The organism is Rudaea cellulosilytica DSM 22992, assembly GCF_000378125.1.
Lineage (GTDB): Bacteria > Pseudomonadota > Gammaproteobacteria > Xanthomonadales > Rhodanobacteraceae > Rudaea > Rudaea cellulosilytica.
In genome coordinates, this window is the sequence record NZ_KB899242.1 from 57,672 (window position 1) to 173,014 (window position 115,343).

At 63.2% G+C, this 115,343-nt stretch carries 101 protein-coding genes and 9 tRNA genes (2 of these 110 cut by a window edge); 38 read left to right on the forward strand and 72 right to left on the reverse strand.

The features are described 5' to 3' along the window. The 6 genes from F455_RS0110060 to F455_RS20480 all read right to left on the reverse strand — a co-directional run. Positions 1-684, reverse strand: partial view of a hypothetical protein gene (locus F455_RS0110060; protein WP_157578717.1) — the start only. Its footprint begins 2,370 nt before the window's first position; only the first 684 of its 3,054 coding nucleotides appear in the window; its start codon is at positions 682-684; its stop codon lies beyond the left edge, outside the window. 339 nt (positions 685-1,023) lie between these two features. After that, positions 1,024-2,181, reverse strand: coding sequence for a BBP7 family outer membrane beta-barrel protein (locus tag F455_RS20460; protein ID WP_083918901.1), 1,158 nt, complete (start codon positions 2,179-2,181; stop codon positions 1,024-1,026). A 20-nt stretch (positions 2,182-2,201) separates the two neighbouring features. Continuing rightward, on the reverse strand, positions 2,202-5,615 hold the full coding sequence (locus F455_RS0110070) for a cytochrome c family protein (protein ID WP_157578719.1): 3,414 nt from the start codon (positions 5,613-5,615) through the stop codon (positions 2,202-2,204). A gap of 227 nt (positions 5,616-5,842) precedes the next feature. Further along, on the reverse strand, positions 5,843-7,420 hold the full coding sequence (locus F455_RS20470) for an alpha/beta fold hydrolase (RefSeq protein WP_083918902.1): 1,578 nt from the start codon (positions 7,418-7,420) through the stop codon (positions 5,843-5,845). Positions 7,421-7,425: 5 nt separating this feature from the next. Beyond that, positions 7,426-8,646 (reverse strand): serine hydrolase domain-containing protein, encoded by a 1,221-nt coding sequence (locus F455_RS20475; RefSeq protein ID WP_018973166.1) that lies wholly within the window; start codon positions 8,644-8,646, stop codon positions 7,426-7,428. A gap of 26 nt (positions 8,647-8,672) precedes the next feature. Beyond that, positions 8,673-10,625, reverse strand: a complete 1,953-nt coding sequence (locus tag F455_RS20480; RefSeq protein ID WP_018973167.1) for a serine hydrolase domain-containing protein — start codon at positions 10,623-10,625, stop codon at positions 8,673-8,675. 331 nt (positions 10,626-10,956) lie between these two features. Between F455_RS20480 and F455_RS0110095 the strand changes: the two genes are divergently transcribed. Next, the gene (locus F455_RS0110095) at positions 10,957-11,766 is read left to right on the forward strand and encodes a helix-turn-helix transcriptional regulator (protein ID WP_211212309.1); all 810 of its coding nucleotides are present in this window, start codon (positions 10,957-10,959) and stop codon (positions 11,764-11,766) included. Positions 11,767-11,868: 102 nt separating this feature from the next. On the opposite strand, the gene F455_RS0110100 is transcribed toward F455_RS0110095, so the two are convergent. The 6 genes from F455_RS0110100 to polX all read right to left on the reverse strand — a co-directional run bounded on the left by F455_RS0110100 (position 11,869) and on the right by polX (position 16,691). Further along, positions 11,869-12,303, reverse strand: a complete 435-nt coding sequence (locus tag F455_RS0110100; protein ID WP_018973170.1) for a universal stress protein — start codon at positions 12,301-12,303, stop codon at positions 11,869-11,871. Between the two features lie 27 nt (positions 12,304-12,330). After that, positions 12,331-12,657 (reverse strand): BON domain-containing protein, encoded by a 327-nt coding sequence (locus F455_RS22020; RefSeq protein ID WP_018973171.1) that lies wholly within the window; start codon positions 12,655-12,657, stop codon positions 12,331-12,333. Between the two features lie 346 nt (positions 12,658-13,003). Further along, positions 13,004-13,993 (reverse strand): zinc-dependent alcohol dehydrogenase family protein, encoded by a 990-nt coding sequence (locus F455_RS0110110; RefSeq protein ID WP_026293261.1) that lies wholly within the window; start codon positions 13,991-13,993, stop codon positions 13,004-13,006. Between the two features lie 30 nt (positions 13,994-14,023). Next, entirely contained in the window at positions 14,024-14,473 is a 450-nt protein-coding gene (locus F455_RS0110115) for an ion channel (RefSeq protein ID WP_018973173.1), read from the reverse strand. Positions 14,474-14,496: 23 nt separating this feature from the next. After that, the gene (locus F455_RS23345) at positions 14,497-14,742 is read right to left on the reverse strand and encodes a hypothetical protein (RefSeq protein WP_018973174.1); all 246 of its coding nucleotides are present in this window, start codon (positions 14,740-14,742) and stop codon (positions 14,497-14,499) included. 158 nt (positions 14,743-14,900) lie between these two features. After that, positions 14,901-16,691 carry a DNA polymerase/3'-5' exonuclease PolX gene (gene polX / locus F455_RS20490; protein ID WP_018973175.1) on the reverse strand — a complete coding sequence of 597 codons (1,791 nt, stop codon included), beginning with the start codon at positions 16,689-16,691 and terminating at the stop codon, positions 14,901-14,903. 208 nt (positions 16,692-16,899) lie between these two features. Between polX and F455_RS23205 the strand changes: the two genes are divergently transcribed. The 5 genes from F455_RS23205 (at position 16,900) to F455_RS0110155 (ending at position 19,222) form a co-directional block, all read left to right on the forward strand. Then, positions 16,900-17,184 carry a hypothetical protein gene (locus tag F455_RS23205; RefSeq protein WP_018973176.1) on the forward strand — a complete coding sequence of 95 codons (285 nt, stop codon included), beginning with the start codon at positions 16,900-16,902 and terminating at the stop codon, positions 17,182-17,184. A 44-nt stretch (positions 17,185-17,228) separates the two neighbouring features. After that, positions 17,229-17,579, forward strand: a complete 351-nt coding sequence (locus F455_RS23210) for a hypothetical protein (RefSeq protein WP_169337325.1) — start codon at positions 17,229-17,231, stop codon at positions 17,577-17,579. Further along, positions 17,576-17,890 carry a hypothetical protein gene (locus F455_RS0110140; protein WP_018973178.1) on the forward strand — a complete coding sequence of 105 codons (315 nt, stop codon included), beginning with the start codon at positions 17,576-17,578 and terminating at the stop codon, positions 17,888-17,890. The genes F455_RS23210 and F455_RS0110140 overlap by 4 nt, the downstream gene beginning before the upstream one ends. Before the next feature lie 39 nt (positions 17,891-17,929). After that, entirely contained in the window at positions 17,930-18,418 is a 489-nt protein-coding gene (locus F455_RS20500) for a CDP-archaeol synthase (protein ID WP_018973179.1), read from the forward strand. Positions 18,419-18,868: 450 nt separating this feature from the next. After that, positions 18,869-19,222 (forward strand): hypothetical protein, encoded by a 354-nt coding sequence (locus tag F455_RS0110155; protein ID WP_018973181.1) that lies wholly within the window; start codon positions 18,869-18,871, stop codon positions 19,220-19,222. 228 nt (positions 19,223-19,450) lie between these two features. Here F455_RS0110155 and F455_RS0110160 read toward each other — a convergent pair whose 3' ends face one another. The 5 genes from F455_RS0110160 to F455_RS20505 form a co-directional block, all read right to left on the reverse strand. Beyond that, positions 19,451-20,014 (reverse strand): cytochrome b, encoded by a 564-nt coding sequence (locus tag F455_RS0110160; protein ID WP_018973182.1) that lies wholly within the window; start codon positions 20,012-20,014, stop codon positions 19,451-19,453. A gap of 17 nt (positions 20,015-20,031) precedes the next feature. Beyond that, positions 20,032-20,454, reverse strand: a complete 423-nt coding sequence (locus F455_RS0110165) for a universal stress protein (protein WP_018973183.1) — start codon at positions 20,452-20,454, stop codon at positions 20,032-20,034. Between the two features lie 174 nt (positions 20,455-20,628). After that, on the reverse strand, positions 20,629-21,864 hold the full coding sequence (locus F455_RS0110170) for an MgtC/SapB family protein (RefSeq protein WP_018973184.1): 1,236 nt from the start codon (positions 21,862-21,864) through the stop codon (positions 20,629-20,631). A 7-nt stretch (positions 21,865-21,871) separates the two neighbouring features. Beyond that, positions 21,872-22,294, reverse strand: a complete 423-nt coding sequence (locus F455_RS0110175; protein ID WP_018973185.1) for a universal stress protein — start codon at positions 22,292-22,294, stop codon at positions 21,872-21,874. Continuing rightward, positions 22,291-24,867, reverse strand: a complete 2,577-nt coding sequence (locus F455_RS20505) for a cation-translocating P-type ATPase (RefSeq protein WP_083918904.1) — start codon at positions 24,865-24,867, stop codon at positions 22,291-22,293. Before F455_RS20505 ends, F455_RS0110175 begins: the two co-directional genes overlap by 4 nt. Before the next feature lie 104 nt (positions 24,868-24,971). Here F455_RS20505 and F455_RS0110185 point away from each other — a divergent pair, with 104 nt between their 5' ends. Further along, complete coding sequence (locus tag F455_RS0110185; protein ID WP_157578723.1) at positions 24,972-25,232, forward strand: hypothetical protein; 261 nt, start codon at positions 24,972-24,974, stop codon at positions 25,230-25,232. A 216-nt stretch (positions 25,233-25,448) separates the two neighbouring features. Here F455_RS0110185 and F455_RS0110195 read toward each other — a convergent pair whose 3' ends face one another. Further along, entirely contained in the window at positions 25,449-27,071 is a 1,623-nt protein-coding gene (locus F455_RS0110195) for a L,D-transpeptidase family protein (RefSeq protein ID WP_083918905.1), read from the reverse strand. A gap of 77 nt (positions 27,072-27,148) precedes the next feature. Here F455_RS0110195 and F455_RS0110205 point away from each other — a divergent pair, with 77 nt between their 5' ends. Further along, on the forward strand, positions 27,149-27,859 hold the full coding sequence (locus tag F455_RS0110205; protein WP_425413743.1) for a murein L,D-transpeptidase catalytic domain family protein: 711 nt from the start codon (positions 27,149-27,151) through the stop codon (positions 27,857-27,859). Positions 27,860-28,013: 154 nt separating this feature from the next. On the opposite strand, the gene F455_RS0110210 is transcribed toward F455_RS0110205, so the two are convergent. The 12 genes from F455_RS0110210 to F455_RS0110265 form a co-directional block, all read right to left on the reverse strand. Continuing rightward, positions 28,014-28,106, reverse strand: a tRNA-Ser gene (locus F455_RS0110210). A 111-nt stretch (positions 28,107-28,217) separates the two neighbouring features. Beyond that, on the reverse strand, positions 28,218-28,424 hold the full coding sequence (gene csrA, locus F455_RS0110215) for a carbon storage regulator CsrA (protein ID WP_026293263.1): 207 nt from the start codon (positions 28,422-28,424) through the stop codon (positions 28,218-28,220). A gap of 254 nt (positions 28,425-28,678) precedes the next feature. Continuing rightward, complete coding sequence (gene alaS, locus F455_RS0110220) at positions 28,679-31,312, reverse strand: alanine--tRNA ligase (protein WP_018973193.1); 2,634 nt, start codon at positions 31,310-31,312, stop codon at positions 28,679-28,681. 55 nt (positions 31,313-31,367) lie between these two features. After that, entirely contained in the window at positions 31,368-31,859 is a 492-nt protein-coding gene (locus F455_RS0110225) for a regulatory protein RecX (RefSeq protein WP_018973194.1), read from the reverse strand. 28 nt (positions 31,860-31,887) lie between these two features. Further along, on the reverse strand, positions 31,888-33,162 hold the full coding sequence (gene clpX / locus F455_RS0110230) for an ATP-dependent Clp protease ATP-binding subunit ClpX (RefSeq protein WP_018973195.1): 1,275 nt from the start codon (positions 33,160-33,162) through the stop codon (positions 31,888-31,890). A gap of 150 nt (positions 33,163-33,312) precedes the next feature. Then, positions 33,313-33,948 carry an ATP-dependent Clp endopeptidase proteolytic subunit ClpP gene (gene clpP / locus F455_RS0110235; RefSeq protein ID WP_018973196.1) on the reverse strand — a complete coding sequence of 212 codons (636 nt, stop codon included), beginning with the start codon at positions 33,946-33,948 and terminating at the stop codon, positions 33,313-33,315. Between the two features lie 48 nt (positions 33,949-33,996). Beyond that, positions 33,997-35,301, reverse strand: coding sequence for a trigger factor (gene tig / locus F455_RS0110240; protein ID WP_018973197.1), 1,305 nt, complete (start codon positions 35,299-35,301; stop codon positions 33,997-33,999). Between the two features lie 112 nt (positions 35,302-35,413). Then, a tRNA-Leu gene (locus tag F455_RS0110245) sits at positions 35,414-35,498 on the reverse strand. A 139-nt stretch (positions 35,499-35,637) separates the two neighbouring features. After that, positions 35,638-35,713 (reverse strand) — tRNA-Lys (locus tag F455_RS0110250). Between the two features lie 14 nt (positions 35,714-35,727). Then, positions 35,728-35,804 (reverse strand) — tRNA-His (locus F455_RS0110255). A gap of 65 nt (positions 35,805-35,869) precedes the next feature. Beyond that, positions 35,870-35,946, reverse strand: a tRNA-Arg gene (locus tag F455_RS0110260). Between the two features lie 86 nt (positions 35,947-36,032). Beyond that, a tRNA-Pro gene (locus F455_RS0110265) sits at positions 36,033-36,109 on the reverse strand. A gap of 162 nt (positions 36,110-36,271) precedes the next feature. Here F455_RS0110265 and F455_RS0110270 point away from each other — a divergent pair. Both F455_RS0110270 and aceB read left to right on the forward strand, forming a co-directional pair. Then, positions 36,272-36,958, forward strand: coding sequence for an SDR family oxidoreductase (locus F455_RS0110270; RefSeq protein ID WP_018973198.1), 687 nt, complete (start codon positions 36,272-36,274; stop codon positions 36,956-36,958). Between the two features lie 100 nt (positions 36,959-37,058). After that, positions 37,059-38,660: a malate synthase A gene (gene aceB / locus F455_RS0110275; protein ID WP_018973199.1), complete on the forward strand. Its 1,602-nt coding sequence runs from the start codon at positions 37,059-37,061 to the stop codon at positions 38,658-38,660. Between the two features lie 32 nt (positions 38,661-38,692). Here aceB and F455_RS0110280 read toward each other — a convergent pair whose 3' ends face one another. Continuing rightward, positions 38,693-39,514, reverse strand: a complete 822-nt coding sequence (locus F455_RS0110280; RefSeq protein WP_018973200.1) for an NYN domain-containing protein — start codon at positions 39,512-39,514, stop codon at positions 38,693-38,695. 148 nt (positions 39,515-39,662) lie between these two features. Further along, positions 39,663-39,739 (reverse strand) — tRNA-Arg (locus tag F455_RS0110285). Positions 39,740-39,872: 133 nt separating this feature from the next. Here F455_RS0110285 and acnD point away from each other — a divergent pair. The 5 genes from acnD to F455_RS0110310 all read left to right on the forward strand — a co-directional run bounded on the left by acnD (position 39,873) and on the right by F455_RS0110310 (position 46,439). After that, positions 39,873-42,488, forward strand: coding sequence for a Fe/S-dependent 2-methylisocitrate dehydratase AcnD (gene acnD, locus F455_RS0110290; RefSeq protein WP_020684074.1), 2,616 nt, complete (start codon positions 39,873-39,875; stop codon positions 42,486-42,488). A 3-nt stretch (positions 42,489-42,491) separates the two neighbouring features. Next, positions 42,492-43,688: a 2-methylaconitate cis-trans isomerase PrpF gene (prpF, locus tag F455_RS0110295; RefSeq protein ID WP_018973202.1), complete on the forward strand. Its 1,197-nt coding sequence runs from the start codon at positions 42,492-42,494 to the stop codon at positions 43,686-43,688. Between the two features lie 47 nt (positions 43,689-43,735). Further along, positions 43,736-45,232: an exodeoxyribonuclease I gene (sbcB, locus tag F455_RS0110300; RefSeq protein WP_018973203.1), complete on the forward strand. Its 1,497-nt coding sequence runs from the start codon at positions 43,736-43,738 to the stop codon at positions 45,230-45,232. A gap of 64 nt (positions 45,233-45,296) precedes the next feature. Next, positions 45,297-45,986 (forward strand): DUF2461 domain-containing protein, encoded by a 690-nt coding sequence (locus F455_RS0110305; protein ID WP_018973204.1) that lies wholly within the window; start codon positions 45,297-45,299, stop codon positions 45,984-45,986. Next, on the forward strand, positions 45,987-46,439 hold the full coding sequence (locus tag F455_RS0110310; RefSeq protein ID WP_018973205.1) for a DUF2127 domain-containing protein: 453 nt from the start codon (positions 45,987-45,989) through the stop codon (positions 46,437-46,439). Between the two features lie 3 nt (positions 46,440-46,442). Here F455_RS0110310 and epmA read toward each other — a convergent pair whose 3' ends face one another. Both epmA and ligA read right to left on the reverse strand, forming a co-directional pair. After that, positions 46,443-47,411 (reverse strand): EF-P lysine aminoacylase EpmA, encoded by a 969-nt coding sequence (gene epmA / locus F455_RS0110315; protein ID WP_018973206.1) that lies wholly within the window; start codon positions 47,409-47,411, stop codon positions 46,443-46,445. Continuing rightward, positions 47,395-49,764: an NAD-dependent DNA ligase LigA gene (gene ligA / locus F455_RS0110320; RefSeq protein ID WP_026293265.1), complete on the reverse strand. Its 2,370-nt coding sequence runs from the start codon at positions 49,762-49,764 to the stop codon at positions 47,395-47,397. Before ligA ends, epmA begins: the two co-directional genes overlap by 17 nt. A 75-nt stretch (positions 49,765-49,839) precedes the next feature. Between ligA and F455_RS0110325 the strand changes: the two genes are divergently transcribed. The 3 genes from F455_RS0110325 (at position 49,840) to F455_RS0110335 (ending at position 53,309) form a co-directional block, all read left to right on the forward strand. After that, positions 49,840-50,682 carry a hypothetical protein gene (locus F455_RS0110325; RefSeq protein WP_018973208.1) on the forward strand — a complete coding sequence of 281 codons (843 nt, stop codon included), beginning with the start codon at positions 49,840-49,842 and terminating at the stop codon, positions 50,680-50,682. A 60-nt stretch (positions 50,683-50,742) separates the two neighbouring features. Beyond that, complete coding sequence (locus F455_RS0110330; protein ID WP_026293266.1) at positions 50,743-52,308, forward strand: dienelactone hydrolase family protein; 1,566 nt, start codon at positions 50,743-50,745, stop codon at positions 52,306-52,308. 386 nt (positions 52,309-52,694) lie between these two features. Beyond that, positions 52,695-53,309: an OmpW/AlkL family protein gene (locus F455_RS0110335; protein ID WP_018973210.1), complete on the forward strand. Its 615-nt coding sequence runs from the start codon at positions 52,695-52,697 to the stop codon at positions 53,307-53,309. A 61-nt stretch (positions 53,310-53,370) separates the two neighbouring features. Here the strand turns inward: F455_RS0110335 and F455_RS0110340 are convergent, their stop codons facing one another. Together F455_RS0110340 and F455_RS0110345 are read right to left on the reverse strand one after the other, a co-directional pair. Next, a complete protein-coding gene (locus F455_RS0110340; RefSeq protein ID WP_018973211.1) occupies positions 53,371-55,437 on the reverse strand; it encodes a M13 family metallopeptidase in 2,067 nt (688 codons plus the stop codon). Between the two features lie 113 nt (positions 55,438-55,550). Next, entirely contained in the window at positions 55,551-57,548 is a 1,998-nt protein-coding gene (locus tag F455_RS0110345) for an SDR family oxidoreductase (protein ID WP_018973212.1), read from the reverse strand. Between the two features lie 208 nt (positions 57,549-57,756). Here F455_RS0110345 and F455_RS0110350 point away from each other — a divergent pair, with 208 nt between their 5' ends. Both F455_RS0110350 and F455_RS0110355 read left to right on the forward strand, forming a co-directional pair. Beyond that, positions 57,757-58,014, forward strand: a complete 258-nt coding sequence (locus tag F455_RS0110350) for an acyl-CoA-binding protein (protein ID WP_018973213.1) — start codon at positions 57,757-57,759, stop codon at positions 58,012-58,014. 16 nt (positions 58,015-58,030) lie between these two features. Continuing rightward, positions 58,031-58,675 carry a TetR/AcrR family transcriptional regulator gene (locus F455_RS0110355; protein WP_018973214.1) on the forward strand — a complete coding sequence of 215 codons (645 nt, stop codon included), beginning with the start codon at positions 58,031-58,033 and terminating at the stop codon, positions 58,673-58,675. A 366-nt stretch (positions 58,676-59,041) separates the two neighbouring features. Here F455_RS0110355 and F455_RS0110360 read toward each other — a convergent pair whose 3' ends face one another. The 4 genes from F455_RS0110360 to smc all read right to left on the reverse strand — a co-directional run bounded on the left by F455_RS0110360 (position 59,042) and on the right by smc (position 64,497). After that, on the reverse strand, positions 59,042-59,437 hold the full coding sequence (locus F455_RS0110360) for a phasin family protein (RefSeq protein ID WP_018973215.1): 396 nt from the start codon (positions 59,435-59,437) through the stop codon (positions 59,042-59,044). A 172-nt stretch (positions 59,438-59,609) separates the two neighbouring features. After that, the gene (locus tag F455_RS0110365; protein WP_211212310.1) at positions 59,610-60,140 is read right to left on the reverse strand and encodes a hypothetical protein; all 531 of its coding nucleotides are present in this window, start codon (positions 60,138-60,140) and stop codon (positions 59,610-59,612) included. A 25-nt stretch (positions 60,141-60,165) separates the two neighbouring features. Next, entirely contained in the window at positions 60,166-60,930 is a 765-nt protein-coding gene (zipA, locus tag F455_RS0110370) for a cell division protein ZipA (protein ID WP_018973217.1), read from the reverse strand. Positions 60,931-60,996: 66 nt separating this feature from the next. Next, on the reverse strand, positions 60,997-64,497 hold the full coding sequence (gene smc, locus F455_RS0110375; protein WP_018973218.1) for a chromosome segregation protein SMC: 3,501 nt from the start codon (positions 64,495-64,497) through the stop codon (positions 60,997-60,999). 141 nt (positions 64,498-64,638) lie between these two features. Between smc and queF the strand changes: the two genes are divergently transcribed. Then, positions 64,639-65,028, forward strand: a complete 390-nt coding sequence (gene queF / locus F455_RS0110380; RefSeq protein ID WP_018973219.1) for a preQ(1) synthase — start codon at positions 64,639-64,641, stop codon at positions 65,026-65,028. A gap of 16 nt (positions 65,029-65,044) precedes the next feature. Here queF and F455_RS0110385 read toward each other — a convergent pair whose 3' ends face one another. From F455_RS0110385 to F455_RS0110395, 3 genes are all read right to left on the reverse strand, one after another. Continuing rightward, complete coding sequence (locus tag F455_RS0110385) at positions 65,045-65,923, reverse strand: peptidyl-prolyl cis-trans isomerase (protein ID WP_169337326.1); 879 nt, start codon at positions 65,921-65,923, stop codon at positions 65,045-65,047. A gap of 77 nt (positions 65,924-66,000) precedes the next feature. Further along, positions 66,001-66,249, reverse strand: coding sequence for a BolA family protein (locus tag F455_RS0110390; protein WP_033409855.1), 249 nt, complete (start codon positions 66,247-66,249; stop codon positions 66,001-66,003). A 38-nt stretch (positions 66,250-66,287) separates the two neighbouring features. After that, the gene (locus F455_RS0110395) at positions 66,288-66,587 is read right to left on the reverse strand and encodes a YciI family protein (RefSeq protein WP_018973222.1); all 300 of its coding nucleotides are present in this window, start codon (positions 66,585-66,587) and stop codon (positions 66,288-66,290) included. Positions 66,588-66,969: 382 nt separating this feature from the next. On the opposite strand from F455_RS0110395, the gene F455_RS20510 reads away from it, so the two are divergent. From F455_RS20510 to F455_RS20515, 3 genes are all read left to right on the forward strand, one after another. Continuing rightward, on the forward strand, positions 66,970-67,827 hold the full coding sequence (locus F455_RS20510) for a segregation/condensation protein A (protein ID WP_018973223.1): 858 nt from the start codon (positions 66,970-66,972) through the stop codon (positions 67,825-67,827). A gap of 83 nt (positions 67,828-67,910) precedes the next feature. Then, positions 67,911-68,765, forward strand: coding sequence for an SMC-Scp complex subunit ScpB (gene scpB / locus F455_RS0110405; RefSeq protein WP_018973224.1), 855 nt, complete (start codon positions 67,911-67,913; stop codon positions 68,763-68,765). Further along, the gene (locus F455_RS20515) at positions 68,762-70,246 is read left to right on the forward strand and encodes a pseudouridine synthase (protein WP_033409774.1); all 1,485 of its coding nucleotides are present in this window, start codon (positions 68,762-68,764) and stop codon (positions 70,244-70,246) included. The genes scpB and F455_RS20515 overlap by 4 nt, the downstream gene beginning before the upstream one ends. A 106-nt stretch (positions 70,247-70,352) precedes the next feature. Here the strand turns inward: F455_RS20515 and F455_RS0110415 are convergent, their stop codons facing one another. The 4 genes from F455_RS0110415 to ppsR form a co-directional block, all read right to left on the reverse strand. Further along, positions 70,353-71,072 (reverse strand): CsgG/HfaB family protein, encoded by a 720-nt coding sequence (locus F455_RS0110415; protein ID WP_018973226.1) that lies wholly within the window; start codon positions 71,070-71,072, stop codon positions 70,353-70,355. 98 nt (positions 71,073-71,170) lie between these two features. Next, complete coding sequence (gene pgi / locus F455_RS0110420; protein WP_018973227.1) at positions 71,171-72,802, reverse strand: glucose-6-phosphate isomerase; 1,632 nt, start codon at positions 72,800-72,802, stop codon at positions 71,171-71,173. A gap of 52 nt (positions 72,803-72,854) precedes the next feature. Continuing rightward, positions 72,855-73,334 carry a DUF1249 domain-containing protein gene (locus F455_RS0110425; protein WP_018973228.1) on the reverse strand — a complete coding sequence of 160 codons (480 nt, stop codon included), beginning with the start codon at positions 73,332-73,334 and terminating at the stop codon, positions 72,855-72,857. A 150-nt stretch (positions 73,335-73,484) separates the two neighbouring features. After that, on the reverse strand, positions 73,485-74,300 hold the full coding sequence (gene ppsR, locus F455_RS0110430; protein WP_018973229.1) for a posphoenolpyruvate synthetase regulatory kinase/phosphorylase PpsR: 816 nt from the start codon (positions 74,298-74,300) through the stop codon (positions 73,485-73,487). A 133-nt stretch (positions 74,301-74,433) separates the two neighbouring features. Here ppsR and ppsA point away from each other — a divergent pair, with 133 nt between their 5' ends. Continuing rightward, positions 74,434-76,803: a phosphoenolpyruvate synthase gene (ppsA, locus tag F455_RS0110435; protein ID WP_018973230.1), complete on the forward strand. Its 2,370-nt coding sequence runs from the start codon at positions 74,434-74,436 to the stop codon at positions 76,801-76,803. Between the two features lie 81 nt (positions 76,804-76,884). On the opposite strand, the gene F455_RS0110440 is transcribed toward ppsA, so the two are convergent. Next, positions 76,885-77,571, reverse strand: coding sequence for an alpha/beta hydrolase family protein (locus tag F455_RS0110440; protein ID WP_018973231.1), 687 nt, complete (start codon positions 77,569-77,571; stop codon positions 76,885-76,887). Next, complete coding sequence (locus tag F455_RS0110445) at positions 77,568-78,275, reverse strand: DUF72 domain-containing protein (RefSeq protein WP_018973232.1); 708 nt, start codon at positions 78,273-78,275, stop codon at positions 77,568-77,570. Before F455_RS0110445 ends, F455_RS0110440 begins: the two co-directional genes overlap by 4 nt. A gap of 14 nt (positions 78,276-78,289) precedes the next feature. Here F455_RS0110445 and ligD point away from each other — a divergent pair, with 14 nt between their 5' ends. From ligD to F455_RS0110470, 5 genes are all read left to right on the forward strand, one after another. Then, entirely contained in the window at positions 78,290-81,013 is a 2,724-nt protein-coding gene (ligD, locus tag F455_RS0110450) for a DNA ligase D (protein WP_018973233.1), read from the forward strand. Positions 81,014-81,029: 16 nt separating this feature from the next. After that, the gene (ku, locus tag F455_RS0110455) at positions 81,030-81,908 is read left to right on the forward strand and encodes a non-homologous end joining protein Ku (protein WP_018973234.1); all 879 of its coding nucleotides are present in this window, start codon (positions 81,030-81,032) and stop codon (positions 81,906-81,908) included. Between the two features lie 134 nt (positions 81,909-82,042). Then, a complete protein-coding gene (locus F455_RS0110460; protein WP_018973235.1) occupies positions 82,043-82,864 on the forward strand; it encodes a tetratricopeptide repeat protein in 822 nt (273 codons plus the stop codon). Positions 82,865-83,084: 220 nt separating this feature from the next. Then, positions 83,085-83,160, forward strand: a tRNA-Ala gene (locus F455_RS0110465). Between the two features lie 49 nt (positions 83,161-83,209). After that, a tRNA-Glu gene (locus F455_RS0110470) sits at positions 83,210-83,285 on the forward strand. A gap of 179 nt (positions 83,286-83,464) precedes the next feature. Here the strand turns inward: F455_RS0110470 and F455_RS0110475 are convergent. Genes F455_RS0110475 through F455_RS0110485 form a run of 3 tightly spaced genes read right to left on the reverse strand, consistent with a single transcriptional unit; the run spans position 83,465 to position 86,576 of the window. Beyond that, positions 83,465-84,484: a YncE family protein gene (locus tag F455_RS0110475; protein WP_018973236.1), complete on the reverse strand. Its 1,020-nt coding sequence runs from the start codon at positions 84,482-84,484 to the stop codon at positions 83,465-83,467. A 17-nt stretch (positions 84,485-84,501) separates the two neighbouring features. Further along, the gene (chrA, locus tag F455_RS20520) at positions 84,502-85,695 is read right to left on the reverse strand and encodes a chromate efflux transporter (RefSeq protein WP_018973237.1); all 1,194 of its coding nucleotides are present in this window, start codon (positions 85,693-85,695) and stop codon (positions 84,502-84,504) included. Next, positions 85,692-86,576, reverse strand: a complete 885-nt coding sequence (locus F455_RS0110485) for a DUF1259 domain-containing protein (RefSeq protein WP_026293269.1) — start codon at positions 86,574-86,576, stop codon at positions 85,692-85,694. The genes chrA and F455_RS0110485 overlap by 4 nt, the downstream gene beginning before the upstream one ends. 361 nt (positions 86,577-86,937) lie before the next feature. Between F455_RS0110485 and F455_RS0110490 the strand changes: the two genes are divergently transcribed. Beyond that, a complete protein-coding gene (locus F455_RS0110490; protein WP_018973239.1) occupies positions 86,938-88,653 on the forward strand; it encodes an ankyrin repeat domain-containing protein in 1,716 nt (571 codons plus the stop codon). A gap of 88 nt (positions 88,654-88,741) precedes the next feature. On the opposite strand, the gene F455_RS20525 is transcribed toward F455_RS0110490, so the two are convergent. Together F455_RS20525 and tadA are read right to left on the reverse strand one after the other, a co-directional pair. Then, complete coding sequence (locus F455_RS20525; RefSeq protein WP_018973240.1) at positions 88,742-89,329, reverse strand: hypothetical protein; 588 nt, start codon at positions 89,327-89,329, stop codon at positions 88,742-88,744. 78 nt (positions 89,330-89,407) lie between these two features. Further along, positions 89,408-89,902: a tRNA adenosine(34) deaminase TadA gene (tadA, locus tag F455_RS0110500; RefSeq protein ID WP_018973241.1), complete on the reverse strand. Its 495-nt coding sequence runs from the start codon at positions 89,900-89,902 to the stop codon at positions 89,408-89,410. Positions 89,903-89,988: 86 nt separating this feature from the next. Between tadA and F455_RS0110505 the strand changes: the two genes are divergently transcribed. Continuing rightward, on the forward strand, positions 89,989-91,032 hold the full coding sequence (locus tag F455_RS0110505) for a threonine aldolase family protein (protein ID WP_026293271.1): 1,044 nt from the start codon (positions 89,989-89,991) through the stop codon (positions 91,030-91,032). A gap of 30 nt (positions 91,033-91,062) precedes the next feature. Here the strand turns inward: F455_RS0110505 and F455_RS0110510 are convergent, their stop codons facing one another. Further along, on the reverse strand, positions 91,063-92,076 hold the full coding sequence (locus F455_RS0110510; RefSeq protein ID WP_018973243.1) for a zinc-binding alcohol dehydrogenase family protein: 1,014 nt from the start codon (positions 92,074-92,076) through the stop codon (positions 91,063-91,065). Positions 92,077-92,242: 166 nt separating this feature from the next. Between F455_RS0110510 and F455_RS0110515 the strand changes: the two genes are divergently transcribed. Continuing rightward, the gene (locus F455_RS0110515; protein ID WP_018973244.1) at positions 92,243-93,004 is read left to right on the forward strand and encodes a sulfite exporter TauE/SafE family protein; all 762 of its coding nucleotides are present in this window, start codon (positions 92,243-92,245) and stop codon (positions 93,002-93,004) included. 25 nt (positions 93,005-93,029) lie between these two features. Here F455_RS0110515 and guaA read toward each other — a convergent pair whose 3' ends face one another. Beyond that, positions 93,030-94,595 (reverse strand): glutamine-hydrolyzing GMP synthase, encoded by a 1,566-nt coding sequence (guaA, locus tag F455_RS0110520; RefSeq protein WP_018973245.1) that lies wholly within the window; start codon positions 94,593-94,595, stop codon positions 93,030-93,032. A 127-nt stretch (positions 94,596-94,722) separates the two neighbouring features. Next, on the reverse strand, positions 94,723-96,180 hold the full coding sequence (gene guaB, locus F455_RS0110525; RefSeq protein ID WP_018973246.1) for an IMP dehydrogenase: 1,458 nt from the start codon (positions 96,178-96,180) through the stop codon (positions 94,723-94,725). 115 nt (positions 96,181-96,295) lie between these two features. On the opposite strand from guaB, the gene F455_RS0110530 reads away from it, so the two are divergent. Beyond that, entirely contained in the window at positions 96,296-98,149 is a 1,854-nt protein-coding gene (locus tag F455_RS0110530) for an LTA synthase family protein (protein WP_018973247.1), read from the forward strand. A 9-nt stretch (positions 98,150-98,158) separates the two neighbouring features. Here the strand turns inward: F455_RS0110530 and F455_RS0110535 are convergent, their stop codons facing one another. The 5 genes from F455_RS0110535 to folD form a co-directional block, all read right to left on the reverse strand. After that, on the reverse strand, positions 98,159-99,436 hold the full coding sequence (locus F455_RS0110535) for a TRAP transporter large permease (protein WP_018973248.1): 1,278 nt from the start codon (positions 99,434-99,436) through the stop codon (positions 98,159-98,161). Then, positions 99,433-99,972, reverse strand: coding sequence for a TRAP transporter small permease (locus F455_RS20530; protein WP_018973249.1), 540 nt, complete (start codon positions 99,970-99,972; stop codon positions 99,433-99,435). Before F455_RS20530 ends, F455_RS0110535 begins: the two co-directional genes overlap by 4 nt. Continuing rightward, entirely contained in the window at positions 99,969-100,955 is a 987-nt protein-coding gene (locus F455_RS0110545) for a TRAP transporter substrate-binding protein (protein ID WP_033409876.1), read from the reverse strand. The genes F455_RS20530 and F455_RS0110545 overlap by 4 nt, the downstream gene beginning before the upstream one ends. Positions 100,956-101,028: 73 nt before the next feature. Next, a complete protein-coding gene (locus tag F455_RS0110550) occupies positions 101,029-101,892 on the reverse strand; it encodes a TRAP transporter TatT component family protein (protein ID WP_018973251.1) in 864 nt (287 codons plus the stop codon). An 86-nt stretch (positions 101,893-101,978) separates the two neighbouring features. Further along, positions 101,979-102,839 carry a bifunctional methylenetetrahydrofolate dehydrogenase/methenyltetrahydrofolate cyclohydrolase FolD gene (folD, locus tag F455_RS0110555; protein ID WP_018973252.1) on the reverse strand — a complete coding sequence of 287 codons (861 nt, stop codon included), beginning with the start codon at positions 102,837-102,839 and terminating at the stop codon, positions 101,979-101,981. A 96-nt stretch (positions 102,840-102,935) separates the two neighbouring features. Between folD and F455_RS0110560 the strand changes: the two genes are divergently transcribed. Both F455_RS0110560 and F455_RS0110565 read left to right on the forward strand, forming a co-directional pair. Then, positions 102,936-103,235: a DUF1244 domain-containing protein gene (locus tag F455_RS0110560; protein WP_018973253.1), complete on the forward strand. Its 300-nt coding sequence runs from the start codon at positions 102,936-102,938 to the stop codon at positions 103,233-103,235. Between the two features lie 2 nt (positions 103,236-103,237). Continuing rightward, entirely contained in the window at positions 103,238-103,816 is a 579-nt protein-coding gene (locus tag F455_RS0110565; RefSeq protein ID WP_051084183.1) for a GNAT family N-acetyltransferase, read from the forward strand. 5 nt (positions 103,817-103,821) lie between these two features. On the opposite strand, the gene moeB is transcribed toward F455_RS0110565, so the two are convergent. The 10 genes from moeB to ndk form a co-directional block, all read right to left on the reverse strand. Continuing rightward, the gene (gene moeB / locus F455_RS0110570; RefSeq protein ID WP_018973255.1) at positions 103,822-104,952 is read right to left on the reverse strand and encodes a molybdopterin-synthase adenylyltransferase MoeB; all 1,131 of its coding nucleotides are present in this window, start codon (positions 104,950-104,952) and stop codon (positions 103,822-103,824) included. 31 nt (positions 104,953-104,983) lie between these two features. Continuing rightward, entirely contained in the window at positions 104,984-106,225 is a 1,242-nt protein-coding gene (locus F455_RS0110575) for a molybdopterin molybdotransferase MoeA (protein ID WP_018973256.1), read from the reverse strand. Further along, entirely contained in the window at positions 106,215-106,781 is a 567-nt protein-coding gene (gene mobA, locus F455_RS0110580; RefSeq protein ID WP_018973257.1) for a molybdenum cofactor guanylyltransferase MobA, read from the reverse strand. Before mobA ends, F455_RS0110575 begins: the two co-directional genes overlap by 11 nt. Before the next feature lie 112 nt (positions 106,782-106,893). Beyond that, on the reverse strand, positions 106,894-108,294 hold the full coding sequence (gene der / locus F455_RS0110585; RefSeq protein WP_018973258.1) for a ribosome biogenesis GTPase Der: 1,401 nt from the start codon (positions 108,292-108,294) through the stop codon (positions 106,894-106,896). A gap of 177 nt (positions 108,295-108,471) precedes the next feature. Continuing rightward, the gene (bamB, locus tag F455_RS0110590; RefSeq protein ID WP_018973259.1) at positions 108,472-109,713 is read right to left on the reverse strand and encodes an outer membrane protein assembly factor BamB; all 1,242 of its coding nucleotides are present in this window, start codon (positions 109,711-109,713) and stop codon (positions 108,472-108,474) included. Beyond that, on the reverse strand, positions 109,710-110,399 hold the full coding sequence (locus tag F455_RS20535; protein WP_018973260.1) for a YfgM family protein: 690 nt from the start codon (positions 110,397-110,399) through the stop codon (positions 109,710-109,712). The genes bamB and F455_RS20535 overlap by 4 nt, the downstream gene beginning before the upstream one ends. 148 nt (positions 110,400-110,547) lie before the next feature. After that, positions 110,548-111,684 (reverse strand): helix-turn-helix domain-containing protein, encoded by a 1,137-nt coding sequence (locus F455_RS20540; RefSeq protein WP_018973261.1) that lies wholly within the window; start codon positions 111,682-111,684, stop codon positions 110,548-110,550. A gap of 5 nt (positions 111,685-111,689) precedes the next feature. After that, on the reverse strand, positions 111,690-112,508 hold the full coding sequence (gene pilW, locus F455_RS0110605) for a type IV pilus biogenesis/stability protein PilW (RefSeq protein WP_018973262.1): 819 nt from the start codon (positions 112,506-112,508) through the stop codon (positions 111,690-111,692). After that, positions 112,498-113,658 carry a dual-specificity RNA methyltransferase RlmN gene (rlmN, locus tag F455_RS0110610; RefSeq protein ID WP_051084193.1) on the reverse strand — a complete coding sequence of 387 codons (1,161 nt, stop codon included), beginning with the start codon at positions 113,656-113,658 and terminating at the stop codon, positions 112,498-112,500. Before rlmN ends, pilW begins: the two co-directional genes overlap by 11 nt. Before the next feature lie 38 nt (positions 113,659-113,696). Beyond that, positions 113,697-114,122, reverse strand: coding sequence for a nucleoside-diphosphate kinase (ndk, locus tag F455_RS0110615; protein ID WP_018973264.1), 426 nt, complete (start codon positions 114,120-114,122; stop codon positions 113,697-113,699). 323 nt (positions 114,123-114,445) lie between these two features. Here ndk and F455_RS0110620 point away from each other — a divergent pair, with 323 nt between their 5' ends. Both F455_RS0110620 and F455_RS0110625 read left to right on the forward strand, forming a co-directional pair. Beyond that, complete coding sequence (locus F455_RS0110620) at positions 114,446-115,063, forward strand: TetR/AcrR family transcriptional regulator (RefSeq protein WP_018973265.1); 618 nt, start codon at positions 114,446-114,448, stop codon at positions 115,061-115,063. A 125-nt stretch (positions 115,064-115,188) separates the two neighbouring features. After that, positions 115,189-115,343, forward strand: the beginning of a protein-coding gene (locus tag F455_RS0110625; RefSeq protein ID WP_018973266.1) for a 3-hydroxyacyl-CoA dehydrogenase/enoyl-CoA hydratase family protein. Its footprint extends 2,242 nt past the window's final position; 155 of the gene's 2,397 nt are visible here — the first part of the coding sequence; the start codon lies at positions 115,189-115,191; its stop codon lies off the right edge, out of view.

The following is a 115,343-nucleotide window of genomic DNA, read 5'->3' on the forward strand; positions in this document are numbered from 1 at the left end:
CGCCGGTCGATTCGGATCGGGGCCGAAAAAAGCAGGATCGGTTACTGCGCTCGAAGTGAGGATAGGCGGATTGCCCTCGCCGCTGGCGGTCGGATTGGCCCAGTACCAGCCATCGTGCGTGGCGCCGTTCTGCTTGTACATCACCGTCCATGAACTAGGCTCGATCGCGACCGCAGGCTGGCGGATTACCAGGCACTGCGCGTTCTGATCGATATGCAAAGCTTGCGGATCGATAGAGCGCATTTCTTTGACGATCATCGCGCCGTCTGCGAGCGCGCCGTTGCGCCCGTCGCATAACCAGTCGACCACCTCGGGCGAATACCAGACTCGTACCGCCGGGTGCACGCCATAACTCTTGCCGTTTGGGAAGTCGCCAGTGTATGGACCAGTCAAGCGCCAATCATGATCGGCGACCCAGCCCAGACTGCGATACGTCCGCTCGCGCAGGAAGGTGCGCAGGCTAAAGTCAAAACGATTCTTCGCCTCCAAGCTCGACATCTCGGCGGGCTGCGAGTCGAACAGTGCGTGCTTGCCGCGATCCGGATTCGCCGTGCACCAAGCCGTAATCGCCTGCGGCGATGGCGGCGGAGGCGACTCCGCGCACACCCACTCTGCCGGCGAATTCGGCGGAAATGGCGGCAGATTCGGCGTGGACTGAGCGAACGCGGTAGTGCTTGTCGACAACAAGATCACAAGACTCTGATACCGCGCTGCCTTCAAGTCCCCTCCCCCGCGATCGCGACTCGCATTTTTGAATTGAGGCTCCCAAAAAATCGGCTTTAACTTGCGGTTGCCACGCCTGCAAGTTTGATTTACGGCAGGCGTGGTAAAAACAATGGGTCGTTGTTGCAGAAATAGCTGATCTTGCCGTTCTGGTCGTGCTCCACCAGGCGGAAGGCCAGCGCGTTATCTCGGGACTTAGCCTCCTATCGATTGACGTCGTCCCTTTGTGTTCTGCACGACGATGCATTTCGTTGCGAAACTTCCGCAGGCAGGCGTCGGACTTATAGGACCCCACCCCAGTTAGAACCGGTACGCGAAGCCCACGGTCAGCGTTCTCGCCCAGAAATCGGTCGTAGCGAGGCTGAACGCCGGCTGCGCAGCCCCCACCGACTGTACCGGCGAGTCGTTGCCGTAGGACACGGTCTGTGTCGGATCGATGTTGCGATTGATCTGCTCGCCGGGCCGCACGACGTTGCTTGCCGACATGAACGAATAGCCGACGAACACGGTCGCCTCGGGCGTCAGCCGGTAGCCCACGTTGAGCGTTATTTCCGGCACGGTGGCGAACACGCTCTGCGTGTGGTTGCCGCTGTTCGACGGAAACGCGAAATAACCGCCCGGGAAAATCTGCGTTGCCCCGTAGTTCGTGTAGTCGTTGGTCACGAGGAAGCCGTTGACCGACACTCGTTGCTGCATCGTGCCGAACGCGACCTTGGCGGCGAGGCTCCCTACCCACGGCCCGCGCTCGAACGCGGCGCGCGCACCCACTTGCAGACCGTAGAAGCGGTTGCGGGCGGCGAACGCGTCGGTGGTGTTCCAGATGTCTGCCGGATTCGGCGGGTTGTACGGGCTGCTGGTGGTGATCGTGTACGACTCGCGCAGTTGCAGGAAGCGGAAGCCGCCCAAAAGATCGAGGCGCCAGCCATCTTGCGGCGGCAGCGACCACGTGACGTTGACCTCGCCGCCGCCGAGCGAATTCGAGAATGTCGCCCGCGCGCTGCCGCGGTAGTCGGGCCAGTACGACAGCTCGGTGACGTTTTCCTGTTGGGTCGTCACATCGTAGAACGGAAGCAGCAGGTCGATCGAGCCGGGTTGGCCCGTCGAGCTCACGCTGGACGACGTCGTGCGGCTCGGGAGGTAGAAGCCGCCGAGCTCGACGCCCATGCGGTTGTCGAGGCGATAGGTCGCCGTGACGCGCAAGCCAGCGTTGACGTTGGTGTCGACCGTGCCGCCGCCCAGCAGCACATTGACGCCGGGCGCATCGAGGTAGTTGTCGGTGACGATCGGTACCGGCGTCGGGCTCGCCTTCAGCGACGCGAAGAGCGCCTCTGTGCTCAGCGACCAGCGGCTGTCGCTCTCGGCCGGCATCGGCGCGGTTTGCGCGAGCGCGACGCCCGCCGCGCAGCCCCCCAGAGCTATGGCAGTGGCGCACCGAAGAACGGCGTGTCTCCTCTTCATGGGGTGGTCTCCGTTGCGCTTCACAGCGAGTAGAGGAACGCGCGCAGGTTCTGCACGTCGCTCGCCGACAGCGCGTTCAGCGCGTCGATGGTTCCCAGCTTCTTGACCGCGGGTCCGTCGTGCATGAAGGCCGCCTCGACGGCGTCGCACGCGCGTCCGTCGTGCATCAGGAAATCGCACGCGGGGTCGCCGGGGTTCTTCGTGTTGCCTTGGGAATCGGTGACGAAGCGGTTGAAGCGCATGCCTTTCAGCGCCGGCGTGCGGATCTTCTGCACGTAGTTCTGATACTCGGCCAACACCACGCCGGTGGCCGCATCGCGGATCTTCTTGCCCGCCGGCACGACGGCGACCTGCGACAGGTAGCCCATGTCGTGCATCAACAGGTCGGTGCCGAGATACGACAGGAAAGGCTTGTTGCCGCCCGCCTTCGGATCGTAACGATTCTTGAGGCGGTCGCGGTACGCTTGGCTGAGCATCGTGTCGTCGGGATTGAAATCGATCCGGTCGATGACATGGCACGTATCGCACTTCAGGTTGCGGAACACGGTCTCGCCGGCGATCACTTCGGGCAGCTGCACCTGGAACTCGGAACGGGTGGGATTGCCTATCCAGCGTGCGTAATCGGCCATGCGCTCGATATCTTTCTCACTCAAGTTTCTGTTGCCGGCCTGCTGGTCGACGCACGTCTTGTCGGCCGGCCCGCAGTTCGGCGCGAGGTAGCGGATCGGCGACGCCGACTTGCCGTTCGGGTAGAGCTTCTTGTAACCCTCGCTCGAGGTCATGTTCATCTCGACGAAGGCGGCGTTGGCCACCTGGTCTTCGAGCGAGGCGCGATCGCCCAGCCAGCCGAAGCGGCCGATGTAGCAGTCCTGCATGCTCTTCGTGATGCAGTTCGGCTTCACCTTGCCGCCGACGCCGTCACGCGAGCCGACGGTCCAGATGAGCTGGCCCGCGATGTCCTTGCCGAGCAGCGCTTGCTGGCTGGCGCGGAAGCCGATGATCGCATCGTTGGGCATCGCCTCGATCGCGCTCGAGTTGCCGAGCCGCTTGCCGTTCAGCAGCATGTAGCCGACCGCCTGCGCGTTGATCGCATTTTCGATCGCCTCGCCGCTGACGTCGTTGCAGGTCAGGGGCCAGGGCTTGCCGATCGGTGCGAGCAACACGATCTGGCAGTTGCCGCCGACGGTGAACGAACCCACCTTGACCTGCCAGGGGGTGTAGATCTTGTTGAGTTCGGCGTTCTTGCGTTGCGTCGCTACGACCAGACTGTCATCGCTCGCAGGCACATACGACCACTGGTAACTGTTCCCCTGCGTGACGTGGAAGCTGTCGCCGTAGAAGTTCATGATCGCGTTGCTGTAGTACAGGTCGGTCGACGTGCGCGGCGGCGACAACAGCGTGAGCGGGGTGAAGGCCTTCGGTTCGGAAAACACGGAACCGTCGTCGCGGGCGGTGCTGCGCAGCAGGTCGAAGAAGACGAGCTTCATCGGGTGAATGCTCCCGGTGAAGGTGTAGTCCTCGCCAGTGTAGACGGTCCCGGTCGCCTTGCTTTTGGGGTTGTATACCGCTCCCGTCATGAACTCCTGCAGCTTCGCGTCCAGCGTGAGTTGCGGGTTGATCGGGATGCCGCTGCCGTTGCGCACGTGGCAGCTGTCGCAGGTATTGCCGTGGAACGGGACCTTGGCTGCGGCCCCGTCGAAGGCGGCGTTGAAAATCATCGTCGGAAAACTCTTCTTCGCCGCGTCCGTCGCCCCTTCCCTGACGACCTCGTTATACATGCCCTGCATCCGGTACTCGTTGTGCCAGAGGGTCCTGCCACGGATCCCTTCGGCGAACACCTGGGGCTCCGCTTCCATGTGATTGGTCATCAGCAGCGTGTGGTAGAACTCCCTGCCGCTGTACTGCCGGGGGACGAACGCACGCTTGATGTCGGCCTCGTTCGCGATCGGTATGTACAGGCTGAAGACGCTCGTGTTGTAGACCTGCTCGTAGATGGAATAACGCTTGTTGGCGGAACTCCGGTAGAACGAGACCGGAAGCTGAAGTCCCGGCACGCCGGCAAACAGGAACGACGTGCGGCCGTACTGGTTCGCCGGGATGATATTCGCAGCCGTCAGCAGTTGCGTGTTCCAGGTGGCGGGCCATTGCTGGATCCAGCCGTTGTGGTGCAGCTCGTAGTTGAGCCCGCACTTGCGCAGACTCGTCGCGTCGCCCTTCGCCAGGTGGTCCAGCGTACATTGGCGCGGATAGAGCGTTTGCTTCGCTCGGTAGATGCCGCTGGTCGTGCAGTTCGGCCCGTTGGGCCCCGTCAACGTCGTGTCGCAGGTCGAGAAATTCTGCGGCCGAGACAGCTCGTCCGTTATGGCGAAGGTGCCGAGGAAGGGGTTCTGCGCGGACTGCAGCTGGAAATCCCCCCATTCCATCGAATTGCCGCTCCACGGGAAGTGTCGCTGGTTCTCCGCCGTGCCCTGGTCAGTCTTGAAGTTCGTGAGCGCATTGTTGAACCACCGGAGCAGGAAATCGTTGTATTTCGAAAACGTCATGTCATCGGAAGGTAACGTCGCGGGGACCGGCGCGAGATCGAAGGCCGCCAGGACAATGTTGCAGACCGTGATGCCTTCGAGGCAGTGGTTATTGGGAGACTGCGGCCATACCGACCAAGGGACCGCGCGCGGCCAGCCTAGCGCGCCGCCGGCGCCCCAGGCATTGAATCCGTTGTTGAACGGCGAGAGGTAATCGGCGTAGCAAACGGGATCCTGCATGTCGACGTATAAGTAATTCCCGTTGCCGTCGTAATTCTTCTCGAACATCCCGTCGCAGTAGTGCGACATGAACCAGGGGAGCTGCGGCGCGTAGGTGCTGCCGTCGGTGATCGTGTACTTGTCGTAAACGCCGGCGTTGCCTTGATCGTTGCCGTAGACGCGCGGCGCCAGCTTGACCCCGTTGTCGTCGACCGTGGTGTAGTAATTGCCGACCTTGAGCAGGACCTCGATGCACGGCATCGACGTGTCCTGGCACTCGGCAGGGTTGTTGATCGGGGGCACCTCCTTCGGCGCCGTGTCGGGCGTCTTGACGGGCGTCGCGTACACCGTGTCGATGCGTTGCATGCCGAGGATGTTGGTGACGCCGGTCTCGAGCATGCAGTCTGCATTGGACCAGTCTGGATTGGACAGTTTCTTTTTGGCGCAGAAATCCTTGTCGTTCTGCGGCAACGCCTCGTACGGCATGATCAGCGGCTCGTCGATCTGGTTGCCGGCGAACGTGCCGAGCTTCTGGTGCCACGGCACATCCGAGTACCACTCGTTGACGGGCTGTTTGGTCGTGATCGCGGGCCAGAACGGTGCACGATCGTTCTGGTTCTGGGCGCTTGCGACGATCACGAAGGTGGCCGCCAGCAAAGCGGTGCCTAGAGCAAGGATGGATCGGATCTTCACGCGCGGTCTCCCCTGTGTTGCGGTTGAAGTCGTCCCTTATGTGTTCGGCGTTGTCGTTTGAAGCATACGCACGTCCCCAATCTGCGAGATATACCCTGATCAGGCTATAGCCACTCGGAATGGGTAACAACGCACAAAACTGTCGCCAAGAAATCACGATGCGCGAAGACCCAAACGCTATCCATGCGCTTCGGGACACCCTCACTCCTACCGATCGAGCATACACCTTAATCGATGATCGGAAGGGTCTCCCCACTGCTCTCCTCTGCCGAAGAAAACGGTATGAAAGGCGGCGGTTTGAGTGATCCCACGCAACCCGTATCGGGTGCGTCTGGGTTGTCGAAGAAGGACCTGACCACTGTCTGCGCGCATTGCGAATTGGCAATCACGAAATGCCCGATCCCGGGAATGCTGATGATCGTTCCTTTCGCAAGCGTGGCCGCCACTTTCTTCGCAAAGTCCAGGTCGGTCACCGCATCGAAGCTGCCCGAGACAAGCAGCACGGGCAGATTCGTCGTCAGTGGCCGGTGGGCATCTGCGGCGGCAGGAACTCGCCAGATTCGCCGGCAATCATCGTTATTGTAGGCCCAGGTACTCACCGCCTGCTCGGTGATCGATGTTGGATAAAAGGGGAAAGCCTGCTTGCCTGCTGCGCTGAGTTCGCGCCGCGGGAATGGGTATTGCTCGCGGCAGACCACTCCGTATCCGAGACCGTAACTAGCTGCGGGAGCACCCGCCACCGGCGGCGGCGCCAACCCGACTCGGTACCTGGCAATGGCTTGCAGCGCCTCGGGGCGGCCGCGCGCCAGCTTGTGGATCAGGTCGGGCGCAGTCGCGAGCCCCGGGTTGTTGGCCCGGCTTTGATCGCGCAACCAGTCGACCAGCGCACCGCCATCGAGAACCACTTTGACATCCTCGCCGGTTGCCGGATCGTGCACCGTCGTGATCCGCGGATCGGCCTCAAGCCGGTTCACGAGTTTGCTGAAGATGGGTTCGAGGTGGGGCCAGGCCGCGTTGCAGGCGGGTTCTGCGGCGCAAGCCGCAAACAGGTTGTCGAAGCCGGCGCGCGTGCTCCACCAGTAGTCGGGAAGAATCGTGGAGACGGGCACGACCGAGTCAAGAACCATGCTGCGGACGCCCTCAGGGTGGTCGCGCACATACGCCTGTGAAAGATCGGTACCGTAGGACACACCCAGGACGTTCCACTCGGCAATGCCCAGCGCGATGCGCAGATCGGCAAAATCCGAAGCGCTCTCGCTGGAGTTGTAGGCGCCCAAGTTGGTCGTCTTCGCCAGCAGATCCCGGCGACACTCGGCCGTGGCGGCCAAATGCGCGCGCTTGGTCGCCTTGGAATAAAAGCGAAGTCCGACAAGCTCCCGGGTAAATGCGTCGATGGACATGCAGGTCAAGGCGGGCTCGGACAGGTATTGCCCACGCTGGTTCATCACGATCAGATCGCGACTGTCGTTGATACCGGCATCGACCAGACTGGCGGCTTCACTGCTTGCGATGCCACCGGGACCAGTCCCCAGATACACGATCGGATCGCTTGCCTTGTCGGCTGATCTTGCAGGAATGATGGCAACGAAATTGCGAATGGCCCGGTCGAGCGGACGGTTGCGATCTTCCGGCACGACGAGATAGCCGCAGCGCGCATTCCACAACTGCGGCGCCAACGGCGGGCATGGCGCGGGCTCAAATCGCGGCAGCGCGCCCGTGTTTTGGGCGGAAACACGCGTTGCGAGCAGCGACGGGCAGGAGGCCGCGATGGCAAGGGCAAATCCGATTCGCAAAAGGGTCCGCATTTGATTTATCGCCCCGGCACGTTCTCTGCGTTCTGATCGGGCATCCACGTGCGCTCATTCGCAGGGCTTGGGGGCGGGTGCGCCAGGCCTTGCGCGATCCGCTGAAACAGCATGGTCGACGTATTGCCGCTAAAGTCCGCTTTCGGCCCAAGCGTGCAAGTGACCGCAATCGCAATCTTCTCTGCGGGCCGGTAGGCCATCACCCCCGAGTAACCGAAAAAGAACGGGTTCTGCATGATCCATCCGTCCGACACAAAGATGCCGAGGCCGTAGTATTGCGACGGCGTCCACGGCGGCAACGACGCTGTGCGCGGGTCCAGCAGTTGTGCGTAGGCTTTGGGCGAGATCAACTGGCCGGTGGCGATTGCTGCCGCGGACCGCATGACGTCGGGCACGGTGCTGGTCATGACGGCGCCTGCGGCCGTGGTCCATGAGGGCGACCAGCCGGTGCTGTCCTGGTAGATATTGCCGATATCGGTCGAGAAGGCGTGCAACACGGGCGGAGGGATGAATGGCGTCGCATCGCTGCGCGTCTCGTGCATGCCCAGCGGCTCCAGGATCCCGGTGCGGATCAGGTCGGCGAGCGGTTTGCCGCTAGCCTTCGCCATCGCTTGGCCGAGGATGATGAAGTTGGCATGCGAATAAGAAAAGCATGTGCCTGGCTCGCAATCCATCCCCTGCTTGAAGCTGATTTGAATCAGCTCGTCCTCGGACCATTGGTAATAGATGTCGTCATATAGCGGAAACAAGTCCAACTTCGCGTACTCCGCATAGCCCGACGTACTGTTGGCCAGCATGGCGAGCGTGATGTCATTGGCTCGCGGGTAGTCCGGAAACCATTTCGACAGCTTGTCATCGATGCTGAGCACACTCTGGTCTTGCAGTTGCAACAACGCCGTCGTCAGGAAAGCGATGCCGATCGAGCCGATGCGCCAGTGCATGTCCAGGGTCGCCGGCTGGTGCGCCGCCGATTCGCCCCAGGCCTGGCTGAGCACCGGTGTGTCGCCCACCCTCACGCTGACGATGGCCGAGCGCAGGTCGAGTTTGCGCATCGTCTCGCGCACAATTCCGCGTACCCGTTCCGCGGTCTTCGCTGCGTCGGCGCAGCCGAACGCGAGTCGGATCTGCCCCTGCGCACAGGCCGGCTCGTTGCCGGAAGAAGTGCCGGGGAGGAGCAGCAAGCCGGCGAGCGCGATCAGAGCGAATGCAAGAAAGCGCGAGGTCATGGTGCAGTCTCGTACGTCGCCCGCGGTCAGTCAAAGCCCTCGGTTTCCAGGCTCTGTGCCACGTCCGTATTGCCGGCTACCATTGCAACCTGGCGAAAGATGGAGCCGTGGCGCACGATTTGCTCAGCGCCATCGACTGTCTGGAATACCAGCTCGGCCAGGTCGCGACCGTCGTTGATCGGCACTTTCACGGTCATGCGCGCGCGCGTGTCGTCCACCGGCCGCATCAGTTGGGCGTCATCCCACAGCATGTAGCCAGGTAGATCCGGCAGCACGCCGAGCTTGACCAGATAGCGGCCTCGGCTCAAGGCCACCGAGTCTGCCGCCTCGTCGGCAAGCTCCCAGGCCGTGCCGATGCGCGCCTTCCAGGCTGCCGAGAGAGCCGCCTTCAACGGCGGCAGTTGTTGACCCAAGGGAAACGATACCCGGACATACCCCGTGGAGTTGGGTGAGCGCTGGACCAGGTAGCGCATCCCTCGTTGGACTTCGAAGGTGAAGGAGTCACCCGTGTCGCCCCACCACCAGCCGTCACTGCGCAGCAAAAGGCCCTCGTGCATGGGCGTCCAGGCGCCATCCTGCCAGCGCCTGAGGTTCAGGCGACCGTCGACCAGCGCAGCGTCGATGGGCCCGTTGTAGTTGCCGTAGATGCCGACGATGGCCGGATCGGGAGACGGCGAATCCACCGAAGGCGGGGCCACAAGACTTACCTTCGGGGGCAGTGCGCGGAGCAGCTGGCGGTCGAGCAACGTGCGCATCACGATCTCTTCGGCCAACCGGGCGACGTCGTAGTTGGTGCTGCTGCCGGACAGCATCAGCACGATGTCCGATTCGGGCAGCACATAAAACTCGTTGCTGAAGAACACGGTGAAGCCGTTCTTCTCCCACGCCTTTTGTCCGACTGACCGCAGGGCGATCTGGTTCGCGTTGTCCCAACCCAGCCCGACCTGGAATTCAGGCGTGAGATTGATGCGCAACATGCCCGTCTGGTCGCTTCCCATTTCGGCCACGCCCGCAGCCGACACGATGCGCTGGCCGTCGAGGATGCCGCCACCGAGGAACATGCGCCCCAGGCGCAGCATGTCTGTCGGCGTGCTGACCAAACCGCCCGTGGCGTAGGCCGAGACAAACTCCTGCGGCAGACGCTCGCCCTGGTAGTAAGGGTGCGCGAACGTGCCCTCGGCGAAGGGTGCCAGCGTATAGCCAGAGTTCGTCATGCCGAGCGGCTCCAGGATGTTGACGCGCACGAACTCCGGGAAACTCTGGCCGGAGAGCGCCTGCACCAGACGTTCGATCATCGTGAAGCCATCGTTGCAGTAGACGGACAACTCGCCAGGCTCGTGCTTCAGGTGGGTGTCGGCCAGCGCTGCCTCGACATTGGCTGCGTAGTCCGTGTAGGGCCCGAACGCGAAGATATTGTGGATGTCCGTGCCGGGTAGCCCCGACGAGTGGCTCAAGAGGTGGCGTACGGTTATGCGCTTGTAGCCGTCGGAGTAAATGCTGGGGTCCCACACGGACTCGGTCGTCAGGGTTCGCGGCCCGAGCTGGTTTCGTAGCTCAAGCCGGTCGGAAAGCATACGGAACTCCGGCAAGTAGCGGACCACCGGCGCATCCAGCTTCAACAAGCCGCGATCCTGCAGAATCATCGCCGCGAGCGCCGCCAACACCTTGCTGACCGAACCGGTGTTGAAGCGTGTTTGCACGTTGGCGGGGATGCCGTCCTCTCGGTTGGCCCAGCCGAAGGCCTCCTGCCATACCACCTGGCCAGCGCTCCACAGGGCAACAGACACAGCGGCGGTTCCGCTCTTTGCCATAACGCTGGCGATGGCATCGCGCCCCCAGTCGGCAGCGGAGGAGTTGTTGACACTTGCGGACGTGGCGCCGGCGCTGTCACTGGCGGGCAGGAACGGAGCCAGCAGCGCCAGTCCGGCACTTTGCATGTACCGACGGCGGCTCAGGCCGCGTGAAGAATTGAAGTTCATGGTTGGATTGATCCTGAGAATCGGGCGGGAGAACGTGGATACGGCAATGCATCGGACCTGCCGATATTTCAAAGCGATTCGCGCGCCTCGAACTCTTGGCGCAACGCCTCGATTTCGGCAAGCAACTGCGCACGCGTCTTGTATTTGCGTCCGCCGGTCATCGATGGCCCCCTATCGATTGAAGACGCTGGTGCAACGGATCGATCGCCGCCGCTGCCCGCTCGCGTGAGGCTCACACGAAATGCTTGGACGCGGTTGAGGTCGCCACGCGAAGCATACGCAGGTCCCCATCCTTCGAGATATACCCTGATTAGGGTAGAAGGCACTCAGAATGGGCGACAATGCGCGGACCTGCCGTCAGGTAAAATTTAAAATGCACGAAGACCCGAACGACATCTATGCGCTTTGGGATGAACTGGCCGAATTCCCTGTCAGTCGATACGACGACGCGCTCAAGCACATGTTGAAGCGCCTCTGTGAAATCTTCGGTGCCAAAAACGCACTCTGGTCTGTCGTCGTGCGGCTACCCGTTCCCCCGGACGGAGATCCGCTCAACGGATGGCGACCGCGCCTCGTACGTCTTCTGAACCCGATCGCACCGCTGGCCGCCTCGGTACAAGCGCAGGTCGACAAGCTCTGGCTGCCCAAGGTCGACCTCTCGTCGATCGTCGGCGCCGCGGGCGAAGAGCTCTTCTTGACGCGGCTTCTTTTCGAAGCGTTGCCGCCCAGTTGGTTCGAGGAAGAATATTACCGGCGCCACTACCTGGCCGTCGGCCATGCGGACCACGTGTCGGCTCGCTGCGCCTTCGGCAAGGACGTCCGGATTCATTTGTTGCTTTATCGTGGTCTGGAGGATCCTCGCTATACCGCCGCGATCAAGGCACCTTTCACACTTGCGATGCGCGGACTGAAGTGGTTCCAGCACCGACTATTGCTCAGCCATGGAATACACGCAGCGAACGAGCCGATTACGCCCGCTGAGCACGGCGTCCTGCTTGCGCTGCTCGGGGGTGCCACGGAAAAGCAAATTGCGGAATCGTTGGGCAAGAGCCACAACACGATTCATATCCACATCAAATCCATCTACCGGAAGTTTGGCGTTCGCAACCGGCCCGCCCTCACCGCACTGTGGATGAACTAGAGAACCTTCTCCGATACGCGGACTTCGAACAATCGGCGAGCGGCGAACTCGACAAAGCGCTTGTCGAGTTCCAACGAGCAGCGCCTCACATGTAACGATGTCTTATCGGATTACGAGAACCGGGGTTTTGGCATGGGTGAGAACTTTTTGTGTCTCGCTTCCCAAAAGCACGCCCGCCAATCCGCGGCGGCCGTGCGACGCCATCACGATCAGGTCGCATTTGGATTTGCGCGCGGCGTTGATGATTTCCTCGTAGGGATGATCGCTGAAGGTGTCGATCTCCGCGCAGCGAACGCCGGCTGCGGCACATTCCTTCTGCACGTAGCTCAATATTTTCTTTGCAGCCTCACGGCTACTCGCGACGTAGTCCTTCTCATCAGGCACCCACATGCCAAGCTCGTACGGTGGGTTGTACTTCGGCAGGACATGCAGCGCCGTCACCCGCGCGTTGCTTGCCTTCGCGATACGGATAGCCTCCCGGACCGCCTTGCGCGATAGGCTGGATCCGTCAGTCGGAACAAGAACGTGCTTGTACATGGGGAATTCTCCTGATGATGGATAATTTCAACGCGACAATGCCGTGCCGATCTTGTTGCGTAAATCGGCTAACGACGAAATTCGAGTCCAGTGCTTCTGGGCGAAGTGCTCCGACCCGCTGCTCCGCGGCTTCGGCGATCTGCGCCGCACCCGCAATTCGTTCTTGATGGCCGATACGCCCTCAATCAGTCGGATCGTGGCTTCCGCGGCTACCTGCTGATAATCCCCACTGACTTCACCGGTGAGCGTGACGCAGCCATCGTGCACCGACACATGGATGTTCGTCATCGCCAGCGATGGGCTCCAGCGCAGCCAGTATTCCGCCGAGCGCGCGATCGCCGTATCGTTGACCAAGTCGTGACGTGGGATTTGATTCACGCCGTTGTCTCCACTTGCCTTCGTCCTGCACGGTATCGAAGCGCGGGAAGCGAACGTTGATCTGAATCAATAAGTCCAAGGGTTCTTGGCTAGTCGCCGCAGGCCGCTCCGCCATCGCCGTCGTGGCGTGTGGCTGCATCCCTGTTGCGACTTTCGTTCGCAATGTAGCGAGGATGATTGCAGCCGGGGCAAACTCGCTTCGACGATCCCAAGCTTGTTGTCGAGCTGCATGTCGAGCCAATCCACCCTCGCCGCTCCGTCGCAAATGCGACTGCCCATGTGAGGCCGTCCGGAGCCTGTTTTTTCTGCGGGAGGAATCCTCTTATCGTTTCGGCACCAGTACGGCCGCGCCACGGACCAGGCCAGCGCGCAGGTCGCCGAGCGCGCGGTTGGCCTCGGCCAGATCGTAGGTCTGAATCTGGGTATGCACGGGATGACGCTCGATCGCGGCAAGAAATTCGACGCCGTCGGCGCGCGTGAGATTCGCGACCGAGCGGACAACGCGCTCGCCCCAAAGCAACTCGTAGGGGAACGAGGGAATGTCGCTCATGTGAATGCCGGCGCAGATCACACTGCCGCCTTTACGTACCGCACGCAATGCCGCAGGAACCAAGTCCCCCACCGGAGCAAATATCAGCGCCGCGTCGAGCGGAGCGGGAGGCTGGGCGTCGGAATCACCGCTCCAGGTCGCGCCCAGCTCGTACGCAAACGCGCGCGCATCCGCATCACCGGGGCGCACGAACGCATACACGCGCCTTCCCTGCGCGACGCAGAGCTGGGCGAGAATGTGCGCGGCCGCGCCGAATCCGTAGAAGCCGATATTTTGCGCGTTCGACGCCATGCGCAACGCGCGGAAGCCGATCAGCCCGGCGCACAGTAGCGGTGCGGCTGTCGTGTCGGCATAAGACGGCGGAATATGCAGGCAATAGCGAGCATCGGCGACGACGTGATCGGCATAGCCGCCGTCGAGGGTGTAACCGGTAAAGCGCGCTTGCTCGCACAGGTTTTCCTCGCCTGCCAGGCAGTAGCGGCATTCGCCGCAGGTCCAGCCGAGCCAAGGGACGCCGACGCGGTCGTTCAACGCGAATCCTTCCACTCCCGGACCCAGCGTGATGATGCGGCCGACGATTTCGTGACCAGGCACGAGCGGCAGCCTGGGCCGCAGCAGCTCGCCGTCGACGATGTGCAAATCGGTGCGGCATACGCCGCAGGCGGCGACTTCGATGAGCAATTCGCCGCGGCTGGGCCGCGGCATCGGCAGTTCCGCTGCGCGCAGCGCCATACCGGGCCGCTCCAGGACTTGCGCATGCATCGTGTTCATACTCAGGAGGGCTCTATTCCTTCAAGGTTCGCGCCAGAAACGTTCCATTTCAAGGTAGGTGAACGACGCGGACCAGGCGATGAGAACGAGGCCGCTCAGCGCCTCGGTGCCGGCGAGAAAGCGCAGCGGCCCCTTCACCGAAACATCCGACGCGCCGACCGTAGTGAACGTCATTGCCGAGACATAGATGTCGTCGAGCAGCCCGGCTGATGCGCCGGACACTTCGCCGAAGGCCGGCCAGATTGCGAGCGTCGCGTAGACGCAACCGAACAGCCAGATTTCGGCGATGTGCACGAGGAGCAGACCAAAGATGCCGAACAGAACGCGGCGACGGCGGTGGCGCTGCAGTCGCATGAGCTGGCGCGAAAGCCAGCTGAGACATTCGTAGTGGAGCAGGACGCACAGGCATACCGTTGCTCCCGTCGCGACGACGACGACGCTGTTGATACCCCATGAAGCTGCATGTTCCATAAGACCTTCTCCTGCCCATCCGCTCAGCCGAGGTCGTAGCCGGTCAACGCAGTGAATCCCGCCTGGAACAGGATCATCGTGACGAGCACGCGGCTCTTCGCGCCTATCGCCTTCAGCGCACCGAATTGCTCGAGGTTCTCCAGAATGCAAGTGACGTAAAAAATTTTGCCGAAACGCATCTCGAAGCTCGCGTCCTTCACAGCGGTAGTGCGCGCCGCGCCTTCGCCAAACCATTTGACCAGGCCCTCGGCCACGATGGCATACGTCATGAGTGTTCTCTGGTCGATGGGCACAGCCTAAACTCGGCCCGTGCGGACGCTTTTGACTCGCATCAAAAAGAGCGGCGCCCTTCTGCGAATGACGTCGCGCTATTCCGTTCGGCAAGGCGTGCAGCTACGCCGGCTTGGGGCGAGAAAACCAAGTACGCCTATTTGGCCGTCCGCGGCGACCGCCCCATGGTCCGCGCGAGCAGCTTCCCGACTTCGGCGAGGCTGCGCGTGTTCAGCACGTCGGCGCGCGTCAGCCAGCCGCGGCGGGCGCGGCCGACGCCGAAGTCCAGTTGCCCGAAATCGTCGGGATGGTGAGCATCGCTCGATACCGCGACGAGCACGCCCTGCTCCTTCGCCATGCGGCAATGCGCATCGTCAAGATCGCAGCGCTTCGCATGCGCGTTGAGTTCGAGGAAGCAGCCACGCTCGCGCGCATGGCGGATGATGCGCGGCATGTCCAGTTCGCACGGCGGCCGTTCGCCAATGAGGCGCCCGGTCGGATGGGCAAGGATGCTGAAATACGGATTGTCTAGCGCGCGCAGGATGCGATCGGTCTGTTTCGCACGCGGCAGATGCAATGCGCTGTGTACCGCGCCGACGACAAGATCGAGGCGTTCGAGCACCGAGTTCGGCAGATCGAGGGAGCCGTCTTCGAGGATGTCGACCTCGATGCCCTTGAGCACGCGGAAGCCGCGCATGCCCGCGTTGATCTTGTCGATCGCATCGCATTGCCGCGCCAGCCTCGTCGTGTCGAGCCCGTGACCGATGCGCAGGTTCTGCGAATGATCGGTGATCGCGATGTAGGCCAGTCCCGCCGCGCGCGCAGCGGCGACCATCTCAGCCAGGCTGCCGCGACCATCGGTGGCGTCGGTGTGCACGTGCAGGTCGCCGCGCAAGTCGCCGTGTGCGATCAGCACCGGCAGATCGCCGCGCTCGGCGGCGAGGATCTCACCGCGGTTCTCGCGCATCTCGGGCGCGATCTCGGAAAGATCCAGCGCGGCGTAGACGGACGCTTCGGAAGCATCGGCAAGATTGGTCTCGCCGCGAAACACGCCGTATTCGTTAACCTTCAGCCCGCGACCGCGTGCCATGCCGCGCAACGCGACCGTGTGCTCGCGCGAACCGGTGAAATACACCAGCGCGGCGCCGCATGCCGCGGGCTCGACCGCGCGCAGATCCACCTGCAGACCGTTCTTCAACTCGACACTCGCACGCGTGGAACCCTGCGCGAGCACGCGCGCAACCCGCGGATAGGCGACGAAATGGCGGATCGCCGCCGCACTTTGGTTCGAGGTGACGACGATGTCGAGGTCGCCGACTGTCGCCGCGACCCGGCGATAGCTGCCGGCGACCACGGCCTTGGATACCGCGGCGGATTTACCCAGGTATTCGACGAGCGCGGTGGCGTCTGGCTTCACCTCGCACCAGAGCCGGCGCGAGGACTGGCGCAGATATAGCCCGACCGCTTCGCCGATCTGTTTCTCGCTCGTCGCGCCGAAGCGCGGTAGCTCGCGTATGCGATGCGCCTGCGCGGCGACGAGCAACTGTTTTGGCGTGCGCACGTCGAGCGCCTCGTGCAGCGTGCGCAGGCGCTTGGCGCCGAGCCCGCCGACGTGGAGCAGTCCGGCCAGTGCGGCAATCTTCTCGCGGCGCAGCTCGACCAGCTGCTTGATGCGACCGCGCTTGAGAAGCTCGTCGATCTTGCCGGCGAGATCGGCGCCGATGTCCGGAATCTCATCGAAGCTATGCCCCTGTGCCTGCCACTCCGACAGCTCGTCTGGCCAGTCGCGCAGCCGCGCGGCGGCATTGCGGTAAGCGCGGACGCGGAACGGATTCGCCCCGGTTAGTTCGAGCAGATCGCCGATCTCCTCGAACGCAGCCGCGACATCGCGGTTGTGCACGGCTTGCTTGCCGGGTTCTGCGTCTCGTTTTGCCGATGCTTTCGTCATGATCGGACTCCGCCTTCGCTTGTTCACTGTGTTCCGCAGCCCGGTGCGGGTGCTTCGCAGCTGACTTTGGCGCATCGCCGTCGACCGGGGTTGATGCAGGTCAAATCGCTCCGCTCTCCTACCACGATGCGGGAGAAATTGACCTGCATCAAGCAGGTCCGACCCGCGTGCGCGATGCTTGTGCCAACGAAGCAACCCAGGAATTATCATGGATACAACGCAGTCTTCCGCCAGCCATGTCCGCGACTCTCTCGCCGAATACGCTGACGATGTCGAATGCCGCGTCGATGCGCTCGCGCAGAAGGTGGCGCAAAGCGCACATGCATTGGGAACCCAATGTGATGCTCTGCGCCGCGAGTTCGACAAAATCGGCCTTTCCCGCGCGAAAGGCTGGGCCGAAACGGTGACGACGCAGGCGCGCGCGCATCCGTTCGCCGTGTTCGGCATCGCGTTCGCCACAGGCGCGATACTGGCACGGGCGCTGCGCCGTTGACCGCAATGGGCCGCATCGATCCGGACGCCGGCTCGCACCCGCCTATGAAGCCTTCGTTCGCAGAACTGGCAACCGAAGCCATCGATCTGGCGCGCGCCGCGCGCGATCTGGTCGAAGCGGAATGGGCGCTCTCGCGGCAGGGCCTTCGTCGCTTCGTCATCGGCGCGCTGGTCTTTCCGATCTTCGTCGCCGCCTTCTGGCTCGCCGCCAACGGGCTGTTGATCGCGGTGTTGCATTCGTTCGGTTGCGGCTTGAGCGGCGCGTTCGCCATCGATGTCGGCTTCCAGTTCGTCATTCTCCTTGCGCTGCTGCATGCGTTGCAGCGCAGCCTGCGCGAAATGAGCTTCCCCAACAGTCGCCGTGCGCTCGAACAGGTGAAGAAGGAGTTCTCGTGAATTCCGGTCGCAAGCGCGTGGAGCGGGCAAAAGCCCATCTCAAAGTCGCTGCGCGCGAATTCAACGCGCGACAACAAGCCTACGACGCGCACTTGCACGAACCGCGCCTGTCGAAGGTGATCGCTAGCGGCCTCGCTGCCGGTTTCCTCGCCGCCCTGTTTCCGCTGCGCGCTTGGCCCCGGTTCGCCGCCAACGTCGTTCGCGTCGGCGCGACGCTGGCGCGGTTGCCCGTCGCACCCGCGCTCATCGCGCTCGCCTCGAAAAAATACCTGCGCAGGATTCGGTCCAAAGCGCGCGTCCGATCGGAATGAAACCGGAATTCCGCTCGCGTGCGCGACGCATTCGTCCATATGTTGCAGCTGGCGTACTTCATGCTGCCCGCCTACTGCGCCAATATGGCTCCGCCATTCGTGCGGTTCTGGCATGGCTGGAACCGTCCGATCAGCCGCCGCTGGCTCGGTGACCACAAAACCGTCGTGGGCTTCCTCGCGGGTGTTTGCGCCGGCGTGCTCGCGACCGCGATGCAGCGTCTCGTCGATTCGCCGATCGCCATCGTCGACTATCGGCATTGGCTTGCACTCGGCTTGTTGTTCGGCACCGGTGCGATGCTCGGAGATGCGTTCAAGAGTTTTGCGAAGCGGCGCCTGCATATCGCTCCGGGCGAACGTTGGATCCCGTTCGATCAACTCGACTTCGTGATCGGTGCGCTGATTCTGGTCGGTCCGCGAATCGAGCTGGGCTGGGCGGACGTGGTACTTGTTCTCGCGCTATCCTTCGTCGCCGATCTTATGGTCAACTGGCTGGCATTCCGCTGCGGAATCAAGGACAGCCCCTGGTAGCGGCGCAGCGGCACCGAGCCGCGCGCAAATCGCACTCCGTCAACGACCGATTCGCTACGCCGCTGCAGAGATCAAACCCGGATACAGGTCCGTGCCGCGAAGCAGCCATCGTTTTGCGATCTCGACGACGATGAGAGGTCGCCGTCGCCGCAGCGAGGAAAGCGAAGAACGAGGCGGGCAATGCGCTGAATCCCAGGATCGCCGCCCCCGGCGTGAACGGCAGCGCGAGGGCAACGGCGACGACTGCGAGCATGGTTGCGACCAATGGCCCGCTCGGTCGGCGGCGCAGCGGATTGCCGAACGTGCGGATCGAGAAATTCATCCTGCGCTTGGCAATCCGACTGCGCGTATTGGATCGCCGCGGATAGTGGACGACTTTGATCGCGGTCAATATCGCAATGCCGCTCCTGGGTACAGTGAATCGCAGAGTTTTTCATAGCGAGGCAGCCCATGAAAGCGAAGAAACGCCAGTCGCAGCAACCACGGCAGACCGGAGCGGTAGATCTGCCACGCGCCGAGCCGAGCACGCCAACGTTGCTACCCGCTGCGACGAGTTGGATTCGATATCTCGCGCGCATTCAGGACGAAACGTTCTACTTTCTTCACGCTTGTTCGAGTCGCTCGGTCGAAACGATGAAGCGTCTTTCCACCTGCCGAAAAATCGACGATGTCGTCGACGCCCACGCGTCCCTTGCGGGCGACCTGCTGTCGGACTTCGCTGAGGAGGGGGCGTTGATGGCGTCATTTTTCTATGAACCCGCAGCACAACCGGCCGCAACCGAAGGAACAAAGCGAGCCAGCTAGTTCGGCGGCGTTGACCACTCTCTGCGCCAGTGGACGATGCGAATCCTTTCTCTGTTTCTTTAGCGAACGTCGGGGTCACTTAGAAGCGAGCGTGTCCAAACACGGTGCGATCGATAGCCGCAGCAATGGCACGCTGTGCTCACCAGCAAGGCTTGGATAGGGTCAGGTAAGCCGGCGCTCTGCGTGCCACTGCGGCCAGCGCAATTCGCGGGTGTAGAGCGATAGCCGCTATCGCGATCTCGATTGCATCCGCTGAGGAAGCATCCGGCGCAGGGTGTCGTCGTGCAGAAGATAGTGGTGCGCCAGCGCGGCTGCGGCGTGCAGGCCCACGAGAAAGTAGCCGATCTCTCCCACCGTCTCGTGCACTTCTTCGAGTTGATCGGTGAGATCGGCATTGACTCCCATCAACGGCGGCAACTGAAGCCCAAAGAACGGAATCGCCTTTCCTTCCGAGCTCAACACCAGCCATCCGACAATGGGCATTCCGATCATGAACACATAGAGTGCGAAATGCATGAGCTTTCCCGCGAGTTCCTGCCAGCGGGGCGGTGCCGGATGGATGCGCGGACTCGGTCCAATCAAATGGACCACGAGGCGGATCGTTGCGAGAGCCAGCACCGTCAGCCCCAACATGAAATGCCATGTCTTCAGCGCCTCGCGAATGTCGCTTCCCTTTGCAAAGAAACCTTTCAGTTCGATGCAAGCATAAACGGCAGCAAGCAAAAGCAGCATCGCCCAGTGAAGGGCAATCTGCACGGAACCGTAGCGTTCTAGCGAATTTCGAAGATTCATAAAGACGATTCCTGGGTTTAGCGGACCACGAGAACCGGTAAGCGAGTTGACGCAAGCGTCTTGCTCACTACGGAGCCGAGCAACAACGACTTCAAAGCACCACGGCCGTGGGAGCCCATGACGATCATGTCGCTGCGTTCTTCCTTGGCTACGCGCGCAACGGATGTTCCGGCGTCACCGACGAGATGTCGTTCTCGAAAAGAAATCTTGGCTTTGGAGAGCACGCGTTTCGCCGCGCGTAACGCCGCGGCAGCATTCTTCTCATGGAATCTGGCGAGATCTTCGGCGCTGACGTACTTGCTTACGCGCTCGATCGTCGGCGGATCCACGTACACCAGCGTCAGCGAAAGCCGTTTGCCGAAGCTTGGCATGTGCTTGACCACGTAGCGCACCGCACGGGTGCTATAAGAACTGCCGTCCACAGGGAGCAGGATTTTCATGGCAATACCTCCGTTGTTACGGTAGCGAGCACAAACGGGACACCGATTGATCCAAGTCAAAATTGCGTGCCGCACCGTCTACCTGAGCGCAGGGTGATCGCATCGGATGGATGCCGACTCCGCTTGCGTGAACCTGAAACGCGACGGAGCTGCGCGCAGTTGCAGCGGTCTGAGTTAAGCGGTCAGCCAAGTCGTGGCAAGAAAAATGGCACCGATCGCCGCCACGCAGCCGATAACCGGCAGTGCGTACTCACGACTGCCGGTACTCGCAGCAACGCTTTTCATGAGCGAGTTGGATGCGAACGCGGCAGCCATGGCGTAGGCAACCTCCTCGGAATCCACTCCCGCGTACACCTGTGCCACGCCAATGGCGACAGCATGCACGTCGGCAAAACCGGTCGCGGCCGCGGCAAGAATCACGCCTCCGCTCCCCATCCACTGACGCAGTACGGCGGCAATGAGCGCGGCCGCAGCCACGATGAAGGCGAACAAGACCGCCTGGCCGAGATTGAACGGTCGCCCTGGCGGAAGCTCGCCCGACGTCGAGGCACCGCTTCGAAAAAAGAACAAAGAACCAATCAGAATCGCAGCGACACCGCTGGCCACCAACGGAGCGCCAAGTCGCCGAAGTATCGCGGGAGCAGCCACCAGCAGTATCAGCGCCAACTGGACTATGGTGGCAACGTTCGACAGCACCGCTGCCGCCACACAGGCGCGCCTGATGCCGGGTGTGTCGCGCGCCCGTTGGCCCATACCGGCGATCGTCGCGGTGCTCGAAACGAAGCCGCCGAGCAAGCCGGCGAGCATGAGCCCCCGTCGCGTTCCGAAAACGCGCAATGCGATGTAGCCGGCGGCATTGATGCTCATGACGAGCACCGCAAACAGCCAGATACGGCGTGGATTGAGCACCGAATATGGATCGAACGTGCGATCAGGAAGGAGTGGCAGCACGATAAGCACCGATGCGGCGAGCAGCAGGGCGTCCCCGAGTTCGCGTTCGCTCAGCACGTTCCGCGTGAAGTGATGCAGGGCCTGCTTGGTTTGCAGCAGAATGACGAGCACCACAAACAGGGCGGCTGACAGACCCGCTGAAGTGATGGCGAGCGAGCCGAGCAGATACGTGGCGAGCAGCGCCATTTCGGTCGTCAGGCCCGGTTCGCGATCGGTACGTTTGACGTAGGCTGTGAGAGCAAATGCCGTCACCGCGCCTCCCGCCAACCATTGCATGGCCAACCCGAGATAGGCGGCGGTGGCGCCGATGAGCGCGACAACCGCGAATGTTCTGACCCCGGCTGGTTCGCTCGGAGAATGCTCGTCCTTATGACGCTCGCGCTGCACGCCGACGAGAAGACCGCCGCCGAGGGCGGCTAGCAGCCCGAAAAGTTGAGCAGAGTTCAGCGGATCTGCCATGCTCGTTTCAGTGCACGACCAGCACCGGTACAGCGCATTGCGACAACACCCTGGCGGTGACCGATCCGAGCAACACGCTCTTGAGCGCAGTGCGCCCGTGGGAACCCATCAGTACGAGGTCGTAGTTTCCCTTCACCGCTTTTTGTGAAATGCATTGCGCCGCGTTTCCGACGGCATAAGTCTCGTCGAAAGCGATCCGTGCGCGGCGCAGCCGCTGGCGAGCGGATTTCAAGTACTCGTCGCTGTTTTCCCGGTGAATCTCGGCAACGCGAAGTTCACCAAGCGTAGCGGCAACTCGATCAAGCATGGGAATGTCGACGTAGAACAGCGTGACCTTGAGGTCCTTGACCTGAGCACGCAGCGACTTGACCAGATACTGCGCCGCGCGACCGGAGCACTCGCTTCCGTCCGATGCAAAGAGCACTTTCATGTCGGTTCTCCTCGTTGAGTTGCGTTATTGGGCGATGCGCGCCCTAGGATGTGTTGCACCGTGGCAGACAGCTTGGCCAGATCAAACAGGAGCGCCGAAGCGACACCTACGGACAAACCAAAGATCGTAAGTTTCGCCGGTGGCGCCTGGAAGTGGAACAGCCCTTGCAGACTCGGCAGCGTGATGCATAAAGCGACGACGGCAACCGCTATGGCGGCGACGCTCCAGTATGCCCCGTGGTCGCGCGCAAAGAGATGCGCCAACGTCGACCGGCGTGTGCCGACGACGCGAATGAGGACGAGGTTCCCCGCGGTGAAGGCGATGAAGGCAATCGCCCGAGCCATGTTTGTCTCCAGCCCCGAACTGATTCCTGCAGCATAGACGCCAAAGGAGGCGCCCAGGAGCAGCGAGCCTTGAATACCGGCAATCGCGAGCTGCGATGCTCCGAGCAGCAACTCGCCCGGTCGACGTGGCGGTTGCTGCATCGTTCCGGGTTCTACCGGCTCGTTCTCGAACGCGATGGCGCAGATGGGGTCGATGATCATTTCGATCAGGACGACATGCAACGGAAGCAATAGTGGCGGCAATCCGAGTAGAAGCGGCAAAAGCGCGAGGCCGCAAATCGGGATATGGATTGCCGCGATGTATATCGTTGCCTTGCGCAGGTTGTCGAAAATCCGCCGCCCCATTTCGATGCCGGCGATGAGGTGTGCGAGGTCGTCTTCCAGGAGAACGATCGAGGCCGCTTCGCGGGCGACGTCGGTACCCCTCCCGCCCATCGCCAGACCGATGTGCGCGGCTTTCAAGGCCGGCGCGTCGTTGACACCGTCGCCGGTCATGGCGACCACTTCGCCATTGGCCTTGAATGCACGTACCAGCCGCAGTTTCTGTTCCGGTCGAATACGCGCGAACACGCGCGTCGTCCTGACCATGCGCCGAAGGGTTTCGTCGTCGGCACTCGCCACGTCGGCTCCGGTTACGACCGGCGCGCTGCAATCGATTCCCGCTTGGCGTGCGATCGCCAACGCGGTAGCGGGATAGTCTCCGGTGATCATCACGACGGACACACCTGCTTCGCGCGCACGCATGACGGCGTGTTTTGCGCTGTCGCGCAGCGGATCCGCAAACGCCAAGAGACCAGACAGTTGCAGGCCCAGCTCATTCGGATCCTGCGGCAAGTCAACCGGAACCGATTGGGTGAATGCGACAGCGAGGACCCGAATGCCACTTCTCGCATAAGCCTCAACCGAAGCCAGCAGAGAGTTCTGCTCGTCCGGCGTGAGCCTGCACATGTGGGCGATCGTTTCCGGCGCGCCTTTGGCAGCCGCGTACCTGCCTTGCGTTGATTGCCACACGCGCACGACGGCGGCTCGCTCTTGCGTCAGGCCGTACTCGCGCAGGAGCACGTTCGTGTCGCCATCGCCATTCAGCGCCGGTAAGCAGGCGGCCAAGCGATGGACCGCGGCATCCATGGGGTCGTTGGACGTACGCGCCGATGCGGCCTCGCCCTGCCGAACAAGATCGGCGAAGTACGGCGGCACCTCCGCTTCGTTCTTGCCAAGATCGAACGTTTTGCCTGCGACATTCAGCCCGCAGACCTCCATTCGGTTTTCGGTCAGCGTTCCGGTCTTGTCGACACACAGCGTGCTGCATGCGCCCAGCACTTCGATGATCGCCGTGCGACGCACCAGAACATGCAGGCGCGCCAGCCGTCGCGCGCCCAGCGCGACGAAGACGGCAAGCACCATCGGGAACTCTTCGGGCAGCGCCGACATGCCAAGCGCAATGCCCGACAGCGTGCCCTGCAGCCAGTCGTGATGGATGAAACCGTAGAGGAGCGCCACGAGTACACTCGCGAGCACCGCGACGATCGCGAACAGCCGGACGAGGCGGCCGAATGACTTCTGCAAGAGCGTTTGCTCGACCTCGATGGAGGCCAGCGAGACGCCGATCTTTCCGGCCTCGGTGTTCGCACCGGTGCGCACCACCTCGGCCAGTCCGCGTCCCATCGTGACCAGCGTGCTCGCGAACACCGAGCGACTTGTCGAATCGCTCGCATCGTCGGCATCCGCGCGCTTGGGGACGGGCACAGATTCGCCGGTCAAGAGCGATTCGTCCACGCTCACATTTTCCGCTCGGCGCAGGAGCGCATCGGCTGCCACGCGCTCGCCGTCGGCGATGAACAGCAGATCGCCCGGGACGACGTCGCGCGCACTGATTCTCTGTTCGCGCCCGTCCCGCATGACTCGCGCCGACGGGGTGGCCAGCGCCCGCAGCGCCTCCAGCGCGTTTTCGCTGCGCGTTTCTTGCACGACGACCAAGAGGATGGTGAGGCCCGCGAAACCCATCATGAGCAGACCCTCGCCGAGCCCGCCCACCGCCAGATAGATACCGGCGGCGAGTACCAGCAGCAAGAACATCGGCTCCTTCAGCACGCCAAGAAGAATCCTTATCGCCCCTCGCCGGGGCGGTCTGGGCAGCTCGTTGGCTCCGAATGTGCTCAAGCGAGCCGCTGCTTCAGCGCTGGAGAGCCCAGCCGGCGGCGTGGGTTGCAGCCGTACTTCGTCTTTCATTGGATATTTCTACCCGCCGCGATCTGACCGCGAGTTGACGTATGTCAATGTTTAGGCGGGCCCGCAGCCTATATTTAATCTATCAACATGCCGGACGTGAAGTCATGGACTGGTTTGCGGAATATCTTCACATCGTAGTCCTGCTCGACGAAATTGCCGTCGGCATCGCCGTCGTGGTGTTCGCGGCGGGGGGGATTATTGCCCCGACTGCCATCCTTGTTCGCGGGGCCTGCTGGTGGCGCCGCCGACTCAAGTGGGCGGCGATCGCGATGCTCACGTCGTGGCTGGGCCTTTGGCTGTTTTGGCGAGGCGAAGCACGAGCGGGTCGCAGCCCATCTGGTCGTGTATCGATTCGGTCCACATAGGCAACTGTCGCGTGCCATTCGCGTTGACCTTCATGGGGGTTCTCGGTGGCGTGCTGGCGTTTGGTGTCGCCGGGGTTTTCATCGGGCCGGCACTCTTGGCGGTCGCCGTCAATCTGAGCAGGCAATTGTCATCCTCGGCGATCCCCACACAAACCGCCGCGCGTTAGTACTCGCGCCTCTCTCTCTACTATCGCATGCGTGAACTACGGGCTTCGATCAGGGATCGGCGACAATGCCGGCGCCCGCACGAGGACGGTCGAGTTCACGCAATATCGCCGCATCCTTGGCGTAAATGTCGGGCTTGAATGCGATGCGATTGCCGTCGTGCGTATCGACGCTCCAGTAAAGGATGAGAATCGGCAGCGGATGCTCAAGCGCGACGCTTCGGGTTCCTCCAGCCGCAATCGCGGCGTCGATCTTCTTTCGATCCCAGTCGGGCATGCCTGCGAGCAGGCGCTCCACAAGTTCGAGCGGCCGTTCGATGCGAATGCAGCCGGAGCTGAAAGCGCGGCGCTCCTCGGCGAACAGCTCCTTGTGTGGCGTATCGTGCATGTAGACCCCGTAAGGATTCGGAAAACGGATCGCGACGCGGCCAAGCGAATTGCCCTCGCCGGCATCCTGGCGCAGAACGATGCCGCGAGGATGGTTCCAGTCCACGCTCGAGGGATCGCGCTCGTGGCCCGAGTCATCGAACACTCGGATGCGGTTGGCGGCCAGTGAGGCGGGGTTGCGTCGTATCTTCGGCAGCAGATCCTGGGTGAGAATCGTCGGCGGCACGGTCCAGGTCGGATTGAACGTGACCGTATCGATGCTCGACTTGAAGCTCGGCGTACTGCGGTAAGGCATGCCTACCTGCGCGCGCGTCGACCAGGCCGGCTTGCCCTCGTGGAAATAGGTCGCCTTGAATCCGGCAATATCGACAACGACGACGTCGCCCTGAATTTGCGGCAACAGCCAGCGCGCGCGTTCAAGATTGACCCGCACTTGGTCGATGCGCGCGCGCACCGGCAGGTTGAGCGCAGAGCGCGTTCGTTCGCCGACGCGGCCATCGACCTCGAGATATTGCTCGGCCTGGAATTCACGTAGCGCCGTTTCGAGCGGCGCATCGAAACGTTCGCCGCCCTCGTCGCCTTCGGCCAGGTATCCGCCCAGGATGAGGCGGCGGCGCAACGCGGCCACGCGCGGGCCGGAATCGCCCTGTTTCAGCGCGGGACCGTCGGCAATCGCAGGCCAACCGCCAGCCGCATCGATATCACGCAGCTTCTGCAGCGCGCCGCGCAAGCGCGCGTACGCGGCGTGCTGTGGGCGCGCTTGCGCGAAAAGATCGTCAATATCCGCGTGATCGAGGGCCGATGATATGTCTCGTTGCCATGCCTCGCGCTCCACCGGAAGTGGTGCAAAGTTGAAGTTCGGATCGATGCGGTCCGGATCGAGCTTGCCCCAACGAAGGTCATTCATCGCCTGCAGGTAAGCATCCGTGGCAAGCAAATCGAGGGTGATGCGCTGCTCGTCCGTAGTCGCGGCGCGGGCGGGATCGGCTTGCACCGCAACTAGATCTGCATAGTGATAAGCCTGCGGATCGAGCCCGTCGCTGCGCGTGCTGCCGATCGCCGTCGCCAGCGCGGCGACGCGCGCCGGACTCTGCCAGGCCGGCGCGTAATCGCGTTGCGCGTAGAATGCTGCGACGTTTCGTGCCTGCACCGAGGCGGCAGATACTTGTTCGGCGCGTTCGCGCAATCGTTGTGCGAGTGTATTCTCCGCGGCGCGAGCGTTGGCGAACAACGCCAAGCCGAGTGCGGCCAATCCGCAGAATGCCAGCTTAGACCGTTCGACGCCCATGTCCCTGCTTCTCCAGCGCATCGCGACCCTCTTCAATACCATCCTGAATATCGCGTACGATCGCCGCTTCTGACATCATCCATTCTGATATGAATCAAATCGTTATCGCCGCGGCGCTGCTGAGCCTGACGAACACCGCGGCGGCGACCGACACGCTCGCCGCACGCCTCGCTGCCGCGGCCCCGACGGCCGACCCCAATGTCATCCAGCTTGCGCTTGACGCGCGCGAATGCGCGATCGAACGTGGCCTGCCGGCCTCGGATCATCTCGCCGTGATCGACTATTCCAAACCCTCCGCGCAGCGCCGCCTATGGGTGTTCGATCTCGCTTCCGGCGCGCTCGAGTTTTTCGAATGGGTGGCCCATGGGCGCAATTCGGGCGACGGCATCGCGCACATGTTTTCCAATCATGACGGCAGCCTGGCATCGAGCCTGGGGCTGTATCGCACTGCCGGCGTGTTCTATGGCAAGGAAGGCATCGCGCTGCAGCTCGACGGCCTGGATCCCGGCTTCAACGACCGCGCCCGCGAGCGCGCGATCGTCATGCACGGCGCCTGGTACGTCAGCGAGGAACTCGCGCGGACAACCGGCCGTATTGGCCTGAGCTGGGGCTGCCCGGCGGTGCGAACCGCCGTTGCCAAACCGATCATCAATCGTCTCAAGGATGGTCAGTATCTTTTCGCTTACTACCCCGACCGCAACTGGCTTCATTCCTCCGCATCGCTTCATTGCAGTGCGGTATCGATGAATTCGACGACTTCGTTCAACTTCGCCAACGTCGCCCCTTGATCGCCGCAGCGGCTTCATTCGCTACGTTGCCGTATTGAACGTCGCTCGATTCGTGCGCGAATATGCCACGCAACGGCGCGAGAATCGTCTGGCGATCCTGAAAAGCAAAACGGCCAGAACCGAGCGGTTTGGCCGTTGTAGCTGCAGGCATATATGGCGGAGAGAGAGGGATTCGAACCCTCGATAGAGCTTTTGACCCTATACTCCCTTAGCAGGGGAGCCCCTTCGGCCTCTCGGGCATCTCTCCGGGAATTTCAGGCACCCTTGGCGGGCGCCTAGCAGCACCCGATACGCGACTGAACCATGCGGCTGCGGGGCCGCATAAGATAGCCATTTCGGGGGCGCAGGTAAAGAGAATTCAGCTGGTGGGCGGCGGCGAGTTGTTGTCGCCCTGATCCGAATGTTCGCGTTTGATGCGCTGGAAGATTTCCTCGCGATGAACCGCGACGTCCTTCGGCGCGTTGATTCCAATACGAACTTGATTGCCCTTGACGCCGAGAACCGTCACGCTGACCGACTCTCCTATCATCAATGTTTCACCAACGCGACGGGTCAAGATAAGCATACAAATCTCCTTCAGCCAGTTCGTCGTTCCAAACGACTCAATGCGCAACATCAGCCATGACGGCACGCACACGGCAACGGCTCAAACGCTACGGGAAAGGATTCCCGCCCTGCGGGGTAGACCGGGCTGCAGCACGCAATCTTTCAGCAAAACCGACTGCGCGCGGCTTGATCCAATCAATCAAACGATACTAGCCCACGCATTTCGGGCATGCAACGAATCGGGACTGGTCGACGCTGTACATGTGATGCAGATCACAGTATTTTGGCCTCGATCCATTCGGGCAGCGATTGCAGCGCAGCCGCCAAGGCCGGCGTATCCTCACCGCCGCCTTGGGCCATGTCGGGGCGACCGCCGCCCTTGCCGCCGATCTGCGCCGCGACGTGCGCGACGATGTCGCCGGCTTTGACCTTGCCCAGCGCTTTTCCGCTGACCCCGGCGACCAGAGAGGCCTTGCCGTCGTTGGCGCCAGCAAGCAGCACGACGCTGTCGCCAAGCTGTTGCTTGAGCTGATCGACGCTGTCGCGCAGCGCTTTTGCATCGGCGCCGGGCAAGCGCGCGGCCACGAGTTTGATGCCCCCGATGTCGCGGGCAGAACCGGCGAGGTCGCCAGCCGCGGCGCTTGCCGCCTTGGCCTTCAGGCCTTCGAGCTCGCGTTCCAGTTTCTTCTGCCGATCGAACAGGGCCTGCAGCTTGTCGACAAGGTTGCCGCCGCTCGCGGAGAGGAGCTGCGCCATCCGCTCGAGTTGCGTTTCCTCGTCCTCGACGTGTTGGAGTGCGCCTGCGCCGGTGACCGCCTCGATGCGGCGGATGCCCGAGGCGACACCGCCCTCGCTCGTGATCTTGAACAGGCCGATGTCGCCGGTGCGGCCGACGTGCGTGCCGCCGCAGAGTTCGGTCGAGAAATCGCCCATCTTGAGCACGCGCACGTCGTCGCCGTACTTCTCGCCGAACAGCGCCATCGCGCCGAACGCGATCGCCTCGTCGTATTTCATGTGGCGCACGTCGGCGGCGACGTTGCGGCGCACCTCGTCGTTGACCAGCATTTCGATGCGCTGCAAGTCGGCGCGCGATACGGGCGCGTTGTGCGAAAAGTCGAAGCGCAGACGATCGGGTGCGACGAGCGAGCCTTTCTGCGCGACGTGCTCGCCGAGCACCTGGCGCAACGCCGAGTGCAGCAGATGCGTTGCCGAATGGTTAAGCACGATCGCCTGGCGGCGCGCGCCGTCGACGTCGCCGCGCAGCGCCGCGCCGACGTGCAGCGGCTTGCCGTTCCAGCGGCCGACATGGCCGTGGAAGCTGCCGGCGAGCTTGATCGTATCGGTGACCGTGAACCTGCCCTCGCCCGCCGCCAACGTGCCGGTGTCGCCAACCTGGCCGCCCGATTCGGCGTAGAACGGCGTGCGGTCGAGGATCAGTGTCGCTTCCTCGCCATCGTTGAGCACATCGGCAGACTGGTCGCCGCGCACGATGGCGATGACGTGCAGGCCGTCCGCAGCCAGCGACTCGTAGCCGAGGAATTGCGTCGGCGTAAGCTTCTGCACGAGTTCGGCCGACAGGCTTGCCTTGGACTCGAACTGGCTCGCCGCGCGGGCGCGCTCGCGTTGCTCGTTCATCGCCTGCTCGAAACCGGCCATGTCGACGGTCAAGCCGCGCTCACGCGCGATGTCGGCAGTGAGGTCGACCGGGAAGCCATAGGTATCGTAGAGACGGAACGCATCGGCGCCGGGAATCGTCTTCTGTGCGCGCGCGGCGATTTCGTCGAACACCTTCATGCCGTTCTCGAGCGTCTCGCTGAAACGCTCTTCCTCGGCCTTGAGCGCCTTGGCGACGATGTCCTTCTTCGCCGCGAGCTCGGGATAGGCCTCGCCCATTTCGGCGACGAGCGTGTCGACGAGCTTGTAGAAGAACGGTTGCTTCTGGCCCAGCATGTAGCCGTGGCGCAGCGCGCGGCGGATGATGCGCCGCTGCACGTAGCCGCGGCCCTCGTTGGACGGCAGCACGCCGTCGACGACGAGGAAACTCGTCGCGCGGATGTGATCGGCGATCACGCGCAATGACTTGTTTTCGAGATCCCTGGTGTTGGTCAGCTCGGCAGCTTTTTTGATCAGCGCCTGGAACAGGTCGATCTCATAGTTCGAATGCACATGCTGGAGCACGGCGGCGAGGCGTTCCAGGCCCATGCCGGTGTCGACGCAAGGCGCCGGCAGCTTGGTCAGCGTGCCGTCGGCCGCGCGATCGAACTGCATGAACACGAGGTTCCAGATCTCGATGAAGCGGTCGCCATCCTCGTCGGGCGATCCCGGCGGGCCGCCGGCGATGTGCGCGCCATGGTCGTAGAAGATTTCCGTGCACGGCCCGCACGGTCCGGTGTCGGCCATCTGCCAGAAATTGTCCGAGGCGTACGGCGCACCCTTGTTGTCGCCGATGCGCACGATGCGATCGGCCGGAATGCCGATCATCTTGTTCCACAATTCGTAGGCTTCATCGTCGGTGTGGTAGACCGTGACGAGCAGGCGCTCCTTCGGCAGCTTGTAGACGTCGGTCAGCAGTTCCCAGGCCCAGGCGATCGCTTCCTTCTTGAAGTAATCGCCGAACGACCAGTTGCCGAGCATCTCGAAGAAGGTGTGATGGCGCGCGGTGTAGCCGACCGAATCGAGGTCGTTGTGCTTGCCGCCGGCGCGCAGACAGCGCTGCACGTCGGCCGCGCGCACATAGGGCAGTTTCTCGCTGCCGAGGAAGACGTTCTTGAACTGGACCATGCCCGAGTTCGTGAACAGCAGGGTCGGATCATTGCCCGGCACGAGCGGCGCCGAGGGCACGATGGTGTGGCCCTTGGACTGGAAGAAGTCGAGGAAGGTCTGGCGGATTTCGGCGCTGGTTTTCATCGGAACGTTTCGACAGGAATTCGCTGCGCACAGGGACGTACGGCCAGCGAACCCCTCATTCCGAGTCGTCTGCCGTGTCGTCGAACCCTTCCGCGCGGGTGATCATTGTAACAGTTGCAGTGTCGTAGCCGCGACGCAAGAGGAAGGCCGCGCGCTTGTTGCGCTCGGCGAAATCGACCGGTTTGCCGGCGCCGTAGCGACGGCGCAACTGGCGACGGACGAGCTCGGGCCAGTCCGGGTCGGCGGCCTCGATCAGTTCGCGCGCCCTGCCCTCTGCGATGCCGTGCTGACGCAGTTCGGCGATGATCCAGCGTGCGCCGTAGCCGCCTTCGAGGCGCGAACGGACGAGCATTTCGCCGAAGCGGTCGTCGCTCTGGAAGTCCTTAGATTGCAGCTGGCGAAGAGCTTGGTCGGTCTCGCCAGCGTCGAGCCCGCGCAGTTCGAGCTTGGACTTCAATTCGCGCGCGGAGTGCTCGCGCCGCGCAAGCAGGGAGATCGCCTTTTCGTAGGCGCCAACCTGCTGGTCGTTTCGGGGCCGACGCCCCATGCGAGCGCTCTCTCTGCCTGCGGCGTCGTTACTCCGCCGCCGCGCGCGACTGGATGCCGCGGTAGATCAGGTACGGCTCGGCGTTGCCGTTGATCACGGCCTCGTCGACGACGACCTTGCTGACATGCTCGAGCGAAGGCAGTTCGTACATCGTCTCAAGCAGCACCGACTCGATGATCGTGCGCAGGCCGCGTGCGCCGGTTTTGCGCTTGAGCGCCTTGCGCGCGACCGCGAGCAGCGCGTCGGGGCGGAATTCGAGTTCGGTACCCTCGATCTCGAACATGCGCTTGAACTGCTTGACGATGGCGTTCTTCGGCTCGGTGAGAATCTTCACCAGCGCGGCCTCATCGAGCTCTTCCAGCGTCGCCACCACGGGCAAACGGCCGACGAATTCCGGGATCAAGCCGAACTTGACCAGATCCTCGGGCTCGACATCGGCGAGCACCTTGCCGACGTTCGTATGCCTGGACTTGCTGCGGATTTCCGCGCCGAACCCGATGCCGGTCGACTCCGAGCGCTGCTGAATCACCTTCTCGAGGCCCGCGAACGCGCCGCCGCAGATGAACAGGATGTTCTTGGTGTCGACCTGGAGGAATTCCTGCTGCGGATGCTTGCGCCCGCCCTGCGGCGGCACCGAGGCGATCGTGCCTTCGATCAGCTTAAGCAGCGCCTGCTGCACGCCCTCGCCCGACACGTCGCGCGTGATCGACGGGTTCTCGCTCTTGCGCGAAATCTTGTCGATCTCGTCGATGTAGACGATGCCGGTCTGCGCCTTCTCGACGTCGTAATCGCACTTCTGCAGCAGTTTCTGGATGATGTTCTCGACATCCTCGCCGACGTAGCCGGCTTCGGTCAGCGTCGTCGCGTCGGCAATCGTGAACGGCACGTTGAGCAGGCGCGCCAGCGTCTCCGCGAGCAGCGTCTTGCCCGAGCCGGTCGGACCGATCAGCAGGATGTTCGACTTGGCCAGCTCGACCTCGTCGTTGGCCTTGCGCGATTCCATGCGCTTGTAGTGGTTGTACACGGCGACGGCGAGCGTTTTCTTCGCGCGCGTCTGCCCGATCACGTACTGTTCGAGGACGTCGAGGATTTCCTTCGGCTTGGGCAGGTGGTTGCGCGCGCCGGTGGCCTTTTCCTCGAGTTCCTCGCGGATGATGTCGTTGCACAGCTCGACGCATTCGTCGCAGATGAACACGCTCGGGCCCGCAATCAGCTTGCGGACTTCGTGCTGACTCTTGCCGCAGAACGAGCAGTACAGAATCTTGTTGTTGTCGCCAGAGCGGCTCTGTCGATCGTCACTCATGCCGGGCCCCGGTTCCTTTACAAAGAAATGTCAGTCGAAAGAATAGCATAGGCTGGCCGGATTGCTAGGCAATCCAGCGGATTTGGATTTGCATTGGCGGGAGCGGCGAATCGCGCTCCCGCACCAGTTTTCGTCAACGGCGACGGGCGCTTAGGCGGTCTTGATTGACTCGACCGGACGCGATTCGAGTACCGAATCGATGAGGCCGTAGCTCTTGGCGTCTTCGGCGCTCATGAAGCGGTCACGCTCCATGTCGCGCTCGATCTGCTCGAGCGTCTGGCCCGTGTGCTTGACGTAGATATTGTTCAAACGGTTGCGCAGATACAGGATCTCGCGCGCCTGGATCTCGATGTCGGTCGCCTGGCCCTGCGCGCCGCCCGAGGGCTGGTGGATCATGATGCGCGAGTTCGGCAGCGCCAGACGCTTGCCCTTGGCGCCGGCCATCAGCAGCAGCGAGGCCGCGCTGCAGGCCTGGCCAACGCACATCGTGCTGACGTCGCAACGGATGTACTGCATCGTGTCGTAGATCGCGAGACCCGCGGTGACCACGCCGCCGGGGCTGTTGATGTAGAGGTTGATGTCCTTCTCGGGGTTTTCCGACTCGAGGAACAGCAACTGCGCGACGATGACGTTGGCCATGTAGTCGTCGATCGGGCCGACGCAGAACACCACGCGCTCCTTGAGCAGGCGCGAGTAGATGTCGTAAGCGCGCTCGCCGCGCGAGGTCTGTTCGACCACCATCGGCACGAGATTGAGGCTGCGGGTGGGTTCGTGACTGGCGGTCATGCAATTCTCCGAAAACTGTTCTGCATCAAACGATTTTTCTGCAGTGGATCAGGTCGGACGCATCGCCTCGCCGAAGCTCAGCGTCTGCTCGGTCACCTTGGCGTGATCGGCGATCCAGTCGGCGACCTGATCTTCCATCACGCGGCTCTGCAGTCCGCTCATGAGTTGGGGGTCGCGCTGGTAAAGTTCAACCACGCGCTCCGGTTCCTCGTAAGTCGACGCGAACGAAGCCAGAGTTTCGGCCACGCGGCGGTTGTCCAGGCGGATATTGTTCGCACGCGCGATTTCGCCAACCAGCACGCCGGCGGCAACACGGCGGCGCGCGATTTCCGCGTAGGCTTCCGGGCCCGGGGCGACCTGGCCTTGCTGGCGGGCCTGCTCCTGCGCCTGCTGGGCGAGCGTCTGTGCCTCGCGGTCGATCATGCCCTGGGGCAGATCGATCTGCGGATACGCATCGACAAGCTTGCCGACGACTTCGTTCTTCAAACGCGCCGAAAGCATGCCTTTGAGTTCGCGCTCGAGGTTGGCGCGCACGTCGCTGCGGAATTTTTCGATGCCGCCGTCGCTGATGCCGAAGGCGCGAATGAAGGTGTCGTCGACCTCGGGCAGCTTCGATTCCTGCAGGCGAATCAGCTTGGCCTCGACCTGGGCGCGGCGGCTGGCCAGCGCGGGTTCGCGAAAGTCGGCTGGAAAATCGACTTCGACGTTCACCGTGTCGCCGGTGGCGTGGCCGATCAGCGCGTCTTCGATGCCGGTCGTCATCGCACCCGAGCCGATGATCGTGCCGACACGGTCGGTTCCCTCGGCCGGATGGCGGAAGCTGCCGCTCGCGTCCGCACCCTGTGCCGAGTACTCGAACAGGGCCATGTCGCCTGCTTGCGCGGTACGCTCGACCGGCGCCCAGTCGCGGCGTTGCGCGCGCAGGGTCTCGATCATGGCGTCGACATCGGCATCGCTCACGTTGGCGCTGGACTTGGTGATTTCGAGCTGACTGACGTCGATCGTGCCGACCTCAGGCAGTACTTCGAACTTGGCCGTGTATTCGATCTGGCCGTCGGTGGGCACGCCGGTGGTGTCGATCTCGGGCGACATCGCCGGGCGCAGGTTCTCCTTGCCTACCGCTTCGTTGAAGCTGTTGCGGATCAGCTCGGAAATCGCCTCGCCGCGGACCTGCGAGCCGAAACGCTGTTCGATCACCTTGGGCGGAATCTTGCCGGGGCGAAAGCCCTTGAGGCGCACGCTGCGCGCGACTTCGGCAAGGCGTGCCTTGACCTGCGATTCGTATTGATCGGCGGGAACGCGGACGGTGAGTTTGCGTTCGAGTTTGCCCAGGTTTTCGACGGAGACTTGCATGGCTGGCACCTGAAATTCTTGAATTGGAAATTATATCGCGTGCACGCTGGATGCAGGCGAGACAGCATAAAGATAAATCGCTTGATCGCTTGCACGATCAAAACTGTATATGTGGTGCGAACGGAGAGACTCGAACTCTCACGGGTTGCCCCGCTGGAACCTAAATCCAGTGCGTCTACCAGTTCCGCCACGTTCGCCCGGCTTCTATCCATAGTCGCGCGAAGCACGAAGGCCGTTTGTTCGGTCTTCGTCAGCGTGTTCGGAGGTTTGGCGGTGAAGCCGAAGCGCGCGTCGCGGACGGCGCATATGATCGCCGATTCGCATCGAAGGGGAAAGTGGTGGGCCGTCTAGGACTCGAACCTAGGACCAAGAGATTAAGAGTCTCCTGCTCTACCAACTGAGCTAACGGCCCACTTGAGGTGAAACTGGGGTGGATGATGGGACTCGAACCCACGACATCCGGAATCACAATCCGGTACTCTAACCAGCTGAGCTACACCCACCACCGAGCCGGCAATTGTAGCGCAAGTCACCGGTCGAAATACAAGAGTCCCCATCAATCTTGCGATGGCGCGCCCGGAGGGAATCGAACCCCCAACCCCGGACTTAGAAGGTCCGTGCTCTATCCGGTTGAGCTACGGGCGCATCCGGATAGTGTAACGCACGATCCCTGGGGGCTCTCGGAATCCAGACGTCGGAATCGAGAGCGAGGATAAATCTACCAGTGTCAGTGGTCGGGGCAGAGGGATTCGAACTCTCGACATCCAGCTCCCAAAGCTGGCGCTCTACCAGGCTGAGCTATGCCCCGATATACCGCACGCCGATCAGGCCGCACGGGGGCGTGCATGGTAAGAGTCCGCATCGATCCAGTCAAACGCCGCCCTGTTTGCCATCCGATGCGGCATTGGTCCGCATGGCACTCGCCGATGCCGTGAGCTAGCATCGACGCCCCTCGATACGGAGACGGACCATGAATCTTCAGGGCAAACGGATCGCAGTCACCGGAGCGGCGGGCAGCCTCGGTAGCGTGATCGTGCGCGCGGCGCTCGACGCCGGTGCCACGGTGGCCGCAATCGACCACGCCACCGTCGCCGCCGGTACGGGCAACCTGCACGAGTTCGGCGGGGTCGATCTCTCCTCGGCTGCGGCGGTCGACAAGACCTTTAGCGCAATCGGCGAGAAGCTGGGCGGCCTTGATGCGCTCATCAACGTCGCCGGCACATTTCGCTGGGAGAAGCTCGAAGGCGGCAACCTGGCGACGTGGGATCTGCTGTTCAATGTCAACCTGCGCACCGCGGTTGCCTCCTGCATGGCCGCCCTGCCCCTGCTTGTGCGCAGCCCTTCCGCACGCATCGTCAACATCGGCGCGGCGGGCGCGGTGAAAGCAGGCACCGGCATGGGCGCCTACGCTGCCTCGAAAGCCGGCGTATTCAAGCTGACCGAGGCGCTGGCCGAAGAGCTCAAGGATCGCGGCGTCACCGTCAACGCGATCCTGCCGACCACTATCGACACGCCGGCCAACCGCAAGGACATGCCCGACGCCGATTTTTCGCGCTGGGTGAAGCCCGCGCAGATTGCCGACGTCATCCTGTTCCTGCTTTCGGACCAGGCTCAGGCCGTCACCGGCGCGCTGATCCCGGTCGCGAGCCGGACCTGATCGGCACAAAGGACGATGCCGCCCAAGCATCGTCGCGGCTAGAGTAAAGCATCGACTTTTCCGCCGTATTTTTCCCTTTCCCCTCGCCCCCAGGACTTTCATGGCCTCGCCTACCCTCCCCAGCGGCGTTGCGATCAACGCGCCATTGCATCCACGCTTCGACGAGATCCTCACCCACGATGCGCTCGCGTTTGCGGCCAAACTGCACCGTGCCTTCGAGCCGCGCCGCCAGGAACTACTCAAGACGCGAATCGCGCGCCAGGCGCGCATCGACGCCGGCGAGATGCCGGATTTCCTGCCGGAGACGAAACACATCCGCGAAGGCGACTGGAAAATCGCGCCGCTACCGAAGGCGCTCGAATGCCGCCGCGTCGAGATCACCGGTCCGGTCGAGCGCAAGATGATCATCAACGCGTTCAACTCGGGCGCGGATTCATACATGACCGATTTCGAGGATTCGAACAGCCCGAACTGGTTCAACCAGATCCAGGGCCAAGTGAACCTGTACGACGCGATCCGCGGCACGATCAGCTACACCAACGAGGCCGGCAAGGTCTACAAGCTCAACGACAAGATCGCGACGTTGCAGGTCCGCCCGCGCGGCTGGCATCTCGACGAGAAGCACGTGACCGTCGACGGCCAGCGCATCTCCGGCGGCATCTTCGACTTCGCCCTCGTGTTCTTTCACAACGCCAAGGAGCAGATCGCGCGCGGTTTCGGCCCGTTCTACTACCTGCCGAAAATGGAGAGTCACCTCGAAGCACGGCTGTGGAACGACATCTTCGTCATGGCGCAGAAGGAACTCGGTATCGCGCAGGGCTCGATCAAGGCGACCGTGCTGCTCGAAACGATTCTTGCCACGTTCGAGATGGAAGAGATCCTGTACGAGCTGCGCGAGCATTCGGCCGGCCTCAACGCCGGCCGCTGGGACTACATCTTCAGCGCGATCAAGAAATTCAAGAACAAGCCGGGTTTCTGCCTTGCCAATCGTGTGGCGATCAACATGGAAGTGCCGTTCATGCGCGCTTACGCGCTCGCCCTCGTGCAGGCCTGCCACAAGCGCGGCGCGCCTGCGATCGGCGGCATGGCGGCACTGATCCCGATCAAGGGCGACGCTGCGGCAAACGAAAAGGCGCTGGCCGGCGTGCGCCACGACAAAAAGCGCGACGCCAGCGATGGCTTCGACGGCGGCTGGATTGCGCATCCGGGTCTCGTCGATATCGCCATGCAAGAATTCGTCGCCGTGCTCGGCGACAGGCCGAACCAGTGGAGCAAGCAGCGCGACGAGAAATTTGTCGCCGCCGATTTCCTCAACTTCGTGCCCGAGGCGCCGATCACCGAGACCGGCCTGCGCAACAACATCAATGTCGGCATCCATTATCTCGGCAGCTGGCTCGCTGGCAACGGCTGCGTGCCGATCCACAATCTCATGGAAGACGCCGCGACCGCGGAGATTTCGCGCTCGCAGGTCTGGCAATGGGTGGTCAGTGACAAGGGCGTGCTCGACGACGGGCGCAAGGTCGACGCCGCGCTCGTGCGTGCGCTGATTCCCGAGGAACTGGCCAAGGTCAAGGCCACCGTCACGGCACAAAGCGAAAAGGTCGACACCTACGAGCAAGCCGCCAAGATCTTCGAAGAGATGGCGCTGTCGAAGAATTTCCCCGAGTTCCTGACCCTGCCCTTGTACGAAGCGATGGCTTGATGTTCGAGTCCGCGCAACGCGCGAAAGCATGATCAAGGCTTGTCGTCGGCCGTGCCTATCACGCGGTAGTTGCCGGACTTCTCCTCTCGTTCGAGCTGGAGAAGTCCGCGCTTCCTGCCCTCTTCGAGCAATGCACCGAACGATTTGAAGCCGTAGTAGCTTTCGCTGAAGCCCGGCTTGCGCCGCTTCACCGCCTGCTTGACCATCGAGCCCCAGATCGTTTCATCCTCGCCGCGTTCTTCGATCAGCGCTTCGACGGTTTCGAGGACGAGATCGAGCGCTTCCTGCTTCTTTGCCGCCTCGCGATCCTGCGCAGCTGCCGGCGCCGCAGCCTTCGAGACCTTTTCTTCGGCTTTCTTCTTCGGCGCCTGGCGCTTTTTCTGTACGCGTACCAGATCGTCGTAGTAGATGAACTCGTCGCAATTCGCGATCAGCAGTTCCGAGGTCGAATTCTTCACGCCGACGCCGATCACGAGCTTGTTGTTCTCGCGCAGCTTGCTGACCAGCGGCGAGAAGTCCGAATCGCCGCTGAGGATGACGAACGTATCCACGTGCGCCTTCGTGTAGCACAGGTCGAGCGCATCGACGACCATGCGGATGTCGGCCGAGTTCTTGCCTGACTGACTGACGTGCGGCACCTCGATCAACTCGAACGAGGCGTAGTGCATTGCCGGGCGGAATTCCTTGTAGCGCTCCCAGTCGCAATAGGCCTTCTTCACCACGATGCTGCCCTTCAGCAGCAGGCGCTCGAGCACCTTGGTGATGTCGAATTGTGCGTATTTGGCCTCGCGTACGCCGAGCGCGAGGTTCTCGAAATCGCAGAACAGGGCGAGGTTGCGCGTTTCGGTCTGCATGGCGTGGTCCGGGTGGGCCGGGCTTGGGCACGGCGGAAGCCGACACTGTGCACGTCCCGCAGGTCGCCTTCAAGCCGGCTTCCGTTCTGCAGACGCGCGCAAACGAAGAAGGCCGATGCGTTTGGCATCGGCCTTCTTGATCTGAATATGGCGCGCCCGGAGAGATTCGAACTCCCGACCACCAAGTTCGTAGCCTGGTGCTCTATCCAGCTGAGCTACGGGCGCTCAGTGAGCCGCGCATTATCCCGGCAAGGACGCCGTCCGTCAATACGCGGATAATGCTCTTTTTACACGAAAGCGATGAGCGAGAATGACTGTCTTCGCCGCTCGTGTCCGCGCCCAATTGGAGCAGTTCGCCATGAACACGACCTATCGCAAGCCACTTCCTGGCACCCGCCTCGACTGGTTCGACGCGCGTGCCGCCGTCGACGCGATCCAGCCCGGCGCGTGGGAGACGCTGCCGTACACCGCGCGTGTGCATGCCGAGAATATCGTGCGTCGCGCCGATCCCGCACGTATCGACGCGTATCTCGGCCAACTGATCGAGCGCAAACGCGATATCGATTTCCCGTGGTTCCCGGCGCGCGTGGTCTGCCATGACATCCTCGGCCAGACCGCGCTGGTCGATCTGGCCGGCCTGCGTGACGCGATCGCGGATCAGGGCGGCGATCCAGCGGCGGTGAATCCCGTCGTGCCGGTGCAATTGATCGTCGACCACTCGCTCGCGGTCGAATGCGGCGGTTACGACCCGAACGCGTTCGCGAAGAACCGCGCGATCGAGGATCGTCGTAACGAGGACCGCTTCCACTTCATCGACTGGACGAAGAAGGCGTTTCGCAACGTCGACGTGATCCCGCCCGGCAACGGCATCATGCACCAGATCAACCTGGAGAAGATGTCGCCGGTGATCTACGTGCAGGACGGCGTGGCATTCCCTGACACCTGCGTCGGCACCGACAGCCACACGCCGCATGTCGACGCACTCGGCGTGATCGCGGTCGGCGTCGGCGGCCTCGAGGCCGAGAACGTCATGCTCGGCCGCGCCTCGTGGATGCGTCTGCCCGACATCGTCGGCGTCGAGTTGAGCGGCAAGCCCCAGCCCGGCATCACCGCGACCGACATCGTGCTCGCGCTGACCGAATTTCTGCGTCAGTCCAAAGTCGTCGGCGCCTACCTCGAATTCCGCGGCGAAGGCGCGGCGGCGCTGACCGTTGGCGACCGCGCGACGATCTCGAACATGGCGCCCGAATACGGCGCGACCGCAGCGATGTTCTTCATTGACGGCAACACGCTCGATTATCTGAGATTGACCGGACGCAGCGACGAGCAGGTCGCGCTGGTCGAGACCTATGCGAAGACCGCGGGACTCTGGGCCGATGCGCTGAAGACCGCGCAGTACGAACGCACGCTGCATTTCGATCTGTCCAGCGTCGTGCGCAACATGGCCGGCCCATCGAATCCGCATCGCCGGCTGCCGGTCAGCGAATTGGCGGCGCGCGATATTGCCGACAAAGCCAAGCTTGAAGCGGGCAAGAGCGACGAAGCCAAGGGACTGATGCCCGATGGCGCGGTCATCATCGCCGCGATCACCAGTTGCACGAATACTTCGAACCCGCGCAATGTGATTGCCGCGGGTCTCATCGCACGCAACGCAAATGCCAAGGGCCTCGTGCGCAAGTCGTGGGTAAAGACTTCGCTCGCGCCCGGATCGAAGGCGGTGCAGCTCTATCTCGAAGAAGCGGGCCTGTTGCCGGAGCTCGAGAAGCTCGGCTTCGGCATCGTCGCGTTCGCCTGCACGACCTGCAACGGCATGAGCGGCGCACTCGACCCGAAGATCCAGCAGGAAATTATCGACCGGGATCTCTATGCAACCGCGGTGCTCAGCGGCAACCGCAACTTCGACGGCCGCATCCATCCGTATGCGAAGCAGGCCTTCCTCGCCTCGCCGCCGCTCGTGATCGCCTACGCGATCGCCGGCACTATTCGCTTCGATATCGAAAAGGACGTGCTCGGAATCGATGCGCAAGGCAACGAGGTGCGGCTCAAGGATATCTGGCCGAGCGATGCCGAGATCGACGCGATCGTCAAATCGAGCGTCAAGCCCGAGCAGTTCCGCAAGGTCTACGAGCCGATGTTCAAGCTTGCCGTCGACAGCGGCGAGCGTGCCGCGCCGCTGTATGCCTGGCGCCCGCAGAGCACCTACATCCGCCGCCCGCCGTACTGGGAAGGCGCGCTGGCCGGCGAGCGCACGTTGCGTGGCCTGCGCCCGCTCGCGGTGTTGCCCGACAACATCACGACCGATCATCTGTCGCCGTCGAATGCGATTCTGCGCAGCAGCGCGGCCGGCGAATACCTCGCCAAGATGGGCCTGCCCGAAGAAGACTTCAATTCATACGCAACGCATCGCGGGGATCACCTGACCGCGCAGCGCGCGACGTTCGCCAATCCGCAGCTCGTCAACGAGATGGCCATCGTCGACGGCACAGTCAAGAAAGGCTCGCTCGCCCGCCTCGAACCCGACGGCAAGGTCATGCGCATGTGGGAAGCGATCGAAACCTACATGCAGCGCAAGCAGCCGCTGATCATCATTGCCGGTGCCGACTACGGCCAGGGCAGTTCGCGCGACTGGGCGGCGAAAGGCGTGCGCCTCGCCGGCGTCGAGGCGATCGTCGCCGAAGGCTTCGAGCGCATCCACCGCACCAACCTGATCGGCATGGGCGTGCTGCCGCTGGAATTCAAGCCGGGCGATACACGCAAGACCTACGCCATCGACGGCAGCGAAACCTTCGATGTGACGGGCAAACCCGCACCGCGCGCGGCACTGACCTTGGTGATCCATCGCAGCAACGGCGAGCGTGTCGAGGTGCCTGTCACCTGCCGCCTTGATTCGGACGAAGAAGTCTCGATCTACGAAGCGGGCGGCGTGTTGCAGCGCTTTGCCCAGGATTTCCTCGAATCGTCGAAGGCGGCCTGAGCCATGGCACGTGCAGCGCAGATCAAAATCCCGGCCACCTACATGCGCGGCGGTACATCGAAAGGCGTGTTCTTCCGCCTGCAGGATCTGCCCGAGACCGCGCGAAAACCCGGCGCCGCCCGCGATGCACTGCTACAACGTGTGATCGGTTCGCCCGATCCTTACGGCAAGCAGACTGACGGCATGGGTGGCGCGACTTCGAGCACCAGCAAGGTGGTGATCATCTCGAAGTCGTCTATGCCAGGCCACGACATCGATTACCTCTATGGCCAGGTGCCGCTCGACGCCGACTTCATCGACTGGAGCGGCAACTGCGGCAACCTGTCCTCGGCGGTCGGTCCGTTCGCCATCGCGAATGGTTTCATCGATCCCGCGCGCGTACCGCACAATGGCCTCTGCACGCTGCGGATCTGGCAGGCCAACATCGGCAAGACCATCGTCGCGCACGTGCCGATCACGGACGGCGAAGTGCAGGAGACCGGCGATTTCGAACTGGATGGCGTGACCTTTCCCGCCGCCGAAATCGCGCTGGAATTCCTCGACCCCGCCGATGGCGGCGAGGACGGCGGCCGAATGTTTCCGACCGGCAATCTGGTCGATGACCTCGACGTGCCCGGCGTCGGCACCTTCAAGGCGACGCTGATCAACGCCGGCGTGCCGGTGGTGTTCGTCGACGCTGCCGCTCTGGGTTTGAACGGCACCGAACTGCAACCAGCGATCAACGAAAACCAGGTGCTGCTGGAAAAGCTGGAGGCGATCCGCGCCGCCGGCGCGGTGCGCATGGGCCTGATCGGCGATGTCGCCGACGCAGCACGGCGCCCGCTGACGCCGAAGGTCGCGTTCGTGGCACCCCCGAAGGATTACATCGCCTCCAGCGGCAAGCCGGTGCATGCCGCCGACATCGCATTGCTGGCGCGCGCGATCTCGATGGGCAAGCTGCACCACGCAATGATGGGCACGGCCTCTGTCGCCATCGCCACTGCCGCGGCAGTGCCCGGCACGCTGGTCAACGCCGCAGCCGGCGGCGGCACCCGCGACCTGGTGCGTTTTGGCCATCCGTCCGGCACATTGCGTGTCGGCGCCAAGGTGAAGCAACTCAATGGCCAGTGGGTCGCAACCAAGGCGGTAATGTCGCGCTCGGCGCGCGTACTGATGGAAGGCGCCGTGCGCGTACCCGGCGACGTGCTCGCGCGCAGCTGAGTGCGCGTGCGCGACGCCACTGCGATGCGTTCCGGTAAGCTTGGCCGATGAACCAGGCAAGCTTCTTCTGGCACGACTACGAAACCTCGGGCACCGACCCGCGCCGCGACCGCGCGGTGCAATTCGCCGGCCAGCGCACGACGCTTGAGCTCGAGCCGATCGGCGATCCCGTCTCGATTTACTGCAAGCCCGCCGCCGACGTGTTGCCACGGCCGGCGGCCTGCCTTGTCACCGGCATTTCGCCGCAGCAGGCCGAGCGCGAAGGCATCATCGAAGCCGAGTTCACCGCACGCATCCAGGAAGAACTCGCCCTGCCGGGCACCTGCGGCGTCGGCTACAACTCGCTGCGCTTCGACGACGAATTCACGCGCAACCTGCTCTATCGCAATTTTTATGACCCGTACGAGCGCGAGTGGAAGGACAAGAACTCGCGCTGGGACCTGATCGATCTCGTCCGCATGTGCTACGCGCTGCGACCGCAGGGCATCGAATGGCCGATGCGTAAAATTGAGAAGTGCGCGCAAGGAAGCGTGCTTTTTGACTCTCGCGATCAGGACGATCGCATAAGCAATATCCCGAGTTTCAAGCTGGAACAGCTGACCGCTGCCAATCATCTCGGTCACGAGCACGCCCACGATGCGCTGTCCGACGTGCAGGCGACGATCGCCCTCGCCCGCCTGCTGCGCGCGCGCCAGCCGCGCCTGTGGCAGTTCTATTTCGAACTGCGCAAAAAGCAGCGCGCGTTCGAACTGCTCGACTACGCGCATCGCACGCCGGTGCTGCATGTGTCTTCGCGCTATCCAGCCGAACGCGGTTGCCTGGCGATGATCGTGCCGCTCGCCGCGCACCCGACGCAGGGCAACGGCGTGATCGTCTACGACCTCGACGCCGACCCGGCGCCGCTGCTCGAACTCGACGCCGAAGAAATCGCCGATCGTGTGTTCACGCCGCGCGCCGACCTGCCCGAGGATGTCGAGCGCATCCCGCTCAAGACCGTGCACGCGAACAAGTCGCCCGCGCTGGCGCCGCTGTCGGCCTTGAATGGGGTCGACGCCGCGCGCATCGGCCTCGATGTCGAGCGTTGCAAGGCGCATCTCGCGCGATTGCAGCAATCAGATGATCTGGCAGAGAAGCTGCGCGAGGTGTTTTCGACTTCACGCGAGGAACGCGGAGCGGTCGATGCCGATCTGGCGATCTATTCAGGTTTCCCGTCCGATGCGGACAAGCGCCTGTTCCGCGAGATACGCAGCTCGCCGCCCGAACAACTCGGCACGCGCCAGTTTTCTTTCGTCGATCCACGCTACACCGAACTGCTGTTCCGCTATCGCGCGCGCAACTGGCCGCAGACACTGAGCACCGACGAGGCCGAGCGCTGGAACGAGTTCCGTCGCATGCGCCTGATCGTACAGACCGACGCCAGCGCACTGACTTTGCCCGATTATTTTGCGGAGATCGCGCAACTGCGCGCCGCACCGACGACGAGGCCGGAGCAACACGCCCTGCTCGACCAACTGGAAGTATGGGGAAACGAAATCCCGCTGTAGGACTGGGCCTTGAATCGCGCCTCTACGCTACACTTCGGACAGCGAATCTCCAGCGCAAACGATCATGGCAGCGACGACCTATTTCACTCCGGCCAGCCTCAAGCTGATGCGCGAATTCGCGCGCAACAACAACCGCGAATGGTTCACTGCGAACAAGCCGCGCTGGGAGGCGGTCGTGCGCGATCCGTTCCTGCACCTGATCGGCGATCTCGCCGCGCCGCTGGCGAAGATCAGCAAACACTATCGCGCCGATCCGCGCCCGCACGGCGGTTCGATGTTCCGCATCTATCGCGATACGCGTTTCGCCAACGACAAGACGCCGTACAAGACCTGGCTTGGCGCGCGCCTGTTCCACGAACGCTCCAAGCAGGTGCCGGCGCCCTCGTTCTACGTGCATGTGCAGCCCGGCGACAGCTTTGTCGGCGGCGGCCTCTGGCATCCGGAGCCGCCTACGCTCAATCGCGTGCGCGAATTCCTCGTCGACAATCCGGCGGCGTGGAAGAAGGCTGTGCACAACGCACGCTTCCGCGCCGCGTTTACGATCGGCGGCGACTCGCTCACGCGTCCGCCGCGCGGCTACGATCCGCAGCACGAGCTGATTGAGGACATCAAGCGCAAGGACTTCGCCGCATGGCGCGGAATCGACGACAAGATCGTATGCTCAGCGGAACTGCGCGATGCCGTCGTCGATGGCTTCAAGGGCGTCGCACCGATGCTTGATTACCTCTGCGCTGCGCTCGATCTGGAGTTCTAGATGGCGGCCGACAGTGCAGCCGCGCTACGCGCGATCGCCGTATACAAGTTCGCGAAGGGAATCGGGTTGTTGCTGCTCGCCGCAGTCGCCTTCCGTCTTGTACATACGCCGTCGTTGGAGCACTTTGCCAGTTGGGTGGAGCAATTACCGCTTCGCAGCGGCCACGGCATCGTGCTGCGCTGGCTCGACGCGCTGCTTGGCCTGACGCCACGCAAGTTCGAGTTGATCGGCATCGGCGCGAGCATCTACGCCACGCTATTCCTCGTCGAAGGCTGGGGGTTGTGGCGGCGCAAGCGCTGGGCCGAATACCTGACCGTGTTCGCCACTGCCTCGCTGATCCCGTTCGAGGCATGGGAGATCTACCACCACTTCACCTGGCTCAAGGTCCTCGCGCTCGCGCTCAATATCGCGATCGTGATTTATCTCTGGCGCATCGTGCACCGCGGCGGCTGACGGTCAGGCGTCGGCGAACGCGAACGCCAGCACGTCGCGGATATCGTCGGTACCGAGCATGGCCATGAGCAGGCGCTCGACACCGAGGGCGACGCCGGCGCAATCGGGCATGCCCTGCTCCAACGCCGCGAGCAGTCTCGCATCGATCGGCACCTCGATGAGCCCGCGCTGGCGCCGCCGCGCGTTGTCGCGCTCGAAGCGCGCGCGCTGTTCGGCGGCGTCGGTCAACTCGTGGTAACCGTTGGCAAGCTCCTGGGCGCCGACGTACAACTCGAAGCGTTCGGCGACCGGCGAATCATCCGCGCGGATCTTGGCTAGTGCGCACTGCGTCGCCGGATAATCGCTGATCACGGTGATGCGGTCCGCCGGAAACGTCGGTTGGATGCGATGCGTGAGCAGCAGATCGAGCCAGTCGTCGCGCCACAGCCCGTGCGCATCGATTTGCACGTCGCCGAGCGCCGCCTGCAATTCCGCGTCGCTCGCGGCAAACGGATCCAGATTCAGGGCCGTACGGAACAGTTCGCGATAAGTATATTTCTGTACGTCGGCCGATTTGCCGACGAGCGCAAGCGCTGCACGCACGAGTTCGACGGTTTCGTCGATCAGGCGCCGGTGATCCCAGCCGACGCGATACCATTCGAGCATCGTGAACTCGGGATTGTGGCGCCGCCCCGCCTCGCCATTACGGAAGACGCGGCCGAGTTCGTAGCAATCGCCGATGCCGGCCGCAAGCAGGCGCTTCTGCGGAAACTCCGACGACGTGCGCAACCAGCGCAATGGCGCGCCCGCATCGACGTGGCCGCTGAACCGCGTCGTGAAACTTTCGATGTTCGGATCGGTGTTGCCCGCCGCCGACAGGATCGGCGTTTCGATCTCGAGCACGTCACGCTCGGCGAAAAAACTGCGCACGCGCGCGTACAGGCGCGCACGCAGGCGCAACCCAGCGTGAAGCGAATCAACCGGCATGCGCATGCAGGAATTTCACCAGCCGCGCCTCGTCCCAGACCTCGACGCCGAGTTCGGTCGCCTTGTCGAGTTTCGAGCCGGCTTCCGCGCCGGCGACGACGAAGCTGGTCTTCTTCGACACGCTGCCGGCAACCTTGGCGCCGAGCGCTTCGAGCTTGTCTTTCGCCTCGTCGCGCGTCAGCGAATTGAGCGAGCCGGTCAGCACCACCGTCTTGCCGTCGAGCGGGCCCGCGGCGCCTTTCGCGCTTTCTGCGCGTTCGAGCAAGAGGTGCATCGCGTGCGCGCTGCGCTTGAACAGCTCGCGCGTCTGCGCCTGCTCGAGCGCGCTCGCGAGCGCGGCGGCGACATCGAGCGGCACGCCGCTCGCGGACAGCTTTGCCGGCGGCGCGTGCAGGATCGCCTCGAGCGAATCGAACGCCTGCGCGAGCTGCTCGCTGCGCTTTTCAGTGATGCCCGGCAGCTCCATGTCGGCGAGCACATTCGCAGTCGTCAGCGCCGCGCGCACCTTCGCAATCGGCGCATGCGCGTCGGTGATGACAATGCCGTGTTCGAGCAAATCGTCGATCACGCGCTGGTTTCCATCCTGCTCGAAAAACGCGTCGATCGCGCGCGCGACTTCGCCGCCGATATCGGGCACGAGCTTCAGGATCGGCCACGGCAGATGGCGGATCAGCGCGATATCGCCGAACCACGTCGCGAGCGCCTTCGCCGTGCTCTCGCCGACATGGTTGATGCCGAGCGAATAGAGGAATCGCGCCAGCGTCGTGCGCCGGCTCTGCGCGATCGCCTCGATCAGGTTTTCCGCCCACTTGGTCGCAACCTTGCCGGCCTTGACCGTCTCCGGCGTCGTACCGTCACGCTCGTCCGCGCGACGCTTCATCTCGAGCAGATCGTGGAGTTTCAATTTGTACAGATCCGCCGGCGACTTGACGTAGCCGAAGTCGGTCAGCCCCTCGATGAAGCGCTCGCCGAGGCCGTCGATGTCCATTGCGCGGCGTGCGGCGAAATGGAACAGCGCCTGCTGCACCTGCGCGGCGCAAGCGAGGCCGCCGGTGCAGCGCGCGACGACTTCGCCCTCCTCGCGCACGATCGCCGAGCCGCAGATCGGGCAATGCGCCGGCATCTTCCAGCGATGCGTGTGCGCCGGCCGGCGTTCGACGACGACGCGCGCGACCTCGGGGATCACGTCCCCGGCGCGGCGCACGATCACCGTATCGCCGATGCGCACGTCGAGGCGTGCGACCTGGTCGGCGTTGTGCAGCGTCGCGTTGGTCACGGTGACGCCGCCGACGAAGACCGGTTTCAGACGCGCAGTCGGCGTCGCTGCGCCGGTGCGACCGATGTTGATCTCGATCGCCTCGATCGTCGTCGTCTGCTCCTGCGCGGGATACTTGTGCGCGATCGCCCAGCGCGGCGTGCGGCCGACAAAACCGAGTTCGCGCTGCGTGGCGAGGTCGTCGATCTTGTAGACGACGCCGTCGATGTCGAACGGCAGCGCGTCGCGCTGTTCGCCGACGCGGTGGAAATACGTAAGACAACCTTGGGCGCCATCCGCCGTGTCGACGAGCGTGCTGACCGGGAATCCCCAAGCATGCAGTTTCTTCAGCATCGCCGAATGCGTCGTAGGCAGCTCGCCGCCTTCGACCACGCCGACGGCATAGGCGTAAAACGCGAGGGGCCGCTTCGCGGTGATGCGCGGATCGAGTTGGCGCAGCGAACCCGCTGCGGCGTTGCGCGGATTGATCAGCGGCTTGATCTTGCCGTTCGATTCGCGCGCCGTCTCGTTGTACTTCTCGAAGCCGGCGCGCGGCATGTAGACCTCACCGCGCACTTCGATTACGGTCGGCCAGCCCTTGCCATGCAGTTTCAACGGAATCTGCTTGATCGTGCGCAGGTTCGCGGTCACGTCCTCGCCGGTCTCGCCATCGCCACGCGTCGCGCCGCGCACGAATTTGCCGTCTTCGTAGCGCAGGCTGATGGCGAGGCCGTCGAACTTCGGCTCGACTGAGAACTTGAGCGAAGCATCGGCATTCAAATCGAGGCGTGTGCGGATGCGGCGCACGAATTCACCGATTTCCTCATCGCTGAACGCGTTCGCGAGCGATAGCATCGGCACTTCGTGACGCACCTCGGCGAACGCGCTCGACGGCGCGGCGCCTACGCGCTGGGTCGGCGAATCGGACGTGACGAGTTCGGGATGCGCCGCCTCGAGCGCTTCGAGCTCGCGCATCAGCGCGTCGTACTCGGCGTCGGGAATCGTCGGCGCGTCGAGCACGTGGTAGCGGTGGCTGGCTTCGTCGAGGCGCTCGCGCAACTCCGCGGCACGTCGGCTGGCATTGTTTGAAACGGCTGGGCTCATTGCGCAAGTTTACCAACGTCTTGCATGTTGCACCGCGCTTGCCGGAAGCTTGTCCATCCAAATGGGGAGACCACGATGGCGAAATCGAACTGGAAGGCGTTTCCGTATCCCGACAAGGCCTACGACTATGCCGGCGACAAGCTGGCCAAGGCCTGGAACAAGCTGCACGCGGGCGACCAGGAACCGTTTCCGGACGAGAAACATGTCGTCAAGCTGCTCAAGGCCAATCCCAAGCTCGGCAAGGATGCGACAAAGATCGCCGATGCGCTGCAGGACGCCTGGCGCGCCTTCCATCGCGGCGATTTCCACGAGGCCTACGAGGCCGGCGTCGCGCTGAAGGCGCTCGGCGCCTCGGTCGCGGTCAAGGCCGGCGGCATCCACGCGACCTATCTCGTCGACAGCGACAAGGAAAAGACCCTCCGCTTCGACGCGCTGGCCAAGCTCGCCGACGAAGCGATCGCCGCGCTACCCGATGAAGCCAACTCGCACTACCGGCGCGCCTTCGCGCTCGGCCGCTACAGCCAGACGATCTCGATCACCCAGGCGCTGGCCCAGGGCATCGGCGGCAAGGTCAAGGAATCGCTGGACAAGGCGCTCAAGCTTGCGCCCAAGCATGCCGAAGCGCATACGGCGCTCGGTGTCTACCACGCCGAGATCGTCGGCAAGGTCGGCGGCATGCTCGCCAAGCTGACCTACGGCGCCAGCGCCGCCGAAGCGGAGAAGCAGCTCAAGGAAGCACTCAAGCTGACCGCGGATTCGCCGATCGCCTGGGTCGAATATGGCAACGCCCTGCTCCTGCTGTACGGCGACAAGCGCGAAGACGATGTTGCCGAAGCGTACGCGAAAGCAGCAAAGCTCAAGCCGAAAGACGCGATGGAAGCGCTCGACGCTGCTTGGGCGAAAGAGCAGATCGAATAGTGCCCGCAGAGTTGTAGTCGCTCAGTGAGCGCGGCGACTTTCCCTTGCAGGAGCGACATGATGCGATCGCTGTTCGTGGCGGCATGCCTGACTCTCGTGTTCGCATTCTGGACAATGCCGGCCGGAGCGGCTTCCGGCTTTTCTTTCAGCGAATCGCCCGGCGAATTCGGCGTCGGGTTCAAAGTGGTCCAGCAATACGATTATGCACGAACCTATCTTGGCAGGTACGATCGTTTCACCGGTGAACCGATCAAGGGGCAGCGCGCGCGTCCTGTGCAGACATTGCTCTGGTATCCCGCGCACAAAGCGGGAACCGCAATGCGCTTTGCCGATTATCTGGCCCTGATCGGCAGCGAAGACGATTTCGAGCGCACAACCGAACAGCGGGCTACGGTGGTCGCCAATACGATGCGGTGGCTGGTACCGCCGAAGATGGCTCCCGCGCAGGTCGACGAGGAAAAAGCAAAAGCAATGTGGGCGACCAACAACGCGCCGGCGCTGGAGCAACGTTTTCCTGTCGTGATCTATGCTCCAAGCTTCAATGCTTCGGCTTTCGAGAATGCCGACCTTTGCGAATACCTGGCGAGCCACGGCTACATCGTCATCGCCAGCCCATCGCTGGGCGCACATGGACGCGAGATGACCGACGATCTCGAAGGCATCGAAGCGCAGGTCGGCGACATCGAATTCCTAGTCGGCTATGCGCAGAAGCTGCCCGACGCCGACGCATCGCGCATTGCCGTGGCCGGCTACAGCTGGGGCGGCGTTTCCAATGTATTCGCGGCGGCGAAGGACGATCGCATCACCGCGTTGGTCGGCCTCGATGGCGGCATCCGCTACGTCGGAAAGCTCATCGCGGAAGCGAAATACGTAACACCCCAGCATCTGGTCGCGCCCTACCTGTACCTGGAATCTCCGCCGCCGACACAAAAGGAAATCGACGAACGCAAGATGGATGTTTCCGACGATCTGCCAGCGCGCATGAAATACGCCGATGTCGAAGAGGTAACGTTTCTTCCGTTCCAGCACTACCACTTCGCTTCGGAACATCTGCGTTTTCTCGACACGAACGACCGCGTCGTATTTCCGGGAACCTATTCCTTGGAACAAATATCGCGAACCTACAACTGGATGGCTCGCTACGTGCTGAAATTTCTCGACGCTCGCTTGAAAGGAGATGCGCAGGCACAGGAATTCGTGAGAAATCGTCCTGCGGGCGAGATGAAAAAACTCGTCGAGATCAAGACGAGACCGACCGCTGGCGTGCCGCCCACGCGCGAGGCGATGGCCGCCGAACTCGGCAAGCGCGGATTTGCCAATGCCGCGACCGTCTTTGAGGAGATGAAGAAGAAGGACGACGGCTTCGCCCTCCGGCCCGAGGAACTCGCGACCTGGATCGACACACTGGAGGAACAGCATCGCAACAAGGATGCCGTCGAGATCGGCAAATTGTTCTGCAGGTTGTATCCGGCCACGCCCGGTGCCTATGTCTGGCTCGCCGATGCGCAACTCGCCAATGGCGAAAAATCCGCCGCGATCGAAGGCTACGAGAAAGCGCACCGACTTGATCCGTCCAATCAGGGCGTCGCAAAAGCATTGAAAAAATTGCAATCCGAAGCTCAGTAGACGCGATCCATCGGCAGAAAACCTCCCCACCCAGCACCAATGGCATTTGCCGGCCGTGCAGGTATTTCCTCCCACAACAATTATTTTTCCGTTTTGTGACAGGCGCCAGCCTTTACCTTGTGCGTACGCGCTGAAGGTGTGATCCATAGCTCGATAGCCCAGCGGTCACGCATGCTAACGTGACTGTACATTTGTACACATTTGCACTTGTTGCATCCGGGTGGCCTCGCGTCTGCAGCGGTCAGGCAGCGCGATCTGGCTTGGGGAAGTGTGCGTCATTTTTGCTGGGCACATCCTCCAGCCCGACTCGTGGAGCGGGTGCGGTTGTTCGCCGTCCGCGTCGCAGGGGCACCGCGGCATCGGGCATTCCAATCAGGGGGAATGTCATGAAGCAAAGCCAGGCAGTACTGGTTCTGATCTTGTGCGGCATCGCTTCGCCTGCGCTCGCGCAGGATGCGGGCGCGTGGCAGGTCAAGGTGGGCGCGCACGTCGTGTCGCCGGATTCCGACAACGGCACGCTCGCCGGCGGCACACTGAAAACCAAGGTCGGCGACGACGCGAAGCCCACGATCACGCTGGAGTACTTCTTCACGCGCAACTGGGGCGTCGAGGCGCTCGCCGCGCTACCGTTCGAACACGAGGTCAAATTGAATGGCGTCAAAGCCGCTGACGTCAAGCATCTGCCGCCGACCTTCAGCGTGCAATACCATTTCACGCCCGACGGCGAGGTATCGCCGTTCGTCGGCGTCGGCCTCAATTACACACGCTTCTTCGGCATCAAGGAAAAAGGTCCGCTTGCCGGCACCCAGCTCGACCTCGACGACTCGTGGGGCATTGCCGCGCATTTCGGCATCGACTGGCGCGTTTCCGGCAACTGGTCGCTGACTCTGGATGGACGCTGGATCAGCATCGAGACCACCGCCCACGTCAACGGCGCCGACGTGGGCAAAGTGAAGATCAACCCCTGGGTCTGGGGCGCCGCGGTCGGCTACCGGTTTTAGCGATCGCTGAGCCGGTTGGAAAGCGGCCGGGACACGAAATGCAGATCCCGGCCGCCATGCCTCACCATACTTGCACGCGCTGCTTCGGCGCGAGATAGAGCTTCTGCCCTTCTTTTACTTCGAATGCCGGATACCACGCGTCGAGATTGCGCACCGTATCGCCGCGATACATCGCGAGAGCGTGGCCGTCGGTGACGATGGCATTGCGCATCGCCGCCTCGCGCATCTTGGTACGCCAGGCCTGGGCGAAGGCGAGGAAGAAGCGCTGGTCGCCGCTCAAGTCCTGCAGCTTCGGTGCCGGTTTGCCGCCCAACGACAATATGTACGCATCGTGCGCAGCCGACAGGCCAGCCACGTCGGCGATGTTCTCGCTCAGCGTCTGCTTGCCGTTCTCCGCAAGATCGGGGAACGGTTTGTAGCCGTTGAACTGCTCGACGAGGCGCGCGCCTGCTTCCTCGAAATGCTTGGCATCGTCGGGCGTCCACCAGTTGACGAGGCGGCCCTGGGCGTCGAACTGGCTGCCCTGGTCATCGAAACTGTGACTGATCTCGTGACCGATCACCGCGCCGATCGCGCCAAAGTTGACCGCCGCGTCGGCTTGCGCGTCGAAGAACGGCGGCTGCAGGATTGCCGCGGGAAAATTCAGCGCGTTGGCGAGCGGCAGATTGACCGCGTTGATCGTCTGCGGCGTCATCACCCATTCGCCGCGGTCGGGCGCCTTGCCGAGCTTGGCCAGCGCTTGCTTGTAGTCGAATTGCTGCGCGCGCTGCGCATTGCCGTAGGCATCTCCGCGCACGATATTGAGCGTGGAGTAGTCGCGCCACTTGTCCGGATAGCCGACGCCGACCTTGAGCGTGGCAAGCTTGGCCAGTGCCTTCTCTCTGGTCTGCGGCGACATCCATGCGAGTTTTTCGATGCGCGCGTGATAAGCCTTGATCAAATCGCCGACCATCGCCTCGATCTTGGCCTTAGCCTCGGGCGGGAAATATTTTTCGACGTAGAGCTTGCCGACGACTTCGCCGAGCGAGCCGTTGGTCGCGGCCACCGCGCGTTTCCAGCGGTCGCGGATCTTCGGCGTGCCGCTGATCGCCGTGCCGTAGAACGCAAAGTTCTCGTCGACGAACGCTTTCGGAAGAATAGGCGAATTGCGATCGATCAGACGCAGCGCTAGGTAGCCCTTCCACACATCGACCGACTCACTGCCGACCAGCGCCGAGATGCCCGCGATCGCGCCGGGCTGCCAGACGTAAAAATCGCTCTGCGTTTCCAGGCCCGCGCTCTTGAAGTACGCGCTCCAGTCGAGGCCCGGCGCCTTGTTCGCGAAGTCGGCGCGCTTCCACGGATTGTTCGCCTTGTGCACGTCCTCGGAATCGACGCGCGGGCCGTGCGCCTTCGCAATCTTCATCTCGAGCGCGAAGATGCGTTCGGCCTTCGCCTCGGCATCGGCGATCCGGGCGAGCTTCAGCAGCGCCGCGACGTGGGCGCGGTACTTCGTGCGCAACTCGGCCATCTTCGGCGAGTCGGAGACGTAGTAGTCGCGGTCGGGCATGCCGAGGCCGCCCTGCAGCAGGTACGGCACGTTGCGGTTCGGATCGTCGAGCGCCTGTGTGATCCAGGCGCCGAAAATGTTGTCGGTGTAGAAATTCGTCGCGTTGAGCGCGTCGACATCGGCACGCAGGGTCGTGCCGAGATAACTCGCGAGCGCGGCTTTGTCCTTGATCGCGGCGATGCGGTCGAGGTCGGGCTTGAGCGGCGCGAGGCCCTTGGCCTCGATGCCGGTCTCGTCCATGTAGCTGGCGTAGAAGTCGCCGACCTTCTGCGCGTCGGTGCCGTCGGCCGCCTTGGTCGCTGCCGCGCCTTCGATCAGCTCGCGCACGCGCTGGTTGTTGAGTTCGGATAGCACGCCCCACGCGCCCCAGCTCGAACGGTCGGCAGGAATCTCGTTCGTCTTGATCCAGGCGCCATTGGCATAGTCGAAGAAGTCATCGCCGGGCTTGACCGAGCGGTCGATGCCGGCCAGATCCACGCCATGCGTAGCGCCGGCTTCCTTGGCATAAGGCGAAGCGGCGAGTACGACGCCGATGGCTGCGGCGACGGCCGCGAAAACGCGGGAATGTGAGATACGCATGGTGATTCCTCGAAGGTATAAATCAAAACTGTATGCGCCGCTTGTCGGGCCGACATGGGCGAATAGTCACGGGAGGCACTCGCGCAGCGAATGCCTCCGCTGAAACGAGAGCCTTACCAGTGCACTCCGCGCATGATCGACGCGAACGCGACCTGTTCGCTGGTCGGCTGCTGTTGCTCGAGTTCCGCCCTGCCCTTCATGCCTTTCGCCGCCGCCGAATCGGGGAACATGCGGAACGCAGTGTTCATGATCACTTCGTACAGGCGCGGCGCGACCGCGTAGAGCAACTGCGCGAAGATGCCGGTACGCGTTGCGATGCGCACGGGGCGCTTGATGATCGCCTCGGCGATGAGGTCGGCCGCCTCGTCCGGCGACAGCGTCGGCACCGAGTCGTACATCTTGGTCGGCGCGATCATCGGCGTCTTCACCAGCGGCATGTTGATCGTGGTGAAGTTGATGCCATTGTCCGAGAACTCCGCCTGCGCACAGCGCGAGAATGCATCGAGCGCGGCCTTCGAGGCGACATAGGCCGAGAAGCGCGGTGCGTTGGTCAGCACGCCGATCGAGGAGATGTTGATGACGTGGCCGCGGTGACGCTCGGTCATGCCGGGCAGAAAACCCATGATCAAGCGCAGCGAGCCGAAGTAATTGAGCTGCATCGTGCGCTCGAAGTCGTGGAAGCGATCGTAGCTCGAGGCGATCGCGCGGCGAATCGAGCGTCCGGCATTGTTGACGAGGATATCGACGCCACCGTGCTCCTTGACGATCGTTGCGACGAGATCGTCGGCCGATTTCATCTCGGCGAGGTCGGCGACATAGGTGTGGCAGACGCCGCCTGCCGCTTCAATCTCTTTCTTCGCCTCGGCAAGTTCGTCGGCACCACGCGCGCAGATCAGCACCTTGCCGCCCGCGCCGGCGATCTTCAGCGCCGCGGCCTTGCCGATGCCTGAGGAGCCGCCCGTGATCAACACGCGACGGCCCTTGACCTTGCCGCTGAGCGAATGGTCGACGAACAGATCGGGGTCGAGGTGGCGCTCCCAGTAGTCCCACAGACGCCACGCGTAAGTGTCGAGCTTCGGCAGCTTGATCTTCGAGCCGCGCAGCGCGCGTTCGGTCTCACGCGAATCGAAGCGTGTCGGGTAATTGATCAACTTCAGCGCTTCGGCCGGAATGCCGAGGTCGCGCAGCACGGCGTTGACGAAGCGCTTTACCGGCGGCAGGCTCGCGAGCCCTTGCTTCACCACTGCGGGAATGAACCCGAACATGCGCGCGTCGAGGCGCATCGACATCTGCGGCGCATGCCCCGCGTGGGCGAAGATGTTGAGCACCTGGCCGATGCGCAGCGGCGCCGGGTCGGTCAGGTGGAACACGCCGCCGTCAAGGTCGGGCTTGTGCGCGATGTGGTCCATCGCATCGACCACGTAGTCGACCGGAACCATGTTGACGCGCCCGCCTTCGATGCCGAGCACGGGCATCCACGCCGGTAGCATTTGGCGCAACTTCTTCAGCGTGCGGAAGAAATAATATGGCCCGTCGATCTTGTCGATCTCGCCGGTCTGCGAATGGCCGAGCACGATCGCGGGGCGATAGATGCGATACGGGCGCGTGCATTCCTTGCGCACGATCGCCTCGGATTCATGCTTGGTCTTGAAGTACGGATTCGCTTCGACGTCCTCGGCCTCGTCGAACATGTCCTCGCGGAACACGCCGGGATACATACCGGCAACCGCGATCGAACTGGCGTGATGAAAGCATCCGACCTTGATCTCGTCGGCGAGTTGCACGGCGTGGTGCGTGCCCTCGACGTTGGCCTTGTACTGGCTATCGGCATCGGCGGCGAGGTCGTAGATCGCGGCGAGATGGAAGAAATGCTTGACCTTGCCCGCGAGCGCCTTGCGCTGCGCCGGGGCCAGGCCGAGGTGTGGTTTGGCGAGGTCGCCCGGCACTGCGACGAGGCGTTTCCCGTCGTCGCCGAGGCGCTCGCGCAGCGCTTCGAACTTGTTCATCGACCCCTTGCGCACGAGGCAATGGATCGTGCCCTTGCGCGCGAGCAGTTTTTCCACGAGATGACGGCCGATGAACCCGGTTGCGCCGGTGACGAAATAAGTCATGTTCTACCCCGTTTGTTGTCCCTGAGAACTTGCCGCCGAAGTACCGCGATCGGCAGCCCGCGATGCCGGCAAACAAGTTTGCCCGAGTATTGCAACGACGCCTACAGAATGCTTGCTGCGTTGCATCGCGATGCCGTTTGAATCCGCTTCGCGTTGACCATGCGGTGAACGGGTGCGTAGAATTCCGCGGAGCCATCCGGGGAACGACATGTCCGATCTGAAAGCGAAATTCGAAAAAGCCGGCGAAGACGTCAAGCTGCTCAAGGAACGGCCGGACAACGATACCCTGCTCAAGCTCTATGCGCTCTACAAGCAAGGCTCCGAGGGCGACGTCTCGGGCCCGAAGCCCGGTTTCTTCGATTTCGTCGGCACAGCCAAGTACGAAGCCTGGGCCAAGCTCAAGGGCACCAAGGCCGACGAAGCGCAACAGAAATACGTCGATCTGGTGAAGAAACTCGGCGGCTGAACGCCGCGCGGCGCAGATGGCGCGGCAAACGAAGGATCGCATCCTCGAGGTCAGCCTCGCGATGTTCAATGCGCAGGGCGAGCCGAACGTCACCACGAATCATATTGCCGACGAACTTGAAATCAGCCCGGGCAATCTCTACTACCACTACCGCAACAAGGAAAACATCGTCGAGCACATCTTCGCGCGCTACGAGGCGCGCATGGATCAGGCCCTGCTCGTGCCCGACGACCGCCTGCCGACACTCGAGGATGTGTGGCTGCAGCTGCACATGGTTTTCGAGTGCATGTGGGACTACCGCTTCCTCTATCGCGACCTTGTCGACATCCTCTCGCGCAACCGCAAGCTGCGCTCCCACTTCGCGCGCATCCTCGCCCGCGCTGGAGCAAGCACGCGCGACGTGCTCACCGGCCTTGCCCAGGCCGGTATCGTGCGCGCCACCGCGGACGAGATCCGGGCGACCTCCGAGAACGTACTGTTGGTGACGACGTTCTGGCTCAACTTCAATGCCGTACGCGGCAGCGGCGACGTGCACAAGACCGCGCCGAGTCAGGAAGACCTGACCCATGGCATCTACCAGGTGATGTTGCTGATCGCGCCGTTTTTGCGCGATGCGGAGCGTGTGCATCTCAATACGCTGGCGCAGGCGTATCGGCGCTGACGCGCGCCGCTTCCGCACTTGCTGGTCATTTCAGCGCAAGCTGCTTGCTTTACTCTGATTCTTTCTGACCGCGTCCCTTCGCCTTTCCGCACGCATCCCGCGCGCGGGTCACTTTTCTTTGCTTGCACAAAGAAAAGTAACCAAAAGAAATGCACCCCGGATGCCGCGCCCTCCGCGCTTCGCGCTCCGGGTACGCGAGGTCATGCCGGGGTTCGTTGACTGAACTTCCCTGTCCAGACAACGAACTCGGCGCGATCCATCGCGCCGACCCTGCGGGCGCTTCCGTCATGCCCTCACCGCAGCAAACGGGGACCCGAAGATCAATAGCGCAAAGCCAAATGCGCTGATACTTTCGATACAACCGCTCTACTTCGCGGCCTTGAGCTTGCGCGTCAGCGTGGCGACCTGGCGGCTCAGGTCTTCGATCTCGCGCTTGGTCGGAATGCCGAAGCGGTTGAGCGCGCGGCCGACGCGGTTTTCGACGACCTTCGCGTAAGTATCGAACTGCTTCTCGACGCGCAATAGGATCGGGCTGAAGACGCCGGTTGCCTGCGCCTGCGCGTCGGCAACGGCCTCGCGTGCGAACTGCGTGCCGCGCGCGGTGAATCCCTGACCTTCCTCGACGAAACGGCCGAACCATTGCCCGCCGTGCTTGCGCGTCAACGAAAAAGCACCGAGGCCAGCGAGCCATGCGCGGCGCAGTTGCTCCGCAGGCGTATTCGCGAACTCGATCTTGACGTTCTTGGTCTTCTTGCCAGCCATGCGCTTGCCTCGTCTTGTCGGTAATGGAAGTGGAAGGAAAGCTAGCGACCAGGGCTAGAACATTCACACTAACTCGCGGCGTTGGAATGAGCCCTCGGCCGCTCAATGCCGCGGCAGTCGCAGGTCGGGCTGCGAAGCCCTGCTTGCGTGCATACGGAGGATTACGAAATGGTCAGGACTCGACTATTGAATAGACTGCGAACACCCGCAATAGACCAGGCTCCCCCTCTTTGAACTTGCCGGTTTCGATAGCCGCGACCGCATCTTCAAAGGTTGGGAAAAGACAATGCTCATTTACTCGCACCGTACCAGCGAGATTGTTGCACGATAACGGTGAGCACTCCGGACTGGTGTGAGCATAGAAATTGACTACGTCATACCCCTCTATGTTCTTCGCGACCGGGGTAGCGACTTCAGTTTGAAACGCTGCTTCGGGCGAGAATGATGACCAACGACCGGAACCTTGATCGTATTCTTGTTCGTATACTTCGTAGTAGAACAACTTCGCCCCTTCAAGCGAGGCACCCACCGTCTCTGCGACCTCGGCGATCACCTCAGGCGAGTCAAATAGCCAGTAGCCGTTGTGTTTCCAGCAGTTACTGTAGTCTGCGAAATCATCAGAGATGCAGTTGCTGACCGAGTAGATATCGTGCACATCAGTCACGGCGAGCCACTCCGGACGACTTGCTATGCGCTTCGACATATAACCAGCCGGAACCATTTAGGTCCTACCGCAGCTTGATTTGATTGCTCTCGTACTTGCGATCGTAAGCGCGCAATTCATCGCGGATATGCGCAATGCGCTGGCGGCCGAGGACGCTGCGCTCCTCGTCGAGGACGTTGGCGCCGAGCAGTTCGGCCATGCGCTGCGCGGTCGGCAGCAGCGCATCCCAGCCGTCGAGCGCGGGCAGCGGGCCCGGGAGGGCCATGAAGAAGGTGACGCCCGGGGTCTGCAGGCTGTCGATCCCGCGCATGTCAAAGAAGCCCGGCTTGACCATGTTGGCCATGCTGAAGATCGGCCCCGCTTCGGGGCGACCGGCGACGAGGCGGTGGAAGATGTTCTTGTCGCCGAACAGCAAGCCCGCTTTCTCGGCGGCGACGATCAAGCTGGCGCCGTGGATCGTTTCGCCAGGACGCGCGGCGACGTGCAAGGTGACGATGCGATCGACCGGCTGTCCTTCCGGGCGCACGCCCGGGAGCGGGCCTTTACGCGCGGGCGGCACCGGCGTGGGCGCGCCGACGCGGCCGCCCGAGATCGCCGCGCCCAGCTTGTCGAGTTCGCTCTGGATACCAACTTCGAGTTCGCCCTGGGCGGGCACGGCATCGGGATCGGGCATCTCGCCGAGCGACGGCTCGACGCGTTCGCCGTCCACGCTCTGCCCGAGCTTGCGCCTGCCCTGCCCGGGCTTGCGCGGGCGGCCGAAGAAGTAGATCAGCGCGAGCACGGCAACGCCCGCGATAACGAGGATGATGCGTAGTTGGGTTGGGTCCATTCCGGCAACTCCGATCGAGTATGTGTCCAAACCTGTTCTCAAAGCGCAGTAGCTTTGAGGACAGGTTTACGCGGCGCCTGCCAGCTTCGCCGCCTCGGCCAAGTCTACTTGAACCAGGCGCGACACGCCCGGCTCACGCATGGTCACACCGCAGAGCTGTTCGGCTACTTCCATCGTCGCCTTGTTGTGGGTGACGAACAGGAACTGCACGTTCTCGCTCATCTCTTTCACGAGGTTCGAGAAGCGGCCGACGTTGGCCTCGTCGAGTGGCGCGTCGACCTCGTCGAGCAGGCAGAACGGCGCCGGGTTGAGGCGGAAGATCGAGAACACGAGTGCAACCGCGCTCATCGCCTTCTCACCACCCGAGAGCAGCGAAATGCTGGTCACGCGCTTGCCGGGCGGCCGCGCCATGATCGCCACGCCCGCGTCGAGCACGTTGTCGCCGGTCAGTTCGAGATAGGCCTGGCCGCCACCGAACAGGCGCGGAAACAGCTCCTGCAGGCCGGTGTTGACGCGATCGAAAGTTTCCTTGAAACGCGCGCGCGTCTCGGTGTCGATTTTCTTGATCGCGGATTCGAGTGTTTCCAGCGCGGTGTTCAGATCGGTGAGCTGCGAGTCGAGATAGGTCTTGCGCTGCGATTGTTCCTCGTACTCCGAAATCGCGGCGAGGTTGACCGGTTCGAGGCGTTTGATCTTGCCGTCGAGTTCGGTGATGTCGCGCTGCCATTCCTCGTGGTCGGCGCCCTGCGGCAGCGACTCGATCAGCGTGGCGAATTCGTGGCCGGCGGCAACGATCGCATCCTGCAACTGCTGCGCGCGCATCTTGAGGCCGTGCTCGGCGAGGCGCTTTTCCGACAGCGCTTCGCGCGCCTGTTGCAGCAGGTGTTCGATGCGGTGGCGCTCCTGCTCGTGGCCGCGAAATTCATGATCGCGCGTTTCCAACACGCGGCGCGCTTCGACGAGCTGCTTGTCGATCAGCAGACGCTGATCGAGATAGATCTGGCGCTCCGATTCGAGGTCGGCGAGCGGCGTCTGCCCCGATTCGAGCTGTTGCGCAATCTCGGCTTTGCGCGATTCGAGCTGGGCGAGCTGGCCGCTCATGCGCAGCAACGCCTGTTCGAGCGCGGCCACGTTAGTCCGCTTGGATTCGATGTCGAGCGCTAGCCGATGTGTCTGCTCCGATGCCTCGCGTGCATTCATGCGCGCTTCCTCGCGCGCTTCGAGCAGGCGCCGGCGTTCGCTGTCGAGATGCTGGCGATGCTGCTCCTGATCGCCCATGCGCGAGACGGCTTCCTCGAGTCTTGCGCGTGCCTCGCGCGTGGCAGTGTCGTCCGTGGCGAACTTGGTTTCGAGTTCGGCGATTTCGCCGTCGACGCGCGCGATGCGCGCCTGTGCGGTTTCGAGCTTGCCGCGATGGCTTTGCAAGGCGCCGGCTAGCTCGGCCATGCGCCGATGCGCGACGTAGAGCTCCCGCTGCGCATCGTCACGCGTGCGCTCGGCGTCGGCGCGCTGCGACTTGATTTCGTCGAAGCGCGCGTTGAGCGTCGCGATGCGCTCCTCGGACGCGGCCAGTTCGTCTTTGAGCGCGTGGATTTCCTTTTCGCGCGCGATCACGCCCGCCTGCGCATCGCCACGCCGGCGCACGCGCGCGAAACCCGCGCCGAGCCATTCGCCGGCCGGCGTGATGACGGATTCATGCGGCGCGAGGCTGGCGGCGCGCACACGCGCGGCGTCGATCGAATCTGCGGTGTAGATGCTGTCGAGGATATGCAGCGCAGCGACCGGCCCGCGCGCGTGAGCGGCGAGTGTTCCTTCACGTGCGGCTCCAGCCTGCTGCGCCGAAACCAGCGCGATATCGGCCTTACTCGCCTGCGCGAGTTCGCCGAGGAAATCGAACGGCGCATCGACGAGCACCCCATCGAACAGGCCCGAGAGCACCGTTTCGACCGCGGTTTCCCAGCCCGCTTCCACGTCGAGCGCTTCGCCGAGGCGCGGCGCTTTGTCGAGGCCGAGACGTTCGAGCCATTCATGCGCCGGCGACTTCTCCTGGCCCAGTGCAGCATGTTGCAGGGCCTCGAGCGATGCGAGACGGCCGCGCATGGTTTGCAGCGAAGTGCGGCCTTCGCTGAGCCAGGCACTGGCCTGGTGTTCTTCGCCTGCGAGTTCCTCGTGCTTGGCCTTGCGCTCGTCGAGCATCGCGGTGAAGGTTTCGACCTTCTCCCTGTGCTCGTCGTGGTCGGCGGCGAGTTGCTCTGCGGCCGCACTCAGCGCGGCGAAGTCGGCGGCCTGCTTTTCCGCGCGCAACGCTTCGAGGCGGCGGCCGAGTTCCATCGACTGGCGGTCGAGATAGTCGAGGCGCGTGCGCTCGACTTCGGCAGCCTGGCCCGAATCGGCGCTGGCCTTGGAGTGCTCATCCCACTGCGATTGCCATTCGGCGAGCGCGGCTTCGGCGGCGTGCTGCGCCTCGGCGGTCTGTTCGGCGGCTTCGCGCAACGCTTCGAGCTTGGGCTCGCCGTCGAGCAGCGAGGTGCGCAGCGTTTCGATCTGCTCGCGGTCGGCGGCGATGTGCTCGCCGAGTTCGGCGTAGGCGTTTTCAGTCTCGACGCGCGCGCGCTCGAGACGCTCGCCGAGCTCCTTGTTGTGCTGGATCTGTTGCTCGACGCGCGCGATGTCGCCGCCGACGCGATAGACCTCGGCCTGCACGCTGTTCAAGTGATCGGTCGCACCCTGGTGCGTCTCGCGCAACGTTTCAAGCTGCGCCTCGACTCCGCGCTGGTCGGCGACGAGTTTCTCGATGCCGATCTCGGCTTCGCGCAGCGCGTCGCCGTGGCCTTCGAGCTCGGTTGCGATCGCGCGGTAGTGCAGACCGCGCAGTTCGGCTTCCTTCTTCGCCTGCTCGGTCTTCAGTTCCTGCCAGCGCGCGGCCGCCTTGGCCTGGCGGTTGAGGTGTTCGAGCTGCTTGTCGACTTCCTCGCGTACGTCGTTCAGGCGTTCGAGGTTCTCGCGCGTGGCCTTGATGCGGCTTTCGGTTTCCTTGCGCCGTTCCTTGTACTTGGAGATGCCGGCGGCTTCCTCGAGATGCCCGCGCAGTTCATCCGGATGCGCCGAGATGATCTCCGAGATCATGCCCTGTTCGATGATCGAGTAGCTGCGCGCGCCGAGGCCGGTGCCGAGGAACAGGTCGGTGATGTCGCGACGGCGGCAGCGCGCGCCGTTGAGGAAATACTGCGACTGGCCGTCGCGGCTGGCCACGCGCTTGACCGAGATTTCGTTGTACTTGGCGTACTCGCCGACGACGAGGCCGTCGGAGTTGTCGAAGATCAGTTCCACCTGCGCCGTGCCGACCGGCTTGCGTCCGCCGGAGCCCGAAAAGATCACGTCGCTCAGCGCGTCGCCGCGCAGGCGGCTCGCCGCGCTCTCGCCCATGACCCAGCGGATCGCGTCGATGATGTTCGATTTGCCGCAGCCGTTCGGACCGACGATGCCGGTCATGTTGGTGGGCAGGTGCAGGACAGTCGGATCGACGAAAGACTTGAATCCGGAGAGCTTGATCGTAGTAAGCCGCACTAGTTTCCATTCCGTTCGGGGCCGGAAAAACGGCCCACGTTGTCTGGCGCAAGGGCTTGCGCTAAGGTGCGCGCCCCACGTACGAGGCCGTCGTTCCCGCAAAAGGCGGAATGACGGCAAGAAATTCAGGAGTCAGGGTCCATGTCCACCAAGCCCAGCAAGAAACTGGAAACCTTCGCGAACCCGCAGCCGGACCGCGATTATACCATCCGCATGCGCATCCCCGAGTTCACCTGCCTGTGCCCGAAAACCGGTCAGCCGGACTTCGCCGAAATGCGCCTGGAATACGTGGCCGACAAGACCTGCGTCGAGCTGAAATCGCTCAAACTCTATATCTGGAGCTTCCGCGACGAGGGTCATTTCCATGAGGACGTGACCAACCGCATCCTCGACGACCTGGTCAAGGCGACCAAGCCCCGTTTCATGCGCCTGAGCGCCGAGTTCGGCGTGCGCGGCGGCATCTATACCACCGTCATCGCCGAGCACCACAAGAAAGGCTGGAAGGCACCGGCAAAAGTCGAGCTGGCGTAAGCCCGCTCGTTGCTCGTCAGCCTTTCTTCTCTGCGGCGGGCTGCGCCGGCGCCGCGGGAACCGCCGCCGGCTTCGTCGGCGCTGCACTGCCGGCCGGATACTCGATCTTCGCCTGCTGCTTGAGCTTGGCCAGACGCTCCTCGCCGATCTTCTTCTGCAGGCCACTCCTGATCCCGTCCTTGACCTTGTCGAACTCTGGCGGCGTAAGCGGATTGACTGCCTGTACCTGGAAAACGAGCCAGTTCTGCGGCAACTTCAGCGGCGTGCGCGTGAAGTCGCCGGCTTTCATCGATGCCAGCGCATCGGTGACCGGCTTGGGCATGTTCTCCGTGTTGATGTGCGAAAGCACCTTGGCCTGGGCCTTGCCTTTCCATTCGTCGTAGACCTTGTCGAACGGTGTGCCTGAAACGAGTTCTCCCGATGCCTTGAGCGCGTCGGCCTCGTTCGGAAACAGCAGGCTACCGAGGTCGTATTCGAACTTGCCCATGGCTGCGACCTTGGCGTCGTATTCGGCCTTGAGCGCCTCGTCGGAAATCGGGGTCTGCTGCTGCAGGCGGATCATCGCGCCATTCGCAACCGCAGACAGGCGCGCGACCTCGACATCGGCGGCGAACTTCGGATCGGCCAGCATCTTGTCACGCTGCGCCTGCTCGGCAAGCAGCACGTAGTCGCCGAGCACGCGCAGGATTTCGGCGCGCTGTTCGGGATTGTTCATGTCGGCCTTGGCTGCCTTGACGCGAACGAAGGCATCGACGAGTTCCTGCGGCACTGCCGTGCCGTTGACGGTTTCCGCCACCGGCAGATTGGCCGGCAACTGTACGAGGCGTTGATCGCCGGCGCCGCTCGAACACGCAGTGAGTGCGAGGCAGACAGCAAGGGAAAGTACGTTGCGCATGGGATCTTCCTTCAAATCAAAATTCGTGTCGCGCCATCCGCCATCCGCCCCAGAACGACGCATTCGCAATGCGTCGGTCAGGTTTCGTCCGGCGTGCGCGTTTCCAGCGCCAGCGCGTGGATGTCGGTCTGCATCATCGCACCCAGGGCGGCATAGACGCGCTGATGACGCTTGACCGGCGAAAGTCCCGCGAACGCCGCGGCGAGGATGCGCACGCGAAAGTGCCCGCGCCCGTCGCGCGCACCTGCGTGGCCGGCATGTTTATGGCTTTCGTCGACGATGTCGAGCTGCAGCGGCGAAAATTCGGCCGTCAGCAACTCGCGCATGCGCGCGATGCGCGCCGGGTTGAGTTCGACCGCGCCGGTCACGGCAAGGTCTTGCGGAACGGCCGTACGTCCACTTCGCGATAGACGCCGGCAGCAACGTACGGATCGGCCGCGGCCCAGGCCTTGGCCGCGGCGAGATCGGTAAATTCGGCGATGATCAGGCTGCCGCTGAATCCTGCGGGGCCCGGATCCTCGCTGTCGATCGCAGGGAACGGCCCGGCCAGCAGTAAGCGGCCCTCAGCAAGCAAGGTCTTCAGGCGCTCCACATGCGCGGGTCGCGCAGCGAGCCGTTTTTGCAGGCTGTCAGCGTGATCCAGAGCGTTGATCGCATACCACATCGACGGAATCTCTTTGCCGGAAAACTAGAAATGATACCGCAACTGATGCACCGTCCCTGGTGCATAGCCTCTGGACAGGCGCCCACAATCCCCGTAATCTGTCACTCAAAGCGCTGGCCAGCCCGCACGCATCGCGAGCCGCGATGCAGACAAGACCCGCCCGCGCTGTTCTCTTGGGAACCGCCTCCCGCGCACGCCCGATGCGAATCGGCCGTTGCGGACGGGACCTCATCCGCATATCCGCCATGCCGCAGTTCCACACTATGCCGCAGCGGTTTGCTGGTATGTATTTTTTGTATTTCTATACTTTGGCGTATGCATAACGCTTTGTCTCCCCGGGGCCGCGTCGCGCGCGGCAACCACGCATGACCGAAATCGTCGCATGAACGCGCAGGGCGCAGCCGCCGAAACGGGCGACGACGCGGTCGCGAGCCCGTTCCAGCACGTCCCGCAGCAGCAGGAAATGCCGCTGGCGATCGTGCGTGGCGAGCCGGTGCTGCAGATGCCGCAGGACCTGTACATCCCTCCCGACGCGCTCGAAGTCATCCTCGAGGCATTCGAGGGGCCGCTGGACCTGTTGCTCTATTTGATCCGCCGGCAGAATCTCGACATCCTCGATATACCGATCGCCGAGATAACGCGGCAGTACATCGACTACATCGAGCTGATGAAGGACCTGCGCCTCGAACTGGCGGCCGAATACCTGGTCATGGCCGCGATCCTGGCCGAGATCAAGTCGCGTTTGCTGCTGCCGCGGCCGCCGGTCGAAGAAGGCATCGAGGACGATCCGCGCGCCGACCTCGTGCGCCGTCTGCAGGAATACGAGCGCTTCAAGAAAGCCGCGGAGGACATCGAAACGATGCCACGCGCGGACCGGGATTTTTTCGTGGTGCATGCCCACGTCCTCGACAAGGCCGTGGTGCGCGTGCCACCGCCGGTGGACATGCGCGAACTGCTGCTTGCGCTCAAGGACGTGCTGACCCGCGCGGAACTGAAGGGCCATCACGAGATCCGCCGCGAAGCGCTGTCGGTGCGCAATCGCATGAGCGACGTGCTCAGCGCACTCGGCGACGGCAGCTTCCACGCGTTCCAGTCGTTGTTCAATCCCGACGAAGGCCGCATCGGCATCGTCGTCACCTTCCTCGCCTTGCTCGAACTGGCCAAGGAACACTTGATCGAGATCATGCAGAGCGAACCGCTTGCGCCGATCTACTTGAAGTCGCTGGCCACAGCCAATTAATAACCTATGCGCTCGTCCATGATCGCGAAAGTCAAAAAGCCGCCTTCCATGGCGGCACTTCTCAACAAAAGCTGTTACTGATAATGGAATTCGAAATACTCAAACGCATCGTCGAAGCTGCCCTGCTCGCTTCATCGGCGCCGTTGTCGCTGCCGCAGCTGTTCACTCTGTTCGCCGAAGACGAGCTGCCGAGTCACGACGACCTCGCGCGCGCGCTCGACGAACTGGCGCGAGACAGCGAAGGCCGTGGCATCGAGCTGAAAGAGGTCGCCTCGGGTTTCCGCTACCAGGTTCGCGCCGAAGTGAACCAGTGGGTCTCGCGCCTGTGGACCGAGCGGCAGACGCGCTACTCGCGCGCGCAGCTCGAGACGCTCGCACTGATCGCCTACCGCCAGCCGATCACGCGCGGCGAGATCGAGAACATCCGCGGCGTGGCCGTGTCGAGCAACATCATCAAGACGCTGGAAGAACGCGAGTGGATCCGCACGGTCGGCCATCGCGACGTGCCCGGCAAGCCGGAACTGTTCGGCACGACGCGCGCCTTCCTCGACTACTTCAACCTGAAGTCGCTCGACCAATTGCCGCCGCTGGCCGAAATCCGCGACCTTTCGGACTTCGACCCGCAGCTCGGGCTGGCCCCGGTTGCCATCGGCGACGCGGCGGACGAAGCAGGCGTCGATGGCGAAGGCGCGGCGACGCTGGCGGAAAACGAAGAAGCTTTTGCCGAATCCCCCGCCGCTTCCGCCTCCGACTTTTCGGCAGATGAACCGGCCGCGGACGAAACCAATGGCGGCTCGCAACACGAAACGATCTCCGCCAAAGCGATCGAACCGCACGCAACCAGCGAAACCATCGAAGAACACGATCTCGCCGACGAAGGCGACACCACCACAACGAGCGCCGACACGGCGCCTGCCCCCACGGAGCACACCCCATGACCACGCCTGCATCACGCAGCCTACTCAGCTTGAAACGCCCGCAACCGGGCGACGCGCCCGACGGCGCCACCATATTCGAAGACCGCCTGCACAAGGTGCTTGCCAACGCGGGCTTAGGTTCGCGGCGCATGCTCGAGCAGCGCATCCAGAACGGTGAAATCCGGGTCAATACCAAGGTCGCCGAAATCGGTTCCAGCGTGCGCGCCGGCGACCGCGTCGAGGTCGACAACAAGATCTTCGTCGTCGTCAACGACACGGCCGAGCAAGCCAAGGTGCTGATCTACAACAAGCCAGAAGGCGTAGTCGCCACGCGCGAGGATCCCGAAGGCCGGCCGACCATCTTCGAACAGCTGCCGCAGCTCAAGGGCGCGCGCTGGATCTCGGTCGGCCGCCTCGACATCAACACCACCGGCCTGCTCCTGCTCACGACCGACGGCGCGCTCGCGCATGCGCTGATGCACCCGTCGACCGAGATCGAGCGCGAATACGTCTGCCGCGTGCATGGCGAAGTACCGGACGAGGTGCTCGAGAAGCTCAAGGCCGGCATCGACCTCGACGACGGCCCCGCGCGCTTCGACGAGCTCGCCGTGATCAGCCGCGGCGACAGCCACTCCTGGTTCCGCGTCATGCTCAAGGAAGGCCGCAACCGCGAGGTGCGGCGCATGTGGGAATCGCAGGGCCTCATGGTCAGCCGCCTGAAGCGCATCCGCTACGGCAACATCGAATTGCCGCGCGGTCTGCTGCGCGGACAGAGCGAAACGCTCGATCCTGAAACGGTGAAGGCGCTGCGCACCCTCGTCGGCGCGGGCGATCCCGAGCCGAGCCTGACCTTGCAGCCGGTGATCAACCAACGCCGTGCGAAGCCGTCGAACGAATATCGGCCGTCGCCAAATTCGCAGCAGGCCTGGAGCGGCGCGCACGCCGACGAGGCGCGCGAGGCGCGCGCCTTCGACCGCATCCGCGACGACGGTCCGTTCCGCCCCGGCGCCAAACGCAGCAACAACAAGCGCAAGGACAAGGGCAAAGGCCCCGGCAAGGGCCCGCGCAGCGGTGGACAGAACGCCGGCCAGCCCGGTGCGCGCCAGAATCAGCAACGGCGCGGCAAAGGTCGTGGTGCCGCGCAGCCCCAGATCGGCGTCTACCAGCCGCCGGCGCGTACCTGGTTTGCCGGTGACGACAAGTCGCAGCGTGGCAACCGCCAGCGTCCGGGCGGACAGGGCCAAAACGCAGGCCGCGGCCAACGCGACGGCGGCCCGATCCATCAGAATCGCAACCCGTTCGCGCAGAACGAGGGCGGCGCGCAGCCGGGCAACCGCTTCAAGCCGAAGCGCGACAACAACCGTCCGCGCAGCGGCGGCAATCCGGGCAATTTCGGCGGGCAAGGTCAGCGTCCGTTCCGTCAGGACGAAACCCCGCCGCGCGATGACATCGGCAATCGCCTGCATCCGGACGGGCGCCAAGGCGGCGGCCGGCGCCGGTAGCTACAAGGCATGACAAAAAAGCGGCCCTGAGGCCGCTTTTTTTTTTCGCTTCGCGATCGAGCGGATCGCGAAGCCGGAATGGCCGTCCGTGGCCTGATTGCCGGAATCAATCCAGCTTCAGGGCTTTCTTGTTGCTGTCGCGGCGCTTTTGCTCCTTGCCGCGGTACTCGGCCACGCAGCCGTCTTGCTTCACCATCACACAGTCGAGATAGTCGGTGATCTCGACGAGTGCGGCGCGGATCGCCTTGCCGGCCGGGGTCTTTTCCTCGTGCGCGAGCGAACCGCCGAAGCCGCCACGGAAAATGCCGACCGACATGCCGCCGCCCTTGCTGCGTCCTTCGATCGTGCGCGAATAGGAGATTTCGCCGGTGGTCGTATCGACCACGCGCACATCGACCGCGAGGTAGGCTTCGCTCGACTTGCCGCCGACGCCGATGCCGCGGAAGCTCAAGCCGCCGCCGGTATCGGAGGTGTTTTCTTCGTACGCCGTCACCGTACCCATGACGAGATACCGCGCGCCCGTCACCTTGCCGATCTTCGCGCCAGTGCCGGGGGCGATACGACCGGAGGCGGCGAGGTTCTGTTCCTCGAGCACTTTCTCGAGCTTGGCGCGCTCGACGACGCGGAAATCGCCGCTCGAGGACAGCTCGTTGGAGAGCATGCCCGACAGCTCCCAGCCCACACCGCCGCGCCACCAACCGGCGCCGGACTCGTTCTTGAACTCGGCCACGCCGATCGCCGGACGATTGTCGCCAGCGGCATAGGCGCTGCCTGCGCCAACGAAGCCTGTAAGCGCCATCGCAACGACCCATACGTACTTCTTCATCACACTCTCCCCACAGTGGTTGATTAAAGGACGATGCATTCTAGTGTTGGCCCATTGCGCATACCAGCGCACTACTCACGCACGGGCTGCCAACCGTATCACGTTTTTCGCCCTCCGCGATTGGCCCGGTAACGGCGAACCAGCGCGTTGGTCGACGAGTCGTGTGCCAAGCCGGCGTCGTCCGCGGCGGCGATCTCGGCGGCGATCTTTTGCGCCAGTTGCTTGCCGAGTTCGACCCCCCACTGGTCGAACGAATCGATGTCCCAGATCGCGCCCTGGACGAAGGTGATGTGCTCGTACAGCGCGACCAGCGCGCCGAGGCTGTACGGCGTCAACGTCTGCGCCAGCAAGGTGTTGCTCGGCCGGTTGCCGGCGAACACGCGGTGCGGAACGAGCCACTCGGGCGTGCCCTCGGCACGCACCTGCTCCGCGGTCTTGCCGAAAGCCAAAGCCTCGCTCTGCGCGAACAGATTGGCCATGAGCAGGTCGTGCTGCTCATGCAGCGGGCTCAGCGCGTCGCAGAAGCCGATGAAATCGCACGCGATCAGGCGCGTGCCCTGGTGGATCAACTGATAGAACGAATGCTGGCCGTTGGTTCCCGGCTCGCCCCACCACACCGCCGAGGTGTCATAGTCGATCTGCGCACCGTCCAGCGTCACTGACTTGCCGTTGCTCTCCATCGTCAACTGCTGCAGGTAGGCCGGGAAACGCTTGAGGTAGTTCGCATACGGCAGCACCGCCTGCGTCGCGGCGCCGAGGAAATTCGTGTTCCACAAGCCGATCAACGCCATCAGCACGGGCATGTTCTGCGCGAACGGCGCGGTGCGGAAGTGCTCGTCCATCGCGTGGAAGCCGTCGAGCATCGCGCGGAAGTTGTCCGGGCCGATTGCGAGCATCGTCGACAGGCCGATCGCCGAGTCCATCGAATAGCGACCGCCGACCCAGTCCCAGAAGCCGAACATGTTGGCTGTATCGATGCCGAACTCGGCGACTTTCTCGGCGTTGGTCGACACGGCGACGAAGTGCTTCTCCACCGCTGCTTCGTCCTTGAGCTTGGCAAGCGCCCAGGCACGCGCGGCGTGCGCGTTGGCCATCGTCTCCTGCGTCGTGAATGTTTTTGAGGCGACGATGAACAACGTTTCTTCGGGTTTGATGTCGCGCGTGGCCTCGAAGAAATCGGCGCCGTCGACATTGGAGACGAAGCGGATGTCGAGATCGCGCTGACTGAATGCGCGCAATGCTTCATAGGCCATCACCGGGCCGAGATCAGAACCGCCGATGCCGATGTTGACGACATGCCGGATGCGCTTGCCCGTGTGCCCTTTCCAGTCGCCCTCACGTACGCGCGTCGCGAACGCGGCCATGCGCTCGAGCACCTCGTACACGCCGGGAACGACATCGCTGCCGTCGACTTCGATGACCTGATCCTTGGCCGCACGCAGCGCGACGTGCAATACCGCGCGCTTCTCGGTCGCGTTGATCTTCTCGCCGCGAAGCATGGCATCGCGGCGCATGGCGACGCCGGCTTCTTCCGCGAGTAGCAGCAGCAGGCGCAAGGTCTCGTCGTCGACGCGTTGCTTGGAATAGTCGAGAAACCAGCCGGCCGCTTCGAGCGTGTACTTGTCCCCGCGCTGCGGATCAGCGGCGAACAGTTTGCGCAGATGCGCATCGCGTGCGCGCCAATGCGCGGCAAGCGCGCGCCAGATGGGACGTTCGGTGAGCTTGGGCATGTCGGGTTCCGTGTAGCGTGGTGATCACGGCCCGCTTTGCGGCGAGCCGCCGCTATTGTCGCGTTTCCGCGTCCTCGGCGAAAGGCACTAGCGTGCCGCGCGAATGGCCCTGCTCGGCGAGATACTCGAGCCAGCGGTTGAGAAAGCTCGCCATGCGCATGCGGTGCGCGAACAAGGTCTTGGTCGCCGGGAACGAACCGAGCGCATGCCACAGGTGTTTACCGGCGTGATAGTGCGAGACCTCGGCAACGTGCGCGTCGCTGTACATGCGCAGCCACGCCGACGCAGGCGCTTCGTCGTCCGCACTGCGCAGACGATACGAAAGTTTCAACTCGAGCGTGTAGGCATGGCGCTCGAGCATGTCGAGCCGCACGTCGAGACCGTCATCGACCGACGACATGTAGCTGCCGACTTCAAGAGACTGCGGCGCGAACACGCGTGCGAGGCGGTGATAGTTTTCCGCATACAAGCCCATCAGGTAGGCGAACCTGCTCGGCAATACGGCGGACGGTTTTTCGAGTACGGCGGACATGCGTGCATCATAGGCGCCGCCATCCTGCCCCGCTAGACTTGCGCATCCGGGCGCAGAGGGTTAACTTGAATATCCCGCGCCTGGCGTTTGTCGACGCAACGCCCGCTTGCAAGAAACGTAGCGAGGCGCTGCAGCTCGCTCCGAGGTTGGTCAGAACAAGTGCTTCTCGATGCCGAGCCAGGCGAGGATCTTGCTCGCGATTTCCTCGATCGAAGTGTGCGTAGTGTTCTGCACCGGGATGTTCTCGCGTTTGAATAATTTGTCGGCGAGCGCAAGCTCGTAGCGACACTGCTCGATCTTCGCGTATTTGCTGCCGGGCTTGCGCGCTTCGCGCACCTGCGAGAGACGCACAGGGTCGATGTCGAGGCCGAACAGTCGCTGCCTGTACGGTTTCAGGCGCGGAGGAATTTCCAGCCGTTCGAGATCATCCGGTGTCAGCGGATAATTCGCCGCCTTCACGCCATAGTGCAGCGCCATGTACAGACAGGTCGGCGTCTTGCCGACGCGCGATACGCCGACCAGGATCAGGTCGGCGTCGGCGTAGTTCACGTCGAGGCCGTCGTCGTGGGTCAGCGCGTAGTTGGTCGCGTTGATGCGCGCTTCGTACTCGGCGAAGTTGGTCATGCCGTGCGCGCGGCCGACGCTGCGCGAGCGCTTCATGCCGAGCTCGCTCTCGAGCGGCGCGATGAACGGCGCGAAGATATCGAGCATCAGCGCGCCGGTGGAAACGAGCACTTCGCTGATCGCCGGATCGACGACCGAATTGATCAGGATCGGCTTGATCCCGCTCGCGGTGTAGGTGTTGCGGATACGCGCCGCGGCTGCGTGCGCCTTCTCCTCGTTGTCGACGAACGGAATGCGGAACGTGTTGAATTCGACGCCGTCGAACTGAGTCAACACCGAATGGCCGATCGTCTCTGCGGTGATACCGGTACCATCGGAAACATAGAAGACGCTTCTGGCCATCTTGGCGCTCGCAACCGAATGAACGCGCAGTGTACGCGATGCCGCACACCGGCCCGCAAACTTGTTTTGCAGTGCACAAACCGGCGAAAATTACGTTCTTCGTGCATCGCGCGCGCTTTTTCCGGAGAAGCTCTTGAGCGATTTGATTCTGTGGCTCGATCAACTGCGTCTTACCGATCTCGGCAAGGTGGGCGGCAAGAACGCCTCGCTCGGCGAAATGATCGGCAACCTCGCCAAGCTCGGCGTATCGGTGCCCGGTGGCTTCGCGACGACGGCCGACGCGTTCAAACAGTTCATCGCGCAGAGCGGTCTCGCCAAGCGCATCCAGGATCGCCTCGCGACGCTCGACGTCGATGATGTCGACGCGCTGACCAAAGCCGGTGGCGAGATCCGTCAATGGGTGATCGACACGCCGCTGATTCCCGAATTCGACGCAGCCGTGCGCGCCGCCTACGCCAAGCTGTGCAAGGATGCGGGCGCCGAGAACACCGCCGTCGCCGTGCGCTCGTCGGCCACGGCCGAAGACCTGCCTGACGCCTCGTTCGCCGGCCAGCAGGAAACCTTCCTCAACGTCTCGGGCGCCGACGACGTCGTGCACAAGATCAAGGAAGTGTTCGCCTCGCTCTACAACGACCGCGCGATCGCCTACCGCGTGCATCACGGTTATGCGCACGAGGACGTGTTCCTCTCCGCCGGTGTGCAGCTCATGGTGCGCTCCGACGTTGGCGCTTCGGGCGTGCTGTTCACCCTCGACACCGAATCCGGCTTCCGCGACGCGGTGTTCGTCACCTCCAGCTACGGCCTCGGCGAAATGGTTGTGCAAGGCGCAGTCAATCCCGACGAGTTTTATGTCTACAAGCCGACTCTGCGCCAAGGCAAGCCGGCGATCCTGCGCCGCCAGATCGGCGCCAAGCAGCAGCGCATGGTGTATTCGACCAAGCCCGGCGAGCGCGTGCGCATCGAGGAAGTGCCGCACAACGACCGCGCCACGTTTTCGATCAGTGACGAGGACGTGCATGAATTGGCCAGGCAATCGCTCATCATCGAGCAGCACTACGACCGGCCGATGGACGTCGAGTGGGCGAAGGACGGCAATACCGGAAAAGTATACATTGTGCAGGCCCGCCCGGAGACGGTGAAGTCGCGCGCGCGTGCGACGCAAATCGAGCGCTACCAGTTGCATGAGCGCGGCCCGGTGCTCACCGCAGGCCGCGCGATCGGCCAGAAGATCGGCTCGGGCAAGGCGCGCGTGATCCGTTCGCTCAAGGACATGGCCCGCGTCGAGGCCGGCGACGTGCTCGTCGCCGACATGACCGACCCCGACTGGGAGCCGGTGATGAAGCGCGCCGCCGCGATCGTCACCAACCGTGGCGGCAGAACATGCCACGCGGCGATCATCGCGCGCGAACTCGGCGTGCCGGCGGTCGTCGGCACAGGTGACGGCCTCGACAAGATTCCCGATGGCGCCGAAGTCACCGTGTCCTGTGCCGAAGGCGATACCGGTACGATCTACCAGGGCCTGCTCAAGTTCGAGAAGGTCACCGCCGATCTCGCGCAGATGCCGCCTGCCCCGCTCAAGATCATGATGAACGTGGCCAACCCCGAGCGCGCGTTCGACTTCGCCATGCTGCCGAACGCCGGCGTCGGCCTCGCGCGTCTGGAAATGATCATCGCCAGCCACATCGGCATCCACCCGAAAGCCCTGCTCGAATATTCCGCGCAGGATGCCGAGACCAAGCGCAAGATCGACGAGCGCATCGCAGGCTACGGCGACCCGGTGCAGTTTTACGTCGACCGCCTCGCCGAAGGCATTGCGACGATCACGGCGGCGTTCGCGCCGAATCCGGTTATCGTGCGCCTGTCGGATTTCAAATCCAACGAATACGCCAACCTGATCGGCGGCAAGCGCTACGAACCGCACGAGGAAAATCCGATGATCGGTTTCCGCGGCGCGAGCCGTTATGTCGATCCGAGCTTCAAGCCCTCGTTCGCGCTCGAGTGCCGTGCGATGAAGAAGGTGCGCGAGGAGATGGGGCTTGCCAATGCCTGGGTGATGATCCCGTTCGTACGCACGCTCGAGGAAGGCCGCAAGGTCATCGACGTGCTCGCCGAGAACGGATTGAAGCAAGGCGAGAACGGACTCAAGGTCATCATGATGTGCGAGGTGCCGTCGAACGCGTTGCTCGCCGACGAGTTCCTCGACATCTTCGACGGCTTCTCGATCGGCTCGAACGACCTCACCCAGCTCACGCTCGGCCTCGATCGCGATTCCTCGATCGTCGCCAACCTGTTCGACGAGCGCAATGCGGCGGTGAAAAAGCTGCTGTCAATGGCGATCTCGACCGCAAAGAAGAAAGGCAAGTACATCGGCATCTGCGGGCAAGGCCCGAGCGATCATCCCGATCTCGCCCAGTGGCTGCTCGACGAAGGCATCGAATCGGTGTCGCTCAACCCCGACACTGTGGTCGATACCTGGCTGCATCTGGCCAAGAGCAAGGCTTAAGTCGCGGCGTCCAGGCTGCAAGGACAGCATCGCTCGGCACTTGGATTCCGACGGTTCCCGCCGGAACGAGGAGCGGCGCGCTCAGCCTCGACGGAGCCGCGCGGCAAAGTCCGCGATCGCCTGTGCCAATCCGACGAGTACCTGCGCGCCGCTGCTGCCGCTGGATTTGCGCACATGGAACGCGTGGTCGGCGTCGTCGAACCACTTGAGTTCGGCGCGCGCACCGAGCTTGTCCACCACCGCGGCCATGAAGCGGCTATCGGCGAGTTCATCGCGCGTGCCTTGCAGGAACAGCATCGGCACGCGGATTCCGAACAGGTGCTCGGCGCGCTCTTTCGAAGACTTCTTTGGCGGATGCAGTGGAAAGCCGACGAAGGCAAGGCCGGCGACATGCGGCAACGGCTCCAGGGCCTGCGCCTGTGAGGTCATGCGCCCGCCGAATGACTTGCCGCCGGCGATCAGCGCAAGTTCCGGTGCGAGGTCGGTGGCAGCGATGACCGCCGCGCGCACGGTCGCATGCGCCAGCTTCGGCGAATCGGGGCGTCCGCCTCCCTTCTCCATGTAAGGAAACTGATAACGCAAGGTCGCGATACCGCATAGCGAAAGCTCCGCGGCAAGTGCGGCCATGAACGGATGCGTCATGCCCGCACCTGCGCCGTGCGCGAATACATAGCACGCCCGTGAGTCGACCGGCGTCTGAAACAGCGCCGATACGCGATTGTCTGCGTCGACCGCAATCGTCAATGCACGAGCCGCAGTCTCCGTCATCGCTGCGCATACTCCTGCAACTTGAGCGAGTACGGCGGCGCGGTCGGCTCGTGCATGAAATAGACGAAAACTTCGCTCCATCCGGTCGCAAGCAGACGATCGGCCCAACGCTTGAGATCGTCGTCGGAATATTCTTCGAGACGCAGCCGCACATAACCCCAGGAGGCGGTTTCGACCAACGGCGGAGGCTCGTTGTCCTCGCGCTCGGACAACACCAGAGCCGCGCCGGCGCCGCGCAGCGCCGCGTAGACTTCTTCGCAGAACCAGCTCGACGAGCGGAATTCGAACGCCGCACGATGATCCTTCGGCAGCGCACCGAGGAAATCGGTGAGGCGCGGCAGATCCTTTTTCAGATACGGCGGCAGCTGAAACAACACGGCGCCGCGCTTCGCGCCGAGCACGGCCAGATTCTTGTAGAGGTATTCAACCGAATCCTTGGCCTCATCGGTTTTGAGTTTGGCGTCATGTGTGATGCGCTTCGAGGCCTTGATCGTGAAGCGAAAATGCTCAGGGGTCGCGTTCGCCCAGTTCTCCAGCACGGAAACTTTGGGCATCTGGTAGAAAGTGTTGTTAATCTCGACCGTGGCGAGGCGCTCGGCATACCAGGCCAGCATCGCGTCGGGTTTCATTTTTTCCGGGTAGAAATTGCCGCACCATTCCTTGTACGAATAGCCGCTCGCGCCGACCCAAACCTTCGTCGCCATTTCTCATCTCCACAATGGCCAAAACGAAACTCAGCGAATATTCTGCCAAACGGGCCTTCGATACCACCCCCGAACCGGCGCCCGCGGTGGTCGAGCGCAGCGGTCCGCTGTTGTTCGTCGTGCAGCAGCATTCGGCGCGGCAGCTGCACTACGATCTGCGCCTGGAATGCGACGGCGTGCTCAAGTCATGGGCAGTACCCAAAGGCCCTTCGCTGGACCGCAGCGAAAAACGCCTGGCCGTACTGGTCGAAGACCATCCGTTCGACTACGCCTCGTTCGAGGGCGTGATCCCGCCAAAACAATACGGCGCGGGCGAAGTGATCGTCTGGGACTGCGGCGTCTATTCGCCCGACGAGGACGCACGCGGCCACCGCGGCGAAACGTTTTTCCATGATCGCGCCGAGGCCGAGCGCCGCGTGCGTGCGGGCCTGGAAAACGGCAAGCTGAGTTTCCTGTTGCGTGGATCGAAGCTGAAAGGTTCCTTCGCGCTCGTGCGCACGAAGGAAACGAAGCTCTGGCTTCTGATCAAGCATCAGGATCGCTTTGCGACGAGCGGCGAGGCCGCGCTGCACGATCGCTCGACCCTGTCAGGCGCTTCGGTAACTCAACTCAAATTCCTTCCCGTGCAGCGGATGCCGGCCGAGCGCCTGGTGCCGCAGGGCAAACTCACAGCGATGCCGGACAAGCTGCAGCCGATGCAGGCCGAGATCGGCTCCGCTGCATTCAATGACGCACGTTGGAGCTGGGAGCCAAAGCTCGATGGCTATCGCCTGCTCGCCTTTGTCGATCACGGCGGCGTGCGGCTGAAGTCGCGCAACGGCCTGGATTACGCGGCGACGTTTCCACGTCTCGTCGCGGAACTCAGGGAGCAACAGGTCGACGGCTTGATCCTCGACGGCGAGATCGTCGCATTCGACGCTGCGGGCAAGCCCTCGTTCAACGTGCTGCAAAACCGTACGCTGCTGAAGACCGAGCGCGAAATCACCGCGGCCGATCGCTCGACCGCGGTGATCTTCTATGCATTCGATCTGCTCTACTTCGCCGGCGTCGACCTGCGCAAATTTCCGCAACGCGAACGCCGCCGTTATCTCGAACAATGTCTGCTGCCCTCGCCGCTCGTGCAACTCGTGCACACCGCAGACGATGGCGAGGAACTGTTCGAAGCCGCAGTCGCGAGCGGCTTCGAGGGCGTGATCGGCAAGCGCAAAGACAGCCCGTACAAATCGGGTGAACGTTCGCCACTGTGGATCAAGGTCAAGCCGACGCAGACGGCCGATTTCGTCGTCGGCGGTTACACGCGCGGCAAAGGCGCGCGCGCCGCACTCGGCGCGCTGCTGCTCGGTTATTGGCAGGGCAAGAAACTGCATTATGCCTCGCACGTAGGCTCAGGCTTCGACGACAAGTCGCTGGCGCTCCTGCTGCGCAAGCTCGAACCGTTGCGGCGCAAGACCTGCCCATTCGTCGAGACGCCCGAGGTCAACGGTCCCGTGATCTGGGTCGATCCGGAGCTCGTTGTCGAAGTGGAATTCCAACGCTGGACCGAGGACGCATCGTTGCGCGCGCCGATCTTCCTGCGTCTGCGCGACGATCTCGATGCGAAGAAGATTCGACGCGTCGAGCCCAGTGCGGCGAAGAAGTCCAAGCGCGCCAGCGATGAAGGCAATGCGGCCGATGCTCTGCTTGTCCAGCTCGACAACAAAAGGAACGCTTTCGAACTCGCCGTCGGCAGCGACCGTATTCGCCTGACTCATCTCGACAAGGTGTATTGGCCCGCCGATCCGGCGCTGCACCAGCCGGCGATCACCAAGCGCGAACTGCTGCGCTATCTCGCCCAGGTCGCACCTTACATGCTGCCGCATCTCGCCGACCGCCCGCTGACGATGATCCGCATGCCCGACGGCATCGCCAAGCAGCGTTTTTTCCAGAAACACTGGGAGCAGGAGAAACCGGATTTCGTCGAGACGATTACCGTGTTCTCAAGCAGCAAGGACGAGAATCACGACTACCTGCTCTGCAACAACTTGCCCACCCTGCTCTGGCTTGCCCAGTCGGGCACGCTCGAGTTCCACGTTTGGCATTCGCGCGCCAAGCCGGGCGTCGACGCACCCAAAGCGGGCACCGACTATGGGTCGTCGCTGCAATCGCTTGAGGCGTCGATCCTCAACTACCCCGACTACGTCGTGTTCGATATCGACCCGTACATTTACTCGGGCAAGGAGAAACCGGGCGACGAACCCGAACTGAACCTCATCGCGTTTGAAAAAGGCAAAGAGGTTGCGTTCTGGCTGCGCGAGCTGCTCGCAAGCATGTCGCTCGAAGCGATCGTGAAGACTTCGGGCAAGACCGGGCTGCACGTGTTCGTGCCGATCAAGCGCACGCTCGACTTCGACGCCGCGCGCACGGTGTCGGAAATGGTCGGTCGACACCTGATGCGCGCGCATCCGAAGGTCATTACCATGGAATGGAGCATCCCCAAACGCACCGGCAAGATCTTCATGGACTACAACATGAACGTGCGCGGCAAAACCCTCAACAGCGCCTATTCGCCGCGCGGCGTGGCCGGCGCGCCGGTGTCGATGCCGCTGACCTGGGACGAGCTCGCCAACGCCCATCCGCTCGACTTTCGCCTGACGAATGTGGTAGAAAAGCTCAATAAAACCGCAGATCGTTGGCGCAACGCCTTAAAAGATAAACAGAATCTGCAGGCGGCGCTGGCTAAAAAACAGGCGAAGAGTTGAACCTCGGAGGCACATCATGGGCGCTCGTTCGATAGGCAGTCTGACCATCTCCTTCGGTCTCGTGGCCATTCCCGTCAAGTTGTACTCGGCGACCGAAGCTTCGCGCACGATCTCGTTCAATCTGCTGCACAAGGATTGTGGCTCGCGCCTGCGCCAGCAGTATTTCTGCGCAAAAGAAGACGTACCTGTTGCGCGCGAGGACATGGTCAAAGGCTATGAATTCGCCAAGGATCAGTACGTGATGTTCACCCCGGAGGAAATGAAGGCGCTCGAGGAAGTCGGCACGCACGCCGCCGATATCAGCGAATTCGTGCCGATCGCCGCGGTTGATCCGGTCTACTTCGACAAGGCCTATTATCTCGCGCCCGACAAGGGCGGAGCCAAGCCGTATGCGCTGTTCGCCAAGGCGCTGCGCGAGTCCAAGCGCTGTGCGCTCGGCCGCTGGGCGACGCGCGGCAAGCAGTACATCGTCATGGTCCGTCCGGTCGAAGACGGCCTCGTCATGCAGCAGTTGCTCTATTCGGACGAGGTGCGCTCGATCAAGGACATCGACATTCCGGCGACCGACGTGCGCGACGGCGAGCTGAAACTGGCCAAGCAACTGATCGAGCAACAGTCCAGCGACCGCTTCAACCCTGCCGAGTACACCGACGACGTACGCGTGCGCATCGAAGCGGCGATCCAGAAGAAAGTCGAGGGCCAGGAAATCACCGTTGCCGACGCCCCCGAAGGCGGCGCCCAGGTAATCGATCTCATGGAAGCACTGCGCGCAAGCCTGGAAAAGAAAGGCGGTACGCCAAAGGCCGCGGACGAGAGCAAAGCACGCAAGCCGGCCAAGCGCGCGGAACGCGCCGAGCCGGCCGCAGCCGCCCCGCGCAAGAACGCGAAGAAGTAGTTGCCCTGCCGATCTCTCCCTCCGGGGAAGAGCCTGCTTTCAAGTGCTTCCGAGCGGGTGCATAGCAACGTGCAAGTCGCTTCGCTCCCGTCGCGCTGCGCGCGCAGACCTTCGCCTGTGCGAAATGTGAATTCATGTCCATCAAGGAAACCCCCAACGAATACGGTGTCGGCGACGTTGAAAAGTTGCTGGGCATCACGCGCAGCACCATACGCGTACTCATCGACGCCGGATTTGTCGCGCCAGCGCGTGGCGCGCGCGGGGCACTGCGCTTTTCGTTCCAGGACTTGATCCTGCTGCGCACCGCGCAGGCGCTGTCCGTAGCCCAAATCTCCAACCGCCGCATCGCCAAGTCGTTGCGCGAGCTGCGCAAGCAATTACCGGAGTCGATGCCGCTTTCCGGCCTGCGCATCGCCGCCGAAGCCGACCGCGTCGTCGTACGCGAGGGCAAGGCCCGCTGGCAGGCCGATTCGGGCCAGTATCTGCTCGCTTTCGACGGTCAACCCGAGGCGGGTAAGCTCGCCGTGATCGAGCGACAACCACTGCGGCGTGACGACGAAGATTGGTTCGAACGTGCCCTGAAACTCGAAAGCGAAAACGTCGATGCCGCGATCGAAGCCTACGAGCGCGCAATCGAAGCCGAGCCGGATCGCATCGAGGCAGCGCTCAATCTCGGGCGCCTGCTGCACGAGCACGGCCGCCTGGCACAAGCACAGCGCGTCTATCGCGAGGCGATCAAGCAGCGGGGTAGCGATGCGCTGCTCTGGTTCAACCTCGCGGTATTGCTCGAAGACCGCGGGCGCCGCGCCGACGCGATCAGCGCCTACAACGCCGCGCTGCGCCGCGATCCGCAGATGGCCGACGCGCACTACAACCTTTCCTTGCTGCACGATCACGCCGGCAGGAAACGCGAAGCGTTGCGGCACATGGCGCAGTATCGGCGACTGCTGAAATAGCCGCGTCCGACAGGACAACGAGTGTTGCCGCGTTGTGCCGACCCGATCGAAGCCACGCCGCAAGCGATTCCTCGTACCAAGCGCCTGGGCTTTGCGCAAAACAAATTTACCGCTATAATTTGCGGCTCCCTGAATCGGCATAGCCGTAAGGGGTAGCCGGGCGAATCTTCAATCCGCCCGGTCTCGCGGAATCCCTGGCCTTTCCGCGGGCGAATCAAGTGGGGCTATAGCTCAGCTGGGAGAGCGCCACAATGGCATTGTGGAGGTCATCGGTTCGATCCCGATTAGCTCCACCACTTGATCTTCGAAATTAGGGTTTGCATGCAAACCCACGGTTTTCTCGGCGTCCCCATCGTCTAGAGGCCCAGGACATCGCCCTTTCACGGCGGTAACGGGGGTTCGAATCCCCCTGGGGACGCCAATTCAAATTACTTAGATATACCGCAACATCATTGAAACCGCGCCACGGCGCGGTTTTTTCTTGCCCCTTGGCAACAGGGGACCCCTCCGCATCTTCAGCCGCCGCTGTATTCGCGCCGCGTTCCCCGACATCCATCACCGTCACGGCCGTTGATTCGGCGACTTGATTGCGGGAGCTGTCTAGGTTTTCGGCGCCATGATCCTCAGCACCGGCTTGCCGTCGAGATTTTTTAGCGGGAAATACACGCGATGCGTCGCCGGGTCGACGGCAACGACATGTGCGTTGGGTCCGAGCAGGGCTTCACCGACTTTCGCGGTCTTGTCGCCGGCGGTCGAGAGCACCGTCACGATTCCAGCCTCGCCCGCAACATAGAGCAGGCGCCGATCGGAATCCGAAGCGAGCACGTCCGGGTCTTCACCCACCTCGAAAGTTTCGACAACGCGTCTGGTTTCGAGATCGAGCACGAGCAGCTTGGCATTGCCCTCACAGGCAATATAGGCACGTCGCGATGAGGAATCGATGAGCAGGCCATGGTTGCCTTTGGCACCCGGCAGATCGATGCGGGCCACCACGCGATCCGTCGTCGGATCGATTTCCGCCAGTTGGCCGCGCGTCTGCACGTTGGCGAAGATATGTTTCGATCGGGAGTCATACTGAGTATTGCCGACTTCGCCGCCGAGTGGAATCGTGGCAATGCGCGTATTGGTCTTTACGTCGATGACGGTATCGGCGTCTCCGTGCTCATCCGAAACATAGAGCTTGTGAACTTCCGAGGCATAAGCCATTCCGTCGGGATAGACGCCACCAGGGATGTGCGCCTCGACCCGGAATGTCGTCTCGTCGATCACCATGACTTCGTTGCTGCCGGTCGCCGAAGCGTAGACCTTGCCCAACTCGGAAACCGCCAGAACGCCGTGCACCTGGCTGACAGCCGGAATACGAGTGATGACACTTTGCTTCTGCGTATCGAAGACCAACACTTCGCTGGCACCTAGGTGCGCGATGAACAACAAATGTCGGTCTGCGTCGTAGCTTTCGTAGTCAAAACGCGAGGTGTCGCCCGGCAGCGGCATATCCGCAACCGCAACGAGCGGCAACTTGCCAGCGCCTTCCGCGGCGAAGCCAGCGCTCGCTGTGAGGTAGAGCATGGCTCCAGCAAAGAAACGACGTTTGGAGTGGCGGATCATCAGATTCGGCATGGATGCGCTCCGCAAAATCACATCACGAAAACGCGGGCAAGACCGAGCAGCCCGCCACCCAGCACGACCACGACGACGTTGAGGCGCCATTTCCAGAAGGTGAGCAACGCGAACGCGAACAAGCCGAGCACGATCGTCAACACGTCGAGAGCGCCGTGCGGCATGAAGGCCGCCTGTGCAAGCGGAATCGAAATCGAGAACATCAGCCCGACCACGCCGCAGGTGACGCCTTTCAGGAATTGCTTCGCGCCGGGCTGAGTGGTCAGCCAATCCATCCAGCGTGCCGCGCCGAGCACGCAGACAAACGACGGCAGAAACAACCAGAACGTCGCCAACGAGGCGCCCGCCCACGGCGCGTCGACTCCCGCACCGGCGAGATAGCCGACGAATGTGCCGATCGAGATCAGCGGGCCCGGCGTCGTTTCGCCCAACGCCAAGGCATCGATCATCTGCGCGTCGGAAATCCACGCGTGATCGATTACTGCGCCCTGGCGGATGTACGGCAGCACCGCATAAGCACCACCAAACGAGAACAGCCCGATTTTGAGAAAGAACCAGGAAATCTCGGCAAGGCGTGCGCTCGCATCGGCGGCCTCGCTGCGTGTCGGCAACAGCCACAAAGCGAACGCAGCGGCGCTACCGGACAACGCGGTGCGATGCATCCACAAGACGTAGGCGATGCCGCATCCGAGCAGCACGCCGATGAAAGGGAGCCGCGCCAGATAGAATGCGGCGAATGCCGCGAGCGCAAGCGCCACCGAAACCGCGTCTTTCAACGTGGCTCGCGCAATGCGCACCAACGCAGCGAGCAACAAGGCCAACGCCACCGGTCGAAATCCCCACAATACGCCGAGCACCTCCGATGTCGTGCCGAAGCGGACATAGATCCAGGCGAGCGCGGTGAGCGTCAGATAACCTGGCAGGATGAACAGCACACCGGCGATCAATCCCGCGAAGTATCCCCTTCGCTTGTAGCCGAGATAAATCGCCAACTGCAGCGCTTCCGGTCCAGGCAGGATGTGACAGAAATTCAGCGCGCGCAGGAATTCCTCTTCGGTCAACCAGCGGCGTCGTTCGACCACGTCTAGATGCATCAAGCCGATTTGCCCCACTGGGCCGCCGAAAGCGAGCCAGCCGAGCTTGAGAAAATAGCTGAAGACCTCACCCAGGCTCGACTTGTTCACATCACCGCTCGCCTGAGCCTCGCTCACGGGTGTTGCGTCGCCAAGGCCGCCTTGAGTCCGGCTGCGAGGGCTTCCGCACGCCCCACGCCCCAGTAGTGCAGAAACAGTACCCGCGGTGACTCGCCGGCCATGTGCTGATGGATCGCGACAATATTGATGTCGGCCGCACGCAGCGCCTTCAGCACCGACTGCAGTTCGGATTCGAACATTGCAAAGTCGCCGTCGACGACGGCCTGGTCGCTGCTGCCCGCAAATGCGGCCCATGTGTTGACGCCCATTGCGTTGCCCATCTCGCTGCCGTGCATCTGCGTCTTACGACCGAACACGGCTTTGTAGACCCCAGCCTTGTAGTCACCTTTCGTGCCGAGCACAGCATCGAGCTTTGCCGCGTCGAGAGTGCTGTTGGCAGGATCGATGTCCGCTCGCGGCACCACGCCCTTGCCGCCGCTGGTCTCTTTGATCTTCGCAAAAACTTTGCCAACCGCTGCGGCGAGTGTCGCTTCGTCACCCATGCCGCCGATATGCATGAACATGACTTTCGGGTTGTCCCAGAAGAAATGGTTGTGCAGCGCAGTCACTTCGAGGCCGCTGTCGAGCGCCGCGCTCATCACGGGATTGACCTGATCTTCCAACACGACGGTGTCCCCCATCACGACCGTGTGATTACCTACCTTCTTGAATGCCGCCCAGGAAGTCAGGCCCATCGCTGGGGTCAGCTTCACTCCAGCGGCCGTCACCGCGAGATCGCTTCGCGGCACCGACACTTTGAAGACAGCTTCCTTTTCGTTGAGCGCCCCCTTGGCGCCAGTGAGCTCTTCGATCTTAGCTGTGTCAAAGGCGGCAGGAGGAGCTGCATCGACAGCTCCGGCGAGGAGACAAAACAGAAAAACAGGGACAATTTGAGTCAAGGGTCACCTAGCATTGAGTGTGGAAACCGACTACTGCACCAGCCTTCTATACGGCCTTTCCGCCTGAAGCAATGCATCATCATAGCTGCAGGATTCATCGACATGGCTCAGTTGGGTCGTGGTGAGCGCGATCCTGAGGCGGGGCGATATTTAGCGTGGGTTTCCTGCAGCCCCATTTCCTCATCAATCATAGCGTTGACAAAACACGGTACCCGCCGGAATACTCACAGGCAGCGCGCCATGGGGCGCCTCCAGTCCGCGGCAAGGGAGTTTACTCCCACCCATGCGATCGACCCGATCGTTCCATCCTTGCTTCCAGCCTGTGCGCAAGCGGACTTCAGGCGTTATCGGAAGGAAGGTCATGCAACGACAACTCTCGTCGAACAGCAATCTCGAAACACTGCGCAAGCAGGCGAAGTCCTGGCTGAAATCCTTGCGCGCGGGTGACGTGCAGGCGCGCGAGCGCCTGCATCGCGCATGGCCCGGCGCGCCTCGCGAGCCCGGCCTGCGCGACATGCAGCACGCGCTCGCACGCGAACACGATTTCGTCAGTTGGAGCGCGCTCAAGGAAGCGCTCGCCGAGCTGGCGTTCGCACCGAAAAATCTCGACGAGCAGGCCGCGGACTTTCTCGAGCTCGCCAGCCTCCACTACGGCATTCGCCCGGGCAGTTCGGATTGGGATCGAACCTTCGCGGATCATCCGTCGCGCTGGCTCTATGCCGCGCGCCTGCTCGCACGTCATCCCGCGATCGCCCATCACAGCATCCATACCGCCGCGATTTGCGGGGATCTCGCCGAAGTGCAGCGCATTCTTTCCAAACGGCCGTCCGCGGCGACCGAGAAAGGCGGCCGCGAAGGCTGGGAGCCGCTGCTGTTCGTCTGCTACGGCCGCTTGCCCGTGGCCGAAGCGGGCGCGAACGCCGTTGCGATTGCGACAGCATTGCTCGACGCGGGCGCAGCGGTGAACGTGTGCATGGACCAGGTCGACCCTGGTTTCTTCGCCCTCACCGGAGCGATCGGCGGCGGCGAATTTTCCCAACCGCCACACCCCCGGGCGCACGAGCTTGCCGCGTTGTTGATCGAACGCGGCGCCGATCCCTACAACCCGCAAGCACTCTATAACACCTCGCTCGGCGCAGACGATCTGTTCTGGCTCGAGTACCTGTACGACCTTAGCGAACGCCGCGGCGAAGCCGGCCGATGGTCGACACCGTCGTCGCAGTGGCCGCAGAGCGGAATGCTGGACTATCTGCTCGGCAACGCCGTCAACCGCAACCAGCTCGCGCGCGCGGCGTGGTTGCTCGCGCACGGTGCCCATCCTCAGGGAAGCAACTACTACTCCAAGCGTCCGCACCACACCGAAGCGTTGCTCCGTGGCTATACAGAGATGGCCGATCTGCTCGCGCAACATGGCGCCAGCGCACAACCGCTGGGTGATCACGAAGCGTTTATCGCGGCCTGTGCGTGCGCCGACCTGGAGAACGTGCGGCACTTTGCGCACAAGCATCCCGAATTCCTCGACGACCCCACGGCACTGATCCAGGCGGCGGAGCAGCAGCGGGCGGATATTGCCACCCTGCTCCTCGATCTGGGCATGTCGCCCGACGTTCGCCGCGAGGACAATTTCCGCCCGCTGCACGCCGCGGCGATGGCCGGTGCCGAAGACGTGGCGCGGCTTCTCCTCCAGCGCGGCGCGGAAATCGACCCGATCGAGACGCGATTCGGCGGCGTGCCGCTGGGTTGGGCATTGCACGGCGGCCAACCGGGCACGATCGCCTTGCTCGGCGGTCTCAGCCGCTGCGCTTGCTGCCTGGTGGAGATGGGCAACCTGGATCGCCTGCGCGAATTATTCGAAGCCGAACCGCAACTTGCCCAAGAGGTGGACAAGCACGGCTCGCTGTTCTTTCACTTGCCGGATGACGAAGACGTCGCCATCGACATCGCGGAACTGCTCCTCGCCCATGGAGCGAATCCCGAGCTCAGGAATGCCGAAGGGCACAACGCGATCGACGAGTTCGAAAAACGCGGATGCCCCGACCTTGTGGAGACTCTGCGTTCGCGCACTCGCGCAAACTGAGGAGCTTCGCAAAGCACAGCGAACTAGCAGACGCGGAAAAGGCCAGCGACGAGCTGGCCTTTTCCGGCACGCACGGAAGAAGAAACTTCTACAGTCCGGCGATATGCACCCTGGCCTTGGGCTGCGCCTTCGGCCCGGGCACCATGTTGGCGCGCATCTGCTTCAGTTCGGCCGCGTCGTGGAAATCGACATAGGGAGTCAAGTCGAGGGTGTCGGGCACCTTGCTGAGGTTTTCGTCACCGATCACCTTGATGTACGTTTCCATGAACTCGTTGTAGGCGTCCCAGGTGACGCCTTCGGCGCGCACGGCGGCCTGCTCGGCGTGCAGCGCGATCTGGTGCGAGGTCAGGTAGTGCATGCCGAGCAACTGGATCAGCGATTTCTCGACCGCCTCGTGCACGACCAGGAATCGGTCTGTGTTCACGCGCTTGCCGCGGTAGACGAAACTCCTGGGCATGTGCCGGTCGATGAAGATCGTGTGGCCGTCGAGGCTGTAGCCGGCGAGGTAGGGAATATCGAAGCTACGGTTGAGGTGGACGCGCGCGATGATGGACTTCATCGCTTTGTCCATCATCTCCTTGCCAATCACCCACTCGGGCCAGTGCGATTTGTAGTGCTTTCTGGTCACCGGCGCGAGCGCCTTGTCGAGCTTCGGATGCCGTCTGGTGCCGTGCATGACTCCCCTCCTCCGTACCGGTTTGCGCAAGGCGCAGCCTAGCGCAGGTCTTGTTGGAATTTCCCAATCCGACCGTGTTCAACTACGGCGCTGGCGAAAGAAACCTCGCAACATCGCGCCCGCTTCCTCGCCGAGCAGGCCGCCGGAAACGGCAACACGATGGTTGTGCAGCGGCGACAGCAGCGTATCGAAGACGCTGCCGGCCGCGCCGGTCTTCGGATCGGTCGCGGCGTAGACGACCCGTCCCACGCGCGCATGCACGATTGCACCCGCGCACATGACACAGGGCTCCAAAGTCACGTACAGCGTAGATCCCGGCAGGCGATAGTTACCCTCGCGCGCACCCGCATCGCGCAGCGCGACGATTTCGGCATGCGCGCTCGCATCGTTGCCGCTGATGCTGCGATTCCAGCCTTCGCCGATGATCGCACCGCCGCGCACGAGCACGGCGCCGACCGGCACCTCCTCGTGTGCGTCGCGCGCATGCGCGGCGAGTTCGAGCGCGCGACGCATGTGGGCGATGTCGTTCGAGTCGAACATCGGCGGCGATGAAAGCGGGAGGTCGGTGGACATGCCGGGATTTTAGCAGTCGTGCACGCGTGGATTCGTTGTCCATGTCCGCGCAGATGCGATACTTTGCCACCCCGCCGGAGGTTTTCATGTCTGCATCGAACCAGAATTTCGCCAGCGACAATGTCGTCGGCGCCTCGCCCGAAATCCTTGCCGCCGTCGCCGCGGCCAATGGCGGCGCACAAGCCTCCTATGGTGCGGACGAGTATTCGCGGCGCGTCGAAAACAAGCTTCGCGATGTCTTCGAAACCGATCTCGACGTGCTCCTGGTTGCGACCGGTTCTGCGGCCAATGCGCTGTCACTCGCGGCGATGACGCCGCCCTGGGGCGGCGTGCTTTGTCACGAGGAAAGCCACATCAGCAACGACGAATGCGGCGCACCGGAGTTCTACAGCGGTGGCAGACTGCTCGTCTTGGGCGGTGCTGGCGCGAAGCTCGATCCCGTTGCGCTGAAAACGCATTCGCTCGCGAAGATCGGCGATGTGCACTGCACCCAGCCGACCTGCGTGGGCATCTCGCAGGTAACCGAACTCGGCACCGTCTACTCGCTGGCCGAGTTGCGTGCCATCGGTGCGGTTTGCCGCGAGCGCAAATTCCGCCTGCATATGGACGGAGCGCGTTTCGCCAACGCGCTCGCCGCGCTCGGCTGCACGCCGGCGGAGATGACCTGGAAGTCCGGCGTCGACGTGCTTTCCTTCGGCGCGACGAAGAACGGCGCACTCGCGGCCGAAGCGATCGTCGTGTTCGACCGCAGCCTCACCGAGGAATTGGCTTACCGCCGCAAGCGTGGCGGCCACCTGCTGTCGAAGATGCGCCTGATCGCGGCGCAAATGGACGCCTATCTCGCCGACGATCTGTGGTTGCACAACGCACGCCATGCCAACGCGATGGCGCGGCGCCTGGCTGACGGCTTGCGCGGCGTTCCGGGAATCGTCGTACACGACGGCTGCGACGCGAATATTCTGTTCTGCACTCTGCCGCAATCGATCAACGACGGCTTGCATGCGCAGGGTTTTCACTTCTACGGGGACCGTTGGGGCCCTGGAGTGGTCCGCCTCGTGACTTCATTCGCCACCCAGGCCGCCGACGTGGACGCGTTCATTGCGGCCGCGAGGAGCCTGAGCTCGAGTTGACCTTCGCCGCAGAACGGCGAGAGCGCAGGATCAAAACCCCTCGAGCACGATCTTGCCGCGCGAGGTGCCGCTTTCGAGCAGCGCGTGCGCGCGCTTGAGGTTGGCCGCGTTGATCGTGCCGAAATGCTCGGCGACCGTGGATCGGATCACGCCGCGATCGACCAGTTGCGCGACACGGCGCAGGATCTCGCCCTGTCGCGCGAACTGCGGCGTGCGGAACGTCGAGCGCGTGAACATCGATTCCCAGTGCAGCGACAGCGACTTGCGTTTGAACGCGAGCACGTCGAGCGATTTCGGATCGTCAATCAACGCAAACTGGCCCTCGGCTTCGAGCAGGTCGGGAATCTGCTGCAGGTAGTCGTCTGTGTGAGTGATGCTGATCGCCGCGCTGACCTGCGCTATCCCGATCGCCTTCAATCCCTCGGCCAGCGGCTTGGCGTGATCGATCACATATTGCGCGCCGAGTTCGCGCACCCAGTCGCGGGTCGCCTGACGCGAAGCTGTGCCGATAATGGTCCAGCCAGTAAGCCTGGTCGCGAGCTGGATGAGGATCGAGCCGACCCCGCCGCCAGCGCCGATCACAAGCAGCGTGTTGTCGCGTGTCGGATCGGCGGTTTGCACCTTGAGCCGGTCGAACAGCAGTTCCCAGGCGGTGACCGATGTCAGCGGCAACGCCGCCGCGGCGGCGTAGTCGAGACTGGTGGGCATCGGCCCGACGATGCGCTCGTCGACGAGCTGCAGCTCGCTGTTGCTACCTGCACGCGTCACGTCACCCGCGTACCAAACCTTGTCGCCCGGCTTGAATTTGCTCGTCTTCGCACCGACCGCGCGCACCACACCTGCCGCATCCCAGCCGAGTACGCGCGGCTGGCCATCGGTCGAAGCCGCGCGCATGCGCACCTTGGTATCGACCGGATTGACTGACACGGCCTTGACCTCGACCAGCAGGTCGAAATCGCCCGGCACCGGCTCGACGATATCCAGATCGAGCAGCGAGTCTGCTTGATCGATCGGAAGGGAATGGAAATAACCTATGATTTTCATTTTGTTACCTGACATTCTTCACTCGATTGTGAGTTTGGAAAGCACGCGGCGGCATATGCAAATTCCCGCGGATTGTTGGATGCGGCAGTCATAGTCTACGAGCATCGCATAAGCGATTTTGCGCCACGATGCCCGAACGATGCCCGATCTGCATTCCCAAAGCGCCATGTACACCCTCTGCGGCTTGCTCGTCGGCCTGCTCGTGGGGTTCACCGGCGTCGGTGGCGGCTCGCTGATGACGCCCATGCTCGTGCTGCTTTTCGGCTTCAACCCGGCCACGGCGGTAGGCACGGACCTGCTCCATGCCGCAATCAGCAAAGCCTGCGGTACTGTTGTTCATGGCCGCAATGCGACGGTCGATTGGCGCATCGTCGGCCGCCTGGCCAGCGGTTCGATTCCCGCGACGATCGCGACGATCCTGTTGCTGCGCTATCTGGATCTCGGCGGCCACGGCAGTGGTCGCCTGATCGGAGGCATGCTCGGCGTGGCGCTGATCGCGACCGCAGCCAGTCTGCTTTTCCGCGGGCGCATTCTCGATGCATTCGCGCGATCCGCGGAACGCCTGAGCGAAGAGCAAGTTCGCCGCCTGACCATCGCACTCGGCTTGCTGCTCGGCGTGCTCGTTTCGCTGACATCGGTCGGTGCCGGCGCGCTCGGCATGGTCGCGCTGCTGTCGCTCTACCCGAAAGCGCCGTCCGCACGCCTCGTCGGCACCGACATTGCCCATGCCGTGCCACTGACGCTGGTTGCCGGGCTCGGCCACTGGTATCTCGGCAGCGTCGACTGGACTTTACTTGTGTCGCTGCTGCTGGGCTCGCTGCCGGGCATCGTGATCGGCAGCCAACTGACCGGGTATGTACCGGATCGGATCCTGCGGCCCATTCTCGGAACCGCGCTGGTGGCCGTCGGTGCGCGCCTGATCGTCTAGCAGCCGGCGCCTCCGCGGCACCGGCTCACTCCCACTCAATCGTCGCCGGCGGCTTGCCGCTGATATCGTAAACTACGCGAGAAATACCACGTAATTCATTGATTATCCTGTTTGAAACCTTGCCGAGAAAATCATAAGGCAAGTGCGCCCAGTGTGCGGTCATGAAATCGATTGTCTCGACTGCGCGTAGGGATACCACCCACTCATAAGCACGCGCGTCGCCGACCACGCCCACGGATTTGACCGGCAGGAACACCGCGAAGGCCTGGCTGACCTGGTCGTATAGACCGGCTTTGCGCAGCTCTTCGATGAAGATCGCGTCGGCCCGTTGCAGCAGTTCGACGTACTCGCGCTTCACCTCGCCGAGCACACGCACGCCGAGGCCCGGACCAGGGAACGGGTGGCGGTAGACCATCTCGCGCGGCAGTCCCAATTCCACGCCGAGGCGGCGCACTTCGTCCTTGAACAACTCGCGCAGCGGCTCGACCAGGCCGAGCTTCATGTCTTCGGGCAGGCCACCGACGTTATGGTGACTCTTGATGACGTGCGCCTTGCCGGTCTTGCTGCCAGCGGACTCGATCACGTCCGGGTAGATCGTGCCCTGAGCCAACCACTTCGCGTTAGTGAGCTTGTGCGATTCTTCGTCGAAGATTTCGACAAAAAGATTGCCGATAATCTTGCGTTTGGCTTCGGGATCGCTGACGCCTTTCAGCTTGGCGAAATAGCGATCCGCCGCGTTCACGCGGATCACCTTGACGCCCATGTGCTCGGCAAACATCGCCATGACCTGGTCGCCCTCGTGCCAGCGCAGCAGGCCGGTGTCGACGAAGACGCAGGTGAGCTGCTTGCCGATCGCACGATGCAAGAGTGCCGCGACGACCGACGAGTCGACGCCGCCGGACAGACCGAGGATTACCTCGTCGCTGCCGACCGCCGCACGCACGCGCGCGATCTGGTCGTCGATGATGTTCGCTGCGGTCCACAGCGCCGCACAGCCGCAGATGTCGACGACGAAGCGGCGCAGCAATGCCATGCCCTGCTTCGTGTGCGTGACTTCCGGATGGAATTGCACGCCATACCAGCGTTTGGCCTCATTCGCCATCGCGGCGACGGGGATGCGATCGGTCACGGCCGTGACGACGAAACCCGGTGGCGCCTTGGCGACGTGATCGCCATGACTCATCCAGACGTCGAGCTTTTTCGCGCCGGCATGATCGCTCAAACCGTTGAGCAGCGAATCCTTCGCGATCACATCGACCTGCGCGTGACCGAACTCGCGCGCATCGGCCGCCTCGGTTGCGCCGCCGAGCTGCGCGGCGAGGGTCTGCAGGCCATAACAGATGCCGAGGATTGGCAGATTCGCGTCGAACACCTGCTGCGGTGCCTTCGGCGCGCCTTGCAGTGTCGTCGATTCAGGGCCGCCGGAAAGGATGATGCCCTTGGCACCGAATTTGGCGATCTCGGCCGGATCATGGTCCCATGCCCAGATCTCGCAATAGACGCCGATCTCGCGGATGCGCCGCGCGATCAGCTGCGTGTACTGCGCGCCGAAATCGAGAATGAGGATTTTGTCGGTGTGGATGTTTTGCATGCTTCGCTCCCCTCTCCTCCCGGGAGAGGGGCCGGGTGTGAGGGTCCGGGTTCACTCAGCCTCTCACGGGACGAGCCCTCATCCGGCGCTTTGGTGACGCGGCTTCTCCAGACCGGAGAAGGAAGAATCAATCCATTCGGTAATTCGGTGCTTCCTTCGTGATCGCCACGTCATGCACATGCGACTCGCGCACGCCGGCGCTCGTGATGCGCACGAATTGCGGCTTCGCGCGCATCTCGTCGATCGTCGCGCAGCCGACGTAGCCCATCGCCGAGCGCAAACCGCCCGACAGCTGATGGATAATCGAGCGCAGCGGCCCGCGGTAAGGCACGCGGCCTTCGATGCCCTCGGGCACGAGTTTGTCCGGGTCGGCTTCGTCCTGGAAATAGCGATCCTTCGAGCCCTTCTGCATCGCGCCCAGGGATCCCATTCCACGGTAAGACTTGTAGCTACGTCCTTGATAAAGCTCGACTTCTCCTGGCGCTTCCTCGGTGCCGGCGAACATGCCGCCGATCATGACGCAGTTCGCCCCGGCGGTCAGCGCTTTGGCGATATCGCCCGAATAGCGGATGCCGCCGTCGGCGATCAGGCAGGCGCCGCTGTCCTTGATCGCTTCGGCGACCATGGCCACGGCGGAGATCTGCGGCACGCCGACGCCGGCGACGATACGCGTCGTGCAGATCGAACCGGGGCCGACACCGACCTTGACCGCATCCGCGCCAGCGTCGACCAGCGCCTTGGCCGCGTCACCCGTGACGATGTTGCCGCCGATCACCTGCATCTGCGGGAAGTTCTTCTTCACCCAGCGCACGCGGTCGAGCACGCCCTGCGAGTGGCCGTGCGCGGTGTCGACGATGACGACGTCGACGCCCGCATCGAGGAGCGCGCCGACGCGCTCCTCGGTATCGCCGCCCGTACCGACCGCCGCGCCGACGCGCAGACGCTCGTGCTGGTCCTTGGCCGCGTTCGGGTTGTCGTGCGCCTTCTGGATGTCTTTGACCGTGATCAGGCCGCGCAGCTCGAAGCCGCCGTTGACGACGAGCACCTTCTCGATGCGGTGCTTGTGCAGCAGGCGCAGCACTTCGTCCTCGCTCGCACCTTCATTCACCGTGACGAGCTTGTCCTGCTTGGTCATGATGTTCCTGACCGGATCGTCGAGCTCCTTCTCGAAGCGCAGGTCGCGGCTGGTGACGATGCCGACGAGCTTGTCGCCGTCGACCACGGGCACGCCGGAGATGTTGTGCGCGCGTACGAGCTTGAGCACGTCGCGGATCGACGTCGTCGGCGTAACCGTGATCGGGTCGCGGATCACGCCAGCCTCGAACTTCTTCACCAGGCGCACTTCGGCCGCCTGCTGCTCGATCGTCATGTTCTTGTGAATGATGCCGATGCCGCCGCACTGCGCCATCGTGATGGCGAGGCGCGCTTCGGTCACGGTATCCATCGCGGCCGAGAGGATCGGGATGTTGAGCTGGATGTTGCGGGTCAGGCGCGTAGCCAGGGAAACGTCGCGCGGCAGCACGTTCGAGTAGGCGGGAACGAGCGAGACGTCGTCGAAGGTCAAAGCTTCGGTAAGGATGCGCATGGGTGCGGGGGAAGCCCAAGCCGGTAAACCCGTTATTATACCGATTTACCCTCGGCATCGCATGGCATTTTCGCCAGCGCAGCCGCTTCGTCCCTTCCGCTGTCGTCAGGTTCCAATGCCCAAGCCCTATTCCGCATTTCGCTCTGTCGCCGCCGAACAATCGCGGCGCAAGGGCCTGGTCGGTGCGGCGCTGCTCGTGGTTTTCATGCTGATCCTGGCCGGCCTGCGCGGCCTCGCGCTCGTCGGCATCGCCACCGGCTTGACCGACTGCGCGTGGTGCATGGGCGCGACCGCGATCCAGCAGGACGCGGGCATTCTCGCCCTGTTGCTTGCCTTCACCGGCTTGTCACTGCTGAGCGCGCGTTACTGGCTGCAACTGCCGTGGCTGCTGCTCAGCGCGCTGCTGCTGCTCGCCTACGCGCTCGACGCGATCCTGCTCAAGACGCTGGTGCAACACCTCTACTGGCTCGACGTCGTCAAATTCGGCAAGGAGCTCGATGCGATCGGCCGTTTCGGCAACGTGCTGCTCGCTTCGAACACGGGCAAGCTCATGCTTGTCGGCGTGCTCGCCGGCATCGCAGTGCTCACGCTCGCCCTGTTGCCGCGGCCACGACGGCCGCGCCTCGCCCTCGCCTGCTTTGCCACTGCCGGCCTGTGCTTTCTCGTCGGACTGTGGAGCCCGATGACGATGAAGTACATCAACTACCCGCTGCTGCAGAACTTCATCGCCGCGAACCTCGCCGACAGCGTCGATCGCCACTACAGCGCGGCCTATGCCGACGCGCTGCGCAAGCAATACGTGCCGCCCGCGCCGATCTGCGAGGCGGGCCGCAGCCTGCGCCCGAACGTCATTGTCATCGCCGTCGAATCGCTGTCGATGTACCACAGCAAGCTGTTCGGCGGCGGCGACGACACGCCGCATCTCGATGCTATCGCGCGCGACAACGCGTATTTCCCCGACTTCATCGCCAACGGTTTCACCACCGACAGCGGGCTCATCGCGATGATCACCGGCAAGCCGCCGATCCCGACCCTCGGCCGCTACCAGAGCGCCGAAGCCTTCGCCGGATTCGAGAGTGCACAAGGCGCCCTGCCCGACATCGTGCATGCATATGGTTACACGACGCATTTCTTCACCACGGGCGACCTCGGTTTTCTCGACAAGACGAAATGGCTCAAGGGTCTCGGCTTCGATTCCTGGGAAGGCGCCGAGCAGCCGTTCTACAACGGCTGGAAGCGCCGTCATTTCAACGCGGCCGAGGACAAGGCGCTGTACCAGCGTTTCCTGCAGTGGCTCGATGCGCGCAAAGACGACTCTTCCCCGTGGCTGGCCTTCATCCTCACCGTGTCGACGCATCCGCCATTCGTCAATCCGGAGAACGAAAGCCTCGATGAAACCGGCGCGTTCCGCTACGCCGACAAACAGATCGGCATGCTCTACGACGAACTCGCCAAGCGCGATTTCTTCCGCAACGGCGTGTTGATGATTTCCGGGGATCATCGCAGCATGACGCCATTGTCCGCGACCGAGCTTGCACGCTTCGGCGACAGTGCGCTCGCACGCACGCCCTTTGTCATTGCCACGCAACTGCCGATCACTCGAGGTGCAGTCGCCGGCAAATTCCAGCAGGCCGATATCGCGCCGTCGATCGCCGAGTTGCTCGGCGACCGCGCCTGCCGCAAGATCGACCAGGGCACGTTTCTGAGCCAGCCGCCGCAGCCCGCGCAATACGTCGCCCATGCGCGCGGCGACCGTCGCAACCAGATCGACATCTACTTCGACGGCAAGCAGGCGGACCTCGTGCTGGCCGGCGATGAGTCGAACTGGATCGGGCCGAAGCCGGACAACTGGAAGCAGATCATGGACAGCATCGCGCTCGACCGCATCGGCCGCGGCACCGCGGACGAGAACTTCCTCGATCTGATGATCAACGCGCGCGCGCCGCAGCCCGCGCCTTCATCGAACTGATTCGTGGCGCTAGCGCACCAGCGCCAGGGAAAGCTCGGGCACGTAGGTGATGATCAGCACACACAGCATCAGCAACGCATAGAACGGCAGGCAGGCGTGGATGATCGTCGTCGCCGGCTGATGGAAACGGGCGGCGGCGATGAAGATGTTCATCCCGGCCGGCGGCAGGAAGATGCCGATCTGCAGGTTGGCAAGGAAGATGATGCCGAGGTGGGTCGGATCGACGCCGTAGTGGATCGCGATCGGCAGCACCAGCGGCACGAGGATGATGATCGCCGGGAAGCCTTCAAGCAGCATGCCGAACACGAGCAGGAACGCGTTGAGCACGAGCAGGAAGCCGAGCTTGCTCGTGATGCCGGCCTGCAGCCATGCGAACAGTTGTTCTGGCACGTCCGCGTCGATCAGCCAGTTGGTCAGTGCGAGCGAGAAGCCGAGCACGATGAGGATCGCGCCGACGAGCAGCATCGCCTCGCGGATCACGCGCGGCAGTTCGACGAGTTTGATTTCGCGCCGGATCAGCACGGTGACGATGAGCACGTAGAGCGCCGTCGCCGCCGCGGCTTCGGACGGCGCGAGCTTGCCCGAAAACACGCCGGCGAGCACGAGTACCGGCAACGGCAATTCCCAACCGGCGTCCTTGACCGCCGCCCACAGCTCGCCCTTAGGCGCTTTCGACGGGCGCGGCAGGTCACGCGCTTGCCATGCGCTGTACACCGCCAGCACCGTGATCATCAGCAAGGTCGGCAACAGGCCCGCCTTGAACAAGGCATCGATCGCCACCGGCGGCGTCGTGTGGAACTGCTGGGCGACGACGCCGTAGAGGATCAGCGGCATCGACGGCACGAGCAGCAAGCCGAGACTGCCCGATGCGGTCAACAGGCCAAGCGAAAAGCGCTCGCCGTATTGCGCCTGGCGCAGCGCCGGATAGAGCACGGCGCCGAGCGCGACGAGAGTGACGCCGGTCGCACCGGTAAACGCGGTGAAGAACGCACAGGCGCAGATCGAGACGATCGCCAAACCACCCGGCAACCAGCCTACGAGCGCGTTGGAAAGTCGCACGAGGCGGCGCGGTGCCTGGCTTTCCGCGAGCAGGTAGCCGGCCAGCGTGAACAGCGGAATCGCGATCAATGCCGGCATGTCGGCGAGGCGATAGAACTCGATCGCGACCGCCGTGCCCGGCTGGCCCGACGCAGAAAAGCCGAGCAGTGCGATCGCCGCGATCAGCACGAACAGCGGCGCGCCGAGCGCGGCGAGAATGACCAGAACACCGGCGATCAACCAGATCATCGCGCCGGCCCTTCATCGCCGGCGTCAACGCGGCCGGCGTCATGCAGCAATTCGGGCGCGGACAATCCCGGTACGTGTGACGGTGTAGCGAAGGCGCGCAACACGAATCGCACGGCCATCAAACCGAAGCCTATCGGCAGGATGCTTTCGAGCAACCAGTTTGGCACGCCGAATTCCGATTTTGCGCCGCCATCGAGATCGACGCCAACTAGACCACATCCGTACCACGCCAGCGCCGCGCAAATTCCGGCGGCGGACAATAACGTCAGCACGCGCGCCGCGCGTTGCGCAGCGGAAGGCAGAAAGCGTTGCAGCACGTCTACGGCGATATGCTTGTCGTCGCGCACCGCGGCGAGCGCACCGAGCATCGCTGTCCATACGACCAGCGTGCGCAGGAACGGATCGGCCCAGGAGAAGCCGCCGCCGAATGCATTGCGCATGAAAATCTGCGCACCGGCCAGGGCGACAAGGACCAGCACGAGAACGGTCAGAACACCGTTCTCGATGCGGTGTAGCCAGCGCACCCAGCTCGTCACTTGCGCGCTTCGTCGAGCGCCTTGTTCACCGCGGCAGCAAGCTCGGGCGAAATACCGCCCACGCCGGTCAGATTCTTGCGCGCGTCGGCGCCGATCGAATCCCAGTCCTTGCGCTGCTCTGCGTTCTGCGGTGTGATTGCCACGCCCTGCCCCTGCAGCGCCGTGCGCGCTTGAGCGTTGTCCGTGCGCGCGCCCTTCTCGATGCGCGCGAACGCGGCGCCGACTTCGTCGTCGAGCACCTTCCGGTCTTCGGCGCTGAGCGCGTCGTAGGCCTTCTTGTCGATCGCGAGATAGCCCATGACGTACATCAGCGGCAGGTCGAGCATGTGCTTGACCTTGGTGTGCCACTGGAATGCGATCGCACCGGCCGTCGTGCTCGCGGCCGCATCGATGAGGCCGGTCTGCAGGCTCGTGTAGACGTCGGCAATCGGCAGCGGAATCGGGGTCACGCCGGCCGCCTTGAACGCGATCTCGGCGACGCGATCACCCTGCGGCACCCACACCTTCGCCGCCTTGAGCGTGTCCTTGTCGTGGATGTCGTTGACGCTGAACAGGTAGGCGAAGCCGCCGCCGGCCATGCCCGGCACGACGAAGCCGGCCTTCTCGAAGCTCGCCTTGAGCTGCGCGTCGATCTTGGCGCGCACCTTGTCGACTTCATCCTCGCTGCGGAACTGGAACGGCTGGCTGTAGACGTTCGCGTCCGGCGTGATCGACGCGGCTTCGCCGCCGGTGAACGCCGCGCCCTGCAGCTGACCGATTTTGATCTTGCGCAATACGGTTGCGTTGTCGCCCATCACGCCGCCGGGATAGAACTTGATCTCGACCCGGTCGGACGTCTTCGTCTTCACCGCCTCGGCGGCGGCGCGCATTTCCTTCATCCACGCCGTGCCGTCGGGCGCGATCGTCGCGATCTTGATCGGCGCGGCGTTCGCCAGCGTGCAGGCAAGGGAAAGGATCGATGCGAACAATGCAGTCTTTTTCATTTGTGTACCTTTATACGTGCGCTCATGCATGAGCGCGATGATCACGAGCAGCCGTCCTGGCTGCGCTTGTCGATTAAAAGAAATCCTTGCCGGACGCGAGCAATGCTTTCGCCTTCTTCTTCGCCAGCGTATTGATCAAGGTCAACCGCGGTGCCACGGGGTCGGCTGCGAGCACCTCGTTGAGCAGTTTGTCGTGCAGGGCCTGATCGAACACGAGGCGCGCGTAAAACTGCGCGTAGAGCACGCGCACCATCTGGTTTTTCCCGCCCGACAGCTCCAACGCCTTGTCGAACCAGGCCTTGCCCTCGTCGGGCTTGCCACCGAGCGAGGCAGGTCGGATCGAATTAACCACGCCGAGATAGAGCGCCGAGCCGCCGTCGTCGTAGTTGGCATCGATCGCATCGCAGCGCAGGAGCAGCGCCTGCAGCTTGGGCAGGTCGGCGATTGCGTTCCAGTCGCCCGTGTTGACCTGGATCCGCCCGGCCCAGGCCGCGGCGAAACCGTACAGCGTCGCGATGTCCTTCGCGTCGGCCTGCTTCAGCACCGCATCGAATTTTTCGTAAGGTACGTCGAGCGCTTCGCACAGTGGTTTTTCGTTCAGGCACAGCGCGCGCCGGGCATAGCCGTAGGCACGCCCCGCCATTTTCTGCGCGCGCTCGTTGTCGTCGACGAAGCCGCCTGCATAGGCACCATAGAGTTTGGCACCCGCAAGCAAAATGCCGGGATTCTGCGGATCCCCTTCGATCAAGCCGTCGATCAGCAACAGATACGCTGGCACCCCGTCGTGCGCCGTCGCGACATCGTCCTGGCCCAGGATCGCCGAGGTGAGGTTGTCGCTGAACTGGGTAGTCGCACGGCGCATGACGCTGCCGCAGGCGGTAGCCAGACAGGCAGCGAGCAGCAGCGCAAAGCGAAATTGCTTGAGGTCGATCGACATACGAGGAACGTTTGCGGCCGGACCGTGAATTTTAACGCATGCGTGTGACCGGCCGGGATGGCCACCGCGGCGGCGTTATCGGGGATTCAGTTGCCCTGATCCGCGGCGCGCGCAGCTTCGAGCGTGTTCTGCATCAACGTTGCTACCGTCATCGGCCCGACTCCGCCCGGCACCGGCGTGATCCATGAGGCGCGCTCGGCGGCAGCGGCGAATTCGACGTCACCGACCAGGCGACCGTCCTCGAGCCGGTTGATGCCGACATCGATCACGATCGCGCCGGGCTTGACCCATTCGCCTTTGACCAGGCCGGGACGCCCGACGGCGACAGCGAGAATGTCTGCCGAGCCGATGACCGCGGGCAGGTCGCGCGTGAACTTGTGGCAGGTCGTGGTCGTGCAGCCGGCCAGCAGCAATTCGAGCGCCAGCGGCCGGCCGACGTGATTCGACACGCCGACCACGACCGCGTTCTGCCCGCGCACCGGTCGGTCGGTGTTGGCAAGCAGGGTCATCACGCCCTTCGACGTGCACGGGCGCAGGCCGCGTTGGCGCAGCGTAAGGCGGCCGATGTTTTCCGGGTGGAAGCCATCCACGTCCTTGCGCGGGTCGATGCGGTTGACGATGGCATTTGCATCGATCTGCGCCGGCAGCGGCAGCTGCACGAGGATGCCGTGCACCTGCGGATCGGCATTCAATGTGTCGATCAGCGCGACGAGTTCAGCTTGCGTCGTCGCCGTCGGCAGGTCGAAATCGCGCGAATGGAAGCCCGCATGCTTGCAGGCGCGGCGCTTGTTGCGCACGTAGACGCTCGACGCTGCATCGTCGCCGACGAGCACGACGGCAATGCCCGGCACGCTCAGCCTCAGTGCGCGGCGTTGTTCGACCTCGGCGCGCAAGTCGTCGAGCAAGCGGTCGGCGATGCGTTTGCCGTCGAGTATCTTCGCGCTCATGCGTTTTCTGTGGACCCGTTCAAAGATGCGCATTATCGCGGTTGGCCGGGCGCGGCTCAAATAGCGCTACCATGGAACGCGCAGCAGGAGAATGCCATGTCCACTTCACAGATCGAACTCGAAGCCGCCACTTTCCGCCGCCTGCTCCGGCATCTCAATGAAAAACGCCCCGATGTGCAGAACATCGATCTGATGACGCTTGCCGGCTTCTGCCGCAACTGTCTTGCCGACTGGTACCGCGAAGCCGCCGCCGAACGCGGCATCGAGCTGAGCAAGGAAGCCGCGCGCGCGCAGGTTTATGGCGAGCCGTTCGAGCAATGGAAGGCGAAGCATCAAAAGCCGGCCAGCGCCGAACAACTCGCCGCTTTCGAGCGCGCGCAGCGCGAGGCGCACTGAGCGTGGACAGCATTGATCCAGGCATGCTGCCGACCGAACGCGAGAGCAACGGCATCTCGATCCGCAAATACCAGCCCGGGGACAGCTCGGCAATCGTTGAAGCCGTGCAGGAGTCGGTCGCGACCGTCGGCGCCTGGCTGGACTGGTGCGGTAGCGGCTACGGCCCCGCCGAAGCGGACGCGTGGATCGCGCATGCAATCTCGGCCTGGGACAAGGCGGAGATGTTCGCGTTCGCCGTGGTCGATGCGACCAGCGGCGACTATCTCGGAGGCGTCGGCGTCAACCAGATCGACCAAGACAACCATTCGGCCAACCTCGGCTACTGGGTCCGCCAATCGTACGAGAGTCGCGGTGTCGGCACGCAGGCGGCGCGCCTGGCAGTCGGCTACGCATTCGAGTTGCTCAAGCTTAGCCGCATCGAAATCGTCTGTGCGGCCATGAACCGACCGAGCCGCCGCGTCGCAGAAAAGACCGGCGCGCGTTTCGAAGGCTTGCAGAGTGGGCGGCTCAGCGTGCACGGCCGAGCGCTCGATGCGGCGGTCTACTCGATCACGGCACCAGCGGCGCGCCGCCACGCCTGATCCGATCAGGTAGGCGATGCGCAGATCTGCGCGACATCCTCGTAGCCGCTGAACACGGCGTCCTCGCCGCAGCCCGGGCACTGCGCGTCGCGCGGCAGGCGCAGTTCGCGGAACGTTGCGGCGAGCGCGTCGTAGCACAGCAGGCGGCCAACCAGCGGCGCGCCGATGCCGAGCACGAGCTTGATCGCTTCGGTCGCCTGGAGCAGACCGATCGTGCCGGGCAGCACGCCGAGCACGCCGGCTTCGGCGCAGTTCGGTGCGTCCTCGGCTGCGGGCGGCTCGGGAAACAGGCAGCGATAGCATGGCGATTTCGCATCGCGCGCATCGAACACGCTGACCTGGCCGGTGAAGCGATGCACCGCACCGTAGACGAGCGGAATCTTCAGCTCTCGGCATGCCGCGCTGAGCAGATAGCGCGTCGGGAAATTGTCGGCGCCGTCGATCACGACGTCGTGATCGCGGATCAGGTCCTCGACATTCGCCGCGGCCAAGCGCGCGCGTCGCGTGCGCAGTTCGATCGACGGATTGAGCGCGGCCAGGGCGATGCGCGCCGACTCGGTCTTGGCCACACCGACGCGCGCGTCGGTGTGCAGGATCTGGCGCTGCAGATTCGATTTGTCGACGACGTCATCGTCGATCAGGGTCATATGGCCGACGCCGGCCGCGGCGAGGTAGAACGCCGCAGGCGAGCCGAGTCCACCGGCGCCGATGAGTGCAATGCGCGCCTGCCCGAGACGGCCCTGCCCGACCACGCCGACTTCGGGCAACAGGAGATGGCGCGAATAGCGCTCCAGCGCCTCGGCACCGAGGCCACCTTCGGTGAGCGGCAAGCCTTCGGCATTCCAGCGCAGGAAGCCGCCAGTCACCGAAGCGAGCTGGGTGTAACCGAGGTCGCGCAATGTCTGCGCGGCGCGCAGCGAGCGCTTGCCACTTGCGCAGATCGTCAGGATCTCGCGATCGCGGCGCGACTCGATCGCGGCGATGCGTTCGCCGACCGCGCCCAAAGGCAGGCCGATCGCACCCGCCGGCATCCCGCCCGCACGCTCGTCGTCTTCGCGCACGTCGATCAGCAACGCGCCGCGCGCCTGTCGCGCCGCCGCGTCGCCGGGAGTGATTTCATCGATGCCGTCGATCATGGTCGGGATATGCGCTTGGCTTCGTTGCGGTTCAAGCCCAACCGGGCAAAGCCAGTACTTCGACCACGGTTCCGACAGCGTATTCCTGCGCGGTCTCCGGCAGCATGATCAAGGCATCGGCTTCGGCAACTCCGCGCAGTTGCCCCGAGCCTTGTTTCTGCAAAGGCGTCGCATGCAGCGATCCGGACTCGTCGCAGATCAGCACGGCGCGCAGGAATTCGACGCGAGTGTGTGCCTTGCGCACCGGTTTGGCGAGGCGCGCGCGCAGCGTCATGCTATGTGTTCGGCGACGCGTCATTACATCCAGCGCCGGACGGACGAGGGCAAGAAACGTCGCGACTCCCGATACCGGGTTGCCCGGCAGCGAGAACACCAGCGTCCGCCCGATGCCGCCGAACAGGAACGGCATGCCCGGCTTGATCCGCACCTTCCACAGATGCACGCGCCCGACCTCCGCGAGCAGCCGCGGCAGGTAATCAGCCTCGCCGGCGGAAACGCCGCCGCTCGAAACCACGATATCGGCGTCATCGGCCGCGCGAGCCAGTGCTTCGCGCAGCGCAGACGGATCGTCGCGCAGGCGTTCGTGGCGCGCGAGTTCGACGCCATGCTGTTCGAGCAGCGCGCCCAGGCTGTAGCGGTTGGAGTCGTGGATCTGTCCGTAGCCCAACACGCGGCCCGGCGCGACGAGTTCATCGCCCGTGGTCAGCAGTACCGCGCGCGGCCTGCGCACCACCGCGACACGGCTGTGGCCAAACGAAGCAAGCACGCCGAGTTGCGCCGGCGTCAGCTCCGTACCCGCGTTCAGCGCAAGATCACCGCTGCGATAATCCTCGCCGGCCGGGCGCATGTTCGCGCCGGGTCGAGTTGCCGCCGCGATCACGATCACGTCGCCATCGATGCGCGAATCTTCCTTCATTACGACCGTATCCGCGCCTTCGGGCAACGGCGCGCCCGTGGTGATGCGCACGCAGGTATTCGGCTCAACCCGCGGAATCTCGGTGCCGCCGGCGAGGATCGTGCCGATCAAGCGCAGCGGGGTTTCCGCATCCGCGACAAGATCCGCGCCGCGCAGTGCGTAGCCATCCATCGCCGAGTTGGCGAAGCCCGGCACGTCGAATGGCGCGACAACGTCGTCGGCCAGCACGCGACCCAGCGCCGATTCGAGTGCAATCGATTCGTTGCCGACGATATGGTCAGCGGCGATTGAGGTGATGCGCGCGCGCGCATCGGCCAGACTCAGGCCGGTTGCAAATGCCGGTGCGTCAGCGTGCATGCCTTGTTTCCCACTCGCGGAATTCCTCCAGTGTATTGAGATTCGCGAAGCACTGCGCTTGATCGGAGAAATCCACCTCGAGCGTACCGATTCCGTCCTGCCAGCGATACACCGGCAAGTCGTCTTCGAGCGCCTGCGCAGCGGCTTGGGCCAGACCGCTGCGATACAGCGCGAACAAGGGTTGACGGCGCACCCCGTCGTGGGCGACCGCCGCATCGGCGCGCTCGGCTGTCGCCGCTGCATGCAGGCGCCCGGCGAGGTCGCGCGGAGGGCTCGGCGCGTCGACCGGCACGGTCAGCAGCCAGTCCGCGGCGTTGTGAGCGAGCGCATTCGCGATACCTGCCAACGGGCCGTGGAATCCCTGCCCGGCATCGGCCAGAACTTTGCCAAAGCGCGCGTATTCGTCGGCGTGGCGGTTGGCGCAAATCAGGATGGAACCAACCTGCGCTTTCAGGACGCCAACGACGCGTTCGATCAGCGACTTGCCGGCGAGCGGCAGCAGTCCTTTATCATTGCCGCCGACTCGGCGTCCTTCGCCACCGGCGAGAATCGCCACTGCAATATCCGGCCGAGCGTGCGGCATCTCAATCACCTCTCATTCCGCGGCATTGAGCGACCCGCAGGATCGACTCGAACGGCGCGAGTTAGTCCGGCGCGAAGCGTCCGGATTAACGCTTCTTCGCGTTGCGAATCATGCGCTGGCGCTTGCGCAACTGGCCCTCGGTCAGCACATTCTTGCGGCCGGCGAACGGGTTGACCGTTTCCTTGAACGCGATGCGAATCGGCGTGCCTTCGAGCTTGAAGCGCTTGCGGAAGAAATTTTCGAGATAGCGCTGGTAGCCCTCGGCGATGTGGCGCGTGCGGCTGCCATGGATGACGATCGTCGGTGGATTGGTCCCGCCCGGATGGGCGAAGCGCAGCTTCGGTGCGTGGCCGCGCACGAGCGGCGGCTGGTAGCCTTCGTAGGCCTGCTCCAGCGCCTTGGTCAACTCAGATGAGCCGAACTCGCGCGTCGCCGACTTGTGCGCGCGCACGATCGCCCTCATCAGTTCGGCGAGCCCCGATCCGTGCAACCCGGAGATGAAGACCGGTTTGACGAACGGTACGAAGTCGAGTCGGCGTTCGAGCGAGTTGCGGCACTGCTCGCGCTCGTAAGTCGAGAGCCCGTCCCATTTGTTCGCGGCAACGACGAGCGCACGGCCTTCGTCGAGTACGTGGCCGATCAGGGTCGCGTCCTGTTCGGACACGCCCTCCTTCGCATCGAGCATGAGCACGACGACGTTGGCGGCGGCGATCGACTGCAGCGTCTTGATGACCGAGAACTTCTCGACCGCCTCTTCGACACGCGCGCGGCGGCGCACGCCTGCGGTGTCGATCAAAGTATATTTTTTTCCGTCGCGCTCGAGCGGTACGCGGATCGAGTCGCGCGTGGTGCCGGCGATGTCGGAGACGACGACGCGGTCCTCGCCGAGCAGGCGGTTGACCAGCGTGGACTTGCCGACATTCGGCCGGCCGACGATGGCGACGCGGATACCTTCGTCGGTCGGGTCGGCCGCCTCCAGCGCGTTCGCATCGACCGCTGGCAGGTGCGCTCCTACCGCCTCCAGCAGTTCGCTGAGGCCACGGCTGTGTGCGGACGAGGTCAACACGGGTTCGGCGAAGCCGAATGAGGCGAATTCGCTGCGCGCGTTGCCTTCGTCGACACCGTCAATCTTGTTGACGATCAGCAGCAGCGGCTTGTCGTGCTTGCGCAGACGCCCGAGGATATTGCGGTCCTGCGGCAACACGCCGTCACGCGCATCGACGACGAGGGCGACGATGTCGGCCTCGTCGATCGCGAGTTCGGCCTGGTGCGCGGTCAGCGCGTCAATGCCCTCTTTCTCACCCGACAGGCCGCCAGTATCGACGACGACGAACTCACGCTCGCCGAGACGGCAGATGCCGTAGTGGCGGTCGCGGGTCAGCCCGGGCAGATCGTGCACGAGGGCGTCACGCGTGCGCGTGAGCACGTTGAACAGCGTGGATTTGCCGACATTGGGCCGGCCGACGAGCGCGACGACGGGAAGCATACGCAGAGTATCGCTGAATTGTGCGGCGCCGACGACTGCGGCGACGCTATGAGCCCTCCCCCTCAAGGGGAGGGTTGGTTGGGGATGGTTTGATTCCCCTCATCCGCGCGCATCGAACACCCCCCCTCCAGCCTCCTCCTTAGGAGGGGAGGCTAAAGCGGGCGGTTCTGCCACGCGCTACTTGCTGCTACCGCCGACGCGGTAGGCGGCGATGTCGCCGTAGATCGTCTCGACGTAGACCATGTCACCGACGACGACCGGCGCGGATTTGATCGGCGCTTTCGAGATGCGCTCGCGCGCGAGCAGCTTGCCGTCATTGATCGACAGCCAATGCACCCAGCCTTCGAGGTCGCCGACGACGACTGCATCGCCCTGCACTGCCGGCTCGCCGAGCCACCGGTACTTGAGCGCATCCTGCTTCCACTGCGAGCTGCCACTGCGCAGGTCGAGCGCATAGACGTTGGCGTCGGCATCGGTCAGGTATACCTGGCTCGCCGACAGGGCCAAGCCGGCATAGGCGCCAAGCTCGTGCGTCCATACCGGGCGCCCGGTCTGCGCGGACAGTGCCTGGGTCTGGCCCTTGTAGCCGACCGCATACACGACGTTGTCGGCGACGGCGATCTCGCCGTCGACATCCTGCAGGCGGTCGATTTCCGTACGCCCCTCGCCGGGCGACAGCACCTGCTCCCAGAGCACCACGCCGTCGCTGGCACGCAGCGCGATGACCTTGCCGTTGTCTTCGCCCGCATAGACGACGCCGTCGGCGAACACCGGCGCACTGTTGCCGCGCAGGCTCAGCAGCGGCACGGTGGCGCGGTCATAAACCCATTTGCGCGTGCCATCGCCACGATCGAGACCGACGATATGGCCGTCGTTGGTGCGCACGTAGACCATGCCGCCACCGATTGCAGGCGCCGAGATCACCTCGGAAGTCAACTGGGTGTTCCAGCGCTCCGCGCCGTCGCCGGCATTGAATGCCTGCACCGTGCCTTCGAGTGTGCCGACGACGACGAGATCGCCGTCCACGCTCGGACCGCCACCCCAGCGTACCGAATTCGGCCCGCGGTGGATGAGGAAGCCGCGGCGACCGCCGAGATGTTTGCTCCAAAGCGTCTTGCCGGTTGCCGCATCGTAGGCCTCGACCGCGCCGGTCGTGCTCGCCGCAAACAGCTTACCGTCGGCGTAAGCGGGGCGCGCGCTGGCACCGGTCTTTTCCGCACCCTTGCCTACGCGTTCGCCCCAGACTTTCTGCACCGAGATGCTCGGCGTGAAGTTCTCGGCCAACGGCGTCGGCGGCTCGATGTTTTCTTTTTTCGTGTCGTTGAACCAGCCCTTGATCGTGCCGCAACCGGCCATGGCCGTGGCGAGCAGGACGAGACTTGCGCCGCGCAGGCGCGATGCGGTGAGGATCGCACTCATGAGTTCTTCTTCTCCGCGTCGGCCTTGGCGGGTGCGGGCGCGGCCGCAGTGGCGGCGGCACCGAGGTCAGACAGCTTCATTTCGATGAAACCGCGGTTCGGTGCACCGGGCTCGAGCTTGGCCAGCGCGTCGGCGTAGGCACCGCGCGCGTCGTCCTTGCGACCGAGCGCAACGAGCGCATCGCCGCGCAATTCGGCTGCAGCCGCGTCGAAACCGTTCTTCGGCAGCTTGTCGAGGAAATCGAGCGATTCCTGTGCCTTGCCGCGAGCGAGCTGCACGCGCACGAGATTGACGCCGACTGCCGTCTTGAGCGCATCGATACTCGCATGCTGCCAAGCCCAATCGAGCGAGGTCCAAGCGCCATCGGCGTCGCCCTTCTGCGTTGCGATCTCGGCTTCGCGCATCGCCGCAAACACGGCATACGGAGTGTCGGCGTAGTCGGACTTGAGCTTGGCCGCGATCGCCTTGGCCGCGTCGTAATCTTTTTTCGTCATGTCGGCGCCGAGCGTGTCGTACTGCACGGCCGCGTCCATGTCGCGGCTGGCGCGATGCGTGCGCCATTGTTGCCAGCCGAACAACAGAACCAGACCGAGGCCAATGCCGATCACGATCGACAGCCAATTCTCACGTACCCATTTGCGGACGAGTTCACCTTGCTCGTGTTCGTCCAAGACATCAAATGCCATGCTGCGGATTACCTTTGCGAAAAGTTGCCGTATGCGCCGCACCGGCCGCATCGGACCGGGGCACGCGAGAGCGCGTAGGGTAGCAGGAACGACCGGTCGATGCGCCGCCGCGCGCCGCCCCGTTCAGGGGGCGGTTTGCCAGACCGAATCAGCCGTTGTGCGCTTCCGCTGTCGCTGCGGCAATCGACTTGCTGCCGGCGGCGAGCTTGAAGCGCGCGACGTTGCCGCGATTGTACGGCGCGATGTCCTGCGCTTGGCCGTCGATCTCGACCTTGGCGCCGCCGGTGTTGCCGAGCAGGATCGTCAGCGATTTGTCCGCAGCGTATTCCTTCACCGTGCCTGCGGGCAGGGTCGAATATTCCAGGCGTCGGCCTTCGACGTCGACGATTTCGACCCAGCTCGCCTCGCTCAGACTGAGACGCAACTGGCCAACACCGGTGGCGGTCGTCGCCGGTTTCGCCGAGTCGGCAGGCGGCGCATTCGGGACCATAGTGAACGAGGCCATCAGCGGCGAATCGTGGTTCGGTGCTGAAGGGGCTGCCGCAGTCGCAGCTTGCTTGTCTGTGGCAGACGGCGTTGCCGCGGATTGCACCGGTGGCGTGGCGACATCGCCTTCGCTCGATGCTACTGCGGGCACGGGCGAGTCGAGCGGAGTCAGCTTCGAGCCGACATTTCCGCCCATGTTCATCGCGAACATCACCAGCGGTATGAAAATCACACCAGTGAGAACGAGATAGAGCGCCGAACCGGAATACCGCTCGACCAGGTAGCGCGAGTGCGAGATCTGGCCGGTCGCGACGAGCTCGGGTGGCGGAGGCGCCTTGGCGCGCAGGAATTCTTCCACTGCGATGACCGGCACGCCGACGAGGCGTGCGTAGTTCATCAAATAGCCGCGCAAATACACCCCTTGACCGATGCGGTCGTATTGTTCGGTCTCGATCCATTGGACGATATGCAGCGGCAGGCGCAGCTTGGTGGCTACCGCGGCGCTGTTCCAACCGTGCGCATCACGCGCGGCGGCGAGGCGCTGGGCGAAGGATTCGGGAAACAGCGTGACTTCGTCGGGCAGTGCTTGATCCTGTGCCTGCGCCGCTGTCGCGGCTTCAGTCGCCGCATCTTCCAATGCCGCGGATGCTTCCACGGGAACCACGCCAGGCGCGTGCGCCGTTTCGAAAAAAGCCATCTGCTCAGTCCCCTGGTTTCCGGTCACCGGCTTCGCATCGGCCGGATCGCGGTGCGGATCGGCCTTGGGCGCGGTTGGTGATGAATTTTCGCTCTGGTTCATGACAGTTACGACGACGGCGGGGATTGTAGGGTGCGTGCCTGTTCCGAATCTGGGAACTGGTCGCGCAAACGCTGCGCATAATCTCGCGCGGCATCGGCATGGCCCAATTTGACTTCGATGTTGCGCGCCAGCAGCAGCGCGTCCGGGTTGGGCTGACCCAGCGCATCGTAGCGTTGCACGAAGGCGCGCGCCTTGAAGAAATCGTTCTTCCGGTACAGCACGCTGGCAAGCTGAAACAGTGCCTGAGCATTGTTCGGCTCGAATGCGAGCGCGTTGCGGAAGTCCGCCTCGGCCTGATCGAGCGAACCCTTGCCGAGCAATTCACAGGTGCCGGCATTCGTATATGCCGAAGCCTTGGCGGCATAGAAACCGTCCGCGAAAGCAGCACCGAAATACTTGCGCGCCTCGGCATACTGGCCGAGCTTGCACAGGTACATGCCGTAGTTGTTGTTCTCGGCGCCGGCCTTCGGCGCGAGCAACGCGGCATCGCGGTAGTGTTGCAAGGCCTGGCCGGAATCACCGACGCGGTCGTAGAGCGTGGCAAGCAAGGTGTGCGCATCCACGCTCTTCGGATCGTAGTTCAGCGCCTTGAGCAGATTGTCCTTGGCCAGTTCGAGCTTGCCCAGCTCCATGTATTTCTGCCCGAGCTGAAGAAAAGGCCGCGCCCGGTCGGCGGGCGTTTCCTGCGATCTCAGGCTCGATTTCTGACTCTCGACCGTGACCGGACGGATGCTGTCCCCATGACTGCATGCCGAAAGGAGGCACACCGTAACCACCGCCAGCGCGGGCAGCGAAAGCCGCACCAGCGAGCGGTCAAGCTGCATGCAGTACTCCGGCTTCGATACGGCGCTGGAATTCGGCGCTGCGTCGAGTACGGTCGAGCACCTGCCCTTTCAACTGCCCGCAGGCCGCGTCGATGTCGTCGCCACGCGTGCGGCGCACCATCGTCAGTACGTCGTTGTCGAGCAGGATTTTCTGGAAATCGCGGATCGTGGATTCCTCGGAACGCTCGAAACGCGTACCGGTGAACGTGTTGAACGGAATCAGGTTGACCTTGCCCGGCACCTTGCGCATCAGTTTGACCAGCTGGCGCGCGTGCTCGGGTTTGTCATTGACGCCCTTGAGCATCGTGTATTCGAACGTGATCGTCGTGCGCGGCTTGCGCGCGGCGTAGCGCTGGCAGGCGGCGAGCAGTTCGGCGATCGGGTATTTCTTGTTGAGCGGCACGAGCTCGGTACGCAGCTCGTCGTTCGGCGCGTGCAGCGAGACGGCGAGAGAGACGTCGGCGACTTCGCCGAGCTTGTCGATCATCGGCACGAGGCCGGCGGTCGACAGCGTCACGCGCTTGTTGGCGAGACCAAGGCCGAGGTCGTCGCGCATGATCGACATCGCGCGCACGACGTTGTCGAAATTGAGCAGCGGCTCGCCCATGCCCATCATGACGACGTTGGTGAGCTTGCGCTGCTGATGCGGCACGTTGCCGAGATGCTTCGCCGCAGTCCACACCTGGCCGATGATTTCGCTCGTGGCGAGGTTGCGGTTGAAACCCTGTGTCGCGGTCGAGCAGAACTGGCAGTTCAGACCGCAGCCGACCTGCGAGGACACGCACAGCGTGCCGCGCGTCGCTTCGGGAATGAACACCGCTTCGATTGCGTTGCCGCCGTCCATGCCGAGCAGCCATTTGTAAGTCGCATCGGCGGCCTGCTTCTCGAACAACACTTTCGGCGGCGCGATTTCGCACGCCATCTCGAGCTTGTCACGCAGCGCCTTGCCGACATCGGTCATCTGCTCGAACGAGGTCGCGTGGCGATGGTAGATCCACTTCATCACCTGCTCGGCGCGATACGGCTTCTCGCCAAGTTGCGCGAACAGGTCGCGCAGGCCCTGGCGGTCGTAGTCGAACAGGTTGGCTTTGTTGGATTCCACGGCTAGTCGGTTAGAAGAACGCTTTTGTTGAAGAGTGCGGCTATGGATGGCCGCTTTTTGACTTTTGCGTTCAGGGACGAACGCAATTACCTCGTCGCGATCTCCGTGCCGGCGAAGAAATAGGCGATTTCCTGCGCCGCTGTTTCCGGCGCATCGGAACCATGCACCGCGTTCGCATCGATCGACTGCGCGAAGTCCGCGCGGATCGTGCCGCGCGCGGCCTTCTTCGGATCGGTGGCGCCCATGAGGTCGCGGTTCTTGAGAATCGCGCCCTCGCCTTCCAACGCCTGGATCATCACCGGACCCGAGATCATGAATTCGACCAGCGCCTTGAAGAACGGGCGCTCCTTGTGCACCGCGTAGAAGCCTTCGGCCTCGGCACGCGAGAGTTGCTTGTACTTGGCAGCGACGATCTTGAGGCCGGCCTTTTCGAAGCGGGAATAGATTTCGCCGATGACGTTCTTGGCGACCGCGTCGGGCTTGATGATGGAAAGGGTGCGCTCCAGCGCCATTGCTGTTGACTCCGATGTTGTGGATTTGGGGCGGGTGGTGCGGTCCACGGTCATCCCCACCGTCGAACCGGGCATACGGCAAGCCTGAGGCTGCTACCGAAAAAGCCTTTCAGATTCTATAGGATTGCGCGCGGAATTTTAAGTACCTTGACGACATCTTGCACACTTTTCCGCGAGTGCCAAATCGCTCGCACTTCCCGTCGCCATGCTGCTGATTTGACCCTCGTCCGGCCAGCCCCTAGAATTCAAACAAACGTTTGACAAGCGATGTCGGCAATCACGACCTCGCATCGGCGAAAGCAGCATTCGGGAGGTTGCGAGCGATGAATCCGGAACTCTTCTCCACCAAGCAACGCATCCTCGACGCCGCCGAGGCCCTGTTCGCCAGCCATGGTTTCGCCGGCGCCTCGCTGCGCCAGGTCACCTCGAGCGCGCAGGTCAACCTCGCCGCGGTCAACTATCACTTCGGTTCAAAGGAAAACCTGATCAACGAGGTGCTGCGCCTGCGCCTGGACAAGCTCAACGCCGACCGCACCCAGGCGCTGCAGGCCGCACTGGCGAAGTCGCCCGCGCAGCTCGAAGACGTGCTCGGCGCCTGGATCCGCCCCGCACTCGCCGCGTCGGCCAACGAAAAGGGCAGCACCGCCTTCGTGCGCATCCTCGCTCGCACCTACGCGGAGCAGAACGAACGTCTGCGCTCCTTCCTGCACGACAACTACGGCCATGTGCTGCGCGACTTTACAACGGCGCTCGGCACCCTGCTGCCGCATCTGGACAAGCAGGAACTGTACTGGCGCATGGACATCATCACCGGCGCGCTGACCTTCGCCATGGCCGACTTCGGCGCGATCAAGCGTCGTGGTGCGAGCGCCGAGCAGCATCGCGAACTGACCGCCGATCATCTGATTCACTTTGCCTCCGCCGGCCTGCGCGCGAAATGAAAGCGATCCACGGCGCGGACTTCCGCGGATAGAGCGAAAGCACGAAAAATTTTCTTTAGCTTGACCCGCCTTCGTCCGCGTCGAGCCACGGCAAAAAAATCCACCTTCCCAATCACGAGGCACGCATGAGTTTTCCTCCCCTCCGCATCCGCAAAGTGGCCGTGCTCGGCGCAGGCGTCATGGGCGCGCAGATCGCCGCGCACCTGACCAACGCCAGTGTCGACACCGTGCTATTCGATCTGCCTGCCAAGGACGGCAACGACTCTGATCAGAGCCGGAA

Bases quoted from the DNA above. Each gene is read 5' to 3' on its own strand.
- F455_RS0110305 (WP_018973204.1), top strand. From the start codon at position 45,297: ATGGCAGCGACGACCTATTTCACTCCGGCCAGCCTCAAGCTGATGCGC.
- F455_RS20480 (WP_018973167.1), bottom strand. From the start codon at position 10,625: ATGAACTTCAATTCTTCACGCGGCCTGAGCCGCCGTCGGTACATGCAA.
- pgi (WP_018973227.1), bottom strand. From the start codon at position 72,802: ATGCCCAAGCTCACCGAACGTCCCATCTGGCGCGCGCTTGCCGCGCAT.
- F455_RS0110620 (WP_018973265.1), top strand. From the start codon at position 114,446: ATGAATCCGGAACTCTTCTCCACCAAGCAACGCATCCTCGACGCCGCC.
- F455_RS0110155 (WP_018973181.1), top strand. From the start codon at position 18,869: ATGAAAGCGAAGAAACGCCAGTCGCAGCAACCACGGCAGACCGGAGCG.
- bamB (WP_018973259.1), bottom strand. From the start codon at position 109,713: ATGAGTGCGATCCTCACCGCATCGCGCCTGCGCGGCGCAAGTCTCGTC.
- pilW (WP_018973262.1), bottom strand. From the start codon at position 112,508: ATGCAGCTTGACCGCTCGCTGGTGCGGCTTTCGCTGCCCGCGCTGGCG.
- scpB (WP_018973224.1), top strand. From the start codon at position 67,911: ATGGAATTCGAAATACTCAAACGCATCGTCGAAGCTGCCCTGCTCGCT.
- folD (WP_018973252.1), bottom strand. From the start codon at position 102,839: ATGAGCGCGAAGATACTCGACGGCAAACGCATCGCCGACCGCTTGCTC.
- F455_RS0110445 (WP_018973232.1), bottom strand. From the start codon at position 78,275: ATGGCGACGAAGGTTTGGGTCGGCGCGAGCGGCTATTCGTACAAGGAA.
- F455_RS0110175 (WP_018973185.1), bottom strand. From the start codon at position 22,294: ATGAAAGTGCTCTTTGCATCGGACGGAAGCGAGTGCTCCGGTCGCGCG.
- F455_RS20470 (WP_083918902.1), bottom strand. From the start codon at position 7,420: ATGCGGACCCTTTTGCGAATCGGATTTGCCCTTGCCATCGCGGCCTCC.
- guaB (WP_018973246.1), bottom strand. From the start codon at position 96,180: ATGCGCATCCTTACCGAAGCTTTGACCTTCGACGACGTCTCGCTCGTT.
- F455_RS0110490 (WP_018973239.1), top strand. From the start codon at position 86,938: ATGCAACGACAACTCTCGTCGAACAGCAATCTCGAAACACTGCGCAAG.
- F455_RS20515 (WP_033409774.1), top strand. From the start codon at position 68,762: ATGACCACGCCTGCATCACGCAGCCTACTCAGCTTGAAACGCCCGCAA.
- F455_RS0110340 (WP_018973211.1), bottom strand. From the start codon at position 55,437: ATGCGTATCTCACATTCCCGCGTTTTCGCGGCCGTCGCCGCAGCCATC.
- moeB (WP_018973255.1), bottom strand. From the start codon at position 104,952: ATGATCGACGGCATCGATGAAATCACTCCCGGCGACGCGGCGGCGCGA.
- polX (WP_018973175.1), bottom strand. From the start codon at position 16,691: ATGACGAAAGCATCGGCAAAACGAGACGCAGAACCCGGCAAGCAAGCC.
- F455_RS20500 (WP_018973179.1), top strand. From the start codon at position 17,930: ATGTTGCAGCTGGCGTACTTCATGCTGCCCGCCTACTGCGCCAATATG.
- F455_RS23205 (WP_018973176.1), top strand. From the start codon at position 16,900: ATGGATACAACGCAGTCTTCCGCCAGCCATGTCCGCGACTCTCTCGCC.
- F455_RS20525 (WP_018973240.1), bottom strand. From the start codon at position 89,329: ATGCACGGCACCAGACGGCATCCGAAGCTCGACAAGGCGCTCGCGCCG.
- F455_RS0110095 (WP_211212309.1), top strand. From the start codon at position 10,957: ATGGGCGACAATGCGCGGACCTGCCGTCAGGTAAAATTTAAAATGCAC.
- F455_RS0110530 (WP_018973247.1), top strand. From the start codon at position 96,296: ATGCCCAAGCCCTATTCCGCATTTCGCTCTGTCGCCGCCGAACAATCG.
- F455_RS0110535 (WP_018973248.1), bottom strand. From the start codon at position 99,436: ATGATCTGGTTGATCGCCGGTGTTCTGGTCATTCTCGCCGCGCTCGGC.
- sbcB (WP_018973203.1), top strand. From the start codon at position 43,736: ATGAACCAGGCAAGCTTCTTCTGGCACGACTACGAAACCTCGGGCACC.
- F455_RS0110360 (WP_018973215.1), bottom strand. From the start codon at position 59,437: ATGGCTGGCAAGAAGACCAAGAACGTCAAGATCGAGTTCGCGAATACG.
- csrA (WP_026293263.1), bottom strand. From the start codon at position 28,424: ATGCTTATCTTGACCCGTCGCGTTGGTGAAACATTGATGATAGGAGAG.
- F455_RS0110560 (WP_018973253.1), top strand. From the start codon at position 102,936: ATGTCCACTTCACAGATCGAACTCGAAGCCGCCACTTTCCGCCGCCTG.
- prpF (WP_018973202.1), top strand. From the start codon at position 42,492: ATGGCACGTGCAGCGCAGATCAAAATCCCGGCCACCTACATGCGCGGC.
- F455_RS0110365 (WP_211212310.1), bottom strand. From the start codon at position 60,140: ATGTCGAAGCGCATAGCAAGTCGTCCGGAGTGGCTCGCCGTGACTGAT.
- F455_RS0110505 (WP_026293271.1), top strand. From the start codon at position 89,989: ATGTCTGCATCGAACCAGAATTTCGCCAGCGACAATGTCGTCGGCGCC.
- F455_RS0110225 (WP_018973194.1), bottom strand. From the start codon at position 31,859: ATGGGGCGTCGGCCCCGAAACGACCAGCAGGTTGGCGCCTACGAAAAG.
- F455_RS0110395 (WP_018973222.1), bottom strand. From the start codon at position 66,587: ATGTGGTATGCGATCAACGCTCTGGATCACGCTGACAGCCTGCAAAAA.
- F455_RS0110460 (WP_018973235.1), top strand. From the start codon at position 82,043: ATGTCCATCAAGGAAACCCCCAACGAATACGGTGTCGGCGACGTTGAA.
- acnD (WP_020684074.1), top strand. From the start codon at position 39,873: ATGAACACGACCTATCGCAAGCCACTTCCTGGCACCCGCCTCGACTGG.
- tadA (WP_018973241.1), bottom strand. From the start codon at position 89,902: ATGTCCACCGACCTCCCGCTTTCATCGCCGCCGATGTTCGACTCGAAC.
- F455_RS0110110 (WP_026293261.1), bottom strand. From the start codon at position 13,993: ATGCATGCGCAAGTCCTGGAGCGGCCCGGTATGGCGCTGCGCGCAGCG.
- F455_RS0110425 (WP_018973228.1), bottom strand. From the start codon at position 73,334: ATGTCCGCCGTACTCGAAAAACCGTCCGCCGTATTGCCGAGCAGGTTC.
- zipA (WP_018973217.1), bottom strand. From the start codon at position 60,930: ATGGACCCAACCCAACTACGCATCATCCTCGTTATCGCGGGCGTTGCC.
- tig (WP_018973197.1), bottom strand. From the start codon at position 35,301: ATGCAAGTCTCCGTCGAAAACCTGGGCAAACTCGAACGCAAACTCACC.
- F455_RS0110345 (WP_018973212.1), bottom strand. From the start codon at position 57,548: ATGACTTATTTCGTCACCGGCGCAACCGGGTTCATCGGCCGTCATCTC.
- F455_RS0110310 (WP_018973205.1), top strand. From the start codon at position 45,987: ATGGCGGCCGACAGTGCAGCCGCGCTACGCGCGATCGCCGTATACAAG.
- clpX (WP_018973195.1), bottom strand. From the start codon at position 33,162: ATGAGTGACGATCGACAGAGCCGCTCTGGCGACAACAACAAGATTCTG.
- F455_RS20535 (WP_018973260.1), bottom strand. From the start codon at position 110,399: ATGGCATTTGATGTCTTGGACGAACACGAGCAAGGTGAACTCGTCCGC.
- der (WP_018973258.1), bottom strand. From the start codon at position 108,294: ATGCTTCCCGTCGTCGCGCTCGTCGGCCGGCCCAATGTCGGCAAATCC.
- ku (WP_018973234.1), top strand. From the start codon at position 81,030: ATGGGCGCTCGTTCGATAGGCAGTCTGACCATCTCCTTCGGTCTCGTG.
- F455_RS0110510 (WP_018973243.1), bottom strand. From the start codon at position 92,076: ATGAAAATCATAGGTTATTTCCATTCCCTTCCGATCGATCAAGCAGAC.
- F455_RS0110545 (WP_033409876.1), bottom strand. From the start codon at position 100,955: ATGAAAAAGACTGCATTGTTCGCATCGATCCTTTCCCTTGCCTGCACG.
- epmA (WP_018973206.1), bottom strand. From the start codon at position 47,411: ATGCGCATGCCGGTTGATTCGCTTCACGCTGGGTTGCGCCTGCGTGCG.
- F455_RS0110550 (WP_018973251.1), bottom strand. From the start codon at position 101,892: ATGTCGATCGACCTCAAGCAATTTCGCTTTGCGCTGCTGCTCGCTGCC.
- F455_RS0110335 (WP_018973210.1), top strand. From the start codon at position 52,695: ATGAAGCAAAGCCAGGCAGTACTGGTTCTGATCTTGTGCGGCATCGCT.
- queF (WP_018973219.1), top strand. From the start codon at position 64,639: ATGTCCACCAAGCCCAGCAAGAAACTGGAAACCTTCGCGAACCCGCAG.
- F455_RS0110325 (WP_018973208.1), top strand. From the start codon at position 49,840: ATGGCGAAATCGAACTGGAAGGCGTTTCCGTATCCCGACAAGGCCTAC.
- ligA (WP_026293265.1), bottom strand. From the start codon at position 49,764: ATGAGCCCAGCCGTTTCAAACAATGCCAGCCGACGTGCCGCGGAGTTG.
- F455_RS23210 (WP_169337325.1), top strand. From the start codon at position 17,229: ATGAAGCCTTCGTTCGCAGAACTGGCAACCGAAGCCATCGATCTGGCG.
- aceB (WP_018973199.1), top strand. From the start codon at position 37,059: ATGGCCTCGCCTACCCTCCCCAGCGGCGTTGCGATCAACGCGCCATTG.
- F455_RS20510 (WP_018973223.1), top strand. From the start codon at position 66,970: ATGAACGCGCAGGGCGCAGCCGCCGAAACGGGCGACGACGCGGTCGCG.
- guaA (WP_018973245.1), bottom strand. From the start codon at position 94,595: ATGCAAAACATCCACACCGACAAAATCCTCATTCTCGATTTCGGCGCG.
- F455_RS0110350 (WP_018973213.1), top strand. From the start codon at position 57,757: ATGTCCGATCTGAAAGCGAAATTCGAAAAAGCCGGCGAAGACGTCAAG.
- F455_RS0110280 (WP_018973200.1), bottom strand. From the start codon at position 39,514: ATGCAGACCGAAACGCGCAACCTCGCCCTGTTCTGCGATTTCGAGAAC.
- F455_RS0110385 (WP_169337326.1), bottom strand. From the start codon at position 65,923: ATGCGCAACGTACTTTCCCTTGCTGTCTGCCTCGCACTCACTGCGTGT.
- F455_RS0110115 (WP_018973173.1), bottom strand. From the start codon at position 14,473: ATGGAACATGCAGCTTCATGGGGTATCAACAGCGTCGTCGTCGTCGCG.
- ndk (WP_018973264.1), bottom strand. From the start codon at position 114,122: ATGGCGCTGGAGCGCACCCTTTCCATCATCAAGCCCGACGCGGTCGCC.
- F455_RS0110270 (WP_018973198.1), top strand. From the start codon at position 36,272: ATGAATCTTCAGGGCAAACGGATCGCAGTCACCGGAGCGGCGGGCAGC.
- F455_RS0110355 (WP_018973214.1), top strand. From the start codon at position 58,031: ATGGCGCGGCAAACGAAGGATCGCATCCTCGAGGTCAGCCTCGCGATG.
- F455_RS0110330 (WP_026293266.1), top strand. From the start codon at position 50,743: ATGCGATCGCTGTTCGTGGCGGCATGCCTGACTCTCGTGTTCGCATTC.
- F455_RS0110575 (WP_018973256.1), bottom strand. From the start codon at position 106,225: ATGCACGCTGACGCACCGGCATTTGCAACCGGCCTGAGTCTGGCCGAT.
- F455_RS20475 (WP_018973166.1), bottom strand. From the start codon at position 8,646: ATGACCTCGCGCTTTCTTGCATTCGCTCTGATCGCGCTCGCCGGCTTG.
- F455_RS0110100 (WP_018973170.1), bottom strand. From the start codon at position 12,303: ATGTACAAGCACGTTCTTGTTCCGACTGACGGATCCAGCCTATCGCGC.
- F455_RS0110195 (WP_083918905.1), bottom strand. From the start codon at position 27,071: ATGGGCGTCGAACGGTCTAAGCTGGCATTCTGCGGATTGGCCGCACTC.
- ligD (WP_018973233.1), top strand. From the start codon at position 78,290: ATGGCCAAAACGAAACTCAGCGAATATTCTGCCAAACGGGCCTTCGAT.
- F455_RS0110475 (WP_018973236.1), bottom strand. From the start codon at position 84,484: ATGCCGAATCTGATGATCCGCCACTCCAAACGTCGTTTCTTTGCTGGA.
- F455_RS0110515 (WP_018973244.1), top strand. From the start codon at position 92,243: ATGTACACCCTCTGCGGCTTGCTCGTCGGCCTGCTCGTGGGGTTCACC.
- F455_RS0110440 (WP_018973231.1), bottom strand. From the start codon at position 77,571: ATGACGGAGACTGCGGCTCGTGCATTGACGATTGCGGTCGACGCAGAC.
- F455_RS0110390 (WP_033409855.1), bottom strand. From the start codon at position 66,249: ATGCGCGAGTTGCTGACGGCCGAATTTTCGCCGCTGCAGCTCGACATC.
- F455_RS20505 (WP_083918904.1), bottom strand. From the start codon at position 24,867: ATGAAAGACGAAGTACGGCTGCAACCCACGCCGCCGGCTGGGCTCTCC.
- F455_RS0110160 (WP_018973182.1), bottom strand. From the start codon at position 20,014: ATGAATCTTCGAAATTCGCTAGAACGCTACGGTTCCGTGCAGATTGCC.
- F455_RS0110185 (WP_157578723.1), top strand. From the start codon at position 24,972: ATGGACTGGTTTGCGGAATATCTTCACATCGTAGTCCTGCTCGACGAA.
- alaS (WP_018973193.1), bottom strand. From the start codon at position 31,312: ATGAAAACCAGCGCCGAAATCCGCCAGACCTTCCTCGACTTCTTCCAG.
- F455_RS0110170 (WP_018973184.1), bottom strand. From the start codon at position 21,864: ATGGCAGATCCGCTGAACTCTGCTCAACTTTTCGGGCTGCTAGCCGCC.
- clpP (WP_018973196.1), bottom strand. From the start codon at position 33,948: ATGACCGCCAGTCACGAACCCACCCGCAGCCTCAATCTCGTGCCGATG.
- F455_RS23345 (WP_018973174.1), bottom strand. From the start codon at position 14,742: ATGACGTATGCCATCGTGGCCGAGGGCCTGGTCAAATGGTTTGGCGAA.
- F455_RS20540 (WP_018973261.1), bottom strand. From the start codon at position 111,684: ATGAACCAGAGCGAAAATTCATCACCAACCGCGCCCAAGGCCGATCCG.
- F455_RS0110415 (WP_018973226.1), bottom strand. From the start codon at position 71,072: ATGAAGAAGTACGTATGGGTCGTTGCGATGGCGCTTACAGGCTTCGTT.
- F455_RS0110165 (WP_018973183.1), bottom strand. From the start codon at position 20,454: ATGAAAATCCTGCTCCCTGTGGACGGCAGTTCTTATAGCACCCGTGCG.
- F455_RS20460 (WP_083918901.1), bottom strand. From the start codon at position 2,181: ATGAAGAGGAGACACGCCGTTCTTCGGTGCGCCACTGCCATAGCTCTG.
- ppsR (WP_018973229.1), bottom strand. From the start codon at position 74,300: ATGGCCAGAAGCGTCTTCTATGTTTCCGATGGTACCGGTATCACCGCA.